Annotated in this window: 117 protein-coding genes, 1 other RNA gene and 3 pseudogenes (1 of these 121 cut by a window edge); 76 read left to right on the forward strand and 45 right to left on the reverse strand. The window is 45.4% G+C overall.

The genetic code is table 11. The features are described from left to right. The first annotated feature begins 79 nt into the window (after positions 1-79). Both BST99_RS00335 and BST99_RS00340 read left to right on the forward strand, forming a co-directional pair. Positions 80-1,138, forward strand: coding sequence for a sensor histidine kinase (locus BST99_RS00335; protein WP_105000027.1), 1,059 nt, complete (start codon positions 80-82; stop codon positions 1,136-1,138). Beyond that, positions 1,135-1,869, forward strand: a complete 735-nt coding sequence (locus BST99_RS00340; protein WP_105000028.1) for a LytR/AlgR family response regulator transcription factor — start codon at positions 1,135-1,137, stop codon at positions 1,867-1,869. Before BST99_RS00335 ends, BST99_RS00340 begins: the two co-directional genes overlap by 4 nt. Here BST99_RS00340 and BST99_RS00345 read toward each other — a convergent pair. The 4 genes from BST99_RS00345 to BST99_RS00360 all read right to left on the reverse strand — a co-directional run bounded on the left by BST99_RS00345 (position 1,866) and on the right by BST99_RS00360 (position 3,805). Then, complete coding sequence (locus tag BST99_RS00345) at positions 1,866-2,357, reverse strand: CPBP family intramembrane glutamic endopeptidase (protein WP_105000029.1); 492 nt, start codon at positions 2,355-2,357, stop codon at positions 1,866-1,868. The genes BST99_RS00340 and BST99_RS00345 overlap by 4 nt on opposite strands. Then, entirely contained in the window at positions 2,354-2,620 is a 267-nt protein-coding gene (locus BST99_RS00350) for a hypothetical protein (protein WP_105000030.1), read from the reverse strand. The genes BST99_RS00345 and BST99_RS00350 overlap by 4 nt, the downstream gene beginning before the upstream one ends. Positions 2,621-2,624: 4 nt before the next feature. After that, a complete protein-coding gene (locus BST99_RS00355; protein ID WP_105000031.1) occupies positions 2,625-3,410 on the reverse strand; it encodes an SDR family oxidoreductase in 786 nt (261 codons plus the stop codon). 83 nt (positions 3,411-3,493) lie between these two features. Then, positions 3,494-3,805 carry a cupin domain-containing protein gene (locus BST99_RS00360; RefSeq protein WP_105000032.1) on the reverse strand — a complete coding sequence of 104 codons (312 nt, stop codon included), beginning with the start codon at positions 3,803-3,805 and terminating at the stop codon, positions 3,494-3,496. Between the two features lie 126 nt (positions 3,806-3,931). Between BST99_RS00360 and BST99_RS00365 the strand changes: the two genes are divergently transcribed. After that, positions 3,932-5,818, forward strand: coding sequence for an FG-GAP-like repeat-containing protein (locus tag BST99_RS00365; RefSeq protein ID WP_105000033.1), 1,887 nt, complete (start codon positions 3,932-3,934; stop codon positions 5,816-5,818). On the opposite strand, the gene BST99_RS00370 is transcribed toward BST99_RS00365, so the two are convergent. Beyond that, complete coding sequence (locus BST99_RS00370) at positions 5,808-12,257, reverse strand: alpha-2-macroglobulin family protein (protein ID WP_105000034.1); 6,450 nt, start codon at positions 12,255-12,257, stop codon at positions 5,808-5,810. The two genes, BST99_RS00365 and BST99_RS00370, sit on opposite strands and share 11 nt — an antisense overlap. A gap of 121 nt (positions 12,258-12,378) precedes the next feature. Here BST99_RS00370 and BST99_RS00375 point away from each other — a divergent pair, with 121 nt between their 5' ends. After that, positions 12,379-13,731 (forward strand): UDP-N-acetylmuramate--L-alanine ligase, encoded by a 1,353-nt coding sequence (locus BST99_RS00375; RefSeq protein WP_105000035.1) that lies wholly within the window; start codon positions 12,379-12,381, stop codon positions 13,729-13,731. 14 nt (positions 13,732-13,745) lie between these two features. Here BST99_RS00375 and BST99_RS00380 read toward each other — a convergent pair whose 3' ends face one another. After that, positions 13,746-13,994 (reverse strand): hypothetical protein, encoded by a 249-nt coding sequence (locus BST99_RS00380; protein WP_105000036.1) that lies wholly within the window; start codon positions 13,992-13,994, stop codon positions 13,746-13,748. Positions 13,995-14,024: 30 nt separating this feature from the next. Next, entirely contained in the window at positions 14,025-14,474 is a 450-nt protein-coding gene (locus tag BST99_RS00385; RefSeq protein ID WP_105000037.1) for a DUF1569 domain-containing protein, read from the reverse strand. 47 nt (positions 14,475-14,521) lie between these two features. On the opposite strand from BST99_RS00385, the gene radC reads away from it, so the two are divergent. The 8 genes from radC to BST99_RS00420 all read left to right on the forward strand — a co-directional run bounded on the left by radC (position 14,522) and on the right by BST99_RS00420 (position 20,335). After that, positions 14,522-15,223, forward strand: coding sequence for a RadC family protein (gene radC, locus BST99_RS00390; RefSeq protein ID WP_105000038.1), 702 nt, complete (start codon positions 14,522-14,524; stop codon positions 15,221-15,223). 41 nt (positions 15,224-15,264) lie between these two features. Continuing rightward, positions 15,265-15,861, forward strand: a complete 597-nt coding sequence (locus BST99_RS14540) for a DUF7033 domain-containing protein (protein ID WP_245916141.1) — start codon at positions 15,265-15,267, stop codon at positions 15,859-15,861. Between the two features lie 2 nt (positions 15,862-15,863). Next, positions 15,864-16,562 (forward strand): polysaccharide deacetylase family protein, encoded by a 699-nt coding sequence (locus tag BST99_RS14545; RefSeq protein ID WP_245916142.1) that lies wholly within the window; start codon positions 15,864-15,866, stop codon positions 16,560-16,562. Between the two features lie 2 nt (positions 16,563-16,564). After that, entirely contained in the window at positions 16,565-17,263 is a 699-nt protein-coding gene (locus BST99_RS00400; protein ID WP_105000039.1) for a YjjG family noncanonical pyrimidine nucleotidase, read from the forward strand. A 52-nt stretch (positions 17,264-17,315) separates the two neighbouring features. Continuing rightward, positions 17,316-17,864 carry a hypothetical protein gene (locus tag BST99_RS00405; RefSeq protein ID WP_105000040.1) on the forward strand — a complete coding sequence of 183 codons (549 nt, stop codon included), beginning with the start codon at positions 17,316-17,318 and terminating at the stop codon, positions 17,862-17,864. 14 nt (positions 17,865-17,878) lie between these two features. Next, the gene (locus BST99_RS14735; RefSeq protein ID WP_105000041.1) at positions 17,879-18,826 is read left to right on the forward strand and encodes a DUF5723 family protein; all 948 of its coding nucleotides are present in this window, start codon (positions 17,879-17,881) and stop codon (positions 18,824-18,826) included. Next, positions 18,823-19,323, forward strand: coding sequence for a DUF5723 family protein (locus BST99_RS14740; protein ID WP_105000042.1), 501 nt, complete (start codon positions 18,823-18,825; stop codon positions 19,321-19,323). The genes BST99_RS14735 and BST99_RS14740 overlap by 4 nt, the downstream gene beginning before the upstream one ends. Before the next feature lie 181 nt (positions 19,324-19,504). Next, positions 19,505-20,335 (forward strand): hypothetical protein, encoded by an 831-nt coding sequence (locus BST99_RS00420; protein WP_105000043.1) that lies wholly within the window; start codon positions 19,505-19,507, stop codon positions 20,333-20,335. Here the strand turns inward: BST99_RS00420 and BST99_RS00425 are convergent. Both BST99_RS00425 and BST99_RS00430 read right to left on the reverse strand, forming a co-directional pair. Beyond that, positions 20,326-21,603, reverse strand: coding sequence for a replication-associated recombination protein A (locus BST99_RS00425; RefSeq protein WP_105000044.1), 1,278 nt, complete (start codon positions 21,601-21,603; stop codon positions 20,326-20,328). The genes BST99_RS00420 and BST99_RS00425 overlap by 10 nt on opposite strands. A gap of 74 nt (positions 21,604-21,677) precedes the next feature. After that, positions 21,678-22,745, reverse strand: coding sequence for a hypothetical protein (locus BST99_RS00430; RefSeq protein WP_105000045.1), 1,068 nt, complete (start codon positions 22,743-22,745; stop codon positions 21,678-21,680). Positions 22,746-22,932: 187 nt separating this feature from the next. Between BST99_RS00430 and BST99_RS00435 the strand changes: the two genes are divergently transcribed. Continuing rightward, the gene (locus tag BST99_RS00435; protein WP_105000046.1) at positions 22,933-23,640 is read left to right on the forward strand and encodes a rhomboid family intramembrane serine protease; all 708 of its coding nucleotides are present in this window, start codon (positions 22,933-22,935) and stop codon (positions 23,638-23,640) included. Here the strand turns inward: BST99_RS00435 and rlmB are convergent. The 7 genes from rlmB to BST99_RS00470 all read right to left on the reverse strand — a co-directional run bounded on the left by rlmB (position 23,597) and on the right by BST99_RS00470 (position 33,219). Further along, complete coding sequence (gene rlmB / locus BST99_RS00440) at positions 23,597-24,355, reverse strand: 23S rRNA (guanosine(2251)-2'-O)-methyltransferase RlmB (protein ID WP_105000047.1); 759 nt, start codon at positions 24,353-24,355, stop codon at positions 23,597-23,599. The genes BST99_RS00435 and rlmB overlap by 44 nt on opposite strands. Before the next feature lie 108 nt (positions 24,356-24,463). Next, positions 24,464-25,210 carry a hypothetical protein gene (locus BST99_RS00445; protein ID WP_105000048.1) on the reverse strand — a complete coding sequence of 249 codons (747 nt, stop codon included), beginning with the start codon at positions 25,208-25,210 and terminating at the stop codon, positions 24,464-24,466. A gap of 30 nt (positions 25,211-25,240) precedes the next feature. After that, the gene (locus BST99_RS00450) at positions 25,241-26,026 is read right to left on the reverse strand and encodes a hypothetical protein (protein ID WP_146106163.1); all 786 of its coding nucleotides are present in this window, start codon (positions 26,024-26,026) and stop codon (positions 25,241-25,243) included. A 24-nt stretch (positions 26,027-26,050) separates the two neighbouring features. Beyond that, positions 26,051-27,373 carry an aryl-sulfate sulfotransferase gene (locus BST99_RS00455; protein ID WP_105000050.1) on the reverse strand — a complete coding sequence of 441 codons (1,323 nt, stop codon included), beginning with the start codon at positions 27,371-27,373 and terminating at the stop codon, positions 26,051-26,053. A gap of 74 nt (positions 27,374-27,447) precedes the next feature. Then, entirely contained in the window at positions 27,448-28,317 is an 870-nt protein-coding gene (locus BST99_RS00460; protein WP_105000051.1) for a hypothetical protein, read from the reverse strand. A gap of 13 nt (positions 28,318-28,330) precedes the next feature. Then, positions 28,331-29,866 (reverse strand): SusD/RagB family nutrient-binding outer membrane lipoprotein, encoded by a 1,536-nt coding sequence (locus BST99_RS00465; protein WP_245916143.1) that lies wholly within the window; start codon positions 29,864-29,866, stop codon positions 28,331-28,333. A gap of 134 nt (positions 29,867-30,000) precedes the next feature. Further along, entirely contained in the window at positions 30,001-33,219 is a 3,219-nt protein-coding gene (locus BST99_RS00470; RefSeq protein WP_105000053.1) for a SusC/RagA family TonB-linked outer membrane protein, read from the reverse strand. A 354-nt stretch (positions 33,220-33,573) separates the two neighbouring features. On the opposite strand from BST99_RS00470, the gene rpsL reads away from it, so the two are divergent. The 36 genes from rpsL to BST99_RS00655 all read left to right on the forward strand — a co-directional run bounded on the left by rpsL (position 33,574) and on the right by BST99_RS00655 (position 56,246). Beyond that, the gene (gene rpsL, locus BST99_RS00480) at positions 33,574-33,948 is read left to right on the forward strand and encodes a 30S ribosomal protein S12 (protein WP_105000055.1); all 375 of its coding nucleotides are present in this window, start codon (positions 33,574-33,576) and stop codon (positions 33,946-33,948) included. Positions 33,949-33,970: 22 nt separating this feature from the next. Then, the gene (gene rpsG, locus BST99_RS00485) at positions 33,971-34,447 is read left to right on the forward strand and encodes a 30S ribosomal protein S7 (protein WP_105000056.1); all 477 of its coding nucleotides are present in this window, start codon (positions 33,971-33,973) and stop codon (positions 34,445-34,447) included. Positions 34,448-34,459: 12 nt separating this feature from the next. Continuing rightward, positions 34,460-36,589 (forward strand): elongation factor G, encoded by a 2,130-nt coding sequence (gene fusA, locus BST99_RS00490; RefSeq protein WP_105000057.1) that lies wholly within the window; start codon positions 34,460-34,462, stop codon positions 36,587-36,589. Between the two features lie 10 nt (positions 36,590-36,599). After that, positions 36,600-36,905 carry a 30S ribosomal protein S10 gene (gene rpsJ, locus BST99_RS00495; RefSeq protein ID WP_007094989.1) on the forward strand — a complete coding sequence of 102 codons (306 nt, stop codon included), beginning with the start codon at positions 36,600-36,602 and terminating at the stop codon, positions 36,903-36,905. A gap of 187 nt (positions 36,906-37,092) precedes the next feature. Continuing rightward, positions 37,093-37,710 (forward strand): 50S ribosomal protein L3, encoded by a 618-nt coding sequence (gene rplC / locus BST99_RS00500; RefSeq protein ID WP_105000058.1) that lies wholly within the window; start codon positions 37,093-37,095, stop codon positions 37,708-37,710. After that, entirely contained in the window at positions 37,710-38,339 is a 630-nt protein-coding gene (rplD, locus tag BST99_RS00505) for a 50S ribosomal protein L4 (protein WP_105000059.1), read from the forward strand. The genes rplC and rplD overlap by 1 nt, the downstream gene beginning before the upstream one ends. A 7-nt stretch (positions 38,340-38,346) precedes the next feature. After that, complete coding sequence (gene rplW, locus BST99_RS00510; RefSeq protein ID WP_105000060.1) at positions 38,347-38,637, forward strand: 50S ribosomal protein L23; 291 nt, start codon at positions 38,347-38,349, stop codon at positions 38,635-38,637. Positions 38,638-38,646: 9 nt separating this feature from the next. Beyond that, complete coding sequence (gene rplB, locus BST99_RS00515; protein ID WP_105000061.1) at positions 38,647-39,471, forward strand: 50S ribosomal protein L2; 825 nt, start codon at positions 38,647-38,649, stop codon at positions 39,469-39,471. A gap of 12 nt (positions 39,472-39,483) precedes the next feature. Next, positions 39,484-39,762: a 30S ribosomal protein S19 gene (rpsS, locus tag BST99_RS00520; protein WP_105000062.1), complete on the forward strand. Its 279-nt coding sequence runs from the start codon at positions 39,484-39,486 to the stop codon at positions 39,760-39,762. Positions 39,763-39,769: 7 nt separating this feature from the next. Next, positions 39,770-40,183 (forward strand): 50S ribosomal protein L22, encoded by a 414-nt coding sequence (gene rplV, locus BST99_RS00525; RefSeq protein WP_105000063.1) that lies wholly within the window; start codon positions 39,770-39,772, stop codon positions 40,181-40,183. Between the two features lie 3 nt (positions 40,184-40,186). After that, on the forward strand, positions 40,187-40,900 hold the full coding sequence (gene rpsC, locus BST99_RS00530) for a 30S ribosomal protein S3 (protein WP_105000064.1): 714 nt from the start codon (positions 40,187-40,189) through the stop codon (positions 40,898-40,900). A 20-nt stretch (positions 40,901-40,920) separates the two neighbouring features. Beyond that, complete coding sequence (rplP, locus tag BST99_RS00535) at positions 40,921-41,343, forward strand: 50S ribosomal protein L16 (RefSeq protein ID WP_105000065.1); 423 nt, start codon at positions 40,921-40,923, stop codon at positions 41,341-41,343. Positions 41,344-41,355: 12 nt separating this feature from the next. Continuing rightward, positions 41,356-41,547: a 50S ribosomal protein L29 gene (gene rpmC, locus BST99_RS00540; protein ID WP_105000066.1), complete on the forward strand. Its 192-nt coding sequence runs from the start codon at positions 41,356-41,358 to the stop codon at positions 41,545-41,547. Between the two features lie 13 nt (positions 41,548-41,560). After that, positions 41,561-41,818: a 30S ribosomal protein S17 gene (gene rpsQ, locus BST99_RS00545; protein ID WP_105000067.1), complete on the forward strand. Its 258-nt coding sequence runs from the start codon at positions 41,561-41,563 to the stop codon at positions 41,816-41,818. 2 nt (positions 41,819-41,820) lie between these two features. Further along, the gene (rplN, locus tag BST99_RS00550) at positions 41,821-42,189 is read left to right on the forward strand and encodes a 50S ribosomal protein L14 (RefSeq protein WP_105000068.1); all 369 of its coding nucleotides are present in this window, start codon (positions 41,821-41,823) and stop codon (positions 42,187-42,189) included. Positions 42,190-42,199: 10 nt separating this feature from the next. Beyond that, entirely contained in the window at positions 42,200-42,511 is a 312-nt protein-coding gene (gene rplX / locus BST99_RS00555) for a 50S ribosomal protein L24 (RefSeq protein ID WP_105000069.1), read from the forward strand. Between the two features lie 4 nt (positions 42,512-42,515). Further along, a complete protein-coding gene (gene rplE, locus BST99_RS00560) occupies positions 42,516-43,067 on the forward strand; it encodes a 50S ribosomal protein L5 (protein ID WP_105000070.1) in 552 nt (183 codons plus the stop codon). Between the two features lie 3 nt (positions 43,068-43,070). Then, a complete protein-coding gene (gene rpsN, locus BST99_RS00565; protein ID WP_105000071.1) occupies positions 43,071-43,340 on the forward strand; it encodes a 30S ribosomal protein S14 in 270 nt (89 codons plus the stop codon). An 18-nt stretch (positions 43,341-43,358) separates the two neighbouring features. Next, positions 43,359-43,757, forward strand: a complete 399-nt coding sequence (gene rpsH / locus BST99_RS00570) for a 30S ribosomal protein S8 (RefSeq protein WP_105000072.1) — start codon at positions 43,359-43,361, stop codon at positions 43,755-43,757. Between the two features lie 18 nt (positions 43,758-43,775). Continuing rightward, complete coding sequence (gene rplF / locus BST99_RS00575; protein WP_105000073.1) at positions 43,776-44,318, forward strand: 50S ribosomal protein L6; 543 nt, start codon at positions 43,776-43,778, stop codon at positions 44,316-44,318. A gap of 12 nt (positions 44,319-44,330) precedes the next feature. After that, entirely contained in the window at positions 44,331-44,684 is a 354-nt protein-coding gene (rplR, locus tag BST99_RS00580) for a 50S ribosomal protein L18 (RefSeq protein WP_105000074.1), read from the forward strand. Positions 44,685-44,690: 6 nt separating this feature from the next. Then, entirely contained in the window at positions 44,691-45,215 is a 525-nt protein-coding gene (gene rpsE / locus BST99_RS00585; RefSeq protein ID WP_105000075.1) for a 30S ribosomal protein S5, read from the forward strand. 3 nt (positions 45,216-45,218) lie between these two features. After that, on the forward strand, positions 45,219-45,398 hold the full coding sequence (gene rpmD, locus BST99_RS00590; protein WP_105000076.1) for a 50S ribosomal protein L30: 180 nt from the start codon (positions 45,219-45,221) through the stop codon (positions 45,396-45,398). A 21-nt stretch (positions 45,399-45,419) separates the two neighbouring features. Next, a complete protein-coding gene (rplO, locus tag BST99_RS00595; RefSeq protein WP_105000077.1) occupies positions 45,420-45,872 on the forward strand; it encodes a 50S ribosomal protein L15 in 453 nt (150 codons plus the stop codon). A gap of 10 nt (positions 45,873-45,882) precedes the next feature. Then, complete coding sequence (gene secY / locus BST99_RS00600) at positions 45,883-47,217, forward strand: preprotein translocase subunit SecY (protein ID WP_105000078.1); 1,335 nt, start codon at positions 45,883-45,885, stop codon at positions 47,215-47,217. Positions 47,218-47,230: 13 nt separating this feature from the next. Continuing rightward, positions 47,231-47,446, forward strand: coding sequence for a translation initiation factor IF-1 (gene infA, locus BST99_RS00605; RefSeq protein WP_014031991.1), 216 nt, complete (start codon positions 47,231-47,233; stop codon positions 47,444-47,446). A 1-nt stretch (position 47,447) separates the two neighbouring features. After that, positions 47,448-47,564, forward strand: a complete 117-nt coding sequence (ykgO, locus tag BST99_RS00610; protein WP_010181906.1) for a type B 50S ribosomal protein L36 — start codon at positions 47,448-47,450, stop codon at positions 47,562-47,564. Positions 47,565-47,567: 3 nt separating this feature from the next. Next, positions 47,568-47,942, forward strand: a complete 375-nt coding sequence (gene rpsM, locus BST99_RS00615; RefSeq protein ID WP_105000079.1) for a 30S ribosomal protein S13 — start codon at positions 47,568-47,570, stop codon at positions 47,940-47,942. Positions 47,943-47,994: 52 nt separating this feature from the next. After that, positions 47,995-48,387, forward strand: coding sequence for a 30S ribosomal protein S11 (gene rpsK, locus BST99_RS00620; protein WP_105000080.1), 393 nt, complete (start codon positions 47,995-47,997; stop codon positions 48,385-48,387). A gap of 83 nt (positions 48,388-48,470) precedes the next feature. Further along, positions 48,471-49,076: a 30S ribosomal protein S4 gene (gene rpsD / locus BST99_RS00625; protein ID WP_105000081.1), complete on the forward strand. Its 606-nt coding sequence runs from the start codon at positions 48,471-48,473 to the stop codon at positions 49,074-49,076. 18 nt (positions 49,077-49,094) lie between these two features. Then, positions 49,095-50,087, forward strand: a complete 993-nt coding sequence (locus BST99_RS00630) for a DNA-directed RNA polymerase subunit alpha (protein WP_105000082.1) — start codon at positions 49,095-49,097, stop codon at positions 50,085-50,087. A 22-nt stretch (positions 50,088-50,109) separates the two neighbouring features. Next, positions 50,110-50,607, forward strand: a complete 498-nt coding sequence (gene rplQ, locus BST99_RS00635; protein WP_105000083.1) for a 50S ribosomal protein L17 — start codon at positions 50,110-50,112, stop codon at positions 50,605-50,607. A gap of 100 nt (positions 50,608-50,707) precedes the next feature. Further along, positions 50,708-51,823, forward strand: coding sequence for a glutamine-hydrolyzing carbamoyl-phosphate synthase small subunit (gene carA / locus BST99_RS00640; protein WP_105002379.1), 1,116 nt, complete (start codon positions 50,708-50,710; stop codon positions 51,821-51,823). Between the two features lie 94 nt (positions 51,824-51,917). Further along, on the forward strand, positions 51,918-53,210 hold the full coding sequence (gene eno / locus BST99_RS00645) for a phosphopyruvate hydratase (protein ID WP_105000084.1): 1,293 nt from the start codon (positions 51,918-51,920) through the stop codon (positions 53,208-53,210). Between the two features lie 100 nt (positions 53,211-53,310). Then, positions 53,311-54,900, forward strand: a complete 1,590-nt coding sequence (locus BST99_RS00650; protein ID WP_105000085.1) for a glycogen synthase — start codon at positions 53,311-53,313, stop codon at positions 54,898-54,900. Between the two features lie 62 nt (positions 54,901-54,962). Further along, complete coding sequence (locus BST99_RS00655) at positions 54,963-56,246, forward strand: citrate synthase (protein WP_105000086.1); 1,284 nt, start codon at positions 54,963-54,965, stop codon at positions 56,244-56,246. 9 nt (positions 56,247-56,255) lie between these two features. Here the strand turns inward: BST99_RS00655 and BST99_RS00660 are convergent, their stop codons facing one another. Next, complete coding sequence (locus tag BST99_RS00660; RefSeq protein ID WP_105000087.1) at positions 56,256-56,711, reverse strand: hypothetical protein; 456 nt, start codon at positions 56,709-56,711, stop codon at positions 56,256-56,258. 44 nt (positions 56,712-56,755) lie between these two features. On the opposite strand from BST99_RS00660, the gene BST99_RS00665 reads away from it, so the two are divergent. Both BST99_RS00665 and ctlX read left to right on the forward strand, forming a co-directional pair. Next, positions 56,756-57,703 (forward strand): dimethylarginine dimethylaminohydrolase family protein, encoded by a 948-nt coding sequence (locus BST99_RS00665; RefSeq protein WP_105000088.1) that lies wholly within the window; start codon positions 56,756-56,758, stop codon positions 57,701-57,703. 31 nt (positions 57,704-57,734) lie between these two features. Further along, positions 57,735-58,697 carry a citrulline utilization hydrolase CtlX gene (gene ctlX, locus BST99_RS00670; RefSeq protein ID WP_105000089.1) on the forward strand — a complete coding sequence of 321 codons (963 nt, stop codon included), beginning with the start codon at positions 57,735-57,737 and terminating at the stop codon, positions 58,695-58,697. On the opposite strand, the gene BST99_RS00675 is transcribed toward ctlX, so the two are convergent. Continuing rightward, complete coding sequence (locus BST99_RS00675) at positions 58,680-60,197, reverse strand: BCCT family transporter (RefSeq protein WP_105002380.1); 1,518 nt, start codon at positions 60,195-60,197, stop codon at positions 58,680-58,682. The two genes, ctlX and BST99_RS00675, sit on opposite strands and share 18 nt — an antisense overlap. Positions 60,198-60,221: 24 nt before the next feature. After that, entirely contained in the window at positions 60,222-61,766 is a 1,545-nt protein-coding gene (locus BST99_RS00680; RefSeq protein WP_105000090.1) for a peptidase associated/transthyretin-like domain-containing protein, read from the reverse strand. Positions 61,767-61,997: 231 nt separating this feature from the next. On the opposite strand from BST99_RS00680, the gene argS reads away from it, so the two are divergent. Further along, positions 61,998-63,773 carry an arginine--tRNA ligase gene (argS, locus tag BST99_RS00685; RefSeq protein ID WP_105000091.1) on the forward strand — a complete coding sequence of 592 codons (1,776 nt, stop codon included), beginning with the start codon at positions 61,998-62,000 and terminating at the stop codon, positions 63,771-63,773. A gap of 63 nt (positions 63,774-63,836) precedes the next feature. Here argS and BST99_RS00690 read toward each other — a convergent pair whose 3' ends face one another. Beyond that, complete coding sequence (locus BST99_RS00690; RefSeq protein ID WP_105000092.1) at positions 63,837-64,580, reverse strand: bacteriorhodopsin-like; 744 nt, start codon at positions 64,578-64,580, stop codon at positions 63,837-63,839. A 117-nt stretch (positions 64,581-64,697) separates the two neighbouring features. On the opposite strand from BST99_RS00690, the gene BST99_RS00695 reads away from it, so the two are divergent. Next, on the forward strand, positions 64,698-65,567 hold the full coding sequence (locus BST99_RS00695) for a Brp/Blh family beta-carotene 15,15'-dioxygenase (RefSeq protein WP_105000093.1): 870 nt from the start codon (positions 64,698-64,700) through the stop codon (positions 65,565-65,567). Here BST99_RS00695 and BST99_RS00700 read toward each other — a convergent pair. The 3 genes from BST99_RS00700 to BST99_RS00710 form a co-directional block, all read right to left on the reverse strand. Continuing rightward, positions 65,564-68,077 carry a TonB-dependent receptor gene (locus tag BST99_RS00700; protein WP_105000094.1) on the reverse strand — a complete coding sequence of 838 codons (2,514 nt, stop codon included), beginning with the start codon at positions 68,075-68,077 and terminating at the stop codon, positions 65,564-65,566. The genes BST99_RS00695 and BST99_RS00700 overlap by 4 nt on opposite strands. Then, positions 68,058-68,999, reverse strand: coding sequence for a FecR family protein (locus BST99_RS00705; RefSeq protein WP_105000095.1), 942 nt, complete (start codon positions 68,997-68,999; stop codon positions 68,058-68,060). The genes BST99_RS00700 and BST99_RS00705 overlap by 20 nt, the downstream gene beginning before the upstream one ends. Positions 69,000-69,060: 61 nt before the next feature. Continuing rightward, complete coding sequence (locus BST99_RS00710; RefSeq protein ID WP_105000096.1) at positions 69,061-69,561, reverse strand: RNA polymerase sigma factor; 501 nt, start codon at positions 69,559-69,561, stop codon at positions 69,061-69,063. A gap of 108 nt (positions 69,562-69,669) precedes the next feature. On the opposite strand from BST99_RS00710, the gene BST99_RS00715 reads away from it, so the two are divergent. From BST99_RS00715 to BST99_RS00725, 3 genes are all read left to right on the forward strand, one after another. Further along, positions 69,670-71,445 carry a hypothetical protein gene (locus BST99_RS00715; protein ID WP_105002381.1) on the forward strand — a complete coding sequence of 592 codons (1,776 nt, stop codon included), beginning with the start codon at positions 69,670-69,672 and terminating at the stop codon, positions 71,443-71,445. Between the two features lie 111 nt (positions 71,446-71,556). Beyond that, complete coding sequence (gene ffh, locus BST99_RS00720) at positions 71,557-72,885, forward strand: signal recognition particle protein (protein WP_105000097.1); 1,329 nt, start codon at positions 71,557-71,559, stop codon at positions 72,883-72,885. A gap of 11 nt (positions 72,886-72,896) precedes the next feature. Beyond that, on the forward strand, positions 72,897-73,778 hold the full coding sequence (locus BST99_RS00725) for a bifunctional 5,10-methylenetetrahydrofolate dehydrogenase/5,10-methenyltetrahydrofolate cyclohydrolase (RefSeq protein WP_105000098.1): 882 nt from the start codon (positions 72,897-72,899) through the stop codon (positions 73,776-73,778). 1 nt (position 73,779) lies between these two features. Here BST99_RS00725 and BST99_RS00730 read toward each other — a convergent pair whose 3' ends face one another. Beyond that, entirely contained in the window at positions 73,780-74,646 is an 867-nt protein-coding gene (locus tag BST99_RS00730; RefSeq protein WP_105000099.1) for a DUF5777 family beta-barrel protein, read from the reverse strand. A 77-nt stretch (positions 74,647-74,723) separates the two neighbouring features. Here BST99_RS00730 and BST99_RS00735 point away from each other — a divergent pair, with 77 nt between their 5' ends. Together BST99_RS00735 and BST99_RS00740 are read left to right on the forward strand one after the other, a co-directional pair. After that, positions 74,724-75,080 carry a hypothetical protein gene (locus BST99_RS00735; RefSeq protein ID WP_105000100.1) on the forward strand — a complete coding sequence of 119 codons (357 nt, stop codon included), beginning with the start codon at positions 74,724-74,726 and terminating at the stop codon, positions 75,078-75,080. 1 nt (position 75,081) lies between these two features. Then, on the forward strand, positions 75,082-75,630 hold the full coding sequence (locus tag BST99_RS00740; protein ID WP_105000101.1) for a YceI family protein: 549 nt from the start codon (positions 75,082-75,084) through the stop codon (positions 75,628-75,630). On the opposite strand, the gene BST99_RS00745 is transcribed toward BST99_RS00740, so the two are convergent. Beyond that, the gene (locus BST99_RS00745) at positions 75,616-76,038 is read right to left on the reverse strand and encodes a VOC family protein (RefSeq protein WP_105000102.1); all 423 of its coding nucleotides are present in this window, start codon (positions 76,036-76,038) and stop codon (positions 75,616-75,618) included. The two genes, BST99_RS00740 and BST99_RS00745, sit on opposite strands and share 15 nt — an antisense overlap. A 2-nt stretch (positions 76,039-76,040) precedes the next feature. Beyond that, on the reverse strand, positions 76,041-76,883 hold the full coding sequence (locus BST99_RS00750) for an alpha/beta fold hydrolase (protein ID WP_105000103.1): 843 nt from the start codon (positions 76,881-76,883) through the stop codon (positions 76,041-76,043). A gap of 97 nt (positions 76,884-76,980) precedes the next feature. Between BST99_RS00750 and BST99_RS00755 the strand changes: the two genes are divergently transcribed. Further along, positions 76,981-77,403 (forward strand): winged helix-turn-helix transcriptional regulator, encoded by a 423-nt coding sequence (locus BST99_RS00755; RefSeq protein WP_105000104.1) that lies wholly within the window; start codon positions 76,981-76,983, stop codon positions 77,401-77,403. A gap of 3 nt (positions 77,404-77,406) precedes the next feature. Here BST99_RS00755 and BST99_RS00760 read toward each other — a convergent pair whose 3' ends face one another. Both BST99_RS00760 and BST99_RS00765 read right to left on the reverse strand, forming a co-directional pair. Beyond that, positions 77,407-77,967, reverse strand: coding sequence for a hypothetical protein (locus BST99_RS00760; RefSeq protein ID WP_245916144.1), 561 nt, complete (start codon positions 77,965-77,967; stop codon positions 77,407-77,409). Positions 77,968-77,988: 21 nt separating this feature from the next. Beyond that, complete coding sequence (locus tag BST99_RS00765; protein WP_105000105.1) at positions 77,989-79,497, reverse strand: helicase HerA-like domain-containing protein; 1,509 nt, start codon at positions 79,495-79,497, stop codon at positions 77,989-77,991. An 86-nt stretch (positions 79,498-79,583) separates the two neighbouring features. Here BST99_RS00765 and BST99_RS00770 point away from each other — a divergent pair. Continuing rightward, positions 79,584-80,212 (forward strand): annotated as a pseudogene (locus BST99_RS00770) (7-carboxy-7-deazaguanine synthase QueE). 3 nt (positions 80,213-80,215) lie between these two features. Here BST99_RS00770 and BST99_RS00775 read toward each other — a convergent pair. Both BST99_RS00775 and BST99_RS00780 read right to left on the reverse strand, forming a co-directional pair. Then, entirely contained in the window at positions 80,216-81,037 is an 822-nt protein-coding gene (locus BST99_RS00775; protein WP_105000106.1) for a hypothetical protein, read from the reverse strand. 88 nt (positions 81,038-81,125) lie between these two features. Then, the gene (locus BST99_RS00780) at positions 81,126-81,887 is read right to left on the reverse strand and encodes a class I SAM-dependent methyltransferase (protein ID WP_245916145.1); all 762 of its coding nucleotides are present in this window, start codon (positions 81,885-81,887) and stop codon (positions 81,126-81,128) included. Positions 81,888-81,918: 31 nt separating this feature from the next. On the opposite strand from BST99_RS00780, the gene BST99_RS00785 reads away from it, so the two are divergent. Both BST99_RS00785 and BST99_RS00790 read left to right on the forward strand, forming a co-directional pair. Further along, entirely contained in the window at positions 81,919-82,416 is a 498-nt protein-coding gene (locus BST99_RS00785) for a YkgJ family cysteine cluster protein (RefSeq protein ID WP_105000108.1), read from the forward strand. A 55-nt stretch (positions 82,417-82,471) separates the two neighbouring features. Beyond that, positions 82,472-83,308 carry a sterol desaturase family protein gene (locus BST99_RS00790; RefSeq protein WP_105000109.1) on the forward strand — a complete coding sequence of 279 codons (837 nt, stop codon included), beginning with the start codon at positions 82,472-82,474 and terminating at the stop codon, positions 83,306-83,308. Here BST99_RS00790 and BST99_RS00795 read toward each other — a convergent pair. Continuing rightward, entirely contained in the window at positions 83,305-84,525 is a 1,221-nt protein-coding gene (locus BST99_RS00795) for an exo-beta-N-acetylmuramidase NamZ family protein (RefSeq protein WP_105000110.1), read from the reverse strand. The two genes, BST99_RS00790 and BST99_RS00795, sit on opposite strands and share 4 nt — an antisense overlap. Positions 84,526-84,528: 3 nt before the next feature. Between BST99_RS00795 and BST99_RS00800 the strand changes: the two genes are divergently transcribed. The 4 genes from BST99_RS00800 to BST99_RS00815 all read left to right on the forward strand — a co-directional run bounded on the left by BST99_RS00800 (position 84,529) and on the right by BST99_RS00815 (position 87,852). Then, positions 84,529-85,770 carry an ABC transporter permease gene (locus tag BST99_RS00800; RefSeq protein ID WP_105000111.1) on the forward strand — a complete coding sequence of 414 codons (1,242 nt, stop codon included), beginning with the start codon at positions 84,529-84,531 and terminating at the stop codon, positions 85,768-85,770. Positions 85,771-85,845: 75 nt separating this feature from the next. Then, positions 85,846-86,826, forward strand: coding sequence for a PLP-dependent cysteine synthase family protein (locus BST99_RS00805; protein ID WP_105000112.1), 981 nt, complete (start codon positions 85,846-85,848; stop codon positions 86,824-86,826). A gap of 12 nt (positions 86,827-86,838) precedes the next feature. Next, positions 86,839-87,624, forward strand: coding sequence for an aldose epimerase family protein (locus BST99_RS00810; RefSeq protein WP_245916146.1), 786 nt, complete (start codon positions 86,839-86,841; stop codon positions 87,622-87,624). A gap of 45 nt (positions 87,625-87,669) precedes the next feature. Next, positions 87,670-87,852, forward strand: a complete 183-nt coding sequence (locus tag BST99_RS00815; RefSeq protein WP_105000113.1) for a hypothetical protein — start codon at positions 87,670-87,672, stop codon at positions 87,850-87,852. A gap of 94 nt (positions 87,853-87,946) precedes the next feature. Here the strand turns inward: BST99_RS00815 and BST99_RS14745 are convergent, their stop codons facing one another. The 4 genes and pseudogenes from BST99_RS14745 to BST99_RS00830 form a co-directional block, all read right to left on the reverse strand. Further along, positions 87,947-88,324, reverse strand: a complete 378-nt coding sequence (locus BST99_RS14745; RefSeq protein ID WP_317046182.1) for a LytR/AlgR family response regulator transcription factor — start codon at positions 88,322-88,324, stop codon at positions 87,947-87,949. A 63-nt stretch (positions 88,325-88,387) separates the two neighbouring features. Further along, positions 88,388-88,663: pseudogene (locus BST99_RS14750) on the reverse strand (LytR/AlgR family response regulator transcription factor); the annotation flags it as partial. 79 nt (positions 88,664-88,742) lie between these two features. Beyond that, complete coding sequence (locus tag BST99_RS00825) at positions 88,743-89,804, reverse strand: sensor histidine kinase (RefSeq protein WP_105000115.1); 1,062 nt, start codon at positions 89,802-89,804, stop codon at positions 88,743-88,745. A 48-nt stretch (positions 89,805-89,852) separates the two neighbouring features. Continuing rightward, entirely contained in the window at positions 89,853-91,247 is a 1,395-nt protein-coding gene (locus BST99_RS00830; protein WP_105000116.1) for an exonuclease domain-containing protein, read from the reverse strand. A 198-nt stretch (positions 91,248-91,445) separates the two neighbouring features. On the opposite strand from BST99_RS00830, the gene BST99_RS00835 reads away from it, so the two are divergent. From BST99_RS00835 to BST99_RS00860, 7 genes are all read left to right on the forward strand, one after another. After that, positions 91,446-91,709, forward strand: coding sequence for a hypothetical protein (locus BST99_RS00835; RefSeq protein WP_146106164.1), 264 nt, complete (start codon positions 91,446-91,448; stop codon positions 91,707-91,709). 20 nt (positions 91,710-91,729) lie between these two features. Next, positions 91,730-92,194: a hypothetical protein gene (locus BST99_RS00840; protein ID WP_146106165.1), complete on the forward strand. Its 465-nt coding sequence runs from the start codon at positions 91,730-91,732 to the stop codon at positions 92,192-92,194. 95 nt (positions 92,195-92,289) lie between these two features. Further along, a complete protein-coding gene (locus BST99_RS00845) occupies positions 92,290-95,655 on the forward strand; it encodes a hypothetical protein (RefSeq protein WP_105000119.1) in 3,366 nt (1,121 codons plus the stop codon). Positions 95,656-95,738: 83 nt separating this feature from the next. Continuing rightward, entirely contained in the window at positions 95,739-96,578 is an 840-nt protein-coding gene (locus BST99_RS00850) for an N-acetylmuramidase domain-containing protein (RefSeq protein ID WP_105000120.1), read from the forward strand. Continuing rightward, complete coding sequence (locus tag BST99_RS14180; RefSeq protein WP_146106166.1) at positions 96,565-96,804, forward strand: hypothetical protein; 240 nt, start codon at positions 96,565-96,567, stop codon at positions 96,802-96,804. The genes BST99_RS00850 and BST99_RS14180 overlap by 14 nt, the downstream gene beginning before the upstream one ends. 42 nt (positions 96,805-96,846) lie before the next feature. Beyond that, positions 96,847-97,284 carry a hypothetical protein gene (locus BST99_RS00855; protein WP_105000121.1) on the forward strand — a complete coding sequence of 146 codons (438 nt, stop codon included), beginning with the start codon at positions 96,847-96,849 and terminating at the stop codon, positions 97,282-97,284. A 123-nt stretch (positions 97,285-97,407) separates the two neighbouring features. Then, positions 97,408-98,154, forward strand: a complete 747-nt coding sequence (locus tag BST99_RS00860) for a GDSL-type esterase/lipase family protein (RefSeq protein ID WP_181044119.1) — start codon at positions 97,408-97,410, stop codon at positions 98,152-98,154. A gap of 543 nt (positions 98,155-98,697) precedes the next feature. On the opposite strand, the gene BST99_RS00865 is transcribed toward BST99_RS00860, so the two are convergent. The 6 genes from BST99_RS00865 to BST99_RS00900 form a co-directional block, all read right to left on the reverse strand. Continuing rightward, the gene (locus tag BST99_RS00865) at positions 98,698-99,477 is read right to left on the reverse strand and encodes a DUF481 domain-containing protein (RefSeq protein WP_105000123.1); all 780 of its coding nucleotides are present in this window, start codon (positions 99,475-99,477) and stop codon (positions 98,698-98,700) included. A gap of 125 nt (positions 99,478-99,602) precedes the next feature. Then, positions 99,603-101,633 (reverse strand): LruC domain-containing protein, encoded by a 2,031-nt coding sequence (locus BST99_RS00870; RefSeq protein ID WP_105000124.1) that lies wholly within the window; start codon positions 101,631-101,633, stop codon positions 99,603-99,605. Positions 101,634-102,606: 973 nt separating this feature from the next. Continuing rightward, positions 102,607-106,248 carry an ABC transporter permease/M1 family aminopeptidase gene (locus BST99_RS00885; protein ID WP_105000127.1) on the reverse strand — a complete coding sequence of 1,214 codons (3,642 nt, stop codon included), beginning with the start codon at positions 106,246-106,248 and terminating at the stop codon, positions 102,607-102,609. 18 nt (positions 106,249-106,266) lie between these two features. Then, positions 106,267-107,154 (reverse strand): ABC transporter ATP-binding protein, encoded by an 888-nt coding sequence (locus tag BST99_RS00890; protein ID WP_105000128.1) that lies wholly within the window; start codon positions 107,152-107,154, stop codon positions 106,267-106,269. Between the two features lie 179 nt (positions 107,155-107,333). Beyond that, positions 107,334-107,996: a hypothetical protein gene (locus tag BST99_RS00895; RefSeq protein WP_146106167.1), complete on the reverse strand. Its 663-nt coding sequence runs from the start codon at positions 107,994-107,996 to the stop codon at positions 107,334-107,336. Positions 107,997-108,150: 154 nt separating this feature from the next. Continuing rightward, entirely contained in the window at positions 108,151-108,507 is a 357-nt protein-coding gene (locus tag BST99_RS00900) for a DUF2019 domain-containing protein (RefSeq protein WP_105000130.1), read from the reverse strand. A gap of 993 nt (positions 108,508-109,500) precedes the next feature. Here BST99_RS00900 and BST99_RS00910 point away from each other — a divergent pair. Continuing rightward, positions 109,501-110,121, forward strand: coding sequence for a hypothetical protein (locus BST99_RS00910; protein ID WP_105000132.1), 621 nt, complete (start codon positions 109,501-109,503; stop codon positions 110,119-110,121). 225 nt (positions 110,122-110,346) lie between these two features. Here the strand turns inward: BST99_RS00910 and ssrA are convergent. After that, positions 110,347-110,745, reverse strand: a transfer-messenger RNA (tmRNA) gene (gene ssrA / locus BST99_RS00915). Between the two features lie 120 nt (positions 110,746-110,865). On the opposite strand from ssrA, the pseudogene BST99_RS00920 reads away from it, so the two are divergent. Both BST99_RS00920 and BST99_RS00930 read left to right on the forward strand, forming a co-directional pair. Next, a pseudogene (locus BST99_RS00920) lies at positions 110,866-112,067 on the forward strand (NAD(P)-dependent oxidoreductase). Positions 112,068-112,706: 639 nt separating this feature from the next. After that, positions 112,707-112,913: a hypothetical protein gene (locus tag BST99_RS00930; RefSeq protein ID WP_105000134.1), complete on the forward strand. Its 207-nt coding sequence runs from the start codon at positions 112,707-112,709 to the stop codon at positions 112,911-112,913. Positions 112,914-112,987: 74 nt separating this feature from the next. On the opposite strand, the gene creD is transcribed toward BST99_RS00930, so the two are convergent. The 3 genes in view from creD to BST99_RS00945 are tightly spaced (at most 6 nt apart) and all read right to left on the reverse strand, a layout consistent with a single transcriptional unit that may run on beyond the window. Beyond that, positions 112,988-114,334 (reverse strand): cell envelope integrity protein CreD, encoded by a 1,347-nt coding sequence (gene creD, locus BST99_RS00935; RefSeq protein WP_105000135.1) that lies wholly within the window; start codon positions 114,332-114,334, stop codon positions 112,988-112,990. A 6-nt stretch (positions 114,335-114,340) separates the two neighbouring features. Then, positions 114,341-114,664: a winged helix-turn-helix domain-containing protein gene (locus tag BST99_RS00940; RefSeq protein ID WP_105000136.1), complete on the reverse strand. Its 324-nt coding sequence runs from the start codon at positions 114,662-114,664 to the stop codon at positions 114,341-114,343. A 2-nt stretch (positions 114,665-114,666) separates the two neighbouring features. Continuing rightward, positions 114,667-114,725, reverse strand: partial view of a hypothetical protein gene (locus BST99_RS00945; RefSeq protein ID WP_105000137.1) — the end only. Its footprint extends 550 nt past the window's final position; only the last 59 of its 609 coding nucleotides appear in the window; the start codon falls outside the window, past its right edge — the gene reads right to left on this strand; the stop codon is at positions 114,667-114,669.

Consider the following 114,725-nt stretch of genomic DNA (forward strand, 5'->3'; position numbering starts at 1 on the left):
GGTGTTACTTTTGGAACAATCTTGGTCACGTTTGGACTGGGATACGCCTTTGGAACACTCCTGGCGCAATTCATTTAAGATGCGTATTACCCCTCAGACACAGACCCGTGCTTTCTGGATTCTTCAAATCGGAGGCTGGTCCTTTTTAAACTTATTTTCTGCTTTAGCCCTTAAGGGGATGAGCACCTCCTTTGTATTATTTACGTCGATTGCTGGTACCTTAATAGGCATAGGAGCAACGACACCGCTGCGTTATTTTCTCAAGAGAAAAGTCAATTTTAAAAACCCACAGATAGAAGATTTTGTCCGGGCTTCTATATACGTGATAGGGGCTGTGGCCTTATATGCTCTTCTAAACTTTTTAATCGGTTTTACCTACGGGAAGTTAGGGCCTGAAATTTCCGAAAAGGAATTGATCTTTTTTAAAAGCTACAACAGCGTTTTCCTGTTGATATTTAGCTCATTGCTGACCGTTGCGATGTGGGCTATCTGCTACCTGGTAATCAAGTTGTTGATCAATGCCAATCAAGCCCGGATTGAACGTTTGGAGATGAATGATACTTTAAAAGAGGCCCAACTCAATACCCTGAAGGGCCAAATCAATCCGCATTTTATGTTCAACAGTTTGAACAATATCCGGGGGTTGATGTTGGAGGATGTGGATCGGGCTCGTGATATGCTGACCAAACTTTCAGAAATGCTGCGTTATTCCCTGACCAGCAACTCCCAAAATGGGATTACCGTCGAACAGGAGCTTGACATGGTCCGCAACTATATTGAACTTTCTAAGATTCAGTTTGAAGACCGGTTGACATATGAAGAATCCGTGGGGAAGGATTCCAAAGGGGTCCAAATTCCGCCAATGGTCATTCAGTTATTGGTAGAGAACGGGGTAAAGCACGGTTTGGGTAACCTCAAGGAAGGGGGGCGTATTCATCTATCCGTAACTAAAAAGGATCAAGATCTGCACATCGAGGTTCGCAATACCGGAAAACTTCAGATTGCGAAGGATTCCACCCAATTGGGACTTAAGAATATTCGCCAACGCCTCAAACTCCTCTATGGAAACAAGGCCCAATTCGAGCTCAAAGAAGAAAGCGACGAGGTAGTGGCCCGCATTGATATTCCGGTCTTATGAGCAGCATTCGCGCCGTTATAGTAGAAGATTCTCGCTTGGCTCGAAATGAGCTCAAGGCTCTTTTGAAAGCCCATTCCGATGTAGAATTGGTTGGGGAAGCCGAAAACGTAGACGATGGTCTGGCTCTTATTCAAAAAGAGGCTCCGGATTTGCTTTTCTTGGATATCAATATGCCTGAGAAGGACGGCTTCGAATTGCTGGAAATGCTGGACGAAGTTCCCATCACCGTCTTTACCACGGCCTTTGATGAATACGCCATCAAATCTTTTGAGTACAACGCCTTGGATTATCTGCTGAAGCCCATTAGTGATGACCGATTTGCCAAAGCCTTAGACAAGGTGAGGTCTCAGATGGCCGGGGAAGAGCAGTCTTCTGACGAAAGCGGCGGCGGCCGTTTAAGCAACCAGAGCCAGATTTTTATCAAAGATGGGGAAGCTTGCTGGCTGGTGCGAATTGAAGAAATTCAACTTTTCGAAATTGTAGGGAACTACACGCGGGTGCACTTTAAGGAGCATTCTCCACTCTTGTATAAGTCCTTACAGCAGATTGAAGATAAGTTGCCAGAGGCCCAGTTCTTCCGGGCCAACCGCCAGCAGATTGTCAATACCGAATTCATTGCCGGAATTACCCCTTGGTTCAACGGAAAGCTCAAACTCGAGATGAAAAACGGGGAAGAGGTGGAGGTTTCTCGCCGTCAATCCGCCCAGTTCAAAGACAAGATGAGTTTCTAACTCACGGGTGGGAGAATGTGGTAGAAAATAAAGTAGTTCATAGCCAGGTTAAAGCCCGCGTGGGCGATGACCGCCGTCCATACCGAATTCGATCCTCTTCTACAAGTCGAAAACAAGCGTGCCGCCCTGGACATCAAGGCCACCCAAACGAGTGCAGGTATCCATAGGATTTCCCATTGCCCTGCCTGGTAGATGATCCCGAAGTGGGCCAGGTGAGTTAAGGCAAAGGCCCAGTTGTCAATATAAGCGGCCTTTTTATCGCCGTACTTTTCGGAAAAACAGCGGTGGATAAATCCGCGGTAAAGTATTTCTTCGCCTATGGGGCTAAAGACCATGCTGGTCCCCGCAAAAACCAGGAAGTACATCAAGTATTCCTGTGCTCCGGAGAAACTGGCGGGTAGGTCGTAACTCTGACTGATGTAGACATACCAATTGCTGATTTCGGACCCGTAGAGTCGATCTCCGGCCCACCAAACGAATGTGCTCAATAGAATGCCAAGTGGCAGAGCCAAATAAATCCAAAGGTTTTTGCTGGCTTTTTAAGCCCGATTTCTTCCCGCCCGGATTTATTGAGGAGGATGTAGGGCAGCAACCACATGGCAACAAAAAGCAGAGCCACATAGCGGTAGTCACCTCCTTGATTGGCCCAGAGTACGGCAGCGAACCTCGGTACCCCAAAAAGCAGAATTAAAAACAGACCCAGCGCTGGGTTGAATTTTAATTGCGAAAAGAGGGACCGAAAGTGATTCATAGGCTTATAATGATTTAAGTAACCCCCCGTCCAAGGGGATTTTGGTTCCAGTGAGATAGGAGGCCTTGTCGGAGGCTAAAAAAGCAACCAAGTGACCGTATTCTGCCGGATCTCCAATCCGTTTCATGGGGACTTGGTTTTCCATGGCCTTCCGAACCTCGGCCGGGTCTACCCCCATTTTTTTCGCCTTTTGGGCGTTGAGTTGGGCGATGCGATCGGTGTCAAAGTAGCCAGTCAGTATACTGTTTACGGTAATGCCTTGGGCGGCTACGTCAGTGGCCAGGGTTTTTCCCCAGGTGACTACCGCGGCTCGAATACTGTTAGAAAGGGCCAAATAATTCAAAGGTTCCTGTACAGAGACGGAAGCCACATTGATGATGCGTCCCCAACCTTGTTTTTGCATATGAGGCAAGACCTCTTGGGTGGTGAAAACGACCGATTTAAAAAGCAAATCAAAGGCACTTTGGTAGGCTTCTAAATCCTGTTCCAAAGCTCCTCCCCCTGGAGGGCCTTGGGTGTTATTGACCAAAATATCCACCGGGTTAGACAAGAGGTATTCTTTGATCTTCTTTTGGTAATCGGATTGCTGGTGGTAATCAATGGCCAGGCAGTGGTGCTTTTGACCTTGATCAGTAGGCAGCTTGTTTATAAGAGCTTTTAGTTTGTCTTCTGAACGGGCCATCACACAAACAGAGGCTCCGGATTTGGCAAGTTGCTCTGCAATGGCACGACCAATGCCTCGGCTACTGCCTCCCACTAGAGCTCGTTTACTCCGTAAATCAATGTGCATAGAATTGGTTTTAATGGGGTAGAGAAAGGCCTCTTCTACAAGAAGCTATTTTACCCCAATTGTTACATAATGTGCTCTGGAAATTATTTGTACTCCTCGCGTGCAGGACTAAAAACATCCATCAGTTCGCAGGGCGTCAGGGCTTTGCCTCCGTGTGGAGTGTTGGAGGGGATGTGAACCACATCTCCTGGGATGTAGACTTTGGTTTTTCCTCCAAGCGTAAATTCAAATTCCCCTTCCACCACGTGCATGATTTGTTCGTGCGGGTGGAAGTGTTCAGGAACTTCTGCACCTTCTTCGACGGTCCAAAAGGCCCAGCTCATTTTTTCGCCGTGGACGAGTTTACCGTGATAGCCCGGCATTATTTCTTTGGAAGGGATGTCTTTTAGGTTCATTGTTTTTTATTTGAACTCAAAAGATACCAATAAAAAAAGCCAGCGATTTTATCCATGCTTTACCCTTCAAAATTTGGTAATCGTTAACAGTTTCTTAACTTTAACGGTTTAGGAAATTCTGGGGCTATGAAGAAGAACTACCTATTAATCATTTTGTTATCGTTTGCTTGTCTGGTTCAGGCGCAACTGGGTTTTAGTGACCGAGCTGCTGCCCTGGGAGCGGGCTATTCCTATGGGCAAAGTTACCTGGGCGGAGGAGTTTCGTTTATGGATTTTGACCAAGACGGCTGGGACGACTTGACCTATGCCACGGAAGCAGGTCAACCCGTTCGCTTCTTCCGGAATGTAGAGGGCAGCTTTATGGAGGTTGATTTAGGAATCAATGACCTCTTCGAAACCAAGCAGGTCATGTGGGTTGATTACGATAACGATGGGGACCTGGATTTTTTTGCCAGCAGCATCAACGGCTACAACAGACTCTACGCCAACAATGGCAATATGGTCATGAAAGACGTCACCCAGGGCAGTGGTCTTTATTTGGATGATCGCTTTACTTACGGGGTGGCCTTTGGAGACATCGATAACGACGGGGATCTCGATTTGTTTATCACCCACCGAGATGTGGGAGCGCGGAATCAACCCAATCGTTTGTACCTCAATGAAGGAGGTACCTTTGTAGATATATCCGAAACCGCCGGAATCAGTGACGAGAATTACCTTTCGTTTTGTGCAAGCTTCTTTGATTACGACAAAGATGGAGATGTAGACATCTATGTTTCCAACGATAAATACACCAAAGAAAACCTCTTGTATCGCAACAACGGCGACCTGACTTTTACGGACGTATCAGCCGAAAGCGGCGCGGGCATAATCATCGATGCGATGTCCACCACGATTGGGGATTACAACGGCGATAGTTGGCCTGATATTTATGTTACCAATACTACGGAAGGAAACTACCTCTTGCGCAACAACCAGAACGGCACCTTTACCAATGTAGCGCCGGAACTGGGGGTGGAGTTTTTGAGTATTGCCTGGGGAGCTGCCTTTATCGATGCCGATAACGATACCGACCTCGATATCTACGTAAGTGGTATGCTCAATGGAGGAGCTGATACCCGCTTGCCCTCGGCCTTTTACGAAAACCAAAACGGCAGCTTTTCTATTCCCAGTGGAATCGGTTTGGAAGGAGACAACCGCACCAGTTTTGCCAATGCCATTGGGGATTTCAACAACGATGGCTACCCGGATATCCTGGTTATGAACGACAGTGAGCCCAATTTTTTATGGGAAAACCAAACGACCAACGATAACCACTACCTCAAAATCAAACTCGCTGGACTGGATAGTAATTCCTTTGGGTTTGGAAGTACCTTAGAATTGCGTGTAAGTGGCAGCTCTCAATACAACTACGCCCTTTGTGGAGAAAGTTATCTGGGTCAATTCTCGGATACTGAATTTTTCGGGATGGGAAGTGCTACCACTGCGGAATACCTCAAAGTGACCTGGCCTTCCGGTACAGTGGATATCATTCAAAATGTAGAAGCCGATAAAACCTATATGCTGATTGAAGGCACGGGTGAACTCATCGATTTACAATTGGGACCTGCTGATGAACCCGAAGAGGAGGAGGAAGAAGAGGATCCCATGGATGACGATACCACCGAGGACGATACGACGGAAGATGATGGAGGTTTACCAGATGATACCGGGGATGACGAAAGCTCCACCGGCGATAACTCGGGACAAAGCCCGCAAGAACAGTTTTGTGTGCGGTCCAAGGTGTTTTTCTACCCCAACCCTTCCACGGACGGCTCGTTTGAGGTTTGCCTTCGAACGGAATCCACTCAAATGCAGGCCGATGTTTTTTCCATCAACGGCGTACGTGTGCTGAGCCAATCCGTTTCTTCGGAGGATATGCAATTGGATCTCAGCACCCTGAACAGTGGACTTTATGTCGTCAAGCTTCAGGCGGGTGAGGACACCCACCTGGGCAAGGTGCTTATTCGTTAACCACCTCGATACGAACTCCTTCTGAATGGCTGGTGAATTCAGGTGCATACATGCATTGAATGGTGGTGATTCCATTGCTGAACTGCCCGGCATTATTCACCCTCAGGTCGTACTCAAATACGAATACCCCTTTCGGTAAGCGATCAAAGAAGAAGTTGGTCGCAGCATCTCTTGTGCTCTGGTAATATCCCAGACCGTCTTGGTATTTGTATTTGGAAAGAACATCCACAGGTTCTAAGCCAGCGGCTCGCATATCTTTCATATGCACAAACTCCATTTCGCGATCTACTTTGATTTCGATCCGCACCCGGATGAGGTCGCCGAGTTTTAGCGCTCTACCTTCTTCTAGGGCGAAGAGTTTTTCACCTTCCGGAGTATTTTCTTTTCGGAAGAGTTTTTTGGACAATTGCAGAGGTGTTTCTGCTGAGGTTATTTTATCCAGATCCTCAAAGTATTGCCAGTACAAGCCTCCCCAGGCGATGCCTTTTCCTCTTTGTTTTAGAGTCACTTTGGCCAAATTGGGGTTGACTTCCTTCTTATCCCGGCGGATCTTGTAATAGCCAGTTCCCGCCTGAATATCCTCTGCAGGTGGTGAAACGGCCATTTCTCCCCAAACCACCTCAAGCTGGTTTTCTTCGGCAAGCCAATCGGAACCGTTCATCAAAATGGCATAAATCGCTTCGGTCGTTGCTTTGGTGGTTGGCCATCTGTTGGTCTGCTTATTTTTCAATAGCCAGGTTTTCATGGCATCAATGGTCTTGATTTTTGCAGCGTCTTCCGCTAATACCTCATGTGCTGCTTCTATCAGCAGAGCTTGGGTTTCTACAGGAGCCTGATACCAGGACCAACCAGCAGTATTGCTTTTCCAGTACAAGCCAAGTTCTTCATTTTCGGTGCTGTTTTCAAGCAGTGATTTCCAGATGGATTGTGCCAGCGCTGTGTCGCCATTGCGCTGCTGAATCATGCTGTTCAGTCCCTTGGAGTAGAGGGAAAAATCCAGGTGGTACTTCTTGGCCTGATTCAGGTAGTAGTCTATGGCCAGCTGGGTGTTTTTGGGCACCTCAACCTCGGGATAAAAGCTGCGCAGATAGAGGTAGTACAGCTGGGTCTGGTAAATGTGCCGCTGGGCCATAAATTTCTGCTCTGCTTCTAGACCTTTCTGCTTTGTTTTGGCCTTGTCTCGAAGCTTTTTAGCGGTTTTAAGCAGTTTCTGGTAATCGTCGTGAATCTCGTAGTCCAAATACCTGACAGCTTCCTCCATCATCTCGCCCCAGGCTTCTTGTTTTTGACCAGTGAGTTTTTGCAAGTGGCCAAAGCCGCTCACGATGTGCTGGGTGATGTAACGGTTGGGATATCGCGACCCTTTAAACCAGGGGAACCCGCCATCCGACATCTGCATCTCCTGCAGTTTTTTTAGGGTGCTTTCTTGTTGTTCCTCCAAGCGGACCAAATCAAACAGCAGTCCAATCCGTTTTTTCTGCTCGCTTTCGGATTGGGCGTCCCGCAGCCACGGGGTTTCTTGAATGATCAAGGACTTGAGTTCTTGATTCTTTTCTAGCGCACTTTCCAGAGCCTCGCTGTCCTTCCACTCGGCAAAGACCGCTTTGATCTTGGGATTGCTATTGGCGATGTAGGCCCCCAAGCTGTTGGCGTAGTAGCGTGAAAAGGTCTGTTCAGCGCATTCATAAGGATATTCCATCAAATAGGGCAGTGCCTGAACCGCATACCAGACCGGGTTAGAGGTGATTTCTAATGTCAACTGGTGATTCGTTCGGGTTGTCGATGTGGTACTAGCCAGCTTGTCGAGTTCGAAGGTCTTTTCTTGGCCACTTCTAACCCATAAGGGTAGACTTTCGGTGACTAACATCCGGTTCGTTAGGACCGGTAAGACATTTTGTTCTCCATCAGAAAAGTTACCGGCTTTGGCAACAATTCTGTACTGAACGGCTTCGAGTCCTTTGGGGATGATAAGGGTCCAATGGAGAGCTGTGTTTCCTTTAGGCTGGATTGTAAACTCTTGGGTTCCCATCGTATTGCTCATGGCGGAGTCCAATAATTCCCCGGTAAAAGGATTACTTAGCTCTAACTGTGCATACCCTTGCATTTCGGTTGGGAGCAAACTCGCAATTTTTGTACTGAATACGATTGTATCGCCCTCCCGTAAAAAACGGGGAGCATTGGGGAGTACCATCAATTCCTTTTGGGTGACCGTCGTCAGGGTTTTTTGCCCCAAGATCATTTCTTTATTGTGCGCAAAGAGTTGGAGTTTCCAACGGGTTAGGGCTTCAGGCGAAGTAAATTCAAAGCTTACATTTCCTTTTTTGTTGGTTCTGAGTTGCGGGAAGAAAAAGGCAGTCTCTTGGAGATTGGTACGTGCTTGAATGCCAGAGAGGTCAGGACTGGGCTGGGATGCTTCTGCTGCCTCCGGTGCGGAAGGGATAGCCAGGCCCGCAACCTGGCCTTGTGATGATCTTTCTGCAACCGCCAACATACGATCTTCGTCATTCTCTGCGATGGCCATTTTGGCGTTTCCAAGCTCTGAGCGCAATCCTGTACTATAACCCGTTACCACAACTTCCTGAAGTAGTTGGGCATCCTCTTCCAATGATATATCCATTTTGGAGGATTCATAGGTGTCTCTTTCTATTTCCTTAAACCCGATGTAAGAAATACGCAGGACGTCGCCTTCTTCTACCCCGATGGAATAGTAACCATCGAAATCGGTTTGGGTTCCCCGACTGGTACCTACGACAACTACATTCACTCCCGGCAGAGGAAGACCGTCGGAGGCCGTAACCACTCCGCTAATGGTTTTGGCGTAAACAACATCCCCGCCGTTTGAACTTAAATCTTCTCCTAGTTTTCTGAGTTCCTGCACATAGCTTCTTTGGGTGGAGGACGTATAGAACATATTTAGACCGAACCAATTCAGGCGGCTTCTCAGGGGAGAGCCGTATCTAAAGAAGGTTGATCGGTACCCGTAATTCAAAAAATGCCGTGTCCCGAAACTCTTGAAGTCTGTCGTGTTGCCAATCGAATAGGTGTAACGGCGGGAGGAGTTGTTAAAGGTCCAATTGTGGGGGCGAAACAGATCCAGAGAGGTATCGTACATCGATGCCAGGACTTCTGCAGCGGCGCCTTTTTCGCCTTTTTTAATTTGAAAGGACCAACTTTCCTTTTGTCCGGGCTGCAGTTTATCTCTGAAGCTCTTTGTTTCAATTTCAAGTACTTCAGGCGCTTCGGCAACAGTGACTTTGATCTGGCCTTGGAAAAGTTCATTCATGCCCACCCAGTGGTATTTGATAAAGAAGTCACCCTCTTTTTTGGTAGGAAACCGCAGTTCTTGGAGTTCTGCGTTCAGCTTTAGCGGATATCTTCCAATCACTTGTCTATCCTCTTCCAATTCTACAACCAGGTGTTGGTTTGGAAGTGCCGTTCCAACCCGAAGTATGACTTCTTCGCCGGGGGTGTATGTGGGTTTGTCGAGCTGAAATTCGAAAGGCGTATTGTCCGAAACCTGTTTGGACTTGTTGTCGGCTAGCAAGAACCGTTTCTCATCCTTAACTTCCAGTCCTTGCTCATCTCGGCTTGTCAGAACAACGATATACAGACCTGTTTCCCATTGGCGTGTATTTCCAAAGAGCAGTTCTTTTTGAATAGAAGTGTCAAAGGATTTTTCCCATACCTTCTTTCCTTTCGGCCAATGAATAACCTCGGCTTCTTCTTCTGTGTAAGGGTCATGCGGAAAAAGACGCCGAAACTCTTCTTCTGTAAACCCTTGGATTTCGGGCTCCTCCCAGAGTCGTGTACGCAAGACCGATTGGGGGGGCTGAAGCTTGTAGACGGCAATACTTCCTTTCAGTGGGACGGCTTCTCCATTCAGATTTTCGGTCCGAAAGCCGATCTTCTCCTTTTTTTGAGTGCGCTGCATTTCTGTAGGAACGACTAGCTCGGCAAGAAGGCTATGATACCCTATGTTGACCGTCGTCTGTGCGCTTCGGGTTTCTCCGTTGAGGTCCGTGACATCCGCATAAAGAGTGTAGCGAAAGACCGGTAGGCCTGTGGGATCGGCCTCAAGATCGGGCTTTGCTTTGAAGGTGATGCTGTAACGACCTTGTGCGTCTGTGGTGGTTTCACCCTGAAGAATTTCGGCTTCGGCGGTCGAGATATCCGGATAATACCAGCGGTACCAGGCTGGGTATTGTGGTTTTCGCACTACGCGATAGCTCACCTTGGCCTCACTAACGGCACTGCCAGCGAAGGAATTGGCTTCTCCGTTTACCTGTACACTATCGTTGACTTTGTAGCTCCCCTCCAGAGCTTCAAAAGTGGTTTCGAAGCGAGGCCGCTTGTATTCTTCAACAGCAATGCGGTACCATTGACTGTCAAAACCGTCATAATCTTTGCGATCGTAGAAATCACTCGACTCATAGCCTTCATCGATTTCAATACTGTATTGGCCTGTGAGGCCAGAGAGGGGAATTTGGAACTCTCCTGCCACCGTACCAAATTCGTTGAGCTGCAGCTCGAGACTTCCGACTTCGTCCCCATTGGGATCCTCGATGTAGATTTCTACAAATTCTTTCGTCAGAGGAGTGGCTTTTTCGGGATGATCTTCCGGATATTGAAGGACCAAGGCCTTGAAAAATAATTTCTGACCCGGTCGGTAAATACTCCGATCGGTGAACAGAAAGGTTTTGACCCGAATGTTACTGGGCTCTCTGCGGTTTCTTCTGGTGTAGTTTTCTGATAGGTAGTGTTCTCCGAAAACCGCCTTGTCATCTGTTGTACTGACGTGAGCCGTTACCCCGGAGTAGTATCTGGGGACCTGATAGGTAAAAAAGCCTTGCGTATTGGTTTTGAAGGAATGGTTGAGTTTTTGATTCTTCGTATTGGATTTGAACCGCACATCAGCGGAGGCCACTGGAGCCCCATTTCTTCTATCCACCACTTCAAAAAGACTTTTGTTTTGGCGAGGAGTTTTCAAGAGACTCAGGTTCGTCGATTGGTAAGTCGCGTAACTGTAAGTGTTCTGGTCGCCCAAGGCTTTTTCTTGGCTAGCGATGACTACGTACCAGCCCGAGGGCATGGCTGGGAGGAGAGTCTCTGTAGAGTGTTTTTTGTAGTCGTCTGTTTGGGGTAAACTCGCCTTCCATTTTTTCCTAAGGGGAAGTTTTTTAAAGAACTCTCTGCGAAGAGAGTCGTTCGTAATGTTTCGAAGAAGGGCGTACTTTTCGGCATTGATCTCCAATACCTGAAAATGCAGCTGATCTAAATTCCTAAACTCTATGAATAACCTTCCCGGAGTATTCAAGGGCAGGTATTCTTCGGTTTTCATTCGCAATTCTTGATTCAGAATCGCCTTTTGCAATTTGGATGCCCAAAGCGCTTCTCTAGTTTTGGGATAATCCGTTTGAATGGATTGGGTCAATTGCAGTGCCCTTGGGTACCCGTTTTCATCTTGGGTCCTTTTGCCTTGCTGGTAATAGAGGCGAGCCAATCGAAGTAAGAAAGGGGCTTGCTCTGTTGCAGAGAAGGTCTCAAGATTTTGCTTTAAAGCTTTTTCAAAATCCGCTTCTACCACTGTTCCCACCATCTTGGACTTGACGTATTCCAGTCGATCTAGGGTCAGTTGCGATAACGCCAGTTGGTTATTGTTGAGGTGGAAACGAGTCAGGTTTTGCAGAATTAGTAAGGCCTCTCTTTGGAAAGAAAGCGTACTGTCTCGAGGGATGTTCCATTGTATAAAGTCCTTATTAGTCGCCCAGGCCAAAGGGTCTTTAATGACGAATTGGTCCGCAGGATAAGAAACACTACTCTCTTCATTCGAGTAGAATACCCGGGCTCTCTGCGAGATAAAATCAAAAAGAGTGGGCTGGAATTTTTGACTGCCTGGAGCTCTTTTGAGGAGAGCGGCATACTGCAGGATGGAAGCTTCTTTAAGCGCTTTGTCATTGGTTAAGCTGGCCTGATGCAGCGCATGGGTTTGTTCGATCAATCTGTGGCTATCCCAAGTGCGAAAATCCTCATTCACCACTTGCTCAGTGGCCGTTCGATTGCGAAGTTTCCATCGGTTGCCTTGGTAATACTGCCAATAGAGATCGGCCAAAATACTCTGTAAGAGTTGTTTGTCAGGAGATTTGGCTCGAGCGATTTCCGTTTCCAAACGGCGTACGACCTCTAACTGCGCTTCTTCCTCCAAAAGCAGAGAAAACTTGCTTTGGTACATCAGTGTTTTAATCAGCTGAGGGCTGTTTTTATCTTTTTTCGCCTTGCGTTGAATCTGATCTACAATTTCTAGTGCTGAACGAGGCAAGTCTTCCAACTCAAAACGATAAACCTTCTGCCAGTCTTCATTGTAGTTCGGCGGAAGCTCCTGTGCATGGATTCCCTGGAGGGCGAAGAAGAAACAAAAGAGAAGTACTAAGTGCTTGTGCATGGCAGGTATATTTGAATTAAAGGTAGCAAAAGATGGGCCGAAGCCTAAAGGTGAATGAGGGAATTGTACTTGCGGGTGAGGGAAGGGGGCAAACTGCTATCTTTGGAGTACAAATTGACTTATGCGCATTCACTTTATTGCCATCGGGGGCAGTGCTATGCACAACCTGGCCCTCGCCCTTCAGCACAAGGGGTACCAAATCACCGGAAGCGACGATACTATTTTTGATCCCTCCAAGGGCCGTCTTCATAGAGCCGGCTTGCTGCCAGAAGCCTTTGGTTGGTACCCGGAAAAAATCACCACCGAACTCGATGCAGTTATCCTGGGAATGCACGCCAAACCGGACAATCCAGAGCTGTTAAAGGCGCAGGAATTGGGGGTGTCGATTTATTCCTATCCCGAGTTTTTGTACGAGCAATCCAAAGACAAAACGCGTGTGGTGATTGGAGGAAGTCACGGAAAAACGACCATCACTTCCATGATTCTTCACGTATTGAATTACCACGATATCGCGGTGGATTATATGGTAGGAGCCCAGTTGGAAGGTTTTGATCGCATGGTGCACCTGACCAGCGAAAACCAATTCATTGTTCTGGAAGGGGATGAGTATTTATCGTCACCCATCGATCGCCGGCCTAAGTTTCATTTGTACAAGGCCAATATTGCCCTGTTGAGCGGCATCGCCTGGGATCATATCAATGTTTTTCCGACTTACGAAAACTACCTGGAACAGTTCAGCCTGTTTATCGATTCCATTGAAATGGGCGGGAGTTTGACTTATAACAGCGAAGACCCAGAACTCAGTCGAGTTGTTTTGAGCAGCCAAAAGCCCATTCGCAAACTGGCTTATAAAACCCATCCCTATTCTGTAGAAGGGGGAGAAACCTATTTGGATACGGAAGAAGGTCCTTTGCCGGTCGAAATCTTTGGGGCCCACAACCTGAATAACCTGGCGGGCGCCAAATGGATCTGCCAACACATGGGCGTGGATGAGGATGACTTTTACGAGGCAATCCAATCCTTTAAGGGCGCATCTCGTCGCCTGGAAACTCTTGCCCAGTCCTCTAAAGGCATCTTAATTAAAGACTTTGCTCACTCTCCGAGCAAGGTGAAGGCAACCACCAGTGCAGTGAAGGAACAGTACGCCGGCCATACCGTGCACGCCTGCTTAGAATTACATACCTATAGCAGTTTGAACGCTGAATTTGTGCAGCAGTACAAAGGAAGTCTGGACGCTGCCGATAAGGCCTGGGTGTTTTATTCACCTGAAGCGATTAAGATCAAGCGACTGGAAGAAATCAGTCCTGATGAAATTAAGGCTGCCTTTGGAAGAGAAGATCTCAGGGTCTTTACCAATCCCGCTGAGCTTGCGGAAGAACTACTAAAAATAGAGCCGCAGAATCTGGCGCTCCTCATGATGAGCTCCGGGAATTACGGAGGCTTTGATCTGAATGCTTTGGTGGAGAAGTTTTAGACGCGATTTACGCGTTAAGATTCTAAAATAGCCATGACAATAACCAAACTAGTACCAATAGCTCCGAGAACAGCAAAAGTTCGAAAAAAAATAATCCCAAATCGATAGAAACCTCGCCTAAAGTCGGATTCATTTCCGTCCCATTGTGGATTAGCTCGTAGATTCTTTTTTCTGACTTGGGCAACCATCCATGGTCCACCGTACCAGAAAAATAGGAATTGGAAGATTCCTGCCAACAGTAAAAAGAACAATTCTTGTTTCATGGTTTTATGTAGATGTAAAAACAATAAGGGTTAAACCCCAAACTGCCGCAAGTGATGGTCGAGGTGCTTGTACTGCATCTTGCCCCATTGCTCCTTGCTAAAAGAGCCAAAGGCCGGGTGATCGGGCCAATCCTCTTTCACTTTAAGTGCATGAAAGTCATCTACCAGCCTCAACAGCTGGTTCTTTTCGTAGTTGAAATCCCGGTCGTCTTCTACCATAAAAGATTTCGGAGTGGGCAGACCTTGCTTCCAGAGCTTATCATTGTACATGCTCTTTTTGAAGCTCTTAAAAATCAGTTTCATCAACAAATTGGGTGAGCGCATGGGCTTAGTACCCATGGCTGTTTCGATCGGAAACTGGCAATGACGTAGCATCTGGGCCACCCTCATTTTACCCCAGCCAGGAACTTGTTCGGCGTGTAGTTTTTCGATTCTCGCGTGGATTTCGCGGTGGGCGGGTTCCTCCAAAAGTGATTTCATACTGCAGTGTGCTTGGGTAGTTTAAAAGTACAATTTTCAACGCATTTATGAAGGAGACCTTACCCGGTACACCCTCGATGAGGAACTGGAGCAAAGAAGAGCTGCCACGAGAAAGGCTCTTAAAATATGGAGTCAATGAGTTGAGTAGCGCAGAACTACTCTCCCTGCTTATCGGCCACGGACACAAAGGGCAATCGGCCTTGGCCTTAAGCCAGTACTGTTTGGCTCATTCCCCTGGTGGCCTGGCCGAGATGGGGCGCTGGGCAACGAGCAGTTGGTTCAAGTTTCCGGGGCTGGGACCAGGTAAAGCCAGTCGACTGACTGCAGCTTTTGAGTTAGGACGTAGGGCACTCATCAGTTCTTCAAATCTTCCAAAGAGAATAGGAACCAGCGAAGAGGCCTATCAGCTTCTCCGGCCGAGCCTCGCTTTTTTACCCCATGAGGAGTTTTGGGTGCTTTACCTGAACAATGCCCATTTGGTCCTCTGCGAAGAGCGATTGAGCAAAGGGGGGCTTACGGGTACCTTGGTCGATATACGGCTGGTGGTGCGCAAGGCCTTGGAATTGGGATCGGTCGCTCTGGTGGTGGCGCACAATCATCCTTCTGGCAGTTTGAAGCCCAGCGTTGCCGACCGTCAGATTACCCAGAAACTGGTACAAGCGCTCGGGTATTTTGAGATGCGTCTTTTGGATCATCTGATCATCACAGCTGACCGCTATTTCAGTTTTGCTGATCAACAGCTTTTGTGACTTTTTTCGGTGGGGGGCTAATGTGTACCTTTGGGACCAGCATGAAACTCCTGATCTACACCCATAAAGTCACCCAGCGCTTCAGCTATGTCATGCGCCAAGTTTTTGATCGCATTCTGCAGGTGGAGTTTGAGACCACCACCAAGGTGGAAGACTTTATCAAGCACACTGGGCCAAAAATCACCTACGCCAAGCAGCCCCTGCAGAATGAATTTTTTATTCGTGCCAATGATTTGCTGTTCGAGCGGGGAATCAATGATTTTCATATCGAAATGGGGAAGTGGGAGGAGCTGCCTTGTTTCTTTGAGGCGGGTGAACGCAGTAATATTCCCTTTGATATTTTCTCAGCTAGTTTCTTTCTGCTCAGCCGATACGAAGAGTACCTTCCGCACGTCAAGGACGAATTGGGCCGTTTTAAGCCCAACGACAGTATGGCCTTTCAGAACGGGTTTTTACAGTTGCCCTTGGTGGATCTCTGGGCCTTCAAATTGCTCAAAGTTTTGACCATTCGCTTTCCGGATTTGACGTACAAGAGCCGGGAGTATAAGTTTACGCCGATTGTTAACGTAGTGCAGTCACACCGTTACGCCTACGCTCGGCTCTGCGCACCTTTGGGGGGTTTACTTCGGACCTGTTGACTTTGCGTTTCTCTCGATTTCGGGAGCGGTTTATGGTGGTGACTAACAAGAAAAAAGATCCTTTTGATCAGTTTTTTGAGCTGATTCAGCTGCACCAAGAGTATGGGGTAAAGGGGCATTTCTTTTTTCAGTTTGCCGACTACTCCACCCAAGACAAGAATATTGCGGTGCACAAGAATAAGTTTCGCTTTTTAATCAAATCAGTGGCGGATTATGAACCGGTTTCTTTGAGTGCATCTCATGCAGCAGCCCGGGAACTCAAGACGCTAAAACTCGAAAAGAAACGTCTCAGTGATCTGATCAACCGGCCGATTGAATTTGTGCGGACTCGCAACAATCGGGTGTATATTCCTGAGACTTACCGCCAATTAATAGAAGCCGAATTTACAGCTGATTACAGTATGGGGTACAGCCAAGAGTTGGGTTTTAGAGCTAGTACCTGTACCCCGTTTTACTTCTATGATCTGCTGCTTGAAATTCAACAGCCTTTGCGGATCTATCCCTTTGCTCTTTGCGATGAAGCCCTTTTGAAGATTCGAAAGAAGACCAAAATCAAAGAGCAAATTGAAGTGATGTCACAGGCCACGCACTTAGTCAATGGCCACATGATCCAGGTATTTTCTAATGAATTGTTGGGTCAAAAACTTCGGGTAGACTGGATGGAACTCTACCGCGAAATGCTCAAAACTTACAGCCGTTAATCATGTTGCGATTAGATAAGATTGAGCACATTTTTTTTGACCTGGACCACACCCTTTGGGATTTCGAAAAGAACTCCGCCCTGACTTTTGAGTATTTGCTGAGTAAGCATAGTATTGCCATTCCCCTAGACCGATTTTTAGAGGTCTATATTCCCCTTAATCGCGAGTATTGGAAGCGTTATCGACTGGGTGAGTTTACGGCAGAAGAGTTGCGTTTTGTACGCTTGGAAGATGTATTTTCTCGCTTGTCCTACGGGATTAGTCGAGAACAAATCAATCTTTTGGCCGAGGGGTATATCGAACACCTATCGACCCATCCTCACTTGATGGAAGGCGCTGTTGAGGTTTTGGATTTTTTGAAGCCTCGTTTTCCCATGCACATTCTCACCAACGGTTTTACCCGGATTCAACAGCGGAAAATCGAGAACTCGGGTTTGTCTGGCTATTTTGATCATGTGATTGATGCGGAATATGTTGGGGTAAAGAAGCCTGATCCCGAGATCTTTTTGCACGCCGAAAAACTGGTGCAGGCTAATGGGGAATCCATCCTGATGATCGGTGATGATTTAGAAGCCGATATTTTGGGAGCGGAGGAAAGAGGATGGCAAAGTATCCACTTGTTGGAAAACGAGGCAGAAAAACCGCAAAAAGGCCCGCAAATACGCAGTCTTTATGAAATAAAACAGCTGTTTTCGAGTTAGAAAAGTAGGGAATTCAGTTCCCTGATTGTTCTAACAAAGAACGCACTGCCGAATGAAAACACGCTTGCTTTTCTGGTTTTTTCTTGCGCTGCTTGGCCTCTTTAGCCTGAATTCCTGCAGCGAAGAACTTGATTTTGATCAAGCCGAAGACCTGCAAGTGACCCCTACCGTGGCGACTTCCCTCTTTTATCTAGAAACCCCTGAGGCCGAAATCAACAGTGCTCCTGCGGGGAGCTTTATCAGTGAGGTCTTTGAATTTGAAGCTTTTAGCGAAGACTTTATCGCCGAAAATGTTCTGGAAGGAACCATTACCTACGAGTACGAGAACTCGACCAGTAAAGAAATTCAACTGAATATTGAATTTTTGGATGCTGCCGGAGAAGTTCTGGACGTAGAGCAATTTCCTGTGGACGCTCCATCCGGTGCGGTACAACGCGAGGTGCTGTATGGGGTAGGAGGAAAATCACTGGATATACTGCGAAACACCACTCAAATCCGACTCAGTGGGGCCAATCGGGGAGATAATACAAGTACTTCATCGGCCTCCGAACCCAAGTTTATCTTAAGATCCAGCGCTGCCTTTCGCCTACAACTACAATGAGACTAAAACGGTGGATGCAGTGGGGACTGCTCTTTGGAGCAGTGGTTGGGGTATACGGACAGACCAAACCCTTGTTGTACGATTTTACAGAATTGCCTCAGGCGATGCTACAGAATCCCGGTACGGATTCCCCTATACGATGGCATGTAGGCGTACCCTTGCTTTCGTCTTATAGCCTTCAGGCGGGTATCAGTGGTTTTTCGGTAGCGGATTTATTTGCCAACGACGGGGTAGATTTTACCACCAAGGTCGGGAACCTGGTTCGTGATGATTTGAATCAGCGCGATCGTATTGCCTTCGAAAGTCAAATTGAACTGATCAGTTTGGGCTTTCAGCACAAGTTGGACCCTTCCATTTACTACAGCTTTGGAGCCTATGCTGATTTTCAGTTCATCAACTATTGGCCAAGTGATTTAGCTCGATTGGCTTTTGATGGGAATGGAGGAGCTTTGGACCGACGATTTGATTTGGAAGACCTAAAAATACGGGCCGATGGCGTTATCGTTTTTCATGCGGGAATCAGTAAAAAGATTAGTCGAAAGTGGAGGGTAGGCGCCCGAGCCAAGCTCTATTCCAGTATTTTTCAATTGCAGTCTACCAATAATAGCGGATACTTTGTAACTACCCAGGGGCAAAATAACCTCCTGCGCAATACCCTGGTGGCCGATATGCAGGTACAGACTTCTGGTCTTCAAGAAATACAGTCCATTTTCCAGGATGGAGTCGTGAGTAACAACACCCAAAGACTACAGCAATTGCTTCTGCGTCGAGTCCTACTAGGAGGTGACTTGGGAATAGGCGCTGATTTTGGGTTTACCTTTTTTCAAACCCCGGAATGGCGCTGGACGGGTAGTGTAACGGATTTAGGCTTTATTTACCACAACAAAGATGTTTTGAACTACACCCTGAACGGAGCCGTTTCGAATGAAGGGGTGCAGTTTATACTTCCCGACGCCTTTTGACTCCTGGGGATCCTTGGCAAAACCTCATAGATGAGATCGATCAGTTGATACCTTTCGAAGAAAACAACGCCTCGTATATCAGTATGAGGCCTACCCGGGTAAACCTTCAGATTCGACGTAATTGGGGGCAACCGCGGGATAAAGTCAATTCAGAAAATTGCTATTGTGGGGCCGAAGCCTTCGAAAACCGTGCAGATTATGGTTATGTCAACAGTTATGGAGCTCTTTTGAACTGGGTACACCGACCCCGAGGTCCGCAATGGACCTTTTCAGGATTTTATCAACGGCGTATCGGAAGTGCCTGGACCATTAAAACTACACTGGGTGTTGACCAGTTTCAATGGTTGAACCTGGGCTTGGGTACGCAAGTACAAGCCGGTCCTGTTCAATTTTATCTTTTGGCCGATAACCTCTTGGGTTACCGGAATCTAGCGGCCAGTCATTCCGCTTATGTACAGTTTGGGTTCAACGTGCTCACCTGGAAACCGAAGAAGTAATACGTCAACTAGAGAAAGAGCTTTGCGATGAGGAGCAAGACAATGTAAGCAGCGCCGATAAGTAGAGACCTGATCATAATAGATGTTCTTTAATGGTTACGGAACAATGACGAGGAAAAAGTTACATCCACGGGTCAAAAAAATGGTTTTTTTCCGATATAATTGTTGATATTCTCTACATATGAAACAAATAGCACCTCTTTTAGCGCTCTTGGTCTGCGGGCAAATCCTGGCACAGGCAGAATTAAATGATTACAAGTACTTCATTGTTCCCAAGCAATTTAAAGTACTTAAAAAGCCCAACGAATTTAAGACCAGTACCCTGGTCAAGTACCTCTTGGTACAGAATGGGATGGAGGGCGTTTACGAGGATGTGCAACCCGCAGAGTTGATCATGAATCCTTGTATGGCTGTGCAAGTGGAACTCATCGATGAGAAGAAGTTTTTAAACACCCAGTTGTCTCTACAGTTTTTGGACTGCAACAAAAAAGAGATCTACCGAACCCCACTTAGAAAGAGTTCGAAGAAGGACTTTATTGAAGCTTATGACGATGCCATCCGCAAGACTTTTTCGCCAATAGCGGCCATGACCTATGCCTACAGAGGTCCTCAAGCCCCTGCAGTGGCTGAAGCGGTTGAAGAAATGCCAGAAGCTCCTGAACAGCCTGAGCAGCCTCCAGTCGTTCAAAAACCAAGTGAAGCAAGTACAACACCCCCGCCACCTCCGCCACCACCGCAAAAGAAGCTTCGTGCAAACTTCAAAGACGATGTGGTCCGGCTGCCTGAAGCCGAGTTAGTCGCCATCAAGGAAGGGGATGCCTACAAAGTCCTGAACGAGAAACAAGAGGTTGTTTTTTACCTATCGGCTACTCTAAAACCTGATGTGTATTTGATGCAACGATCCGAGCAACGCGGCTTGGTTTTTAAAAGCAAAGGCAAGTGGTTTATGGAACGCCTAATGGATTCCGGTAAGCACAAAGTGGAGTGGATTGAGATCAGTTTTCAGAACTGATATTTCTGCTTCCATTTTTGGACTAGTTCTTTTTTAAGCTGTTGCTCTCTGGGGTTGTCTCCCATCGAAATCAGATTCTTTCCCTGGAGTTCGTCGGGTAAGAATTCCTGTTCTACAAAGTTTCCGGGATGATCATGAGCGTAAAGGTATTCCGCGCCGTAACCCAATTCTTCCATGAGAGCAGTAGGAGCATTGCGCAGATGTAGGGGCACCTCGAGGTTGCCCGTTTCTTTCACGACTTGTTGGGCCTGATTAATGGCCATATAGCTTGCATTGCTCTTGGGAGAGCTAGCGAGGTAAATAGTGGCTTGGCTCAGCAGAATACGCGATTCCGGCCAACCGACTACACTCACCGCCTGAAAGGTGTTGTTGGCGAGCAGTAAAGCGTTGGGATTGGCATTTCCGATGTCTTCCGAGGCCAAAATTAAAAGGCGTCGTGCGATGAACTTGACATCCTCTCCACCTTCAATCATCCGGGCCAACCAATACACGGCGGCATTGGGATCACTACCGCGAATGGATTTAATATAGGCCGAAACGATATCGTAATGCTGTTCGCCATCCTTGTCGTAGCGCATGCCCTGTTCCTGTACCAGTTGGTTGACCTTATCATTGGTAATGACCACCGGTTTTTCTTTGGAGGCCATAACCACCCATTCCAATAGATTCAGCAGCTTACGTCCGTCTCCGCCCGAAAAACGCATGAGGGCTTCGGTTTCTTTGAGTTGTGTTTTCTTTTCTTGTAAAAGCTCGTCCAGGGCAATAGCTCTTTCTAAGACCGCACTGAGCTGCTCCTTTTGGAGGGGCTTGATCACAAAGACTTGGCAGCGAGACAGGAGAGCAGGAATAACTTCAAAACTGGGATTCTCTGTCGTGGCCCCAATTAAAGTGACCCAGCCTTTTTCGACTGCTCCGAGCAAGGAATCCTGCTGGGATTTACTAAAGCGGTGAATCTCGTCAATAAATAGGATGGGGTTTTTGGGCCCAAATAAGCCCGAGTTTCGCTTCGCCCGTTCAATGACTTCACGTACTTCTTTTACTCCTGAATTGATCGCACTCAAGGTGTAAAAAGGACGGTCGCTGCCTTCTGCTAAAAGCAAGGCTAAGGTGGTTTTACCCGTTCCGGGAGGTCCCCAAAGGATCATGGAACTGATGGCCCCGTGGTCGATTTGAGCGCGAAGCGGACCGCCTGGACCAATCAGGTGTTCCTGTCCGACATAATCGTCCAGAGTTTTAGGGCGTACGCGTTCCGCTAAGGGTTGACTCATGAGGCAGCTTTAGGAATGGAAATTTTCCAGTCCCTAAAATTACCCATTCTGAGGTGACTACAAAGTCTTCGGAATTAATTATTAATCTGCTCCCAGTTGGTGCCGTCGCTTTGAAGAATGACGATATCGCGGTTGCCAATCGAGGTGTCAGCCGTACTATTAGCGTTGATATAGGTACTAATACTGATGGTATTGGTCGTTTTGTTTTTGAGAACATAAATACGACCCGTACAGCTCGAGGCACTCGGCAAAGTAATGCTGTGGTTTCCGGTGATCAGAATGGTGTAGTGATCTTCTGTTAGGGTCAGGTTACCCGAGGTCGAGGCAATGGATTTTGAAACTGATCCATTTACTTGTAGCGTTGAGTTGGCGATATTAAATCCGGAAGAGGAGTCGTCGTAATCGCTGTCTACCGGGACTTGTTGAGGGTTGATGTTGATTCCAAAACGAGGCTTGGCACTGGCGGAGTTACTGGATCCCTGTACCCGAAAAAGCTCGGTATGGAACTGCCCGGAGCGATAGTCGTAGCGTTTAAAGATAATCGGTTCAGCCCCATCGTCTCCAATGATAAATTCTAGTCGACCGTCATTGCTTGGACCACCTGAACCTATTTCAAAAAGATCGGTTCCTCCGGTACTACCCTTCAATCGAAAGCTTCCGTTGGAGGTTGTAAAGAACATGGGTTTGTAAAAAGAGGCTCCTGCAGAGGCGAATTGTAAAGCGGCAACACTTCCGTTTCCGTTCACATAAACCAGGGGTTGATCGTTGTCGGTATAATCAGGAAAACCCTGAGTCAGCCCCAGCGTTTGTCTTCGACCAAATCGAAGCAAAGGCCAATTGTTTGACCGCACCTCCATGGCTACATCGTCCGTATGCCCCAGAAAGTTGGAACTACTCAGCCCTACATTTCCGTCGACCGTCCAGTTGTCATTTCCGGAAGACATCCATACCGTTCCATTAAAAACATAGAGTTTCTGGGTTTCGTCATTGTAAGCAATAGATCCTTCCGTGGCATCAGTCACGGCATTCATGTTGGCCAAACTACTGAATCGAGGAATGCCCATAACGGCGGCCGCATCAATTTGCGCCAGAACAAAATAGGGAAGAAGGCAGGTGAGAAAAAAGAGGCCCAGTATTTTCATTCGATTCATTCTTTAGTATCCAACAAGCTGGATATCAGATGTTGTGGTTTAGTGGGGAAAGATATTGGAAATCAAATCTGAAGTTCAATATTTGTTGCGAAAGCCTCTTTTCGTAAGGGGAAAGGAGGGTTTTCCGACAATTTGACGGCCATCCTCACGTTGGTCTATCAATTGCATTAGGCAAGGCATGTCTTTAAAACCCACTTCCATAAATTCGACCTATCCGGATGCCAGTCGCTGGTTATTGATACCGTTCTTTGCGGTCTTGACCATTTGGGTCGTCTATTACCTGGAAATCAGCTGGGGTGTTAACTTCAATACCCACGGGATCTACCCGCAGAGATTAAGTGGATTACAAGGGGTCCTGTTTAGTCCTTTTATTCACGGGTCCCTGGATCACTTGTACAACAACAGTTTTCCTCTTTTAATCTTACTGGCAGCCTTGATCTATTTTTTTCCTAAACAAGCCTGGCAGGTGGTTTTGTGGGGGATTCTCAGCTCGGGATTACTCACCTGGCTTATCGGTCGGCCTTCCTATCATATTGGTGCCAGTGGTTTAATCTATGTGCTGGCTAGCTTTATTTTCTTCAAAGGGATTCGAAGCGGGCATTACCGCTGGGTGGCTCTCTCTTTGGGGGTGGTGTTCGTTTACGGAAGCATGCTCTGGTATGTGTTACCGGTCAAAGAAGGGATTTCTTGGGAAGGTCACTTATCGGGGCTTTTAAGTGGCTTGGCCTTGAGTTGGACCTTACCCAATCGCATGCCTAGTGCACCCAAATACGCTTGGGAAGCAGAAGACTATAAGGAAGAAGAAGATGCTTTTATGCGCCATTTTGACGCCGACGGAAACTTTATTGAGCAGCTGCCGGAGGAGCAAACAGACGCTGACGAATAACCTCGTACAGAGCGATCCCACAGGCCACCGATACATTGAGCGACTCAATCTTCCCCAAAAGAGGTAAAGAGCCTCTGGCATCCGTTAATTTGAGCAGTGAAGGATGAATGCCTTTTTCTTCCGATCCCATCAATAGGGCCAAAGGGGCCTTTAGATCCTGCTCATAGAGAGAATCAGAAGCTTTTTCTGTAATTCCAACCACTTGGATTCCCGATGCCTGCAGATAATAGACGGCATCTTTGAGGTGATCCACTTTAATCAAGGGAATATTGAAGGCCGCTCCTGCTGAGGTTTTGATGGTGTCTTCATTGACTGGTGCATTGCCGCTTTTGGCTAAAATGATACCACTGGCCCCAGTGCATTCTGCTGTACGGATAATGGCTCCGTAGTTGCGTACGTCAGAAACCTGATCTAATAGAAGAAAGAGTGCCGGTTTGTTTGCTGCCAAAGCCGATTCGACCACTTCTTCCAAACCGACAAAATTGACGGGCGACATCTGCCCAACGGCTCCCTGATGATTGTGCGGGGTAAGTCGATTTAGTTTTTCGATGGGTACGTAGGAAGTGCTTACGCTGGCTTTGCGCAGAACACCTTCTAATTGCTGAAATAGATCTCCTTGAAGTCCCTTTTGAAGAAAGACTTTATTGAAGCTTTTACCAGCCTCTACGGCTTCTATTACGGCCCTAATTCCGTAAATCAATGATTCTTTTGCCATTTTATTTATTGAGATCTTTTTCTTCTGACTAGGGCAAAGGTAAGTACTAAAAAATCGACCTCTCCGTAAAATGAAGAGGCCGATTTTAATGTGATTCCAATCAGATCCTTAGATCTGGTTTAAATAGTTCACCAGTGCCTGAAGATCTTCCTCGTCCTTCATCGAGATACGATTCTCCTTCATGAAAGTTTTGGCTTTTTCTCTAGCTTCCTTGGGGAGGTGCTTCAAAATACTGGACTTGCTTTTGTCTAGTTGAAGGGCCATGGGCTTGTCGTCCACTTTAAAAAAGTACCTTCTAAAGTGCGTAAAGCGGTTAGGCGTGGGCCGAACGAAAGAGTTGGCCGGGATTGTTCCTTCGGTAAACTTAACTTGATTCTTAAAATACAGTTGATACTTCCCTTCATTGACGATCGGGTAGAGGTAACCATTTCGGAGAGATTCATCTTCATTTTGAAAAGTCATCACGCCCATTTTCTTCTTGGTTTGATCGTCTTCAACCCAAATATTTCGAACGATAACCAAAGAACTTATCGTTGTATCGGCCACATTTTCAGAACGAATTTCGATTTCGTCGTTAAAGGCATTATGGCGGTAGAGGAAATTCCCAATTAGCTCATCCTTGTAATAAATCTTACAGGGCTTGAATTTTTCATTGATATAGACACTTCCAACCGTCGGAAGACCTCTTTCGTCAGCGGTTCTTTTGTTCTTTCGAATAGAGTTAAAGAAATCTGCTCTTCTGGAGCCACCTGCAGATGCGTTACCAGTAGCGAAACTCACTTGACTGCTCAACGAAATTGAAAAGCTGAAGGCCAGTGCAAAAAGCAAATGATCGCTCCAAGATTTAATATTCATAGGGTTAGGTTTAGTATTTAAGAAAAGCGCCTAGCTATTCAAAAAGGTGATCAATTTAGCTAAATCTTCTTCGCTCTTCATCGAAATCTTGTTTTCTTTCATGAAGTCCTTCGCCTTATCGCGGAGTTCTTTAGGAAGTTGCTTTAGTATACTGGATTTGCTCTTGTCCAGTGGGAAGGCGATTTCCTTATCCTGAATCTTCAAGAAATACCGCTTAAAGTGCGTAAAACGATTAGGAGTAGGGCGCACAAACGAGTTTGCCGCCTGAGCACCTTCGGTATACTTGACCTGGTTCTTGTAATACAGTTGGTACATCCCTTGATCGACAATCGGGTAGAGGTAACCGTTACGTAATGATTGGTCGGGATTTTGAAAAGTCATTACCCCCATTCTCTTGTTTGTGCTTGCATCTTCGAGCCAAAGATTTTTGACAATCAGAAGAGAGCTTACCATTTTGTCAGTAAGATTCGTTGAACGGATTTCGATTTCGTCATTGAAGGCGTTGTGGCGGTACAGGTATTCTCCTTGGAATTCGTCCTTGTAATACACCTTACAAGGCTTAAATTCTTCATTGATGTAGATGGAGCCTACAGTAGGAAGGCCATTCACGTCTACAACACGCTTGTTTCGCAGTATATTAAAGAATTCTGCTGAGCGAGTAAGGTTCTGTAATCTGATTTGCTCCGTTTTAAGCGATGCCTGTCCTGGGTCTTGAGGTAGGAGTACTTCACCACCAGCGGCAGCCCCTTGACCTAAAACGGGCATTGTAACTAATGCCAGAGCCAATAGGATTCCAAATTTGGATTGGGCTTTCATATTTATCGTTTTTGAATTGATTCTTTAAGGTTGATTGATAGGGAGGTTTTCAATCGCAGGGTCGTCGAGATCGTAATGGTAGGCTCTCCAAAAGAAGCCTTGTGCTTCGAGCTTCCAGGCAATTTCACCACTAGGGGTAATTTCCCAAAAACCAAAGTCGCCTTCTGTAATCAGACGGTTGCCATTGGGTAAATCTTCAACGCCAGAAACCTTAGGGGAGTGCATTTCTGAGTCTGTAAAACTCCAAACAACTTGGGGTTCATTATCTTGATTAGCGACCAAGCTCAAAGGGCTCGGAAGCGTTAATTCGTAAGCAGTGGATTGGGTGCCAGAGTTACCGTTGGCAAAAATCAAGATATCGCCGGGATTGGAGTCGTCCAATAAGTTGGGGTAGTGGTTGTGGTCAAATAATACGGTACCCATATCGTTTTGATAGGCACGGGGATTTCCAAAACGGTAAACCAAATCGCCACCGAAACCAAAATTACCTCCGCTGGAAGTGGCAGCTTCTGCAGTTGTGGTACTGTGATCAATTACCCAGACCTCGCTATAGAAGTTAGCGCTAAGATAGATCAAATCGTTCGCGGCATCATACGCAATTCCGTTGGCGTGAGAAATATCTCCGTTGTCGTTGACGATATGATTGACATTCACTTTGCGAATTTCTGTAGAAATATCTCCAAAATTGTCTGCTGAGGCATTGAATTCTTGAACCAAGTGATCCCACATATACCATTCCCAAACAATTTCTGAGGTATTGGGATTGATTTCGATTAAACCATCCGGGAAAACATCCACATTTAGCTCATAACCGGCCGCAGTTGCTTCTGAAGCAGTTTTACGCTCCCAGATCATGGTAAGAATATTGCCGTTGGGCAGGAGTTCAGCATCGTGGTGAAGAATCACATCGTCCGTAGAGTAATCGAAAGAGAAGCTCTCTGATCCATCGGGGTTTATTAGAGCCATGCGACCACCAAAACCCCCAATAGTGATCTTGGGATCTTCTGATTCCAGCATAGCCAAAAGTTGGCCATTGGGCAAGAGGCGCACATCGTTGCCTAGTCGACGCCCATCCATATCCCATTCATAGACAATTTCTGTATTGCGTGTCATTAAAAATACGCGGTTAGCAGCGGCGTCGTTAACGAGTACATAGCCATTTGATGCGGTATTGTTGTTGAACAACAATAGGGTGCCAAAGGTATCGAGTGGCGTTTCTTCCTCCTCTTCTTCCTCTTCACCTACCTCATCGGGGGTGTCATCCGTTAGATTGATTAGACCATCTTGGCTACAAGAAAATACAAAGCCTACTAGGGCTAGGATTAGTATGAGTTTAATTTTTTTCATATCGCTTACAATATAAAAAAAGCCATCCCATTGGGATGGCTTTTTCGACTAATTCGTAGAGTTTTGGTTCTCCCTTATGGGCACAAACTCAGAATAAGTTCACCAACAGCTGGTGATGGCCCATCAGAATAGGCCGGATCTCCGTTTGGTGCAGTAATCGAGAAGGTGATTTCAGAATCCCAGTCTCCCGATATAAATTCCCAAGTAACTGATGTTGCTGTAGCAGGAATAGTAACCGTGTTTGTGTCAGTGCTTCCTTCAGCAGCAGATACAAAGTAATCAGTAGCTACTCCGTCAACCGTTACACGAATAGACGCTCCGTTCCATCCATCTCCGTACGAATCGTTCATAACCACTACGTAGTCACCAGGAACTGGAGCTACAGGAATACAGGTTACGTTAACGGCGTAAGCGTAAGGCGAACGGTAGTAAGTACTACCAGCTGTAGTACCACTTACATCACTACTACTGAAGGTTCTACCATCGGTAAGAACAACTTCGAAACGGTATGTGAATGCATCACCACCGGTGTAGTCAGCAGAAGTCAATCCCAAGAATCCTGAAATCTCACCTAGGGTAGAGTTAACAGTAAATTCTGGAAGGCCACGCTCACTAGTACCGAAAGTGCTAGGATCAAAAGTTGTGAACAATTGATCAGAAACACTGCGGTCAACACCATCGTCAAATTGACGCTCTTGGAAAGAGTAGTACAAGTTGATTGCTTCTACAACCTGGTCATCAGCCGTTTGCATCTCCATAGTTACAGAGAAAGGTGATTCAGGTACAAAAGCATTAAATGGGTTCCCTGCGGTTGCACGGGTTCTTAAAAAGGTTCCTGAAGTAAAGTCACTCAGTACTTGCTGAACCAGCTTGTCTTCTTCCTCACAAGAAACTAGGCTAAGGAGGGCACAAGCGATTAAGATATATTTACGAAATACTTTCATTTTTCTTCAGATTTTAATTGGCAGGTGGGAAAGATGGGCTAGAAGGATTGGTATCCCAGAAAACCTGATCTGTCACTCCTGTTTTTTGAGTTGCGTTAGAATTGGTATTAGCATAATTCGCAGGGTAGAAGAACGAGCGAATAAAAGCACCTGGATCTGGCTCTAAGTTAGGCTCCACTGTTCTTGGGAAACCTGTTCTTCTGTAGAAGTTGAAGCCGTCGTGACCATTACCTCTTAAAGCAACGAAGAATTGTTCAGCCATGATGTTCATCTTGCCTGTATCGTCAGCAGCATCAAAGGCGGCGTCAATAGAAGCGATAAATGCATTAACGTCAGCATCCAATGGAGTTACAGAAGTATCTGCATCAGGATCCAAATTCAGGAATGTACGAACCTTCGCGATAGATTTGGCCATACCATCAAGGATGTTCTGCTTGCCAGCTGCAGGCGAAGTAGCCATGGCAACTTCCGCTTTCCAGAAATCAACCCAAGAAGCTAATAGCATCGGCGTAATACCAGCACCAGCACCTCCTGAACCAACAGCAATACCTTCAAAACGGCTGTCATCGTAGTTACCACCAACGGGGTAAACTCCGTGAGCAGTTCTCAAGAAACCATCTGGTGGAATACCTTCATCGCTACCGTGATTTCTTCCCCAGTACCCGTTTTCTAACGAGCAATAGGCATAACCACCAGCTAAGTAGTGATTCGGAGGAAACGTCAATGAACAACCCAAAGTTTCTTCATTCGGGTCTACTCCTGGAGCACCAGGTGTTTCAGCAGTCTGACGATAGAAATAAAAGCGAATACGCGGGTCAGCGCTCTCTTGCATCAAATTCATCAACCAGATAGACATGTAGTCACCACCGGCACCAGAACTCGTGTACGAAGCAGCGTAGTTAGGGTGACGTGTATCAGGCTGAACATCGTTGGTAGCCCACTGAAACTGAAAGTCATCAGCAGAATCTTGGATGTAGTTACCGCTATTGACGATAGCATTGAAGCCAGCAAAATCCCCAGTATTTATTGCTAAACGCATTTTCAGCGTGTTGGCAGCCAATACCCATTTGCTCCAATCGAAACCATAGAAGAAATCGTATTGAGGATTACCAGCGGATGCATTGGTAAAGTTAGTGATAGCACTATCTAGTAGAGCGTCAGCAGCGGCGTAGATAGCAGCACCTCCGTCAGCAGCAGGGTTGAGGTTAGTCTCATCCAAAGCTTCGCTGTAAGGTACGTCACCGAAGTAATCTACCAATAAAGTAATGGTATAAGCTTCCATTACTTGTCCCATACCGATGTGGCGAGTCAAACCGATTTCCTCAGCAAGTACATTCATTTGTTGAATATTCTTCAGGATACCTACATAAGCAGATTCCCAGTTGCCGTCAAATCCAGCAGGAGAGTAGTTGTTTTGGTAGTTACGACCAAACATGTTCTCAATTCGAACAACCTCTGATCCTGTTTCACCCAGAGACTCGACCAATCGGGCGAAGTTCTCCTGGATCTCATTCAAGAGGAAGTTAGGGTCAGCCTGACTTGGGGTCAACCTGTTCGGGTTTTCCGTCAAGTCCAGCTCTGTTGTTTCACACGAGTAGAAGAGACCTCCTGCAACGAGTGAACACAATAAATAAGCAAATATCTTTTTCATGATCTATAATAAATCTTGTTTCTATTCAATAATTAGAAGGAAGCTTTGATGCTCATTCCATATCTCTTCGAACTTGGACCATTCAAGAAGTCAAATCCACGTCCGTTACCAATACCTACACCAGCTACGTTAGGATCAAAGTTGGTTCCATCTGGTATGTTGATTGCATCGAACCAAAGGTTCTGTCCAGAGAGGGTAAAGCTCAAAGACCCAAATGGAGTCTTGTCCAAAATCTTAGAAGGAACACTGTAGCTCAGTGAAACTTCCTGCAGACGTAGTACAGAAGCATCATAGATACCTAGTTCGTCTGGGCCGAAAAGAACGTTAGAGAAGTAGAACTGAGAGTTCACCAACTGAACGTTATTTGGGTTACCGTCAGGACCGTCACCAGGAAGGATGAAAGTTCTTAGACGATCTTCTGTATCTGTGGTAAGACCACGACCAAGAAGTGTAGAAACAGTTCTTGAGTAGATGTCACCTCCATGAGTATAGCTAATCAAAGCACTCAAAGTGAAGTTTTTGAAGCTGATACTGTTGTTAACGTTTAACAACCAGTCTGGGTTAGGATCACCAATTACGAACAATCCTTGCTCTTCGATGTAAGAACCGTCAGCGTTAACGCTAAGGTTACCGGCATCGTTGCGTTGTACACGAGTACCAACGATTACCCCTAGCTGCTCATCTTTGATCGCAGCGTTACCAAGGCTGGAGAATCCAGAGAATACAATAACGTCAGTATCCTGACCTAGATCTTTAACGATAGACTCGTTAGTCGTCCAGTTGGCGTTAACATTCCAAGCAAACCCACCTTCATCAGCAGGGCGGAAAATATCCACACCAAGGTCGATTTCTATACCGTTTGATTGAATCTCACCTACGTTAGTCTGCGTAGTAGCGAATCCAGTAGAAGGATCAAGTGGGCGACTTACAATCAAATCCTCTGTTTTTCTAGTATAGTAGGAGGCATCTAAGGTGATTCTGTTGTCCCAAGCGCGAGCTTCAACACCAAACTCAAGCTCCTGAAGAAGCTCAGGCTTCAATGCAGGGTTACCTAATTGGCGGTTAGAAGAGTTGGTTACAACGTCAACTCCATTGCTTTGGAAATCTTGAGTATTCAAGTTCAAAGTGGCCGCGACAGGATATCCAGTAGGGAAGTTTGCAGAAGTCCCGTAACCTGCACGGATTTTCAAGTAGTTGATTCCATTCTGGCTTTGCAATCCGTCAATAAATTTAGTCGGAATGAAAGAAACACTAGCAGAAGGGTAGAAGATGGATCGGTTGTCAGGAGCAAGGTTAGATACCCAGTCATTACGTCCAGCAAGGGTCAAGTAGAACATGCGATCGTAATCAAAATCGATCTGTCCAAATACCCCGGCAATGTTACGTTCCTGTGAGAACTGAATCTCATCTTGTATTGCAAAGTTGAAGTGACGAAGTACTCCAAATACCTGCTGACCAGAACTTGCAACACCATTACGATCAAATACCTCACGACGCGATGTTGCACCGGCATTGAATGTCATACCAACCTTGTCAGAGAGGTCATACTGACCAGACAAAATGATATCGTGGTTGTTGATGGTGTTCAAGTTAGTCCAAGTCTGAAGGATACCACTTTCAAGGGCAACATCAGATTGACCACGTCCACCTTTGTTTTGTGAGTTTGTATTGCTTTCTGCGTATACATCCAAACCAAAACGGTAGAGCAAGTTCAAGTTGTCATTGATCGCGTAAGTTGCAGAAATCTGACCGAAGGTACGGTTAGTCAACTGACGGAATTGCGCGTTCTTAACAGTCCACAGCGGGTGCTGGATACTGTTGTTCTGACGGTAGTAAACACTAGAGCCATCGAGTGGGTTTTCGAAAGGAAGACCAATCAAGTCTACCGAACGAGGAGTAAAGAATAATTCTCCGAATACAGAAGAACCGGATCCGAAGGCACCGTTACCTGTAGAAGCTGCTACAGGAGGAGTGCGGAAACGGGTTCTGGAGTAGTTCAAGGTACCGGCAACAGTAATTTTATTCGAAAGAACTGCGCGTCCACCTACACCGATGTTGTAACGTTGAACGTTGTTTCCAGGAGTAAATCCTGAATCATCCAAGTGACCGAAGTTCGCGTTGTATGCCGTTTTACCGTCATCAGAGGCTCCGCTAACGTTAACAGAGTTTGATAATACAGTACCTGTGCGGAAGAAGCGACCAACACTGTTGTAAGGTCTCCAATCGTAGCGGGCTCCAGCAAATTCTGGGAATGCCTGTGGAATTCCAGTAGCAGAAGAAGCTGTAGAGTAAGGGTGAGCTAACGTACCGTTATCATCGATAGCCGATTGAGCTCCCCATCCTGCAGTTCCTTCTCTGTCGAAGCTAGGACCCCAGTTCGAGAAGAACCATCCGAAGTTCTGGTCGAAACCGTTACCGTATTGGCTCTGATAATCAGCCAAAGAAGCGATTTCGTTGAAGAACACAGACGAAGTAACAGATACTTCGTTCTTCTTGTTTTTCGCTCCAGCGGATCCGTTCTTAGTAGTAATTAAGATTACACCGTTACGTCCCTGAGTACCATAAAGAGTAGCAGCAGCAAGACCTTTCAATACGTTAACACTCTCGATGTTGTTCGGATCAAGATCCAAGAAACGGCTAGAACCGTTGTTTCCATCGACGAAGTCATCATTGGCATTGGTTTGGCTAGCGAAAGGAACACCGTCTACAATAAAGAGCGGTTGGTTACTACCACTAAATGTACTTAGACCACGGATAATGATACTCGTACCAGATCCAGATAGTCCACTTTGGTTGGTGATGTTCAAACCAGAAGCTTTACCAGTCAATACACGACCGATATCCCCTTCAGGGCGTTGCTCCAATTGCTCTTCACCTACTTCAGATACCGCATAACCCAGAGCTTGCTTTTCACGCTTAATACCCTGTGCAGTTACAACGACTTCTTGAAGTGCTTGAGCATCTTCGAACATTTGTACGTTGATCACATTTGCAGCTCCGACAACTCGGCGCTCCAATTTAAGACCGATGTACGTAAATAGTAACACCTGGCCTTCGCTCGCTTCGATGGAATAATTTCCATCAAAATCTGTCTGAGTACCGTTAGCGGTTCCCTCGACGACAATGTTGGCTCCTGGTAGGGGCACTCCATCAGCATCGGTTACCGTTCCGGTAATCGTCTTTTGTGCAAAAGCTACTTGCACAACTAATGCCATAAAAAGCATCAGTAAACCTGTAAGTTTTGTCCTCATTTTTCAATTATTTGAATTAGCTAGCGGCTAAAGTGCTAAAAGCTTGTTAAAAATCCAAACGGTATTACCAGAAAATTAAGAAATCGTTAGCCCTTTTGTAATAATTACATAATTCACACCCTTTAATTGGATTTGCTGAGAAAAATTCAAGGTGGAATTATTGGTATCGCAATTTTGAACAGAATCAAGGCACGCTTCGTGAGATTGGAAGAATGGGAGGGTTATATATATAGGTATAAAAATGCTGCTTGGGTAGTTCTCTTAAAAAAAGAGCTGAGCATTTGTTTTATAATCATTTATCGCTACATTTGCAGCCCCAAAAATGACGGGGAACTAACATAAGTTAAGGATTTAATGCCAACAATTTCACAATTAGTACGAAAAGGAAGAGTCGCTATCACCAAGAAGAGTAAATCGGCTGCTTTGGATTCGTGTCCTCAAAGGAGAGGGGTTTGTACACGTGTGTATACAACCACTCCTAAGAAACCAAACTCTGCGATGCGTAAAGTAGCGCGTGTAAGGTTAACTAACGGAAAAGAGGTGAATGCCTACATTCCAGGAGAGGGTCACAATCTACAGGAGCACTCGATAGTATTGGTTCGAGGCGGAAGAGTGAAAGATTTGCCAGGGGTCCGTTACCATATCGTTCGTGGAGCGCTTGATACAGCCGGTGTAGCTGGTCGTACCCAACGTCGTTCCAAGTACGGAGCAAAACGTCCTAAGAAGTAAATCTTAAAACAGAACAGAAGAAATGAGAAAAAGACAGGCAAAAAAACGACCTATTCTGCCGGATCCACGTTACGGTGACCAATTGGTTACGCGTTTCGTCAACATGATGATGTGGAGCGGGAAGAAGTCTTTGGCGTTCAAAATATTTTACGACGCTATCGATATTGTTGAAGAAAAGAAGACCGATGACGAAAAAAGCGGTTTGGAGTTGTGGAAGGATGCTCTTTCCAACGTCATGCCTCACGTAGAGGTGCGCAGTCGTCGTGTAGGGGGAGCAACCTTCCAGATCCCAATGCAAATTCGTCCCGATCGCAAGATCTCTACCGCGATGAAGTGGTTGATTAGCTACGCTCGAAAGCGTAACGAAAAATCAATGGCTCAGAAGCTAGCTTCAGAGATTCTAGCTGCCGCTAAGGAAGAAGGTGCTGCTGTTAAAAAGCGCGTTGATACGCACAAAATGGCAGAAGCAAACAAAGCATTCTCTCACTTTAGATTTTAACCAACTGCACAGATGGCAAGAGATTTAAAATTAACAAGAAACATAGGGATCGCCGCTCACATTGATGCGGGGAAAACGACCACAACAGAACGTGTTCTGTTTTATACAGGGGTAAGCCACAAGATTGGTGAGGTGCACGATGGTGCAGCGACCATGGACTGGATGGAGCAAGAGCAAGAGCGCGGAATTACAATTACTTCCGCTGCAACTACTTGTACCTGGAACTTCCCAACCGAAAATGGACAGCCTGTTTCCGATACAAAAGGATACCACTTTAACATTATTGATACTCCTGGTCACGTGGATTTTACTGTTGAGGTAAACCGCTCATTGCGTGTATTGGATGGATTGGTATTCTTATTCAGTGCAGTAGACGGGGTTGAGCCTCAGTCTGAAACCAACTGGAGACTTGCTGATAACTACAAAGTTCCACGTATGGGCTTTGTAAACAAAATGGACCGTCAAGGATCTAACTTCTTGGCTGTTTGTCAACAGGTTCGCGATATGTTGAAGTCGAACGCCGTTCCAATCGTATTGCCGATTGGAGACGAGGCTGATTTCAAAGGAATCGTCGATTTGGTAAAGAACCGTGCGATTGTATGGCACGACGAAAATATGGGATCTACTTTTGATGTAGTAGATATCCCTGCTGAGATGGAGGACGAAGTGCGTCAATACCGTGCAGAGTTGATCGAGGCAGTAGCAGAATACGATGAAAATTTGATGGAGAAGTTCTTTGAGGACGAAAATTCCATCACCGAGGACGAAGTTCATGCTGCCTTGCGCGCCGCTGTAATGGACATGAGTATCATTCCTATGGTATGTGGTTCTGCTTTCAAAAACAAAGGAGTTCAGTTCCTACTTGACGCGGTATGCCGCTACTTGCCTTCTCCTCTAGATAAAGAGGCGATTGTTGGAACACATCCTGATACGGATGAAGAAATCTCCAGAAAACCAGATCCATCCGAGCCATTTTCTGCTTTGGCCTTTAAGATCGCTACCGATCCTTTCGTAGGTCGTTTGGCTTTCTTCCGTGCTTACTCTGGAAAATTGGACGCTGGATCTTACGTATTGAACAACCGTTCCGGAAACAAAGAGCGTATTTCTCGTATCTACCAGATGCACTCGAACAAGCAAAATGCTATTGAGTCTATTTCTGCTGGTGATATTGGGGCTGCTGTAGGATTTAAGGACATTAAAACAGGGGATACCTTGAGTGATGAGAAGAATCCTATCGTTCTCGAGAGTATGATCTTCCCGGATCCGGTAATTGGTATCGCTGTTGAGCCTAAAACCAAGGCTGACGTGGATAAATTGGGTATGGCTTTGGCTAAATTGGCTGAGGAAGATCCGACATTCCAGGTAAAAACAGACGAAGCTTCTGGTCAGACCATCATCTCCGGTATGGGTGAGCTTCACTTGGATATTATCGTGGATCGTTTGAAGCGTGAGTTCAAGGTAGAAGTAAATCAAGGTCAACCACAGGTAGAATACAAAGAAGCCTTGACCGCTAAAGCTGATCACCGTGAGACGTACAAGAAACAAACCGGTGGACGTGGTAAATTCGCGGATATCGTATTTGTTATGGAGCCTGTTGAGGACAAAGAGAAGCAGGGTCTTGAATTCGTTAACGAAATCAAAGGAGGTAATATTCCTAAAGAATATATCCCATCTGTAGAAAAAGGATTCAAAGAAGCCATGAAGAATGGACCTTTGGCTGGATTCGAGATGGACAGTATGAAGATTACATTGAAAGATGGTTCTTTCCACCCGGTGGATTCAGATTCTCTTTCTTTCGAATTGGCCGCAAAATTGGGTTACAAGGATGCTGCTAAAAAAGCTCGTGCTGTCTTGATGGAGCCTATTATGAAGCTGGAAGTTTTGACTCCGGAAGAAAATATGGGTGATATCGTTGGAGATTTGAACCGTCGTCGCGGTCAGGTCAACAACATGGATGACAGAGCGGGAAGTAAAGTAATTAAAGCTGATGTGCCACTTTCAGAGATGTTTGGATACGTTACAGCATTGAGAACCTTGTCTTCAGGTCGTGCGACTTCGACAATGGAATTCTCTCACTATGCTGAGACTCCATCGAACATTGCAGAAGAAGTGATTAAGTCTGCAAATGGTGTAACTGCTTAACGTAAAGGAAATGAGTCAGAAGATTAGAATAAAACTGAAATCTTACGATCACAACTTGGTGGACAAGTCTGCTGAGAAAATCGTAAAGACGGTAAAGACGACAGGTGCAGTAGTGACTGGTCCCATTCCTTTACCAACTCATAAGAAGATTTTTACCGTGTTGCGTTCGCCACACGTAAACAAAAAATCGAGAGAGCAGTTTCAATTGAGCTCTTACAAGCGACTGTTGGATATCTACAGTTCGTCTTCGAAGACCATCGATGCCTTGATGAAGCTCGAGCTTCCCAGTGGTGTTGAGGTAGAGATCAAAGTGTAATGAATACCGGAAGATCGCAAGGTCTTCCAGACATGTCCTGAGCGTTTCGCGAGGGAAAAACGGAAAAAAGAATATATCTGGGGTCAGAGTCTTTTTTCTTGGCCCCATTTTTTTGAATAAATCTGAAGCTCCTATTGGGCTTCCCGGTCGAAAGGCCACATAAATTGAAACATTAATAACTATTAGTATGTCTGGGTTAATTGGAAGAAAAATCGGCATGACTAGCATCTTTGACGAGAACGGGAAGAACATTCCTTGTACCGTTATTGAAGCTGGACCTTGTGTCGTTACCCAAGTCAGAACCGAAGAGGTTGACGGGTACAATGCCCTTCAACTTGGTTTCGATGACAAGGCAGACAGACGCGCCAACAAGGCTGAACAAGGCCATTTTAAGAAGGCGGGTACTGCTCCTAAGAAAAAAGTCGTCGAATTCCGAGATGTTGAAGGTGATCACAAGCTAGGGGATACCCTAAGCGTAGAACTTTTCCAGGAAGGTGAATTTGTCGATGTGGCAGGTACGTCTAAAGGAAAAGGTCATCAAGGGGTTGTTAAGAGACACGGTTTCGGCGGTGTTGGACAAGCAACTCACGGACAGCACAACCGTCTAAGAGCACCCGGTTCCATCGGTGCGGCTTCTTATCCGGCGCGTGTATTTAAGGGAATGAAGATGGCTGGCCGTATGGGTGGTGAACGAGTAACAGTTCAAAACCTGAAGGTGGTTAAGGTTGTTCCTGAAAAGAATTTATTGGTTGTTAAAGGTTGTGTTCCTGGTCATAAGAACGCATACGTAACGGTAGAGAAGTAATGAAAGTTGAAGTATTAGACAGACAGGGCAAGTCAACCGGTCGTAAAGTAGATCTTTCGGATGACATCTTTGGGATTGAGCCCAATGAACACGCCATTTACCTGGATGTGAAGCAATACTTGGCTCACCAGCGTCAAGGAACTCACAAGGCCAAAGAAAGAGCAGAGATTACCGGTAGTACCCGTAAGATCAAGAAGCAAAAAGGAACAGGTACGGCTCGTGCGGGGAGTATCAAGTCTCCTGTATTCCGTGGTGGTGGACGAATTTTCGGCCCACGCCCACGTCAGTACGATCAAAAATTGAACAAGAATGTCAAGCGCTTGGCTCGTAAATCAGCCTTGAGTTTGAAGTCTCAGGACAAAGCGATCTACGTCGTAGAGGACTTTGATTTCGATACGCCAAAGACAAAGGATTTCAAATCCTTCTTGCAATCCCTTGGGCTTGAAGACAAAAAGTCATTGGTAGTGTTGGGTGGCCTGAATAAAAATGTATATTTGTCGGCGCGTAATTTGAAGCGCTCTCAAGTCGTAACTAACTCACAGTTAAATACATACAGTATTTTGAATGCCAATAGTATTGTTCTATTGGAAAGCGCTGTGGAAGGAATCGAGTCAAATTTAACTAAATAAGGACCTCATGGGTGTGTTGATTAAACCGATCATTACGGAAAAAATGACAGCCGATAGCGAGTTGTTTAACCGCTATGGATTCTATGTAAATCCAGAGGCCAACAAGTTAGAGATTAAGCAAGCAGTGGAGGAGACTTACGGAGTCACTGTAGAAAAGGTTCGTACGATGAACTACGGACCAAAACGCAGCACCCGTTACACCAAAACTGGGATTCAGCATGGGAAGACAAACGCTCGTAAGAAGGCGATTGTCGACGTTGCTGAAGGAGATATCATTGATTTTTACGCAAACCTATAATTCAGAGGAATGTCAGTAAGAAAATTAAAACCGATCACTCCAGGACAACGCTTTCGCGTGGTCAATGGATTTGATGCGATTACGGAAAGCAAGCCAGAGAAATCTTTGCTTGCCCCTCTGAAGAAATCCGGAGGACGTAACAATCAAGGGAAAATGACCGCGAAGTTTCGCGGAGGTGGACACAAGAGACGCTACCGTGTTATCGATTTCAAAAGAGATAAGCAGGGAGTTGTCGCTGAAGTTTCGTCCATCCAATATGATCCGAACAGAACCGCTTTTATTGCCTTGTTGCAGTACACAGACGGTGAAAAGAGATATGTCATTGCTCAGAATGGTCTACAAGTAGGCCAAAAGGTGCAGTCAGGTGAAAAAGCAGCTCCGGAAATCGGAAATGCACTTCCCCTTTCTCAAATTCCTTTGGGAACCATCATTTCTTGTATCGAATTGCGTCCTGGACAGGGTGCCGTAATGGCGAGAAGTGCTGGAACCTTTGCGCAGTTGATGGCTAAAGATGGGAAGTTTGTAACGGTAAAGTTGCCTTCTGGTGAAACCCGTATGATTTTGGCCAATTGTTTGGCGACTATCGGTGCGGTTTCCAATTCTGATCACCAGTTGTTGGTGTCAGGTAAAGCCGGTCGCAGCCGCTGGTTGGGTCGTCGACCACGTACTCGTCCAGTAGTGATGAACCCTGTTGATCACCCAATGGGTGGTGGTGAAGGCCGTGCGTCTGGTGGTCACCCAAGATCGAAGAACGGTATCCCAGCGAAAGGGTTCCGCACAAGATCCAAGACCAAAGACAGCAACCGATATATCGTTGAACGTAGAAAGAAATAAGGCTAGCGAAAGATGGCAAGATCATTAAAGAAAGGACCCTTTGTACACCACAGTTTGGAGAAGAAGGTTCAGCAAAATGTAGAGTCCGGAAAGAAAACAGTAATCAAGACGTGGTCAAGAGCCTCTATGATTACTCCGGATTTCGTTGGACAGACCATTGCGGTTCACAACGGAAGACAATTTGTTCCTGTTTACGTAACAGAGAATATGGTTGGACACAAACTGGGTGAATTTTCTCCAACACGTTCCTTTAGAGGACACGCTGGAGCTAAGAACAAAGGAAAAAAATAAGTAAGCGATGGGAGTTCGTAAGAAACAAATGGCAGACCGTTTGAAAGCTGAGCGTAAAGAAATGGCTTTCGCGAAATTGAACAATTGCCCGACATCACCTCGTAAGATGCGTTTGGTCGCCGACCTTATTCGCGGTAAGAAAATCGAAACAGCCTTGGCTATTTTGAGATTCAACTCGAAGGAGGCGTCAAGAAGACTAGAGAAGCTTTTGCTCAGTGCAATTGCGAACTGGGAAGCGAAAAACGAAGACGGAGATTTGGAATCTGCAGATCTTTTTGTCAAAGAGATTCGCGTTGACGGAGGAATGATGTTGAAGAGATTGCAAACTGCTCCTCAGGGGCGTGCGCACCGTATTCGAAAGAGATCCAATCACGTAACCTTGGTTTTGGGAGAAACCAATAACACACAAAGCGAAGAATAATATATGGGACAGAAGACGAACCCTATCGGAAATCGCCTAGGTATCATTAGAGGATGGGAATCCAACTGGTATGGAGGAAACGATTACGGAGATAAGTTGGCGGAAGACGACAAGATCCGCAAATACGTATATGCTCGTTTGGCGAAAGCCAGCGTGTCGCGTGTGATTATCGAAAGAACCCTAAAACTCATCACGATTACCATTACCACGGCTCGTCCTGGTATCATCATTGGTAAAGGAGGTCAAGAGGTTGATAGGCTGAAAGAAGAGTTGAAGAAAATTACCAACAAGGAGGTTCAGATCAACATTCACGAGATCAAGAGACCTGAGTTGGATGCCAATTTGGTTGCAGCAAGTGTTGCTCGTCAGATTGAGAGTCGGATCAGCTACCGCCGTGCCATCAAAATGGCTATTGCAGCAGCGATTCGAATGAATGCAGAAGGAATTAAGATTCAGATCTCAGGGCGTTTGAACGGAGCAGAAATGGCGCGTTCAGAAGCTTATAAAGAAGGACGAATTCCTCTTTCTACCTTCCGTGCAGACGTAGATTACGCTTTGCATGAAGCGCACACGACTTACGGTCGTTTGGGTATCAAGGTATGGATCATGAAAGGTGAAGTGTACGGTAAGCGTGAGCTTTCTCCACTAGTTGGTCTTAATGTCAACCAAGGCAAAGGCAAGCAAGACGGAGGAAAACGTCAACGTCGCCGCAAGTAATTAAGATAAAGTAAGGTAAGATGTTACAGCCGAAAAGAACGAAATTCCGCAAAGCGCAAAAAGGGCGCATGAAGGGGAATTCTCAACGAGGACATCAGTTGTCAAACGGAATGTTTGGGATCAAGTCTTTGGATTCTCGCTTCATCACTTCTCGTCAGATCGAGGCGGCTCGTATTGCAGCAACGCGATATATGAAGAGACAGGGGCAACTGTGGATTAAAATTTTCCCGGACAAGCCCATCACCAAGAAACCTCTTGAGGTACGTATGGGTAAAGGTAAGGGAGCACCAGAATACTGGGTAGCTGTTGTAAAACCTGGACGCATCATTTTCGAGGTTGCAGGAGTACCAATGGATGTGGCAAAAGAAGCTTTGCGTCTTGCCGCTCAGAAATTGCCAGTTAAAACAAAGTTCATTGTTGCACGGGATTACGCCGAGCAATAAAATTGACAGACCATGAAACAAGCAGAGATACAAGGAATGTCGGTGGAGGAATTGCAAAAGCAATTGGACCAGTTAAAAAAGGAATACGAGCAGATGCAGATGAATCATGCCGTAACACCTCTGGAGAATCCGATGCTGATTCGCAAAACCAGAAGAACAGTGGCACGATTGGCTACAGAATTATCTAAAAGGGATTCACAATAACGGGTTGTACCTTATGGAAAACAGAAATCTAAGAAAAGAAAGAATTGGCGTAGTAACCAGCAGCAAGATGGAGAAATCTATCGTTGTCTCTGAGGTAAAGCGCGTCAAGCACCCGATGTACGGAAAGTTCGTATTGAAGACCAAGAAGTACGTTGCACACGACGAAAAGAACGATTGCAACGAGGGGGATACAGTGAAAATTATGGAGACTCGGCCTTTGAGTAAAACAAAGTGCTGGAGATTGGTAGAAATCATTGAAAGAGCTAAGTAATCATGGTACAACAGGAAAGCAGACTTAAAGTTGCCGACAACACCGGAGCGAAGGAAGTATTGACTATTCGTGTTCTTGGTGGTACAAAAAGAAGATACGCGGCTCTTGGTGACAAGATCGTAGTCTCAGTAAAGGACGCTGCTCCTAACGGTGCAGTAAAGAAAGGAGCAGTTTCTACTGCCGTTGTGGTAAGAACCAAAAAAGAAGTTCGTCGCCCGGATGGATCTTATATCCGTTTTGACGATAACGCTTGTGTTCTTCTCAACGCTACAGGAGAAATGCGCGGTACTCGTGTTTTTGGGCCAGTCGCTCGGGAGTTGCGAGACAAGCAATTCATGAAAATCGTTTCTCTTGCACCTGAGGTGCTATAATTAGACCGGAATGAAGACAAAAATTAAAGTAGGCGATACGGTAAAAGTAATGACCGGAGACCACAAGAACTCTGAGGGTGTCATCTTGAAACTCGACAGAGAGAATGGGAAGGTTATTGTTGAAGGCGTAAACATCGTCAAGAAGCACGAAAAGCCCAGCGCGAAGAATCCGCAGGGTGGTATTGTAGAGAAAGAAGCACCGATTCACATTTCGAATCTCTCTTTGCTCGACCCAAAATCAGGGGAGCCTACACGTGTAGGTTACGAGGTGAGAGACGGAAAGAAAGTCCGCGTGTCTAAAAAGTCTAACGAAGTTATTTAAGACCATGGGATACATTCCAAGACTTAAGCAAGAATATAAAGAGCGCGTAGTAAAGGCACTCACGGAGGAATTTGGTTACAGCAATGTAATGCAGGTTCCTAAGCTACAGAAGATTGTAGTGAGCCGTGGTGTTGGTGCTGCTGTTGCCGACAAGAAACTCATCGATCACGCGGTAGAAGAACTAGCTCAAATTACCGGTCAAAAGGCAGTTGCTACAATTTCCAAGAAGGACGTTGCAACTTTCAAATTGAGAAAGGGAATGCCGATCGGTGCTAAGGTGACTTTGCGCGGAGAAAGAATGTACGAATTCCTAGATCGCCTAATCACAACTGCATTGCCACGTGTACGTGACTTTGGAGGTGTAAAAGCGACTGGTTTTGATGGACGTGGAAACTACAACCTCGGTATTACTGAGCAGATCATTTTCCCGGAGATCAATATCGACAAGATCAATCGTATCAACGGGATGGATATCACTTTTGTCACCTCTGCTGATACCGATAAAGAAGCGAAATCATTGTTAAGCGAACTGGGAGTACCCTTTAAAAAGAATTAAGAGATGGCCAAAGAATCAATGAAAGCCCGCGAACGCAAAAGGGCAAAAATGGTTGCAAAATATGCCGAGAAGCGCAAGGCACTTAAAGAAGCTGGAGACTACGAAGCTCTTCAGAAGTTGCCAAAGAATGCTTCCCCGGTTCGTATGAGAAACCGCTGTAAGTTGACTGGTCGTCCACGTGGTTACATGAGAAACTTCGGTATCTCTCGTGTTACTTTCCGGGAAATGGCCAACCAGGGACTTATCCCAGGAGTTAAAAAAGCAAGCTGGTAATTTAAAGAAGAAAGAATTATGCTGACAGATCCTATCTCAGATTATTTGACGCGAATTCGCAACGCCAGCAGAGCGGGCCACCGAGTCGTGAACATTCCAGCTTCAAACTTGAAGAAGGAAATGACCAAGATCCTTTTTGATCAAGGGTACATCCTTAGCTACAAGTTCGAAGATGAAGGAGCACAAGGGAATATTAAAATTGCCTTGAAGTACAACAAGTTAACTAAAGAGCCGGTCATTAAGAAGCTGGAGCGCATCAGTAAGCCTGGTTTGCGTAAGTACGTGAGTACTGACGAGCTTCCTCGAGTCCTCAACGGATTGGGTATTGCAATTATGTCCACTTCACACGGGGTAATGACTAGTAAACAAGCGAGCAAAGAAAATGTTGGTGGAGAAGTTCTCTGCTACGTTTACTAAGCCACTAATACAGGAGAAATGTCAAGAATAGGAAATAACCCAATCAGCATTCCCGAAGGTGTCACTATTGAAGTGAACGCTGGTGTAGTTACCGTAAAAGGGAAGTTGGGTGAACTTCAACAAGAAGTCAAAGACGTAGAGGTAAAGATTGAGGAAGGCACTCTTACAGTTGCTCGCCCTTCTGAAAGTAAAGATCACAAAGCAAAGCACGGTTTGTACCGCGCTTTGATCAACAACATGATCGAAGGAGTATCCAAAGGATGGACCAAAGAATTGGAATTGGTTGGGGTCGGTTACCGTGCCAGCAACCAAGGACAAAAATTGGATTTGGCTATCGGATTTTCTCACAACATCGTGTTGGATATTGCTCCAGAGGTAAAGATTGAAACCGTTTCTGAAAAAGGAAAGAACCCAATCGTTAAGCTTACCTCTCACGATAAGCAATTGGTAGGGCAAGTTGCAGCGAAGATCAGAAGCTTCCGCAAGCCTGAGCCATACAAAGGAAAAGGGATAAAATTTGTTGGAGAACAGATCCGACGCAAAGCCGGTAAGTCCGCATAATAAGCTGTAATTATGGCATTGAACAAACATCAGAGAAGACTGCGTATTCGAAGAAGAATCCGAAAGGTTTCTTTTGGTACTGCCGAAAGACCACGTTTGGCTATTTTTCGCTCCAACAAGGAGATCTACGCTCAATTGATTAATGACAACGAAGGGAAGACCCTTGCTGCTGCTTCTTCAAGAGATAAAGCAGTTGAGGCGACTGGAACCAAGGTTGAAGTAGCCAATGCAGTTGGAAAGGCTATCGCTGAAAAAGCGAAAGGCCTTGGGATTGAGCAGGTAGCGTTTGACCGCGGAGGAAATTTGTATCACGGAAGAGTTAAATCCTTGGCCGAAGGCGCGCGTGAGGGTGGACTAAAATTTTAAGCAGAGATGTATCAAAAGTATAAGAACGTAGAATTGGTCAAGCCAGGTGGGCTTGAATTGAAAGACCGTTTGGTAGGTGTTCAACGTGTTACCAAGGTGACAAAGGGTGGACGTGCTTTCGGTTTCTCTGCCATCGTTGTTGTTGGTGATGAGAATGGTGTTGTAGGACACGGACTTGGTAAATCCAAAGAAGTTGCTACCGCTATCGCCAAAGCAGTGGAAGACGCAAAGAAGAACTTGGTTCGCATTCCTTTGAATAAAGGAACCGTTCCTCATCAACAAAAAGGGAAGTACGGTGGAGCTCGTGTATACATTCAGCCTGCTTCAACGGGTACCGGGGTTATCGCTGGTGGAGCCGTTCGTGCAGTACTGGAAGCAGTAGGAGTTCACGATGTACTTTCAAAATCTCAAGGTTCTTCTAACCCACATAACGTAGTAAAAGCTACTTTTGATGCGCTTTTGCAGTTGCGTGATGCAAATGCAGTTGCTGCTGAGCGTGGAATCAGTGTAGAAAAAGTATATAACGGATAAGACATGGCCAAGATTAAAGTAACACAGGTGAGGAGCGCTATCAAGCGTCCAAAAAACCAAAAGCAAACGCTTGAGGCACTTGGATTGAGAAAAATCGGTCAGGTGGTTGAGCATGAGGCTAACCCAAGTATTCTTGGTATGGTCAAGGTTGTTGAACATTTGGTCTCTACAGAAGAGGCATAACGATAAGACATTAAGGGAGATATGGATTTAGGAAATTTAAAACCAGCTGAAGGAAGTCGCAACCGTGCAGGTAAGCGATTGGGACGCGGACAGGCCTCTGGAAAAGGAGGAACTTCTGCTCGTGGTCACAAGGGTGCGAAATCTCGTTCAGGATATTCCAAGAAAATAGGATTTGAAGGAGGTCAAATGCCACTTCAACGCCGAGTTCCAAAATTTGGATTCAAAAACATCAACAGAAAAGAGTACCAAGCAGTGAACTTGGATCGTCTTCAACAACTGGTAGACGACAAGGGAGTGAAAGGTGACATTACTTTTGATGTGATGGTGGAGCACCGTTTGGTACGCCGCAACGAATTGGTTAAAGTTCTTGGGAACGGTGAACTAAAAGCGAAACTTAAAGTATCTGCTCACAAATTCAGTGCGAAGGCCAAAGAGGCGATCGAAGCTGCGGGTGGAGAAGCGATAAGCTTATAATTCAGTTGATATGAAGAGTTTTTTAGAAACCTTATCGAATATCTGGAAAATTGATGAGCTTCGGCAACGAATCCTGCTTACGCTGGGTATGTTGCTGGTTTATCGTTTTGGGGCACAAGTTGCTCTTCCAGGGATCGATACAGCTCAACTGAATGCTTTAACATCGAACACAGAACAGGGTATCTTAGGTATTCTAAACGCATTTACAGGAGGAGCTTTTGCGAAGGCTTCTGTTTTTGCCTTGGGAATTATGCCCTACATCTCTGCCTCTATTGTAGTGCAGTTGATGAGTATTGCTATTCCTTACCTGCAAAAGTTGGATAAGGAAGGAGAAAGCGGAAGAAAGACCAAGAACCAGATCACACGTTGGTTGACTATTGCAATCTGTGTGGTTCAGGCCCCTACCTACTTGTTGGGATTGAGCCAATTGGGTGTTCCTGATTCTGCTTTTGTAATGGGGAAAGGTCTTGATTTTATCATTCCTTCAGTAATCATTTTGGTAACCGGAACCATCTTCGCGATGTGGTTGGGTGAAAAGATCACTGACCGCGGAATCGGAAACGGGATCTCTCTCTTGATTATGGTGGGGATTATCGCAACCATGCCTCAATCATTCGTGCAGGAAGCGATCACACGTTACAGCAACAACACCGGTGGCCTGATGATGATCTTGTTTGAAATCATCTTGTGGTTCGTGGTTATTTTGGCCAGTGTGCTATTGACCATGGCTATTCGCCAAATTCCGGTTCAGTACGCACGTCGTACAGCTTCTGGTAGTTACGAGAAGAGTTCACGTCAGTACATTCCTTTGAAGTTGAATGCTTCTGGGGTTATGCCGATCATTTTTGCTCAGGCCATTATGTTCGCGCCTGCATTGATCGGTCGTACTTTTGATGACACGGCGGTAGGGCAATGGATGAGTGTTCAGTTTCAGGATCCATTCGGATTGTACTACAACATTCTCTTCGCTCTTTTGATTATCATCTTTACGTATTTCTATACGGCGATTACGGTTCCGACCAACAAAATGGCTGATGACCTAAAAAGAAGTGGAGGATTCATTCCTGGGATTCGTCCTGGTAAAGAAACAGGAGATTATCTGGATAAGATCATGTCTTTGATCACTTTCCCAGGATCCTTGTTCCTGGCAGCCTTGGCAGTACTTCCTGCTTTGGTCAATAAAATTATGGGAGTTCAAGGCGGATGGGCCTTGTTCTATGGTGGTACTTCCTTGCTCATTATGGTAGGGGTGGCCATCGATACGATGCAACAGGTGAATTCATACTTGTTGAACCGTCACTACGACGGATTGATGAAAACTGGTAAAAACAGAAAAGTAGCTTAATAACGACAAGTTTATGGCAAAGCAGCCGGCAATTGAACAAGACGGAACCATTATCGAAGCCCTTTCTAACGCGATGTTCCGCGTAGAATTGGAAAATGGCCACGTTGTAACCGCTCATATTTCAGGGAAGATGCGTATGCACTACATCAAATTGCTTCCCGGAGATAAAGTAAAGCTGGAGATGAGCCCGTATGACTTGACAAAAGCACGAATCACATACAGATACTAAGATGAAAGTAAGGGCATCCTTAAAGAAAAGAAGTGCGGACTGCAAGATCGTTCGCCGCAAAGGAAGATTGTACGTAATAAACAAAAAGAATCCTAGATTCAAACAAAGACAAGGATAAATTATGGCTAGAATCGCAGGGGTAGATATTCCGAAACAAAAGCGTGGTGTTATTTCACTAACCTACATCTACGGGGTTGGTCGCAGCCGAGCGCAGGAAATTCTCGCACAAGCAAAAGTGTCTGAAGACACAAAAGTTTCTGAGTGGAATGACGATGAAATTAGTCGTATCCGTGAAGCTGTTTCTCAATTCACTATTGAAGGAGAGCTTCGTTCTGAGACGCAATTGAACATCAAGCGTTTGATGGATATTGGTTGTTACCGCGGTATCCGCCACAGAATTGGTTTGCCTCTTCGTGGTCAGCGTACAAAGAACAACTCCAGAACTCGTAAGGGAAAAAGAAAAACTGTTGCCAACAAAAAGAAGGCGACAAAATAATTTGTTCAACAGCTGGGAGCTTACTCTCTCGGTGTATTGACGCAGTAGAAATATGGCAAAGGGAAACACAAAAACGGCTAAGAAAAGAAAGGTTGTCGTTGACTCGCATGGGGAAGCCCATATTGTTGCATCATTCAACAATATCATTATTTCATTGACCAACAAGAAGGGGGATGTTATTTCCTGGTCTTCTGCTGGTAAAATGGGATTCCGTGGATCAAAGAAGAACACTCCTTACGCAGCTCAGGTTGCAGCAGAGGATTGCTCTAAAGTGGCTCACGAGGCTGGTCTTCGCAAAGTTAAGGTCTATGTAAAAGGGCCGGGTAACGGAAGAGAGTCTGCGATTCGTACCATTCACAATGCCGGAATTGAAGTTACGGAGATCATCGATGTAACTCCATTACCACACAACGGGTGTCGTCCTCCGAAAAGACGTCGAGTATAATTAATTTTACAATTCCGAAGTGAAGGAAGGTCATCGAAGGATAAGCCTTAATTCATGACCTCATTTCGGCTAATTTAGAAAAGATGGCAAGATACACAGGTCCAAAAACCAAAATCGCTCGCAAATTTGGCGAGGCAATTTTCGGAGACGACAAGTCTTTCGAGAAAAAGAATTACCCTCCGGGACAACATGGAAACAACCGTAGAAGAGGTAAGAAGTCTGAATACGCTATCCAGTTGATGGAGAAGCAAAAGGCAAAGTACACGTACGGTATTTTAGAGCGTCAGTTCCGCAACCTTTTTGAAAAAGCAAACCGCAGCAAAGGAGTGACAGGTGAAGTACTTTTACAATTGTGTGAGAGCCGCCTAGACAACGTAGTATACCGTATGGGTATCGCTCCTTCCCGCCGTGCTGCACGACAGTTGGTTTCTCACCGACACATTACCGTTAACGGTGAAGTAGTGAACATTCCTTCATACAGCCTGAAGCCAGGTGAGGTGATCGGAGTTCGCGAGAAGTCCAAGTCTCTTGTTGTGATTACAGAGTCATTGGCTAACAACAGCAATGTATACGAGTGGATCACTTGGAACAGTGAGAAAATGGAAGGGAACTTTGTAACCATTCCAGAGCGTATGCAAATTCCTGAAGCGATCAAAGAACAATTGATCGTTGAACTTTACTCCAAATAATAGCAATTTAGATCGATTATGGCATTACTTAATTTTCAGAAGCCTGATAAGGTTATCATGGTAGACTCTACCGATTTCGAAGGGAAATTTGAATTTCGTCCTTTGGAGCCGGGTTACGGTCTGACTGTCGGTAACGCACTGAGAAGAGTTCTTCTTTCCTCTTTGGAAGGGTTTGCAATTACATCGGTTCGTATTGATGGAGTTGAGCACGAATTTTCAGTTATCCCTGGGGTAGTTGAAGACGTTACAGAGATCATTTTGAATCTGAAGCAAGTTCGATTCAAAAGACAAATTGACGATGTAGAAAGCGAAACCGTTGCTATTACAATCAGCGAAAGCGAAAAACTAACGGCTGGAGATTTCCAGAAGTTTATCAGCGGATACCAGGTATTGAATCCGGATTTGGTGATTTGCAACATGGAATCCAAGGTGAACATCAACATGGAGATCATCATTGAGAAAGGCCGTGGGTATGTTCCTGCTGAAGAGAATAAAAAATCCAATGCTCCTTTGGGTAGCGTAGCTGTTGATTCTGTGTTTACACCGGTAAAGAATGTGAAGTACAGCATCGAGAACTACCGTGTAGAGCAAAAGACCGATTACGAAAAATTGGTTTTCGAAATTGAAACGGACGGTTCTATCAATCCTAAGGCAGCCCTTACAGAGGCAGCCAAGGTTTTGATTCACCACTTCATGTTGTTCTCTGATGAGCGCATCACCTTGGAGGCGGATGAATTGGAGCGCACCGAAACGTATGATGAAGAGTCCTTGCACATGCGTCAGCTCTTGAAGACCAAATTGGTCGATATGGACTTGTCTGTGCGTGCACTGAACTGTTTGAAAGCTGCTGAAGTTGATACCTTGGGTGACTTGGTTTCTTTCAACAAGAATGACTTGATGAAGTTTAGAAATTTCGGAAAGAAATCGTTGACCGAATTGGAAGAGTTGGTTATCAACAAAGGATTGCAGTTCGGAATGGATTTGACCAAATACAAATTGGACCGCGACTAATCGCTGAAGAGAGTAAATAATTATGAGACACGGTAAGAAATTTAATCACCTCGGGAGAACAGCCGCCCACCGCAAGGCGATGTTGGCAAACATGGCTTGTTCCCTTATCGAACATAAGAGAATCAACACAACGCTTGCTAAAGCAAAAGCCCTTAAGCAGTTTGTTGAGCCCTTGATCACAAAATCAAAGGCAGAGAACAACCAAACGGCTGACAAGGGTCAGCACAACCGTCGTGTTGTTTTTCAAAACCTTAGAAACAAGTATGCAGTAACCGAGTTGTTCGGACCTGTAGCAGAGAAGATCGGAGACCGTCCAGGCGGATACACCCGAATCATCAAGCTTGGAAATCGTCTAGGGGATAACGCTGATATGGCCATGATTGAATTGGTCGATTTCAATGAGTTGTACCAAGCTGGTGGAGCGAAGAAGAGTAAGAATACTCGTCGTAGCCGTCGTGGAGGTGCTAAGAAGAAAGAAGAAGTTGTTGCACCAGTTGCAGCCGATGATTCAGAAGAATGATCAAAGTGTTATTAAGTGTTTAATACAATTGAGGGATACGCGCCAAGCGTATCCCTTTTTTTATGTTTTTTTGTGCTAAATCTCTAATTAGGAAATGAATATGAAATACACTACACGGAAAAAAGCGATAGTACTGCTGGAGGACGGCACCGTGTTTTATGGTAAAGTAGTAGGTGATATGGAAGGAACGGCCTTTGGGGAAGTCTGTTTCAACACCGGAATGACAGGGTATCAGGAGATCTTTACGGACCCGTCTTACTACGGCCAGTTGATGGTAATGACCAATGCGCATATTGGTAACTACGGAACGCACGTAGAAGAGATTGAATCAGATTCAGTCAAGATTGCTGGATTGATTTGCAAGAATTTCAGTTATCCTTATTCTCGTCCTTCAGCTGAAGGAAGTCTTTTGGAATTCTTGGGGCGTAACAATATCCTCGCCGTTTCCGATGTAGACACCCGCGCTTTGGTAAGCTATATTCGTGACAACGGGGCGATGAATGCCTTGATTTCGACTCGTGTAGACGAAATCGATCAATTGAAAGAAGAATTAAAGGCAGTTCCGAGTATGCAAGGGCTGGAGTTGGCTTCAAAGGTATCGACCAAAGAGCCCTATTTCTTTGGAGATGCTAATGCACCTTACCGTATCGCGGCTTTGGATATCGGTATCAAGAAGAACATCCTCCGCTCTCTGGCTGAGCGAGGAGCTTATATTCAGGTGTTCCCTTACAACGCTTCCATCGAAGAGATGAAGGCTTTTGACCCGCACGCTTACTTTGTGTCGAACGGACCAGGGGATCCAGAACCTTTAAAAGAGGCCATTGCGACCACAACGGCCATGCTCAAAACCGGGAAGCCTGTCTTTGGAATTTGCCTGGGGCACCAAGTGTTGGCACTTACGCAGGGAATTTCTACTTATAAAATGCACCAGGGTCACCGAGGGATCAACCACCCTATTTTGAATTTACTTACCGGGAAGGGAGAGATCACCTCTCAAAACCACGGCTTCGCGATTAGTGCGGAACAGGCCGCGGCTAATGAAGGGGTAGAAGTGACTCACCGTCATTTGAACGACGATACGGTCGCTGGAATTCGCCTGAAAAACCACAAGGCGTTCTCGGTTCAATACCACCCGGAAGCGAGTCCTGGACCGCACGATTCAAAGTATTTATTCGATGAATTTTTTGAGGCGATAAAAGAGGCTGTTCCAGCCTAAAACCGAAGGAAAAACGTAGGAGGCTTTGAGCCAATTATTTATTTTCGCCACGAAGTTTGAAATCATCATCTTAAAACCACAATTCGATTAGACAATGAGTATCATTATCAATATACACGCCAGACAAATTCTGGATTCTAGAGGAAACCCAACCGTTGAAGTAGATGTAATTACAGAGAATGGTCTTTTGGGAAGAGCTGCCGTTCCTTCAGGAGCGTCAACAGGAGAACACGAGGCGGTTGAGCTTCGCGATGGGGGAGATACCTATATGGGAAAAGGCGTCCGTCAAGCAGTCGATAATGTAAACCATATTTTGGCCGAGGAGTTGGTTGGACTGTCTGTTTTTGAGCAAAACCTGATCGACAAGACCATGATCGAGCTGGATGGAACTCCGAACAAATCGAAGTTGGGTGCTAATGCCATTCTAGGGGTTTCTTTGGCTGTTGCCAAGGCCGCCGCGGAAGAGCTAGGCTTGCCACTTTACCGCTATGTCGGCGGTGTGAGTGCAAATACCCTGCCCGTACCGATGATGAATATCGTCAATGGTGGCTCGCACTCCGATGCGCCGATTGCTTTCCAGGAATTCATGGTGATGCCGGTCAAAGCCGAAAGCTTTAGCCACGCCATGCAAATGGGAACAGAAATCTTTCACCACCTTAAAAAGGTATTGAAAGGCCGTAACCTGAGTACTGCTGTTGGAGACGAGGGAGGTTTTGCTCCTGAGTTCAACGGAACAGAAGATGCGCTAGATACCATCGCTAAAGCGGTAGAGAACGCTGGCTACAAACTCGGAGACAACGTGATGTTGGCTTTGGATTGTGCTTCTGCTGAATTCTACGTCGACGGAAAATACGATTACAGCAAGTTCGAAGGAGAAGGCGGAGCTGTTCGCACTTCAGAAGAGCAAGCCCAATACCTGGCTGACTTGTGCGACCAGTACCCCATCATCTCCATTGAAGATGGGATGGACGAAAATGACTGGGATGGTTGGAAGATGTTGACCGATAAAGTCGGTGATCGTGTTCAGTTAGTGGGTGACGATTTATTCGTAACCAATGTTGAGCGTCTCTCTAAAGGAATCGCCACGGATACCGCGAACTCAATTTTGATCAAAGTGAACCAAATCGGTACCCTTACCGAGACTATTGCCGCGGTGAACATGGCCAAAAATGCGGGCTATACCTCGGTGATGTCACACCGTTCAGGAGAAACTGAAGACAATACGATTGCCGATTTAGCCGTTGCATTAAATACCGGACAAATTAAAACAGGGTCTGCTTCTCGAAGCGACCGAATGGCCAAGTACAACCAATTACTGCGCATTGAGGAGATGCTTGGTGAAACGGCCTATTACCCGCAAGGCAATGCCTTCAAGGTAAAACGATAAGTTATTTCACAGCCTCATCTCAAGCAGATGAGGCTTTTTTTTGCCCCATTATTTTTCGTATTTTAATAAAACGTCTGAATTTAAACCTCCTGAATTACTGATGAATAATTTTCTTTTTGTCTCTGCCGAGAATGATGCGATAGCGAATTGCAAAGCTGGTGGTATGGCTGACGTTGTCCGTGATGTGCCGCGTCATATTGCTGAGAACGACGATACCGTCCACGTGGTCGTGCCTTCTTACGGACGCTTGCACCACGAAGGGCAGATGATCAGTTTACTACAGTTTCCCTTGCGCGGAACGGAATACTTTGCAGAACTCTACAAGGTCAGAGGAAAGAAAGAGATCAAGGGTATTCATCACTACGTGATTCACCATCCGGAAATTCAGGCCGGGGATATCGCTCATATTTACCACAACGATCCCAAAGAACCTTTTTTCAATGACTCCATCAAGTACTTTATCTTTTGTACAGCGGTGGCTCAAGCGATTAAGAATGGTGCCTTTGGGGATTTAGATATTGTTCACCTGCACGATTGGCATACCAGCCTGCTTTTGTTCTTAAGAGAGTACCATCCGGAGTTCAAAGCGCTACAAGATATCCGAACGGTATACAGTATTCACAACCTGGCGATTCAGGGCATTCGTCCTTTTCAGGATAACTACGCTTCTGTACGGAATTGGTTCCCCAATATTGCTTTTCAGGAAGAGGTACTGCGGGACAAACGCTATCCGGATTGTATCAATTTGATGGCCGTGGGAATTCGATTTGCGGATTCAGTTCACACGGTTTCTCCTTCGTACAAAGAAGATGTGATGAAGCCGAGTTCTCCACCGGAATTTATTGGGGGAGAAAGCTTGGAAGAAGACCTCCAAAAAGCCGACAAGGAGGGCCGATTGGTTGGGATTCTCAACGGTTGTAACTACGCCAATATCAATGTGGCGGAAAAAGGACAGCTCCTAAAGAATATCCTCAAGGCGATCTTTCCTTGGTTGCAAGAGGAATCAAAAAAATACAAGGCGGACTTTTTGGCTCATACGGGCGAGAAGGTATTCTCCTGGATGGAGAATCCACCTAAGTTTGTTGTGTCCAGTGTGGCACGCTTGACGGAGCAAAAGTTTTATTTCTTCAAGCGAAGTCCGGAAGCCTTTCATCACTTATTGACCAGTCTACAGCGCGTCAATGGAATTTTCGTTTTGCTGGGCACAGGTGCTCCGGAATACGAAGAACTGTTTAGAGAGATCAGCTACGAACGGGAGAACTTCCTTTTTATCAATGGTCAATCTGAAGAGGTGATCGATTCGATTTATCTCGAAAGTGACCTCTACTTTATGCCCAGCCTGTTTGAACCTTGCGGTATTAGCCAGATGTTGGCTATGCGCAATGGGCACCCTTGCCTTGTTCATCATACCGGAGGCCTTAAGGATACCGTCCACCACATGAAAACAGGCTTTAGTTTTGACGGTCCAAATTACGACGCTAAAATCTCCAATATGCTGGAGGCTTTTGACGATGTGATCAATCTTTTTGTAGAGGATCGCAAGACCTTTAGAGCGATTGCTCGACGGGCTGGAAAGGAGCGATTTACCTGGAAAGATTCGGTGAATAAATACTACACACAACTCTATGACCTTCCCTTGGCACTTCCTATTGTTAAGGATGTCACAAAAGAAGTGTCTAAGGTCTCTTAGACCCTTTGAAGCCGGCTTTTGATTTGTTAAATTTGCAAAACCCTAAAAGATAATTATATCCTATGGCTGATTCAGCATTTCTTGAGCTCAACGGTGAGCGTTATGAGTTTCCTCTGGTAACCGGTACAGAAAATGAGGTGGGAATTGACATCAAAGCACTTCGTGCATTGACTGGTGCAGTGACGATTGATCCTGGTTACAAAAACACAGGTTCTTGCGAAAGCGCCATCACGTACTTGGATGGTGAGCAGGGGATTCTGCGATACCGAGGTTATTCAATCGAGGATTTAGCTGAAAAAGCGGACTTTTTGGAGGTGGCCTACCTGTTGATTTTTGGCGAATTACCGAATGAAGAGGAGTTGGCAAAATTCCACCAAGACATCAAGGACGAATCCCATGTGGACGAGGAGATGAAGAAAATCTTAGACGGATTTCCGAAGTCGGCCCACCCGATGGGAGTACTATCTTCATTGACCAGTGCGTTGGTAGCGTTCAACCCAACTTCGGTAGATGTAAGTTCTGAATCCGCCATGTACAATTCAATTGTGCGCATCATGGCCAAGTTCCCCGTTTTGGTCGCTTGGACCTTGCGCAAGAAAAGCGGATCTCCACTGGATTACGGTGATGACAGCCTGGGTTACGTTGAGAACATCCACAAGATGATGTTTAAGCGTCCAAACCAGGAGTACAAAAAGAACCCGGTTGTTATCGACGCCTTGGATAAACTCCTCATTCTACACGCGGACCACGAGCAAAACTGTTCGACGTCTACAGTGCGTATCGTAGGTTCCAGCCATGCTGGATTATTCGCTTCTCTTTCTGCAGGTATCTCTGCGCTTTGGGGTCCATTACACGGTGGAGCGAACCAAGCCGTATTGGAAATGTTGGAAGCCATTCAGGAAGACGGTGGTGATACGAAGAAGTATATGGCCAAAGCCAAAGACAAAGAGGATCCTTTCCGTTTGATGGGCTTTGGACACCGTGTATACAAAAACTTCGACCCTCGAGCTCGTATTATTAAGAAGGCGGCCGATGAAGTATTGGGAGACTTGGGTATTGATGATCCCATTTTGGATATCGCCAAAGGATTGGAGCAAGAAGCTTTGGAAGACGACTACTTCGTTAAAAGAAAGCTGTATCCGAATGTGGATTTCTACAGTGGTATTATTTACCGTGCTCTCGGAATTCCAACCGATATGTTCACCGTGATGTTCGCTTTAGGACGCTTGCCAGGATGGATCGCTCAATGGCGCGAAATGCGTTTGAAAGGAGAGCCGATTGGACGTCCTCGCCAAATCTACACAGGCGAAAACTACCGCGAGTTTAAGGACCTTCAGAGCCGATAAAAGCAGTTGTTATTTTTTATCTAAGGAGGTCAGCAACTGACTTTCTTTATGGACGACTTGGATCAGTTTGAGGTGGTAGTAAACCTCTGAAAGTTCGGAGCGGTTGTCTTGTACGCTTCTTTTACTTTGACGTAGGAGGTTGTTGAGGTAGCGCCACGCTTCTCCAGAATCCATTTGTTCCAGTTGCTTGCTGACCCGCGAGGTTTGTCTTAAAAGGATGAGGTCAAATTCGTCCAGGGACTTTCTACTCCCCTGTTTTTTAGTCAGTACCTTATGGCGGGTTTTTTCAAGTTGAAAAGCGATGCTGCTTTGCAGAAGATCACGAGAAAGTTGAGCAAACTCTAGTCGTTCTGCCTCGGTAGACATCTCCTTCTTTTCACTACTATGCAAAGAGATGAAGAGACCAGCGATGATCAGGAGACCCAGGGTAAAAAGCCCAAAAGAAATTCTCAGAAACTTTTGCATTATTCCGCGTATTTTCGCGCTAGCGTAGCGAATGTAAAGAATAAATGTACACTAAAACACAAGAAGTAGATTCTCCCATTAAACCCCGTGTCCAGGACGAAACGGGACGTTTAAAAGCAGTGGTTTTAGGGACTGCGGTCTCCGTAGGTTCTGCTCCAAGTATGGACGAGGTATACGACCCCAGCTCAAGGGCTCACTTGCTGGCGGGAACCTACCCAAAAGAAGAAGACATGGTGGTTGAAATGGAAGGGTTTCAAAGCCTTCTGCAGTCCTATGATGTTCAAGTGTACCGCCCAACTGTTTTGGAGAATTGCAATCAGATCTTTGCGCGTGATATTGGATTTGTGGTTGAAGACACCTTTTTTCGGTCCAATATTCTTCCCTTGAGAGAGAAGGAGTTTGAAGCCATCGAGAACCTGGTGGCTCATATTCCGGAGAAGCAATTTCAGGTTTGCCCCGAAGAAGTTCATGTAGAGGGCGGCGATGTTATGCCGTGGGGAGATTATCTTTTTATCGGAGCCTACACCCAGAAGGATTATCCTCAACAAATCACTGCGCGTACCAATCAAGCAGCAATAGATTTTTTGACAGAGTACTTTCCGCAAAAAGAGGTTAAGGCTTTTGAACTGATCAAGTCGGCTACGGTAGCAAACCAGAATGCCTTGCATTTGGATTGCTGTTTTCAACCTGTCGGAAAGAACAAGGCTATTATTTGCCCAGATGGGTTTATGCAGCAGGAAGATGTAGAATGGATTCGATCTTTTTTTGGTGCAGAAAATATCTTTGAGGTCACCGCTGATGAAATGGCGGGTATGCACTGCAATGTGTTTAGCATCAGTCCGGAAGTGGTGGTGTCAGAAAAGCATTTTACCCGACTCAACACCTGGCTCCGCGAGCAAGGACTGACCGTTGAAGAAATCCAGTATGCCGAAATTAGTAAACAAGGGGGGCTGTTGCGTTGTAGCACCTTGCCCTTGATTCGTCAGTACTAAATCGAATAACCTTTCCTGAGGAGAAGAAATTATGGAAACAAATCAAGCCCAAGATTCCCAACAAATCACCAATCAGGTCGTCATGATTCGGCCCTGGAGCTTTCGGATGAATGAAGAAACCGCGGTCAACAATTACTTTCAGAAGGAAGGAGAGTTGATGACGGCTGAAACGGTGATCGCCAGAGCCCAGAGCGAATTTGACGGTTTTGTAAAGGTTTTGCAGAGTAAAGGCATCGAGGTGCTCGTGGTGGAAGAAGGGCCGGAGATGGATACTCCTGATGCTCTTTTCCCAAACAATTGGATTTCTTTTCACGCAGACGGAACCGTAGGGCTTTACCCGATGTACGCCGAAAACAGAAGAAGAGAAAGACGAGAAGATGTGCTGGAAAAGCTAGAAGCTTTGGGGTATCAAATTGATTCTATTCAAGATTATACTCCTGCGGAAGAGGAAGGCGTCTTTTTAGAAGGTACAGGAAGTCTACTACTCGATCGCCAGAACAAATTGGCCTATTGCGCTTTGTCTGAACGAGCGCACGAAGAATTACTCGATGAGTTTTGCGAAGACTTTGGCTATATGCCGGTCGGCTTCGTGGCGAATCAGACGGTGGATGGGAAGCGTTTGCCCATCTACCACACCAATGTAATGATGTGTCTCGGGCAGGACTTTGCGGTCATTTGTTTGGAATCGATTGACGATAAAAAAGAACGAAAGTTTGTCAAGCAGCAACTCACCAAAAGCGGCAAAGAAGTGGTTGCTCTAAGTGAGGCCCAGATTCATCAGTTTGCCGGCAATATGCTTCAACTCAGAGGAGCAGAAGGGCAGACCTATCTGGTGATGAGCAGTGCAGCCTACAACAGCCTTAATCCTACTCAGATAAAGACCTTGGAAAAGTATACAGAACTCCTTCATGCTCCTTTAGATACGATCGAAACCCTTGGAGGGGGGAGTGCCCGTTGTATGTTGGCTGAGGTTTTCTTACCTCGGCGAGCTTGAAGCTTTTTTTGAGGAGTGGAGAAGACGTTGGATAAAGAAAAAGATCATCGCCGCCATCAGCAGAGCAAAAGGAAGGGAAGTGACGATCAATAACTTTTGAGTCGCATTCAGTACGTCCACATCCTGAAAAGCTTCTCCCAGCAGAAGAAGGGCTATCGAGGCTAAGGCGATGACCACCGTCCATAAAAGTCTGAGCTTTCTTGAAGGATGGGTTTGGCCTTTGTCCGAAAACATACTCAAAACCAGAACGGCTGAATCGACCGATGTGACTAGGAAACCCACCAGTAAAAGGATGACCCAGAGATTCATTACACTCGGAAAAGCTAACCCGCCCAAAAACACAAAAATCGAAGAGAAGACATTGTTGAATTCTCCTTGGTATTGGCCCCATAGGGTAATTTGATCATAGGCACCCTGCCCGAAAAAAGAGAACCAAATAAAGGTTCCCAGAGAAGGAAGGATGAGTCCGCCAAGTATAATTTGACGTAGGCTGCGCCCCCTTGAAATTCGCGCGATAAATACACCGGTAAAAGGAGCCCAAGCTAACCAGAATGCCCAGTAATAGTAAGTCCAGTCCGTCAGAAACCCTATCCCAGGATCAAACCGGCCGGCGGCTATACTCAGAGGAATAAAATCCACGACATAGCTGTAAAAGGCTTCTCCAAAAAGGGCCAGGGATTGCAGGGAATCTACCTGAAAAATGACTACAGCAAGGAGAACCAAAGTCAGACTGATATTAATTTTTGAGAGGAGTTTTATGCCTTTGTCGACCCCTAGCCAAACCGATAATCCACCCAAAGCACAAATGAGTACGACAAAGAATATAGAAATGCCAACGTCCTGCCCGGACTGGTACAGGTGATCCAGACCACCATTGATTTGGGCGGTGCCCAGACCGATGGACGAGATAAGGCCAAAGACGGTTGTGAGTACTGCAATCACATCAATAGATCTTGAAAGCTTTTCTGACTTCCAATGCCGGGGAAGAGAACTGCTCACCTGAATGGGGCGTCCTTCTCTGAAAAGGGCGTAGCCGATAATGACGGCAAAAAGACAGTAAAAGGCCCAAGGAGTAAAACCCCATTGGTAAAAGGTGAACTCCAAAGCGACAACCTCAGGGGTATGGATGCCTGTGAAAGGGGGTGATTCCCGCATCATTACCGGTTCCTGGACAGCTCGTAATAAAATGCCAGCACCCATTCCAGCGCTGTAGAGCATACTGCTCCAGGCCCATAAACTGTATTGGGGTTTTTCGTCACCCTGTCCAAGTTTAATTTTACCCCATGGTGAGATGGCCAGGGCTAGCAGGAGTAGAACAGAGGCCAATCCAAGGTAGAGGTAATAATGACCAAAGGCGCCCCGAATCCATAAGGATGCTTGCTCTATACCCGCATAAGTCGCGCTGGTGAACAAAAAACAAACACCGAAAAAATCCCTATAATGACCAAGGCGGGTGCCAAGACGGGGGTAGTCGGTGTTTGCTTTTTTCCAGAAATTCATCCGGAGGAAGATAAACAAACTATCCTACTTGCTCTCTTCCACCGTAAATTGTCGCAGTGCCGTATTGGGTTCCATGGTGCTGTATCCTTCCCAAAACGAAGGGTCGTATGCCTTTAGGTAGGTGGCTTCCACATTCTTCTTTTCCGTAAAGGATTCGAAATTTTCTGCTGATAGTTGGTCTTCGTCATAGACGACCAACTCGAATTTGTCACGCGAACCATTGGCAATGTCCAGATGCAGAAGCAATTCGTTTTGCTTGCGGCGCCCTCGTACATTTTTGTTTTTTTCAACCACTTTTAAGGGGCGGTCAATACCAAACTGATTGCCGACCTCTTTCTCTAAAAAGGCCAAGCGGTAACTCCCTGAGCGGCTTTTACGGAATGAAGTAACCCCTCGGTAGATTCGCTCTTTGTACGTAATGCCCAAGAGGCGGAAATTGCGAAGCAGTTGAACGTTTTCGTATTCTATTCGCATGACGGCATAGTCCTCGATGTTGACAAACAAGCGTCCCTTGAAATCGGCACTTCTTTTGGGTTCAAAAGAGATGACATAGGTGCCTTCACCTGCGATATCTGCATAGCCGTCTAAGGTGAAGTTGTACTTGTGCGATTTTTCAAAGACGTTGAGTTTACTGTCTTCCTGATAAAAGTGGTCTTGCTCTATATCTTCCCAGAGCCCGCGCATGCGTTTGTGAAAGAAGGTGCTTTTAGGCTCTTTTACTTCTTCTTTGATTTCTTCTTCTACCTCTGCAGCCTCTTCGCTTTCATCTAAGATGGAATCCAATTGCATTTTAGTGCCAAAAATCCCGGATTTGATCTTCAGGTAGGAATCGGGTTTGACATTTTCTTTGAATATGGCTTCAAGGCGTTCGCCCATAGCTTCCAGCGAACCATTATTGGATTTATCGTAGAGTTCTGCAGCGCGGACGACGTCCATTTTCAGACCCCTCTTATGACGGTAAACGTCCCCGAGGGTTTCCGTATAGTAGGCAGTGGAACGTGGGATCAAATTCAGGACGCTATCCAGAAGTTGTTTGTTCAGTTCTTTTATGCTGGATTTTTTAAAAGTGATGTCCATTTTGTCTACGGTACTGAAATTGCTTAGACGTAAAAAGAAACGGGTTTTATGGGAGTCATTTTTGTAATTGGACGGGATATTTTCCTGTACATTTTCGATGATTTCTTCGACGGTTAGGGGATTGTCGAATACATAGACCCCTTTCAGGTCGATGGTTTTTGAGGAAAGAACAATACTCGAATCGCGGAATCCAGCTAAGGGTAGGGTTTTGCTTTCGAAACCCATACAAGTGATTTTCATAGAATCGGTTTCTTGAGGCAACTGATCTAACAAAAAGCGGAAACGCCCTTCGTCATTACTGATCACTCCCTTCTTTTCCCCATATTGGATCGTGGCATAGGGAATAGGAGTACCGTTGGCTTCTTTGAGTTCTCCTTTGATTTCGAGCGGTAATCCTAAGGTGTCTTTCGTCTTAGTGGTCTGCTGTGCAAGCAGAAGTCCAGGCACAAAAAAAGCAAGTAATAGGGGTGATTTGAGTACTTGATTGATCATGGTGATGGCGAATGTTTTTTGATTGTTTTAAGGTTAGACGATTCGCTAAGGCAAAACGTTGCCTAAAAAGTGAATTATTTTGGATTCGCTTCGGAATCCAAAGAGGTCAATCCAACGATCTCTCGTAACCTCTGTTCCATCAACTAAAGGTAGAATTAAGGTTTTCTTCCCCCTCTTAAAGCTATCCTAAAAGGTGAAAAAACGGTATTTTTGGGGCCTTAAAACCAAAGCATGCACTTGTCTACCGCTTTATTACCCAAGGCACAAGAAGCCATCCGCCATCTCTTTGAAGTAGAAGTAGAGCAGATTGAATTTCAGGCTACCCGAAAGGACTTTGAGGGGGATATCACCCTGGTTATTTTTCCATTGCTGAGACAAATCAAAGGGAACCCGGTGGTAATCGGGCAACAGATCGGTGAGCAGTTGCAAGCAGAGACCAATCTGGTGGAGTCCTTTAACGTGGTCAAGGGCTTTTTGAATTTGGTTATCGCAGAAGACCATTACGTAACGGCGCTTCAAGATATCGTGAGTCAACAAAACTACGGAACTCTGGACGCCACAGACGAAACGGTTATGGTGGAATATTCTTCTCCCAATACCAATAAACCTCTTCACCTCGGACATATTCGCAACAACCTGCTCGGTTATTCTGTAGCAGAAATTTTACGTGCCTCTGGCCGGAAGGTGCTGAAGACCCAGATCATTAATGATCGGGGGATTCACATTTGCAAAAGCATGTTGGCCTGGAAGAAGAAAGGACAGGGAGAAACTCCTGAAAGCAGTGGCTTAAAAGGAGATCACCTGGTTGGTAAATACTATGTGGAGTTCGATAAAATGTACAAGGCCGATATTCAGTCCCTGATTGAAAAGGGTGAAACAGAGGAGGAAGCGAAGAAGAACGCGCCGGTATTACTGGAAGCCCAAGAACTCTTGCGTCAATGGGAAGCAGGAGAAGAGGAAGTTGTAGCGCTGTGGAAAACCATGAATGGATGGGTATACGAAGGATTTGATCAGACCTACAAGGCAATGGGTGTTGATTTTGACCAATTGTATTACGAGAGTGATACCTATCTGCTCGGAAAAGATAGTATTGAAGAAGGCCTCGAAAAAGGAGTTTTCTTTAGAAAGGAAGATGGCAGCGTATGGATAGACCTCAGTGAAGATGGTCTGGATGAAAAGATTGTTCTGCGAGCCGATGGTACAGCGGTTTATATGACCCAGGATATCGGAACAGCCATTCAACGTGTAAAGGACTTTCCTCAAATTACGGGGATGGTTTATACGGTAGGAAATGAGCAAGACTACCACTTTAAAGTGCTCTTTTTGATCCTACAAAAACTGGGTTATTCCTGGGCTGAAAAGCTCTATCATTTGAGCTATGGGATGGTTGATCTTCCGTCTGGAAAAATGAAGAGTCGGGAAGGAACTGTGGTGGATGCTGATGATTTGATCCAGAACATGAGTGATACCGCTGAAGAGATTTCAAGTGAATTGGGTAAGTTGGAGGGGTATTCCGATGAACAGAAAAAGGAACTCTACCACACCATCGGTTTGGGGGCTCTTAAATACTATATTCTCAAGGTTGATCCTCGTAAGCGAATCCTCTTCAATCCTGAAGAATCGGTCGACTTCCAAGGAAATACAGGCCCTTTTATTCAGTATACCTACGCTCGAATCCAGTCTATACTGCGCAAATATGGCGAAGCTACAAATACTCTAAAGGATCTGCCAACCTCTTTACATGCCAAAGAAAAGGAGGCGATCAAAGCCTTATTGCAGTATCCTGAGGTGATTGAGCTGGCGGCATCCCAATACAGTCCCGCCTTGATCGCTAATTACGTCTATGATTTAGTCAAGGAATTTAACTCCTACTACCAGCAGGTTTCGATTCTCGGAGAGGAGGACGCAAGGATCCGTCATTTTAGAGTAGTCCTTTCTGCTCAGGTGGGTGAGGTCATTAAAAGTGGATTCCAACTGTTGGGAATTAATGTTCCGGAAAGGATGTAAAAAAAAACTGCTGCCGGACCAGCCGGCAACAGTTTCTTGTTTGAGTAGTGCGAAGCTTAAGTCTTAAGCCGTTTCTTTCGCTGAGGCAGTTACTGCCAAGTTGTAAATGACCAAACCGAATCCGATTTTGTTTACAGCATCCCCGATGTTGTAGATGACGTCCATCGGAAGGCCTCCAAAGATACCTTCGTACCATCCTGGAGTACCTGCCATATATCCGATCGGATAGATCGCCCATCCTACTAGGACAAACCAGCAAAGAGTTTTGTGTGCTTTTAGTACTTCTCCACCCGCTTGGACGGCCAGTTTTTTGGCAGGGCCAACCCAGATGATCGCTACTATGATGAAGTAAGCAATACCTGAAATTAATCCCCAGAACCAAGCTTGATCTCGGTACAAGGTCTCACCAAAGTATCCGGTAACGAGCATGATAACGGATAACCAAATCATGTTCCACATAAGGGATCTCTTGGCTCCAGCCACTTTGAGAATTAAGTAAAACTCCACACACATTAACGGAACGGTGAGTACCCAGTCCACGTAGCGGAAAAAGGTCGGTGACTCCATGTTTGCAGCCCAGTAGTCACGCATATACCAGTAGTGTACAGCAGCAATGAACGTGATCAATCCGGATACCAAAACCGAAGTCTTCCATTTTCGATCAAAGGTGTTCATGGATAAAAAGAAGAAAGCCGAGGCGGCCATCATCGCCATGCATCCTACGAAAAAGGTAAAGCCAACATAATCGTCGACGGCAAGCTTAGAAACATCTGCAAATAGCGAAATGTTAGTCAATAAAGAATACATAATATAATGGGTTATTTGTTTTGTTCAATCAAAAGTAATGAACATTAAACATAATATAGCAAAAAATGCTCATAAAATTTGTAAATTCGTTAAACAAAATCTCTTTATGTTAGTAAGTTGAAAACGACCAGACTCTTGTTGACCTTCTTTCTGCTGTGGCTTTCAGGCTATCTTCAGGACGACCTAGAGACCGGTTTGGCTTACTTTGGAATTCTCACTTTGGGCCTGCTTCATGGCGCAAATGATCTTTCTATTTTGAAGAAAAAAGCGGACAAACAAGAGGTAAAGTCCAAGTTATGGATGAATATTCTGCTTTATGTGGGGAGTCTGATCGCCGTACTTCTTCTATTTTTACAGTTACCGATTTTGGCACTTCCTGCTTTTATTATCCTTAGTGCCTATCACTTCGGTGAACAACATTGGAAATCCCAAACCAGTTTACCTGATCCCCTTTCCTCTCTTTTCTATCTGGCTTACGGAGGGACTATATTATTTATGATATTTTACATTGAGTTAGGTAGTGTGTTGCCTTTGATTAGCGATTTACTTCCGATGGATCTGCCAGATCAATTTATCGGATATGGTCTCAAGGGTTTTGGGGGAATATTCTTACTACTCTTGCTGCTCAACGCCTGGATCCGTAAGGATGGACGCTTGGTTCTCCTAGAATTGTTTTATCTGGGAATACTGGCCATTGTTATCCATCAAAGTTCTCTTTTGATGGGCTTTGCTTTGTACTTTGTTCTCTGGCACAGTTTACCCTCCTTGGCGGACCAATTGCGTTTTTTGTATGGAGGGATCGACCGGGCTGCAGCCGTTCAGTATTGGAGGGATTCAAGGTTATATTGGTTTATGGCCTTGATAGGACTCGCCCTTTTTTACTTCTTATTTCAGGGGCAGCACGAGTTCTTGGAGACTTTTTTAATCAGTTTTTTAGCGGCGGTGACTTTTCCACATGTAGTGGTTATGCACCGGATGGAGCACTAGAAGGATACCCGAAAACTCAGGTTGGGTGTGATGCCGAGGGATAGGTTTTCTATTTCCTCTAACTCATCGTTCGTATTTAAGCGGTAGTAACGGTCGAGGATATTCGTTCTGTTGAGCATATTAAGTAAAGAAACACCCGCTTGAGCCTTAATTCTTTGTTTAAGCCTAAAATTGTAGATAGCGGAGCCATCAACCCTCCAATAGAGGGGGAGTACCTCACTGTTCGGCTCCAAATAGCGGATTTCAGCAGGTACACTTGAACTATCAATGCTATCGGCGGGGGTATAGGGTTTTCCGCTGCGCAGGTTTAATCCAATCCCTAGTTTTAGCTGATCAATACGGTAGGTGCTGGCCAGTGTAAGGGTGTGCCTTATATCCAAATTGTTGGGGAAGCTCGGAGGAATCAGCCCATCGAAGTTGTAATCGTTTTTATTGAAGGTGTAGCTGAGCCAAGTGCTGTAATTACCACCCTTTTGATTGACGAGTAACTCAAGCCCCCGAACCGCATAGTTGCCGATTTCTCCATTGAATTGGTTCTGATTCTGAAACCCTTGAGTGGAGGTCGAAATCCCTTCTACGCGTTTATAAAAACCTTCCAGTCCTATATAGAGGTCGTTCTTCTCGTAATTTAAACCCACAGAAACCTGACGGCCTAATGTAACAGGTAAGGTCAATCCATCCGAAAGGATCCATCGTCTTTTTTCAATGCCAAAAAAGTTCTGCTCCAAATCAATGATTTGTTGACTTATCTGGCTTTTAAACTCACCGAGTACTTCTGCGCGCAGATGATCGCTTATTCTCCAATTGAGGTTAATTCGCGGTTCGACCAGCAAACGGGTAAAGGTGTCCAGGTTCTCATAGCTGTTGATCCTAACCCCTGCACGGGCAAAAAACTTTTTTGAAAAAGAGCTGTGCTCTAATTCACTAAATAAGGATTGGTTCCAGATGACCCCTTTAATCCGGCTCTGAAAGAAGGGTTGATTCAAGACTGTGATATTGGCGATCCCTGTTTCGACAAATTGATACCCATTGCGGAAGAGCCATTCGCTGTTGAGTCGGTAATCTGCCTGTACTTTGATGGCTGTTTCAAGGACTTCGTTGTTTTGCAAGAGCTGCTGTTGCCCGCCTGAATTATTCGAAACAGCATCTAATCGGTAACGAGTGGAATAGGCTTCGGTAAAGGTAGAAAAGGCCCTGGACCAATTATTCTTAAGCTGAACACCAAACGAGAGGTGAGACTGATCCAGGCGGTTGTCTTGGTTCACCGTCTCGGTCAGGTTGTAATTTAAACGGTTATCGATGGCTAAAAAGCTGGCCCTGAACAGGTGGTCTTCGTTAAAATCGTAAAGTACTTTGGCCGCAAAATCGGTGAAATAAAAATCTTCTTCTACTTCCTGTTGAGTGCTGGAGTTGCCTTCCAGTTCGGTGTCCTGAAAAGCTCTTTGGGTAAACTGTTGATAGGTTGGGGTGTTCAAGAAATCGGTCAATGAGCGTCGGCCGGAAAATTGGAGAGCGAGATCCGGCAAAAGGTTGACTTGTCCAAACACATCCCCGCTGATAAAGCTAAGGCCTGCACCACCAAAAAAGTCGTCCTGGATCTCGTTTTCGGTTTCCATTAAAATGCTTCCGCTCACTCCATCACCGTAATAAGCTGGTGTACCATTTTTGTAGAGGGTTACTTCTTTGGTCAGGTAGGGATTAAAGGCCGAAATCAAACCGAAAAAATGTCCGGATTGATACATCTTTATCCCATTCCAATACACGAGGTTCTGGTCGTTGGTACCCCCTCGAATATTGATGGTAGAAACCGTTTCGTTAATACTTTTTACTCCTGGTAAGGCTTGAAGTGTTTGCAGTACATCGGGCTCACTTAATCCCGGTAGAATGCCAAAGTCTGCAGGTCTGAGCAAGATGCTGGCGTCTTGTTGCTTTTCGATTCCCGAAGTCAGGACCTGGTAGACAACAACCTCTTCTAATTGCTGGTATTTTTCGGATAGTAGAATTTGTGCACAAGCCCCTTTACCCAGTAAATCATTTACCTTTACATAGCGGGTGATGTGCCCCAGGTAACGCACTTTTAAGGTGGCAGAGCGCTCTACTTCCTGCAGGACAAAGCGTCCATCAGCATCGGTGACCAGGGCCTCTTCGCTGCCCAGTACCTCCACCGTGGCTCCCGGCACACGATTTCGGGCATAATTATCTAATACACGACCGCAAATTCTTATCGTAGGCGTTTTTACCAGACCGTAATAACGATCACTTATTTTTCGAATTTGGAGGTGGGTTTGGCGGTAGAGATCACTTAATACGGTTTCCAGATCTCCTTCCTTCAAAGGGGTAACCACCAGGTCTTCTATTTCGGAATTGACATAGGAAAAACGAACCTCAAAACGGGTTTCAAGTTCTTTCAAATAGGCTGAAAGACTTGTAGAACCGATCGATTGGGCCTTCAGGGGAAGAAACCCCAGAATCAAGATAACCCAGAGTGCACTACGGAGTGTTCGTCGCATAGAAAAGTACCTTCTTCCCATCACGGGTATACCGCAACTGGGTTGGAATACTAATACTTTCTAACGCTAAATTCAAGTCTGTGTTGCTAAAACTTCCACTAAAAAGTGTGTTGAGGTCCACACCATCCTGATCAACGTCTACATCAAATTGGCGCTGTAATTCGTTAAGTACGATCTTGAGCGGTACGCTGTTGAAGCTACTTTCTTTACTCATCCAGCTAGGGACAGCTCCTTCCGAAACTTTTTGTTCTTCCCAATTGCCATCGAGAATCTGTACGGCTTCTCCCGGTATCAACACCAGTTTTTTCAGCCCTTGTTGCACCTGCACTTTGCCTTCAAAACAGCTCACTTCCAAGAGGCCCTTTCGTTGTCTTACATTGAATTCTGTTCCCAAAACGGCAATGGCGCCTAGGCTGGTTTCCACGGTGAATTTGGACCCTTTAGCGACCTTAAAATAGGCTTCTCCTTCCAATTCGAGACGACGGTTTTCTTCCCATTCGCCTTGCTCATAGGACAGGGTACTTTTGGCATTGAGAACTACTTCAGATTGATCTGGCAGGTTTAAATTGAGTTGTTGAGCCACTTCAGAAGTAAAGCTTGTGGCCTGGGAGTTGAGGTATACATAAGAAATACCCAACATGACCACGATGATGGCCGCAATCTTGAGGAAAGGACGGAAGGGTTCCATCCAGTGAACAGGCGTACTGTCCATTTCAATCACAGGCTGCTCGTCAGTCGCTTCATTTTTGACTTCTTGAAGCTTGTTCCAAACCTCCTCTGCCTCAAATTCTGGGGCGCGTAACAGGGTGCTCTCTTCTGCAATGCGCTTGTAGAGGGCATAGTCCGCTGATGCGACAAAGGCTTTTTGCTCTTCTTCACTCAGCTCTCCGTTGAGCCATTTTGCCAGGTGATTATCTTCCATGACGTTTTTCTTTACAACTCTAAAACAACCGGGTAGAAAAAAACCCTACCCCGTTTCGAATTTATATTCCTTCTATCTGTTCTCGCAGTGTTTTTAAAGCCAAGTGCATCCGCTTTTCGATGGCCTTGACACTGACCCCTTCCATTTCTGCAATCTCAGCATACTTTTTTCCGTCGATGCGGTTGAGTAAAAAAGTTGCTCGCTGGTTTTCGGGAAGGGCATTGAGTGCGTTTTTGAGTTTCTCCTGAAACTGGTTGTGTTCCATGAGGTACTCCGGCGATTCGTGCGTCATCGACTTTTGGTGTCGATCCGCGTATTTGAGTCGCACTTTTTCTGCCTTAAGGGTGTTGAGGTAGAGATTATTGGCTACCGTATACAAAAAGGAACGCGCCTTTTCGGGTTGCACCTTGGCACAGTTCTCCCATAACCTTACAAAAGCCTCCTGAACGGTGTCGTGGGCTTTTTCAGAGTTTCCGAATTTATAATAGATGTAATTATAAATCGTTTTGGAATGGGTTTCGAACAATTGGCTGTAGACCTGTTCTTCACAAACGTGATCCATAAGAGCGCCTTAGTTGGGTTAAAGGTATTTGAAAATTTTAACTCCCAAAGTAGGGTATTATTGCAAGTGGTTGTTTTTAAACCGAATGAACAACATAATCTGGGCTTTATGAGAAATTTTACTCAAATCACGAAATACTTGGGGCTTTTGATGGTAGTGCTGCTAATGGGCGCTTGTCAGGAAGAGTTCGAGATCGTTGGTAACGAGGAAGACGAAACCCTTGGAGCCAACTCAACAACAGCTAATCTCATAATTAATATTATAAATACCGCTGCAAAGGACGGTTCCTTTGACAATATTGTTGACGGGGCGAGCTGCTTTGCCGTTAACTTTCCGTATACCGTTGAAGTCAATGGATTAGAAATCACGATCGATTCCCTTGAAGACCTGGAATTGATTGAAGAGATTTTTGATTCTATTGAATTCGATGACGATATCCTGGAAATCATTTTCCCGATTACGATCACCCTAGCCGATTACTCCGAAATAGTGGTTGAAAATGCCGAGCAGTTGCGCGAGCTCGCAGCAGACTGTATCGAAGGAGGAGATGACGATGATATTGAGTGTATTGATTTTGTCTACCCTCTGACCTTTTTCACCTTTGATGTGGACGATCAGCAAACTGGAACTGTAGTGGTTAATAGTGATGAACAACTAAGACAATTTCTAGATAATCGAGAGGATGATGAGCTCATCAGCCTTCAATATCCGGTAAGCTTGATCAAAGCAGACGGAACCACGATTACCGTCGACAGCAATGCCCAACTGGCCATGGCGCTGGAAGCTGCCCGCGAGGAATGCGATGAAGATGATGACGATGATTATAACGATGATGATTTTACGAAAGAGGATCTGGATGCATATCTCGTAGAATGTCCCTGGGAAATTCGAGATATGAGAAGAGATGGATCTGAACAGACTGAACAGTATCGTGAATGGTTGATGGACTTTAGGGAGGATGGTCGTGTAAAGCTCATTAGTGCTGCAGGAGGAATTCAGGAAGGAATCTGGGAAACAAGCCAGACAGAAAATGGTGTTTTACTCACTCTTGATTTTAATTCAGCCAATGATTTCAATTTGAATTGGTTGGTTTACGAACTGGATTATGAGAGAATTAAATTCTTCAGTGGAAACGACAACAGAATTATACTTAAACAGCGTTGTGATCTGGGTGAAGTTCCGACCGAACCCGAGACCCTTCGCGAAATCCTCAAGGAATGCGATTGGATTATCAAAAGGGTTTTTCTGGACGGAGAACAGATCGATCGCCTCCTGGGTTGGGAGTTCCAATTCTACCCCGATGGCTTGGTGAAATTGACCAATGGTATTGGTATTTCGGAAGGAAGCTGGGAAATCGGCGAAAACAATGCCGGTATCTTATCGCTCATGATCAATATTGGACAGGAGCCGGGTGTCAATTTTGAATGGCCCTTGCGTGATCTGGATGAGGAACGCTTAAAATTTGGTATCCCAGAAACCGGATACGAACTCATCTTGTTGCGCGATTGCGTTGATGATCCTGATGGAGACGCATTAGAAATCTCTAATATCCTTCTCGGTGGGGGATGGCAAGTAGCCAACTTTGAAATCAATAACGATGATATTACCGAGTCCTTTGCAGGAATGGATTTCAATTTCTCCAATATGCGACAACTGGAAATTTCGATCAATGATGACCCTCAGGCCTTTGGATTGTGGAGAGTCTTTCGAAATGCAGATGGACATTTGAAGATCATTTTGAACCTCAGTGAGCAGGGATCTTCGTTTGAGCAAATGACCCACAGCTGGTATATCGATACGGCGTATTTGACCTCAGATCGAATCAGTTTAGTCTATGAAGTGGAAAATGTGACCAAGATCTTGGTCTTTGAAAAAGGGATTTAGCCCTTTTTTGCCCCATACTTTTAGGTAGAAGCAGGCCGCCGGGTTTATCTCAGCGGCCTGCTTTCATTATAATGTGTAATTTTGTGCTTCTTCTAAAATGACCCGTCAAAGATGTTTGATAATTTAAGCGATAAGCTCGATAAAGCCTTTCACGTTCTCAAGGGACGAGGGCAGATTACAGAGATCAATGTAGCTGAAACGATGAAGGAAATTCGCCGTGCCCTTTTGGATGCGGATGTCAATTTCAAGATCGCAAAAGAATTCACCAACAGGGTCAAGGAAAAAGCCCTGGGGCAGGACGTTCTATCCAGTATTAAACCGGGTCAGTTGCTCACCAAAATCGTTCGGGATGAACTCGCCGAATTGATGGGGGGTGAGGCTGCTGGTGTTGATCTATCAGGGCAGCCTTCGGTTATTTTAATGTCGGGTCTTCAAGGTTCGGGTAAAACGACCTTCAGTGGTAAATTGGCCCGCTACCTCAAAACAAAAAAATCAAAGAAACCACTATTGGTTGCCTGTGATGTCTACCGCCCTGCGGCGATTGACCAGCTGCACGTGGTAGGTGACCAAATTGGGGTGGAGGTATACTCTGATCGGGAAAACAACGATCCCGTTACACTCGCACAAGCCGGGGTGGCCAAGGCCAAAGAACTCGGTTGCAATGTGGTTATTATCGATACCGCTGGTCGTTTAGCTGTTGATGAGACTATGATGACCGAAATTAGCAGTATCCACAAGGCGGTACAGCCCAACGAGACGCTTTTTGTGGTGGATTCCATGACGGGGCAGGATGCCGTAAATACCGCCAAGGCTTTCAACGATGTCCTGGATTTTGATGGAGTTATCCTGACGAAATTGGACGGTGATACCCGCGGGGGCGCGGCGATTTCGATTAAGTCCGTGGTGAATAAGCCGATCAAATTCATCGGTACAGGTGAAAAAATGGAAGCCCTGGATGTATTCTATCCCGAGCGGATGGCCGACAGAATCCTAGGGATGGGTGATGTTATCTCTTTGGTCGAGAGAGCACAAGAGCAATTCGACGAAGAGCAGGCCCGCAAGATCCAAAAGAAAATTGCCAAGAACCGTTTCGGTTTCGATGATTTCCTCAGCCAGATCCAGCAGATCAAAAAGATGGGGAATATGAAGGATTTGATGGGGATGATTCCCGGTGCAGGAAAGGCTTTGAAAAACCTCGATATCGATGACGACGCTTTCAAGCACATTGAGGCCATGATCCATTCCATGACACCAGACGAAAGAGCTAATCCCGCCAAGTTAAATTCGAGTCGAAAAAAACGAATTGCTAAAGGAAGTGGCCGCAGTATACAAGAAGTAAACCAACTGCTCAAGCAATTCGAGCAAATGAGCAAGATGATGAAGATGATGCAAGGTGGCGGAGGAAAACGCATGATGCAGATGCTTTCACAAATGCAGTAAACCCCAACTAAATGACCTTATTAGACGGAAAGGCTGTCAGTGGCCAAATCAAAGATGAAATTGCAGTAGAAGTCTCCAGAATGAAGGAGAAGGGCGAAAAGGTGCCTCACCTGGCTGCCATCATCGTCGGAACGGACGGAGCCAGTCTAACGTACGTCGGAAGCAAGGTCAAGGCTTGCGAAAGAGTAGGATTTGAATCTACTTTGATTCAGATGCCCAGCACCACCTCCGAATTAGAATTGCTGAAGAAGATCGAGGAACTCAACGAAGACGCCAATATTGATGGATTCATCGTACAGCTGCCGCTGCCGGAGCAAATCGATGCTCAAAAGGTGATCATGGCCATCGATCCAGACAAGGACGTCGATGGTTTTCACCCGACAAATTTTGGAAAGATGGCGCTGGATATGAGCACCTTCATCCCGGCAACCCCTTTCGGTATTCTGGAATTGCTCGAACGCTATAAAGTCGAAACCAAGGGGAAGCACACGGTGGTGATCGGTCGAAGCCACATTGTCGGACGCCCAATGAGTATTTTGATGGGGCGACGCGGTTTTCCTGGGAATTCCACGGTAACACTGACCCACTCTCATACCAAGAACATTACACAAATTATTTCGCAGGCTGATATTGTAATCTCTGCGCTGGGGATTCCGAATTTTGTCAAGGCGGAGATGGTCAAAGACGATGCGGTGGTTATCGATGTAGGAATCACTCGAGTTCCGGACGAAACAAAAAAGCGCGGTTACTACATCACAGGAGATGTGGATTTTGAAAATGTCAGCAAAAAGGCCTCTTTCATTACTCCCGTTCCTGGAGGGGTGGGCCCCATGACCATTGCCATGTTGATGAAAAACACCCTATTGGCCCGAGAGCGTCACCGTTCTAAATAGGCTAAAAGACCCTGCTGAGGTTAAATCCAAAGAAAAACCTTCCGTCTTGCCAGTCGCCGTTGCCATTGGCTAAGAACCCGTTTTCGAACATGGGTTGTGCATTGGTGAAGTGCAACTGAAATACGTGCCCTCCCGTCTCGATATCGACACCCACAGAAAGAGAATTTTTAAAGGGCGAGTCCTCCGCGCGGTTCATGTGCCAACCATAGTCCGCATTTAAGCTCATCCGTTTACTGATCTTGTGTCGCCCGCCTATTCCCAGAATAAATTGGGTGTTTTCCTGGGGGGTAAAAAAGACGGTATTCTCATGCAATAGGGACGGAGCCAGTTGCAAGGAGAGTTTTGAATTGATCTTTCTCGAAATTAGCAGTTGGGCCACATAGCTCAAACGATCATTGAATTCCAGATTCGGTAGGCTAAGTTCGTTGAATTGGGTGTCTATGGTCAGTAAATTATAGCCTACCACAGTCAACGGAAAACCATTCTCTTTCTGTTGAAAAAGACGATACTTAAGGTTAAAGCCGTACATTTTTCGGTAGGAGGAGCGTCCGAATCCGACATTAAAACCTTCCCATGGCGCATAGACAAAACTCAACTTGGTCACGGCATTGTCCAGACCAAAGAGGTTGTCGAAGCCTTTTTCAACACTACCAAACCGGTGGGCGACGATAAAATAGAAGTCTCCCTTGTCGGCCAATTTGGTCGATTCGAAGTTGACAATTTTTAAGCCCTTAAAGGCGGCAATGGTTTCGGTTTTGTCTTCATCCCAATCCTCTTCGAGTTGATTCATTAAATCATCCTGTGCAAAAGCCCCTGCGGGAAGGGCAAGCAGAAGGAATAAAATCAGGGATTTCTTAAAGTTTATCATACACTAAAACTACTACTTTGAACGTATTATATCTAGGGCGGCGTAAATCAATCGATGAATCACTAAAGAATTGTGTTATGAAAAAGAAATGGAGCCTTCCCCTTATCTTCCTTTTAGGCCTTGTGTTTTGTGCCTGTTCGTCCGAAAGTGTTTCAGATTTAGCCGATATTGATCCCGCAGAACCTGTTACCTTTGCAGCTGCTATTCAGCCCATTCTTCAGAATGACTGTGCGAATTGCCACGGAGCCGTTCCAGCGAACGGAGCACCCAATTCTCTGCAAACCTATGATCAGGTCAGGAATTCTGTGCTCACCGAAGGCCTTATCAATCGAATCAATAACGCGGGATCTCCTATGCCTCCGACGGGGCTGATGGCTCCCCCTTCCCGTAGGCTCTTCGACTTGTGGGTAGAGGGTGGGTTTCAAGAAAACTAGTATGAAAGTATTTTCCTTGTTTCTTCTTTGTTTCGGACTGTTTATTCTGCCCCTAAAGGCCCAGCAATGGCAAACCAAGACAGGAGAACTCTTTTTTGAGGCAACCGACACCAGTATCGAGCCGGTGCGAGCCAAGAATTCCAAAGTAGCTGCCCTAGTTAATCTGGAGAGCCGTAAAATTGCTGTTTTGGCCAAAGTACGGGACTTCCAGTTTCGGGTAGGTTTAATGCAAGAGCACTTCAACGAGAACTACCTGGAGTCTGACCGTTTTCCGTTTATGAGGTTTGAAGGGGTTTTTGAAGGAGAAATGCCCTTGAAAGACTTCGAAGGCCTCATCTACGTAGAGGGCACCCTAAAACTTCATGGCGTAAGTCAGCCTCTCCGCACCCAAACCCGTTGGACACGCTCCGGTAATCAATTGGAAATGAAAGTTTTCTTTACCACTCGGACGGCAGATTTTGGAATAAAAATCCCCAAAGTCGTCATCAAAAAGATAGCCGAAGAAGTGGAAATCAGTGGTACTTTTTTATTCGACTTAGCGAGCGAATAACTGCTCTATATTTTTAAAGGCCTTGAACTCTAAGGCATTGCCTGCAGGATCGAGAAAAAATAAGGTCGCTTGTTCTCCAGGCTCTCCTTTAAACCGCACATAGGGCTCAATGACGAATTCGATATTATGGGATTTTAAGCGTTCAGCAAAGGGATCGAACTCATCATAAGGGAGTACTACCCCAAAGTGGGGAACAGGAACATTTTTACCGTCCACAGGGTTGGTGTGCAGATCTTCTACTGATTTGGGTTTGTAGTGAATTACCAACTGGTGACCGAAAAAGTCAAAGTCAACCCAATGATCACTGCTTCGCCCTTCTTCAAATCCGAGTATATCTCGGTAAAATGTCCGGCATTCGGCCAGGTTATGCACGGGAATAGCCAGGTGAAAAGGAGAAATCTTGCTCATGTCTATGCGTTTTGCAGAAAAGAAATGATCTGCTGGTTCACGCCCTCTTGGTGCATTGAATGCCCCAAACCTTTCGTCTCAATGAGTTGGCTGCTTTTCCAGTGCCTATGCACCTTTCTCGAGGCTTCAACATTGATTTGGCGGTCGTCTACATCGTGTAGTAACAGTCCTTTCTTGGTGTTGTTTTCTACAAATATAGCGCTCGAAAACTCATCGACATGAAGCCCTAGCCAAGACTTCAAATAGTTGTCCATGGCGGTATACGCTCGCTGATTGAATCGCAGGGTCTGCTGGTATTGATCCATGATTTCTTTGAAATCACAGGGCGAACCGATGGTCACAATTTTATCGAGTTCGGATTCCGGTCGAACGTAGTGGTCATAAAGAATTGCCATTCCACCCATGGAATGGGCAACGACGTGCTCAGGTTTATAGGCTTCTATGACCTGACGTGCTACATCGGCATATAAGGGTGCATAAAGTTTGTCCCCACTGGAATAACCATGACCGGGAGCATCAAAGGCATAGATGTTGAATTGGGCTTCTTGTAAGTAACCGATCAGGTTTCTCCACCGGAACACATTGCTTTCCCAGCCGTGTAGGAGCAATACGGAAGGACCTTCACCGGGCCAGTGGTAGGTCTGGATTTGGTGACCACTAAACTGTTCTGTTTTATAGCGAGCGGCGTCCAAATAGGGGGCTTGTTTGGGTTTTACCCGGCCCGCTCGGACCTTGCAAAAGAGTTCGATTCCAAGTTTGGCTCCTCTTCTTTTGGAGAAGAGGGTAATGACATTCAGGCTTTTGCCGATGAAAATGGGCATGTAGCGAGCCATCAGTTTTTTCATAATAAGTAACTTTTTGTAACTTACTTTTTATTAGATACTAAGGTAACCCTTTTCGAGACACCTTGAAAAGGTTCCTTTTAGTAAACTCAGTCACCCTATGGAAAGTACTATTGATAATCAGTCGGTTAGTCGAAAGAAAAAAATGGAAAATATGTTCGGGCACCTGGATTATAAGCATCCACCGCGCTTGTGTCCCGTCCGAGATGTCCTTTCTCAGGCCTCTGATCAATGGAGTATTCTCATTCTTTTGTGGTTGGGCTACTACCCGGAATTGCGCTTCAATAAACTCAAAAAATACGTCTACGGGATCTCGAGTAAGGTGCTGAGTCAACGGCTTAAAACCCTTCAGGAACAGGGATATGTCGAAAGAGAAGTCTTTCCGGAAGTGCCTCTTCGCGTGGAGTACCGCTTGACGGAATTTGGTCAGAGCTATGTAGAGCGCCTCTTGGAATTAACAGAATGGATGCACCAGAACAGTCCTATGGTCAAGGCCAATCCTAAAGACTACGGTTTAAAATAAGGTCTACCAGCCCATCATAATGTACTTGAGCTTGGCGTCTTCAGGAATTTGAACGGCTTCGACTTTTTGAACGCCAAAACGCAGATTTTCCGGCAGCTCTTCCTTATCGATACTGAAGTACAGTTCACTCTCTTCCACAAAAACGACAATATTATTCAGAGTGGGGCTGATCTTTTTGATGGTGTAGGTGTCTTGCAGTTCGCCAAAGGTGCTCTCGAGGCTGATGCCCGCCTCACTGGTGTACCGAGGGTCTTCAATGCGTACATGATTGATCACTTTAAGGCTGTCCTCTTTATCAGGGGTTAACGTGAGCAGCAATTCGCCTCCTTTTTCAAAGATCTTGTACTTGGTATAAGCGGTAACATTGGGGATGTCATCGTAAACGTCTTCGACTACAGAGTCTTCCGCAAATAGTTTTTCGAGTTCAGCGGCAGGGGTATCCTTTGGCAGTAGGCCCACTTGTTCGTTGGTGACTTTGAATTTGGCATCTTCAAAGAGGCTACACGCGGTCAATAAAAGGAAGATGGAGGTCGTGGCAAGAATTTTTCTGGATTGCAATCGCATAGGGTTTTTTGTTTAGCAGGGTTATCGCATTACTTTTTTAAGGACGCCAAAGACTTCACGAATAAAAGTGGCGCTCGTCAGGACTTTGACCACCGGATTCATACGTGTACTTTTTCGTCTTGAAGTGGTCCGTGTTTTTTGGGACTTCTTTTCTTCTTCTTTTGCCAACTCTTGGGCACGGGCTATTTTCTCGTTCAGCAGCTCGTAAGCGCTTTCGCGATCGATACGCTCGTTGTATTTTTTTGTGAGCCCGGATTCGGCAATGACAGCCTTGAGTTCTTTGGGTGTCAGAATGTCCATTCGGCTCATAGGTGCGCGCAGCATGGTAGCCGCCAAAGGTGTTGGTCTTCCTTTTTCGTCCAGTGCCGTAATCAAGGCTTCCCCAATTCCAAGAGAAGTGAGTACTTCATCCGTATTGTAGTAGTCCGAAATAGGGTAGTTGTCGGCGGTCATTTTGATGGCCTTGCGGTCTTTTGCCGTAAAGGCGCGTAAAGCATGTTGCACTTTTAAACCGAGCTGAGCCAGTACTTCGTCCGGTACGTCCGTTGGGTTTTGGGTCACAAAGTAGAGCCCCACACCTTTGGAGCGAATGAGTTTGACAATGCTTTCGATTTGACCCAAAAGAGCCTTGGAAGCCTCTTTAAAAATCAAGTGAGCTTCATCGATAAAGAAAATGAGTTCGGGTCGATCAGCATCCCCTTGTTCGGGAAGGGTACCGTAGATTTCGGCCAGAAGACTCAGCATAAAAGTCGAAAAGAGCTTAGGACGGTCTTGAATATCAGTCAGGCGAACAATATTGATGTAGCCCTGACCTTGGTCGTCAATGCGCATCAAATCGTCAATTTCGAAGGATTTTTCACCGAAGAAAAGCTCAGCGCCTTGTTGCTCGAGTTCAATGATCTTTCGTAGAATGGCACCCGTGGAACTGCTAGAGATACGTCCGTATTGCCCTTTGAACTCTTCTTTTCCTTCACCTGTAGCGTATTGAAGCACTTTTTTGAAGTCTTCCAAGTCCAGTAAGGGAAGGTTTTCGTCATCACAGTATTTGAACAAGACCGCAACAATCCCTTCCTGGGTAGGGGTGAGGTCCAAAATACGCGATAGGAGTACGGGCCCAAATTCTGAAACGGTTGCTCTGAGGCGCACCCCATCTTGTTCTGAAAGGCTGTAGATTTCTAACGGAAAGCGACTCGGTTCAAAGGGAAGGCCAATCTTTTCGTGTCTTTCGTCAATTTTTGGGTGCCCTGGACTCGGAGCGGCTAGTCCGCTGAGGTCGCCTTTAAGGTCCATCAGCAATACAGGAATCCCCTGCTTGGACAAGTTTTCGGCCATGACCTGAAGGGTCTTGGTTTTTCCGGTACCCGTTGCCCCGGCAATCAGTCCGTGGCGGTTGAGGGTTTTTAATGGAATTCTAACAAAGGCTTCGGTGACTGTTTCTTCTCCCAACATAGCAGCCCCCATAATCAAGGCGTCCCCTTTGGTTTTGTAGCCCTCTTGTATATGTGCTTTAAAAGCGTCCTTGTCCAACATCGTGTTGCTTTGATGTAAAAGTAGGGGAATTTTAGGCAAAAGATCAAGCCGTTTAGGGGGCAAGAATGCGCTATCTTTGCCGCGCTATGGGCAATCAGTACACCAAAGAAGTCGAAGCAGGTACCTATCTGCCACTCATGGAAGCCTTCTACACCATTCAAGGAGAGGGATTTCATAAGGGTGCAGCCTCCTATTTTATCCGCGTTGGTGGATGCGATGTTGGTTGTCACTGGTGTGATGTCAAAGAGAGTTGGGATGCCGAAAAGCACCCACCGACCTCAATTGATCACATTGTTGAAGAGGCCAAGAAGTACTCTGATACAGTCGTTGTTACCGGGGGTGAGCCCTTAATGTGGAATATGAGTCCTCTCACTTCAATGCTCAAAGAGCGGCAAATGAAAATTCACATCGAAACCTCAGGAGCTTATCCGCTTAGTGGAGAATGGGATTGGATCTGTTTATCACCCAAAAAAACCTCTTGCCCAAAGACGAAATCCACCCCGTAGCGGATGAACTCAAGGTCATTGTTTATAACCGGCACGATTTAAAATTTGCGGAAGAACAAGCCGCTAAAGTCAGTCCCGACTGCCATCTTTACTTGCAGCCGGAATGGAGTGTTCGCGACAAGGTAATGCCCCTAATCGTCGATTTTGTTTTGGAGAATCCCAAATGGAAAGCCTCCTTACAGACCCATAAATACCTGAATATCCCTTAGGAATTAACGACCGCCATTATTCTGCAGGTCCAAACGGCAGTCGGAGTCAAGTACAGGCACTATAGCCATGCCCTTGGAAGCCCTCGCCGAAAGAGCCTTCATCATTCCGCTCCCGAACTCCAATTCGGCGCGCATCAGACATCCATTCACGGAGCAGTGATTGGAAGCATTGGGGTCTTCGTGATCATTAACCGGAGTAGTACCCAGGTTCACCAAACCGAAGAGGTGCCCAAATTCGTGGTTGATGGTGGCCGTTTCTACATCGGTTACCGTAATCGCTGCATCTTGACTGGCCAAAAGGCGCACAGTTCCTTCAAAAATAACCATAGAAGTGTTGCGGTAGACCGCTCCCAAGGTGACCAAACCTTCGTTCAGGTCGTCGTTTTCTGAGGAGGCCCCGGTAAAGTAAATGAAGATGGCCAAGGTGTTCCCATCGTTGTAATTCTGTCGGACTTCCGCTTCGATATCGGCTACCTGCTGAAAAGAGAGTTCCGTCTCGGTTGGCGGGTCCACTTGGTGGTACTCCACCACAATGTTTTCACGGGTTTTGAAGGAGTGCTGCACCAAATAGTCCCTAAAGTTGTCAATCGAGATGCTAGAAGGACGGAACCCATTCACATACGCAATCTCAATCAGGATGCGATCGAAGTTATCGTTGGATAGAATATCTCGTGCAGAGTCGCCAATCGCCAGCAAGTTACCGGTTCGGTCAACTCCTGTTCCCCCGTCATCGTCTCCGCTGGGCGGTTGATCATCGGTTTGGGAACCACATTGAACAAGAAAAAGGCCGAATACGGCCAATAGGATCAAGGAAATTCTTTTCATAGCACTGGTATAATGGAGCAGTGTTTAGCGACTTACAATTTACAAATTCTACCACAGAGTTAAAAGTCAGCTGCTTTACGCTAAAGCCTCATGTAAGGACCAAACGAGCCAAATAATCATAATGTGGGCCTTCTTCGAGGAGTTCATAGGCAAATGCTACGTCCTCGGCTGTCTTTTTTAAGCGCTCTGGATCGACAAACACCCAATCAAAGTCAGGTCCTTTACGTCCATCGTAGCTGAAATGGTACTGGACATCTCCGTAGTAGAGTCGATCTCCGGGCACCCAGATTCCACCATCTTCCTCTTCTTCAAAAACATAACGGATATCCGAGGAATCCAGAAGAATCTGCCCCTTTGGTCGCAAGAGACCTTTAAGGCTTTCTAAAAAAGCGGGTAATTGATGTAGTTGCCCAGCTAAACCTATACCATTCATCAAAAGTAGAAGGGTATCGTACTGCAGGGCACTGTGTTGACGGAAATCGGCCAGCGTTGTACAATGGGCGTCCTGAACACCTTGTGCTTTACAACAGCGAATAGCACCGATCGATTGGTCGAGGGCAGTGACTTCCATGCCTTTTTCGTCTTGCAGGTAAAGGGAGTGAATTCCACTACCGGAGCCGATATCCAAAACACGACCTCGGGATTCTTGAAGTGCTCTTTGTTCCAGGGTCGGCATTTGATCGTAGCTGCGGAAAAGGTGGGGCAGGGGCATTTCTTCATCTTGGTCCAGGGACGAATGGGTCATTAAAGGTCCCTTGGATTCCCCTTGGTAGTAATCCCACATCGCTTCTCCGAGGATGTCTGTCTCAAAAGCATTTTCCATGGCGCAAAGATCGGCTATTCCGCTCAAGTTGTATTTTTGAGTACGCAATTAAGTGACCATGGAGGAAGCCGATTTTAAAGAACTCAAAGAGAAGGCCAAACAGCGAAATAAGGCCCATAAAAAGCTGCTGGATAAATTGAGTAAAAGGCCTCCCAAGCATCTGGATACTCTGATGGTGGAATTGCATGAAGAGGAGTTCAGAAGAACAGATTGCTTGGATTGTGCGAATTGCTGCAAGACCACAGGGCCTCTTTTTACCCGAAGAGATATTGAGCGTCTCTCCAAACATTTTCGAGTAAAACCAACTGCCTTTATTGAGCAGTATTTACGAATAGATGAGGATCAAGATTATGTTCTTCAGCAGTTGCCTTGTCCTTTTTTATTAGAAGACAACCGCTGTTCGGTCTACGATCACAGACCCAAGGCCTGTCGAGAGTTTCCGCATACAGACCGCAAGAACTTTCCTCAGATCAAGTCCCTGACCATGAAGAATGTGGCTATTTGCCCGGCGGCCTTTCGAATTGTGGAAGCGCTCGAAAAAGCTGTGCAGAACTAAATGCCATCTGTTTCGTAAATTGGCTTGGTTGCAAAATTGATTGAAAAAAGTAAGTATGGAAGAATTGATCACCTATTTTGAAAACATTCCCTCCTGGCAGCGTTCCGTTATTTTGGTTGGTGGAATCACCTTCTTTTGGATTTTAGAAGGTGTCATACCTCTGTTCCGATTCGGCTACCGCAAATGGCGCCACGCTTTGCCCAATTTCTTTTTTACCTTGACCACCATACTGGTCAATTTTTCACTGGCCTTTTTACTGCTGAAAACCTCCGATTGGGCCGTACAGAATGAATTCGGTATTCTGTACTGGATTCCCAATCTGCCCTTGTGGGCCTTTATTCTTCTCGGTGTCATGTTGCTGGACCTCATTGGGGCCTATACTGCCCATTGGGCTGAACACAAGATTAAGCCTTTGTGGATGATTCACCTGGTGCATCATACAGATCATCATGTCGATACCACTACAGCCAATCGCCACCACCCTTTAGAAAGTTTTGTGCGCTTTTTCTTCACCCTGGCGGGCGTGGCAATTATAGGAGCTCCTATCGGGATCATCATGCTTTATCAATCGCTTTCTGTAGTGGCGACGCAATTTAGTCACGCCAATATAAAACTGCCCAAATGGGTTGATAATGCGATCAGCCTGGTTTTTGTTTCTCCCGATATGCACAAGGTGCATCACCATTATGTGCTGCCTTACACCGATTCCAACTACGGGAATATCTTTTCGCTTTGGGACCGTCTTTTCGGAACCTACATGAAAATGCGAAACGAGGAAATCGTTTACGGGGTAGATACTTTTCCGGACGAAAAAGAAAACAGCAGTACCTGGGGGCTACTCAAGCAACCCTTTCACAAATACCGCAAACCCACCACAGGCGGCAAGTCTTAGGGGTAAAGCAGGTATTTCGCTCTGATTTTTTTAAAAGCTTCAATCTCTGCTTGCCAGGTTTGACTGATTTGGCTAGCACTCATTCCGGCTTCGATTTGCTTCTGGAGCGCTTCTTTTCCGGCGTGTCTGGTAAACCCGGAAGTCAAGAAGAATTTTTCTTTTTCGGTACTGTTCTGGTAGGCTTTTATTACCCATCTTAAATCAACGGCAGCCATTCGGTCGTGAGACGAAAGGTCCTCCCCATAGCACAATTTCCCTTCTTCTTTGGGGTATTTGGCTCCAAAATTGGGTTTGGGGGTATAGGTAAAAGAAAAGACCTCCGGGTCTAAAACGGAGGAGCCATAGCGCTGAAATTGTTCTTCAGTACCCCGACCAGCGTTGATGGTCGTCCCTTCAAAAAGACCTAAACTTGGGTAGAGGTTGATGGCTTTGTCATTCGGTAAATTAGGAGAAGGACGAATGGGCAGACTGTATTGACTTTCATGAGAGTAATTCTCTAAAGGAATCACAGTCAGTTCTGCAGGCTTCTTATCTTCCAGCCACCCTTCTCGATTGATCATCACAGCATACTCGCCGATGGTCATTCCATAGACCAAAGGAATGCTATTGAGACCTAAGAAGTTCCGGTGTTGCTTTTCTAAAACGGGGCCGTCCACATAGTGACCGTTGGGGTTGGGGCGATCCAGAACGAGAACCGGGATGCCTTTTTCTGCACAAGCTTCCATCATGTACTGCAAGGTGGCGATGTAGGTGTAGAAACGTACCCCTACATCCTGTATATCAAAAACAACGACATCCACATTGGCCAGTTGCTCCTGAGAAGGTTTTCTGCTTTTTCCATGCAGAGACACAACCGGTAAACCGGTCTTAATGTCTTTGCCGTCGTCGACGATTTCACCGGCATCGGCCCGTCCTCTGAAGCCGTGTTCTGGTGAAAATATTTTCTTTAAATCAATATCATGAGCCAAGAGGGAATCCACCAGGTGTTGGTGCCCTTTTTCCTTGAAGATCACGGAGGTTTGATTGGCGACAACCGCCACACGTTTACCTTTTAAAAGCGGAAGGTATTCGGCAGTTCTGTTGGCTGCCACGACAATCTCGTTGGTATGTTCAGGACCTTCAGCAGAGGTCTGCGGACTCATTTCGGTTCCCGGGCAAGAAACCAGCAGGAAGAACAAGACAAAAACTGTACTTTTGAGTTGGATAAAATTGGGCATTCCTTGAATTTAGAATGGTTTATCGCCAAGAGACTGATCCTTGGGCGGGCTTATAAAAATAGCATTTCGGCTCCGATCATTAAAATCGCCATAGCAGCTATTGCGCTGGGTATGGTGATGATGTTGATCGCTATTGCCTCTGGGGTCGGGATGAAACTCAAAATTCGAGAGAAAGTGGCTGCCTTCAATGGCCATATCCAAATTTCCAATTACGATAACAACCTCTCTCAGGTATCGGTGGAACCGGTGTCTATTGATCAGGATTTTTACCCGGAGTTTTCATCGGTCAGCGGAATTAGCCACGTACAGGCCGTGATTATGAAAGGGGGCATCATTCGCAACGAAGAAACCTTCGAAGGAATTCTGGCTAAAGGAGTGGGGACTGATTTTAGGTGGGACGCTTTTCGCGAATACCTCGTGGCCGGTGATATTCCCGACTACACGGGCAAGCTGGGTGAGGAGGTGCTTATTTCTAAGCGCAAAGCCAACCGCCTTCAGCTTCAGGTAAGCGATAGCTTCAGAGCCTTCTTTTTAAAAGACAACGACGCCTCGAAAGTGCCCAATAACCGAGTGTTCAAGGTGAGTGGTATATACGATAGCGGCTTCGAAGAGTTCGATGAGAATATAGTTTTTGTAGATCGCAGACACCTGCAGCGCATGAACAAATGGGAGGCCGACCAAATCGGTCATTTTGAAGTGTTTTTGAAAGACTTTGACGCCTTGGAGATCAAGACGGGCGAGGTCTACCAAAACACCTCTTCTTATTTGGATACCCGAAACATTCAAGATAAATATAACACCATCTTTGAATGGATTGGGCTCTTCGATTTTAATATCGCCATCATCATTGGGATTATGGTCTTAGTTGGCGGGATCAATATGATTACGGCCCTTCTGGTGCTGATCTTAGAACGGACCACCATGATTGGTTTATTAAAGGCCTTAGGAGGAACAAATTGGAGTATTCGTAAAGTGTTCTTGTACAATGCGGCTTATTTGATTTTTCTGGGCTTGCTTTGGGGAAATATTTTGGGCTTGGGAATTATTTACGCCCAATCCGAATACCGGTTTATTCGCTTTCCGAATCCTGAGCAGTATTATATCGAGTACGTACCCGTGCATTTGCCTTTAGGAAGCTGGGCAGCGCTAAATATTGGAGTACTTCTACTTTGTCTTGCCATGCTCCTCTTACCTTCACTCATTATTAGCAAGATCGCTCCAGTCAAGGCGATTCGCTTTGCCTAACGCCTTTTTATTCGCGAGAAGAAAACAGGCTTTTTGGGAAGTAGGCCTGCCGGAAAATGTATCTTTGTGAAGCTTATGAACTACGCAGAGAACATACTTGAAACCATCGGCGGTACGCCCCTGATCAAGCTCAATCGATTGACGGCAGAATTACCTTGTTTGGTATTGGCCAAATACGAGACTTTTAACCCCGGAAATTCGGTAAAAGACCGAATGGCCTTGCAAATGGTGGAAGATGCAGAAGCGGCAGGGGTGCTCAAGCCAGGAGGAACCATTATAGAAGGAACCTCTGGAAATACCGGAATGGGCCTTGCTCTGGCTGCTGTGGTTAAGGGTTACCGCATGATTTGTGTTATCAGCGATAAGCAATCCAAAGAAAAAATGGACATTCTTCGAGCCGTCGGGAGCGAAGTGCATGTCTGTCCAACTGACGTGCCACCGGAGGACCCGCGCAGTTATTACTCCACCGCACGTCGTCTGTCGGAAGAAATTCCCAATGCCTGGTATGTCAACCAATACGATAACCCTTCGAACTGCAAGGCTCATTTTTTAAGCACGGGGCCGGAGATTTGGGAGCAAACAGAAGGCAAGGTCACACACTTTGTTGTGGGAGTTGGAACAGGTGGAACCATTTCGGGAGTCGGAAGCTATTTGAAAATGAAAAACCCAAAGGTCAAGGTATGGGGAATTGATACCTACGGTTCGGTCTTTAAGAAATACCACGAGACCGGTATCTTTGATAAAAACGAAATCTACCCTTATGTCACCGAAGGAATCGGGGAAGATATTTTGCCCAAAAATGTGAATTTTGGCATCATTGATGGCTTTACCAAGGTCACTGATAAAGACGCAGCAGTCTACACCCAAAGGCTGGCCAAAGAAGAAGGCATGTTCCTCGGAAATTCTGCTGGTGCAGCGGTAAAAGGTCTACTGCAACTCAAGGAACATTTTGGGCCTGATGATGTGGTGGTGGTCCTTTTCCACGACCACGGCAGTCGCTATGTGGGCAAGATGTTCAACGACGACTGGATGCGCGAGATGGGGTACATCGAATAATAAAAAAGCAGTTTGGATCAGACTATTTCAAGACTTCAAAAGAGAGATCTATCCCTCAGTGTCGAAGCCGGAGAGTTGGTGAGTTTCCAACAAGCAGGACACGAATTCATTCACCAAAAAGGGAACCCAGGTTGGAGAAATTCCGATACAGAAATGTTTCCGATCATTGGACCGACCAACGAGGCAGGATTTCAGGTGCAGGTGCCTCGAGGGAGCGCTCTTTTGGACCAACACGGCCATTTACGTGAAATGGATTACGAGCTTAGTCAGCAGGTGGAGGACACCCTGGTCTATCGCAAAGCCTATCAAGCAGGAACTCCTATTAAGAACTCCAAGTATCCTGAAAAATCAAAGCGCCAATGGTTGGTTTGGCCTTATTCCTTTGTCTTTGAGAAGCGTTTTCGCCTTGCGGAAGATCATCTGGAGATCACCTTTGTTATTGATGCCGAAAAGGACATGCCCTTTATGTTGGGTTACCATCCGGCCTTTTTGTTAACCACCGATAAGAGTCAGGTTCTCGCCGGAGACCGAAGCATTTCTTTGGAGGAAGTCCTGGCAGCAGGAAGTCGGGCCTTAGAGGTGCCTGAGATCAGCGAAATTGTCTTGCGTGACACTCGGGATTTGAAAATTACGAGCAAAGGTTTTGGCCACTTTATGCTGTGGACTGAGGTAGAAAACATGATTTGTGTTGAGCCTATCAGCTTTTATCCTTATGCTGTAAATCAGGCTAGTTTACATGAGGGATTCCAGTATTCACAGGGGGTACAGGAGTTTCAGGTCTGCCTTTTTCCTGTTTAGAGAATAAAGTCTATCTTTAAACAAAATCTGGTATTCTTCGCTTTCATGATTAAATCGTTTGTTGAGAAGTTAGGATGGATCAACGTGTTGATGCTTGTCACGGTCCTTTCGATTATTGTTGTTGCAGAGGTACTTTTTTTTAGTGGGCGGAAACTCGACGCCATTTTCATTGGCTTTTGGGCACCTACTATACTCGGATTTATGAATTACCTCAAGATCAACCAATAGTGGACGCTCTGGTATTACTTTATGCGATCGTGGTCACCCTCATCTTTGTGATGTGGTTGTGGTTTGTGATTCGCATGTACAACAAACTCAAGGACTAAGCATTCTTCAGCCAGTCCTTAAAAGGTTTTACCCGATTACGGCTGACCACTAAATCCATTTCATTCTTTTTTGTCAGCCGAATTTTGAGTCGATTATTGAAGTAATCTTCCACGGAGTGGATAAAGTCCATGGAGACGATGGCCTTTCGGTTAATGCGGAAAAATGCGTGGGGATTGATTAAAGATTCCAACCGATCGAGGGTGTAATCGATGGGGTAGGACTGGCCAATGGTATCCAATAGGAAAGTATTGCCTTCTTCGGAATAAAAACACATGATCTGCTCAATATTCACCAGAGTCAATTTGTTTTTAAACCTGATTAAAAAACGCTTTTTATAGGCTGGATTGACCAGGTTTTCCATCATCTGGTCCATTCTTTCGAGGTATTCAGTACGCTGATTGCTCTGAAGTTCCTTGTATTTGCGTAGGGAATTCTCGATATCCTGCAACTGCGCTGGTTTGAGAATATAATCGAGACTGTTGTATCGGAAGGCTTCAATCGCATAAGAATCGAAGGTGGTGCAGAAGATAATCGGTTGGTCTACCCGAACACTGTTGAGAAGGTCGAAACAAGTACCATCTCCCAAGTGGATATCCATCAGCACCAGGTCGTAACTGCTTTTTGAATGAAAGAATTCCTCCGCCGCATGAACGGAGTCCAAAGTCTGAACGACGGAGCAGGGGAAGTTTGATTTCTGGAGTAAATTTTGAAGATAAGCCCTGTGATGGGTTCATCTTCAACAAGTACAATTTTTATTTCTTCTGTCATTGAGGCCTTTAGGGTTTACCGCTTTATGCACTCCGCTGCAGCGGCAGCTTGAGCAAAAAGGAATTATGAGACCATTGAATTTCAATAGTTTTATCGGTCACCAATTTGAATCGGCTGTTGATGTTCTTCAAACCGGTACCGTTTCTCTCGTGGAGGTTTCTTTTTGGTTGTAAGTTATTACGAATACTTAAATAATCTTCCTCTGTTTTTATTTCGATATGCAAAGGGGAGGCTTGGGTAATGGAATTGTGTTTGATGGCATTCTCTACCGCGGATTGAATGGCTAGTGGCACCAATTTGTGATTCAGGCAAACCGGATCGATAGAAAATTGAATATGCAGATTGTCGCCGTAGCGTTCTTCCAACAGAAAGGAGTAGGCTTTTACAAATTCCAACTCTTCGGATAAACTGACCAATTCGTGTTCGCTGTGCCGTATAATATAGCTGTACACGCAAGAAAGTTTGTGTACAAAATCGATGGAGCGCTCCTTATTACTTTCGATGAGGTAGAGCAGGGCACTCAGGTTGTTGAAGAGAAAATGGGGGCTGAGCTGATTACGTAATCCCACCAACTCAGAATTAAGAGCCTCTTTTTTCAATTCTTCTTCTTTGATTCTGCGGTTTTTTAAATCGATGATGTAGTGCAGAAATTCATACATGGCGATATCAACCGTTGAAATGACCAATCCGATGATTAACTCTCTTGTCAAGGGGGGCTTTTCGTGCAAGGGATCGTCAATGACCAGGAATGGATCGGTAATCAGATCCAGAATCAGGCTGATTACGAAATACGCCAGTACGACCAAGTGTAAGCGAGCAATACGGTGTCTGCGGTTATCGAAGCCCGGGTAACGCCTTACCAATTCCAAATACAGGTATCGCATAGCGTACCAGTGAATGAACACAAAGACGATAATTCCTAGCCAAAGGGAAAAATACCGGTCATAGGGGCCCGTGAACAGCATATTGGGGTAGAAAACCCCCATCAAAATAGCGGTATTGATCACCGTTCCAAAGAAGATGATCTGGGTGTCGTCAAAGCCAATGATTGGCTGGCTTAAGGGGCGTATTTTGAAATTTCTCAAGAGTTAACAGCCACGCTTAATGGTCTTGGTTTTGGTCTAAAGTAGGAATTAACCACTAATGTTCAGGGAATTTCCTACATTTTTTATTTGTTTATCTGGTCGGAGCAAAAAAGAAAGCAGTATATTCTGGGTTTCGGGAGTGTTACGGCAAGGTACCAAATAGGGTTCCAGGTCCTCCCAACAGGCATAACCTTGATCTTCTGGTACAAAGCCATAACCCCGGTATTGACCGTTTTCGATAAAAACAAAAGCCTTTTCTTCCTCTGTTCTACCGGGTAAAAGAACGATCTGGTCTTCTTGGTTTTCTTGCAGCCAATTCAAGCTTTCTTGAATTTTTTGGTTGTGTTGTACTGCATCTTTCGCTGCTGAGCAATTCCCCTGACATTGACCTAAAGCGTGGCCACTACAGTTTTTTGCGCCTCGAAGCAAATGATAGTAACGCGGGCAACCACTGCTGCGCTCACAGAGTTCTGTCAGTAAGGATTCGCAATGTTTGGCGGAAGGCAGACGCAAAAGAATAGAAGGCACCCGGTTTTCTTGGTCGTAGGCCAGGTGTTTCAGGCCTTGGCGGTCTTCGTAAGTAAACAGGGCATAGCTCTGGTTACGGCGTTTCTGCGCCCGATTGAATTTGGGCCAGTGCTCTTGAATGGCTCCTGATTCGATTAGAAGAGCTAGCATCTCGGATCCCGATAAGCGAAAATGGACCGATGCAATTTCTTTTCGGATTTTCTGGGATTTCGCTGTTTTGCTATAGAAGTGACTCCATACCCTCTTTCGGATATTCACCGCTTTGCCCACATAGATGATTTCGTTCTGGGCATTGTGAAAATAATAGATACCGGGAGCCTCTGGAAGGGCTTGAATTTCTTTCGCCTCAATTCCCGGCGGTAAACTGGCCTCGCGACTGCGACGATTTAAAAAGCGTTCAATCGTACCGGGGCCTTTGGGTAGAGCAAGTAAATATTCGAAGAGCAAGCCCGTGGCCCGCGCATCTCCTCCGGCCCGGTGGCGATTCGACAGTGGAATACCCAAACTGCTGCATAACTTGCCTAAGCTGTAGGAATTCAATCCGGGAACCAAGCTGCGTGACAGGCGAACTGTACAGAGTTTTGGGTACAGAAATTCTTGTCCCAAAGCCTCGAACTCGGCTTTCAAAACATGGTAATCAAATTGAACCGAATGGGCGACAAAAACAGCGCCTTCCAAATAGGAGCGTACCTCCTCAGCGATATCGGAGAAGAGGGGGGCATCGGCTACCATTTCGTCCGATATACCCGTTAAGCCTTCAATAAAGGAGGGGATAGGGATTTCGGGCTGCACCAAACTTTCGTACCCGGCAATGCACTTCCCATCTTCCCACAAGAAGAGGGCGATTTCGGTCACCTTATTTCCTCTAAGCCTCCCGTTGGTGGTTTCGATATCGACAATACAGTAGCGCGGCATGGAAGAAGAAAATTACAAGATTTAACAACAAGAGCTTGTAACACAGACGAAAAATTACCGACTCATTTAAGGTTCCCCAGGGAATGACGCTCTCCAAAAAATGCTTTGGCATTGAATTTGATTCTGATAGTCTAACAAAAACAACTAGCCACAGGAGGAAAATCTACATTAAAAAAGTTGAATCAATCCACCCCTGTTATGGCTGCATTCTACCGCAGAGAGGTCTTAATCATGTCGTACCTCTCATTACGAAAAACCATTGGGTACATCGCGATTTCCATTCCGTTTTTACTGGTTGTGGGATCTGTGCTGGTGGGCAATTGCCCGGAAATTCAAAGTTCCATTAGTGATTATTACCACACCCAGATGCGGGATGTCCTGGTGGGTACCCTCTGTGCGATCGCCCTCTTTCTATTCTGTTATACAGGTTATGACCGCTACGATGTGAGTGCTACTCGCTAGCCGCCATCTTTGCTTTGGGGGTGGCTCTTTTTCCGACAGGATTCAACGATTCCATGATCGATAGTTGTCATGCGGTCCGCCAAGTGGGTAATCCTATAGTAGCACGTATCCACCTGATCAGTGCGTTTTGCCTCTTTGTGACCTTATCCATTATTTCTCTTTTTCTGTTTACCAAATCTGATCGGCCCAAATGGCAGTGGGGGCCAAACAAGAAAAGAAGAAATCGGGTATACCGCCGCTCGGCCTACGTGATGCTCACCTGCTTGGCTCTTTTGGTCGGTTATTTCTCTCTAAAAGGAGGAAGTTTGCAACCTTATATTGAAGGAACCTTTGTGGAGTATTTTGGGAGTCCGGAATGGCTCGCACTGATGGATAAAATCGATATCATATTCTGGTTAGAAACAGTGATGCTCTTTGCCTTTGGAATCTCCTGGCTAACCAAAGGAAAAATCTTTTTCAAGGACAGGCGCGTTCAGATCTATTAGTCTCTTTGGGCGTAGAAACTTGATAACAAGAGTCCTACAGGGCTATTTTTATACTAAATTGAACCCTGGACTCGCCACAATCAAAACCAATAACCATGACAAACCTTCGGGAAATCCTTCTCAGTAAAGTCGTTTACAGCAAGCAGTTTGCCGCCTTCTTTTTGTTGGCTATCGGTATGGTCATTACCCAAAGCCTCTTCCATATCGATGGGGTGGTGAATGGTCCGCAGTTTGGTGCCGAAGTCAATCCAGATTTGGTAAGGGAACTGGTTGATGGCAGTAATGGGAATATGTACCTGAAGATTGGGTATTACGGTTTTTTTATTTTGGATTTTATCTGGGCCTTTTTCCTGCTCCTCATCGCTTGGAAGTTTTTTTACAAACAGCGCTCGATGAACCCGGAGCGATTTCCGTCCTGGCTCTTTTACCTTTTCACGGTGCTTTGTATCGGGGCCTATCTCAGTGATATGTTAGAGAACAGTAACTACCTGATTGACAAAGCGTATTACCACCCTTTCTACCTCAGTAAAATCATCGCCTATTCCGGAGTATTCCTCATTTTTGGTTATACCTTCCTGCGAACAGTAGTCAAGAAAACCTTGGCTACCCTTTGGCGGTTTTTGCGTTCTTCGGTCTATAGCATCTTGATCTTACTCGTTTTGGGCTTCTTTTTGCCCCGTGCCTCCCAAGTGAATTCCATTGTCGTTGAGCTCTATTTAGAGCCCGTGAACCTCCTACTGTTACTTCTGTTGGCCCCCACTTTTGCCATCGCCCTAACCCATTACCCGAGTTACTTCAATATTGACAAAGACAAGCGTGATTGGTTCATTTCTAAGCTCAAATTATTTGGGCTCTTTGGGGTGGTTCATTACCGATTTAAGGAGGAGTTTCGGTCGGAAAGAACCAGCCAAAGAGAGGGAACGTATAATATTCTCCTGAGGATGCTAGGGGTCTGTTTTTACTCCGCTCTTTTCTTTATGATTGGGTATGCTTCCGAGGTAAATTTCAACTGGTTGATGCAGACCGAACATCTAGCGGTAATTCTGTTTGCCATCGGGACTGTCCTTTTATACCAGGTTTCTTCACGCAAGGACCAGTGGTATGACTACACCTATGACTACCTGCTTGAAAAGCTGCCCAATTTTGCCGATAATGATTATACGCCAGACGAAAACCGCTTGGCTTATCTCCCCAGTAAAAGGAATGAAGACGGGCAAGAGGCTTCCTATATGGAGGAGCCCAATGATCAAAAATGGCAACAAAAGCTCAAGTTGATTCACCAACCAGTCAAGCGCTACTTTTTGATACTCTTGATCGCAATCATTGCTCATGTTTTACTTTTTGTCTTGCTGTGGAGTATTCCGGAAGAGGCGGCCAATTACCGCTACAATGAAACCGTGGTCATACTGAGTTTGGTCTGTGTGTTTTTACAAACCCTGACTTTTGCCTACTTCCGCGCAGTGCGCTCTCTGCTTCGTTTTACCTGCTACAGTCCGCATATGCCCGGTTCGGCCCTCGCTTTTGTTCGCAAGACCGATGCGCTGGAATTACAGCGCTTTGACGCTTCCGAAAAACAACGGCTGATCGAGGGAGACGAAAGACAAGTGCACAGTTTCTTTGCTCAGCACCCCTGTCGTATGAGCGGCGGTTTGTTTAATCTCTTTACCTATTTAGGGTTTGGTCGTTTGAGCAGTAATACGGGTTACCTTTGGTTCAACTCACTGGTGGGTGTTGGTATATTCGGTTTGTTGGTCTATTTGAATATCAATACCCAAGGCGCTATTACCCGTATTCAGAAATACCTCCCTGGAGCAGAGGTCTTGGTGGTGGACAACAGTTTTAAGGCCATGGGTATCAATACCGTCCTGATCATTCTGCTTTACCTCTTCAATTACTACGGTCTCCTGGTCGCCTTGACCAAGAATTACATCTACTACCGCTATGCCCGTTCTAAAAAATCCATTCGATTTGTCAATGTCCTCGCAGGAACGGCTGTCGTGCTCTTCGTGCTCAATGTAATTACGCGTTCCCTTGGGAACGATATTTTCTCCCTCCGTCCAATTGAAGCCGTTGAGGCCGAACAGCTGAGTTTGGAAGAGTATAAAGCGTCTTTGGTAGAAAAGGATCAGACCCGCTTTTATATTGGGGCTTACGGTGGAGGGATGAAGGCCAATGCCTGGACCTTGACCGTGCTGAATCAGCTTCAGCAGGAAGACAACCGCTTCTTAGGATACACGGTTGGTATTTCAGGAGTTTCCGGTGGAACGATGGGGCTTATGAATCTTTCGGCCATCGCCTCTTCCCACTTCAATGCACCAAACGATTGGGAATACTACATCCATGAAGTTGCTACCGAGAATATCTTATCAATGGACATCAACCAGATGTTGGGCCGAGATACCTTTTATTACCTCTTTAACCCTTTAAAATGGGAAGTGTCTAACCGGTCCGAAAAGGCTATGGAGCGCTATGCAATTCTCACTGAAAACGGTCCCACTTTTTATCAGAGGAAGGGCTACCGAGAATTCTGGAAGTCCCTTTATGATCGGGAAGTCGCTTTAGAAAATAACTACCCCATCCTCATAGCGAATACCACCAATGTTGACGGAAATCAGGGAATGGCGGTGAGTGTTAAGGTGGAAGACCCGGAGGCGCACAAGATTCTATATCGTGGCGCAGACGATATCTTGGAAATCCGGAATTTTAGCATGAATCCCCAACCTAGCCGTCCTTCTTTGACGCTGAGTTATTACGATGCAGCCTCGACGTCAAATCGCTTTCCGCTGCTGAGCCCGGCTGCCCTAATCGAAACCAAAGGGAACTTCAACGATGGGGGGATTTTCGAAAACTCTGGCTTGCTTTCGGTGTACAAACTTTTTGAAGCCATCCAACACAAAGAAAAAGTGAAGGAACTGGATTCCTTGAAGCAGAAGAATGTCTTTATCAATGTGGTCAACGACAAGAACCTCTACATCCGTTTTGTTATTGATCGCTTACTGCAGTGCGAAGCCAGAGAAATCAACTCTTATTCAGAACTCAGCTCTCTCCTCAGTTCAGTTGCTGCAACCGAAATGTTGCCGACCTACATCAAATCGGAGCTGTCTCGACTAGAGGAAAAATACGATCGAATCGGGTTTTACACCCTGTATTTACCACACAATTTCAGTGTGGCAGAAGTGAAGGCTCTCTATGGCAAAACGCTCTATTGCCAGAACAGTGGTGATCCTATACCTCAGGACGAGATCGATGCCCAACTCTTCAAGATCTCGATGGCCAACAATAAAGAAATACGAAGAATTATAGAAAAGTACGACGATCGCTTTTGGGGAGATGTTCCGGTGATTGAACCTGCAGTCAGTCGCTTGATGTCGGAGCGGGCCTATGAGTACATGATTCATATGCTAGAACACCCTTTAGTAGAAGGAACAATTGAAGAAATTATGGACGAAATGAACCGCTGATCGGTCAATTGGGGTCGTAGAGCTAAAATTCTTCTATTCCGTTAATAATCAGTATATTTTGGGAGGTCCCAATCCTATTGCCTATGACCACGCTGCAATACAAATCGAAAGGAGAAGATGTCCACGTATTGGAAGAAATACTCGTAGCTCTTGGCTATGACGTCTTTGTCTCAAATTTTTTTGGCAGCGATACCGATGGCGCGGTTCGTGATTTTCAGCGCAAGAGCGGTTTGGTTGTCGATGGGATCGTAGGGCCGAAAACTTGGGCAGTCCTTATTGAAAAACACCAGGTCATTACCTACAACAACAAACTACTTGGGGAAGAAGACCTTATGGCATTCGCCCAGAAGTACGATTTGGAGTTGGCTGCGGTGAAGGCAGTGAATGAGGTCGAAAGCCGTGGTAAGGGATTCTTGCTGTCTGGTAAGCCTGTTATCCTTTTTGAAGGCCATATCTTCTGGAAAGAACTCATCAAAAGGGGGCTCAATCCAGCTCTTTTTGTCAAAGACGGAACCCGTGATATTTTGTACAAACGCTGGACCCGGAAGCATTATGTTGGTGGAGAAGGCGAGTATGGTCGATTAGAACGGGCCATTGGAATAAGTACTTCCCAAGCCGTCGAAGAGGCGGCCTATAGTTCGGCTTCCTGGGGTGCTTTTCAAATCATGGGGTTTCACCATGAAAAATTGGGATTCCCGACAGTTCAGGCCTATGTTGAAAGGATGAAGGAACACGAGCGAGAACACCTCGAGGCCTTTGGGCAGTTCATTCAACACACTGTTTCTCAAGGAGACACCCTCTTGCACTGGCTGCAGCAGAAGAACTGGGCCAAATTTGCCAAAGGCTACAACGGTCCGGGATACCGCACCAACAAGTACCACACCCGCATGAAAAAGGCCTATCAGAAGTATGCTAGGGCCTAAAACGCCTAATTCACAAGACTTACTGAGAATTCAATTGCTCGAAAATTTCGGCTTCGGTGGAGCGCTTTTCGATCACAAAATCCAACTGCTTGCAGTAGCGCTGTTCCATTTTACTGATGGAATCGATGAAGACTTTGACGTTGACTTCGAAGCGGATTCAACCTATACCCAATACATTCCAGATTCTACTCTGGTCCTTATAGAAACGTACGAACGATTGGAATGAGGGTGTTTCCGAAAGTTGTAAATTGAAAAGAAATGCACTCGAATGACCATTATCCGGCTCTTTTCCTTGCTCTTTTTTTCCTTTTTTGCTTTTACACCTCTGATCGGGCAATCCGTTTATCAGCTCAAGAAACCAGAAACCCGGGATGACGGATGGCAAACGGCCTTTGTTGGGGACGTTATCCAGGATACAGTTCCCCTTTTCAAGGTCATGGAGCAATTAGCCCGAGGCGAGAGCCAGTTGCATAGTGTCTTGCTGTTGCAAAATAATACCCTGGTCTTTGAGGAGTATTACGGCAACTATAAGCTCGATTCAGGGAGAGGTCTTGGATTCAGGAAAACGACTCTATATGACCCCCAGGGATCTGGCCAAAATTGGGCAACTTGTTTTGCAAGAAGGACAGTGGAGGGTGAACCATTGATTTCTGCCAGTTGGATTCGAGAGGCTACAAGTCCGAAGACAAAAATTAGAAAACGCTAAAAGTTTTTACCCGGAAGGGATACGCTAAGACAATGCTACATAACAAAGTCATCAGTCAAAAATTCGAGAAGGGGTAGGGTGATGGCCAAGCTTCCTGTTTACTAATAAACCGAAGTAATGAAAATGCTCTATAGATTTCTTTTCTCCGCACTCTTTGTATTTGCCGCTTGTGAGACCGCCGAAATGCGGGAAACACCTGGTGATGATCCCATCAATCCAGAACCCTCAGTGACGACTATTATGCCGTTGGGGGCGTCTAGAGTCGATGGTGCCAGACCCATTTACGAAAGCTACCGCTTTGAACTATGGAAGGACTTAATTGATGGGGGCTGGTCTTTTGATTATATCGGTACACGGGACGATGAAGCAAATTATCCGGCTTATAACAGCCAGTCTTTTGATGTGGATCACGAAGGTCGTGGAGGGTGGACTTCGGGTCAAATTCGCCAAAACCTAAATGGCTGGTTGCAACAAGCTGGAAGTCCTGATATCGTACTATTTAGTTCACCAGGAGGCAATGATGCTTTGCAGAATTTACCTTATCAAGATGCCATGGAGAATATCAACGCCATCATTGATCTACTTCAGGCGAATAATCCGGAGGTCATCATCATAATTGAACAGATGGCTCCTGGTCGTACCGACTTTATGAATGCCGAGTTAACGTCTTATTTTAACCAGCTTAGAGAGGATATTGCCGGCTTGGCAACCGCTCAAAGCACCTCTTCGTCGCCCATACTGATTGTGGATATGGCAACGGGTTTTACGGATAGCTTGTTGGCCGATGATGTCCACTACAATGAGGCGGGAGCCATCTTTGTAGCAGACCGGTATTATGCTATCTTAGAGGAAATCCTTTCCCAGGATTAGTTCTCAAGTTTAGTTTTCCGGCGGTACGGTAGGCGTTTTTGTTGTCGTACCAATCCGCTTTTAGACTTCCACCGCTCTGTGCCCATTTGATATAGAATTTATAGCCTTCATTGATAATGGACTTTCCCCATCTGGTAGATTTCCACTTCGCCCAAATTATTGGTCCAAACGATTTTTCTCCGGAGTTTAAGGAAACTCCCGGTTTGCGGAATGCACACCATTTTGTCGTTTATTGATCGTCAGTTTTATCTGAAATAGGGTACTGAATTCTATTCCGCTGGGCACCTGAAATTCTTCGATGGAAGAAGCATTTAACCAGTGTATGGTCTGTTCTTATTCGGGTTCGGCTAAGTTATCTTTTACATGCAGTACGAAAAGAAACAAATTTTTGCAAACGGTCTCGGGGACAAGGCTCTTTGTGCAAAAGAAGGTGTTTTCTTAAAAATGAACACTTCTTGAATATCGATTTACTATTTATTCGATGACTGACCTCCGAATGTTGTGAAGCCTGTAAATTAATGGGTATTCAGCTGTTTAAATTTTTTAATATTTGGTGTTCTTGAGAGTGAAACCAAAGGTTAAGAACCGATCTTTCCGCTGCTGTCCTTCAATAACGAGACTTTCGAAGGTGCGCAAATAGTTTACCTTCAAATTGAGAAATGTCCAGACTGGAAACTCCAACCCAAAATCTGCACGCCAGCGAAAATTCCTTTTCTGCGAGAGAGAAGGTTGAAAGAAACTCTCGTGGGTCAAGATCATTTTCTTTTTAAAAATAGGATATCGACCGTTCAGCCAGACCGTACCCCTGAAGGTATTAATCGCCGAGTTCCCGTCAAATTCGTCTCGGTTAAAATCTTTACGCTTGTAATCTGTGTGCTCGTACTCGGCAGTGAGCGACATCTTCAGCCAGCGCTCTTCACCCTGAATGACTTGGTAGGTAGCTCCGGCGCCTAGTAGGTAGCGCAAATTAATTTCTCGACGGAAGTTGGTGCTGACAAATCCAAGGAGCTGAGGATAGATTCGTCTCTCCGGATTAAAGTACAGGAAGTTCAGACTCAAGATGTCTTCATCTGCTTTGGCTTTCCCAAATTCCTGGTAGACATAGGAGTTTTGCGTTTTAAAGACAGCCTTCTTCCAAGTTTTAAACTCCAGATCTGATTTCGCTCTGAAAATCAGGGTTTCAACATTTCCACTTTGCCAAAAGCCCGTAAGAGAAAGGTTCGCCTTAACCTTGGTAGAATCTTTTACTGAAGCAGAGGTTCTGGCCTCCTGCGCCTGAAGAAGGAGGGGGAAAAGAATCAGAATAAACAGATAGTTCTTCATCGTACTTCTGGTTTGCTTCTAAAATCGGGGCGAAAATAGAGACAAGGACTTTATCAGCAAATAGTCAGAGTATAAAAAAAGCCCTTCTTTTAAAAGGGCTTTTAACTAATTCATGAATAGGATGTTTATTGAAGTTTGCTTGCGTTTCGGTAACCTTCATTGTCTTTGTACCAATCCACGTAAATGGTACCTCCTGAACTTGCCCAATCGTTAAAGAAATTATAGGCTTGGTTCACTGGGATTCTCTCCTTTGGAACTTTAAAGTCGTGGGCGATATTAATGGCCCAGGGTAATCTTCCGTCCGTTTCATAGTTCCCATCGGTATCTTGATTTACTCCCTCAGTGGTGGCTACATTAGCACCCAAACTCGTTCTTAGGCGATTGGGTAAGTGAATCTCTCTGCTTCTTTCGTTGTTTACAATCAGGAAGGCGTTATGTGGTGCGATTCCCAATTGAGCTGTGCTAAGTGGAACTGTGAATTCAATGGATACTGTTTTCTGACGTCCGACCATCTTTCCGTTATTGTCAAACAGAATGACCACTGCGCGATCTTGATCGTTTTCGACTCCATTGGCGCCCACACTAATGTAACCTTCGACCAACTCGGTACCCGTTACGGAAGCGACTTGGTAGGGTGCAATACTTTCGAATTCTATTCCAAAGGCGTTGTTAAGCCCCGCACCATCTGAAGTAACCTCAAAATGAATGTCGACTTGTACTACTTCGTTTTGCGCATTTAGAATGGCTACAAAACGGTAATTAACAGCGGTATCGTTAAAATCGTAATCTCCTTGGAAAGGCCACAGGTCCTCGAAGGCAACTGTTCCCCAACCGTATTTACTCGGGGTAAAGGTTTCGAAGGCTTTATCCGCTTCATTCGGATAAGCATCTTGGCTATCGGATACGCCGTCGCCATCAGAATCAGGGTCTTCCACTTCGACGGTTACCGTGTAAGTAGTTAGATCATTTATAGTTCTTTCAAAGTTGACTCCAGACGTTGCATTAGGTCCATATATGTATTCCCATCCTCCAGTTTGTGTATCCATGATAATTAGATCCGAACTGGAACTATTATTCGCTAGCCAAAGTTCGTTGTTGGAATCAAAGGTCATGGAAGTTGGGCTAAAAGGAAGGTTGTCTGCACTGATTCGTACCGCGTTATATCCATTTCCGGCAGCATCCAACCGGTAAAGTCCTCCAAAGCTGGCCAAAAACATGGTTTCATCTTCTGCGAAAGCCAAATCACCCCCTTGGGTAACATTCAAATTGCTAATGTCCCAGGAAGAAAGTACTGTTGCTGTGGTTGGATCTATCGTGTATAGTTTTGCCTGGGTAGAAAAGTAAAGCAAACCGTCGTTATCGTTATAAGCCAATCGAGGTCCTCCCATTCCAACATTCGCAATAGTCGTCCAAGAATCATTAATCATATCATAGCGCATGAGTGGATAGTTACGGTTTTTACCGATGGAGTACAGGTATAAGTTGGCATGGTCAATAGCAGCTGTCCAGCTGCCTTGGGGCATAGCGGCTTTCTCCGTCAGATCTCCGTTTAGTGGATCGACCGTAAAGAGCTGCCCTGATCCATTAACACAATACAGTGTATCAAAATCAATTGACTTATTGGAGGCTTTAAAATTTTCGACTTGAGCTTTTCTGGATGAACCAGTAGACATGTGTACATAGAGTGCATTACCGCCTTGAATGTCAACGATATTACCGCTAAAAATCCCATTTTCATTGCGATGTACATATATTTTTTTGTAGTAGTTGGCCAAGGGAACCGTATGCTCTATCTGACCATTTACTGGTTTTCCTGTAAAAAGGACTTGGTTGTAGTCATCTGTTTCAAAAACAATATCCGTTCCTGTTTCCCCATTATCGTAGGTGACGTCAACTTCTCTTTCGTTAATCCGGAGATCGTTGTAGGCGTAAATGGTGTAAGTTGCGCTGGGAGACAAATCTTGAACACTAATGGTTACTTCTCTTGAGGTCGAAAAATCAAAGCCTTCCGGAACGACCAAATTCATCATGTTGTTTTCTTCCGCTACGATAGGTTCTTCTTCAATTAGCTCGTCTAGGCTCTTTGGAGTACAGGAGAAAATGAAGAGTATCGCACTGAGAGCAATCGTTTTGAGGATTAAGTTTGACTTTTTCATCTTTCTTAGGTTTACTCTAATATGCCAATTCTTTCCTTACTAAAAGATCGCAAATATCTCTATAGCCGAATTGAAAAGTCGGATGGTGGATAGCTGTCGATGAATTGAAAATGGAACACTAGCTATTTTGAAGCCTTTTGAGCTTTTATCGGGTCTAATCTTCGACAACCAATTGGCGAAGGAGTAGCCGAGAAAGGGTGTTTCGGCGACTTTATTTAACTTCACTCCTGTGATTGCGGAAGGTGAGAAAAGGCTATTGTTAAGTAATGAAGGAAAAAGAAGAAAATCACTTTTGGATTTTCCGTCCCGCATTGTACAAAGATTGGGTTAAAGAGCAACGTTCAACCAGAATACCTGCCCTTGAGCTTTGGATTCGAATCTTTTTGGCTCCACTGATTTGCTTGGCAGGAGGGTACTATATAAATGGGTTTTTATATCCCTTACTATTTGCCTTTTCGATTAGTCTTTCTAACATTCAAAAGGAGTTAGAAAAATTCAATTTTCTGTTCTTTGTTCCCAACCTTATTCTTTCTTTTGCGGTCTTTTGGATGGGGGTTTTAATGTGGGTTCTGTTCGGGAATTTTCTGAAACTAGTACTTGGGGTAAACATGGATGGCGCTTTTTGGTTTACCGGTATAATCGTTTTTGTTTTCACTCCAATACTCTTATTTCGATTGTACGCCTTGTTTTTTAATTATCATATGAAATCGACCAGTAACCTACTGAGAATAGCTCTTTGTTTAATCTTGATTAATTCTTCTTTTTTCGCATCTGACTATCTTAAAACAGATTTTTTTGAACTGTGGATAAGTGATGATCAAACCAATTTCCCTTACTTCGTCTGGCTGGTCTCCTGTTGTTTGACCCTACAACTCCTTATTTATTCTAGGCATATACGACCAGACTCTACCTCCAAATAAGAAACCCCGTAAGCGGACAGCCTGCGGGGTCATTTTCATCCTCTTATTTTACTTTATTCTTGTTCTTCCAAATCGACCAAGTTGTCCTCCGGAATTCGATCGATCATCTTGTTATAGGGATCGATTCCTGCTTTCAGGGGCTGCTTGTCTACCGTAAAAGTGAAGGTGGAGGCTCCTGGTTTTATCCATACCTTTTCGAGCAGGAGCGGGTTCTTGGTGGACATCCCCTTGGTGTTCACGGTGTCCTGAGCAAAAATCCCAATATCCAGGAGGTTTTCCTGGGTAGGGGAGTCAAGCAGTTTACCTAGACCATCATAGTGGTTCTTTTCACTTTGTACTTTCAAAGTCACCTCGTACTTACCGTTGTCCAGTTTTCGGTAGGTGGCTTCTTCTGTTTTGTTGGAGTAGAGGGTAATCTTCTCAAAGCTGTCTTTGAGGTAGTACTGCAAGCTATCCGGTGTGGCTTTCTTCATATAATCGTACCACTCGTGGGTCGTTGTAAACGGAGCCTCAGGTCTGAATTGAGCCTCTTTCATATAAGCTCCAAACTGTTCATTGAGTTGGTCTTCTCCGATGAGGTCTTGTAATGCATACAAGATCAAACCTCCCTTGCGGTACCATACGTAGGACTGGGTATCGTTGTCGAGGAGGGTCTTCTCGAACTTACTCTCATTGGCACGTCCACCGAGGTAGCGATCCAATTCTTCTCGAAGGAATTTCTGCATGGCATCGACGCCATACTCCTTTTTCATCACCATCAGAGAAGAGTATTCCGCCATGGATTCAGAAATCTGGTTGGCTCCTCTAGTAGCAGAAGGGGTAATCTGATGTCCCCACCACTGGTGTGCGACCTCGTGAGAGGTTACGGTGAATAAATAATCCAAATCGTTCGGATCACTGAAGTCTCCTACCCAGCCAAAGCTTTCTGCATAGGGAACGGTGTTGGGGAAAGACTGAGCGAAAGTAGAGTACCTGGGGAATTCCAAAATTCGCATCTGCTTGTATTGGTAAGGAGAATAGTTTTCGGAAAAGTAATCCAATGACTTTTTGACCCCATCGACAAAGCGATCCAGGTTGTATTTGTGTCCAGGGTGGTGGTAGATTTCAATATTGACTTCTTCCCCATTGGATCCGTTCCAAACATCCCGATGCACGTCGTAGCGAGCCGAAGAGATATTGAAGAAGAAATCCAATTCTCCTGTCATTTTATACTGGTAGTACTTACGGCCGTTCTCTTCCCATTCCTTCTGAAGAAGCCCCGGCAGGATGGCAATCTGATCGGGAGCAGTACTTACTGTACCTTCAAAGGTGATGTAGTCGCCGTCATCGCTAAAGAGCAGGTTCGACAACCCCCATTTATCATTTTGATCAGGCAGGGTATAATCCTTCTTGGGCAGGCCGTATTTTTTACGGTCCTTATCGCTACTTAGTTCTCCTTGGCTACTGTAGCCCATAGACGGGAAGACTCCGTTATTCATAAAGGTCCCGTTATCGACGATAGAAGAGCCCGAACCTTCATTCGGAAAGCCCTTGTAAAAGGCATTAAAAGCCAAAACCATTTCGATGGTATCTCCGGGTTGAAGCGGTTGCTCGAAATTGTAGATCTGGTAGCCAAAGTCTTTGTATTCCTTGTCCAGAGCAGGTTCTTTTCCTTCGATGGTAAACTCAGTCACCTCCTTTTTCAAAAGACCTTCTCCGCCCCAATTTAGGTGAAGGTTTTTGATGGGGTTATCGGTCTTGTTGGTCATCGTAAACACCCCTTTTAATGTGGCTGACCGCTCTTCAGGCATCAGATCGGCAAAGAGCTTGACATTGGTTACTTTGGGTTGATCGATTTTGTCATACTGACTCAATTGCTTTTCGTACTCGGCCTGGGCTTCAGTACCCTCATCCGAAGTGCGGTATTTGTTGATGTTTACTGTGCTGTCGTAGATGGTATACCCTGATATTCCAAACCAAACCAGGGCCACCAGAATACCGGCCGTTGCCATGGGTTTGAGACGTTTTCTGGCCACCTGAAAACGAGCCTTTCTGCCGGAATCTGTCCCTCGTTTCCAGAAAAGGAAACCGATTAAAGTGAGGACCACACCCAGGGCTATCCAGTAGGATCGGAACCATAACAAGGCGCTGGTGAAATGACCAAAGCCATTCATGTCCGAAATGGTATAGCTTGGGCTGTAGCTGTAGAGGAACATATTGTTATCGATGTCTCCCAGCGCATTCAATCCGAAAATGAACACCCAAATCGCAATGGCCACTACGTGTCCGAGGAATTTACGGGTGATGATGGAATGCACGCAAAAAGCAAGCATGACATAGCACACGTATTTCGGAAACTCGAACAGATAGAGATCGTAGAAGTACTTCCCAAACTCAAAGTTGGTATAGCCTTTCAGTACTTGGTTCAGGACTCCACTAAAGAGAACCATGTTCACGAGGAAGAAACAAAGTACCACGAGGGCCAGGAATTTGGCCCCATAGACTACGCCATTCGGGATCGGCAGCGTCCCAAAAATCTGGTTGTAGTTGACGGTGCGCTCCCGGTGCATGACTTCCCCGGTCATAAAGACGATGAGAACGAAAACCAGAATGATGTAGGTAAAGTCTTTGACTTCCAGCATATAATAGGTCATCGGCAGGGAGGGGGTTCCATAGATAGGAGCTCCAAACCAACCGTCAAAGAACAAGAAGGCCACCGCAGCGACAAGGATGGCTTTAAAGAAGTTATCCGAAAGGATGTTCTTGAATTCTACCCGAGTCAGCTTGAATAAGGTCTTCAAGTTGAAGCCTGTGGTAAAGACCTGTGCCACGCGGGGCAGGGGAGTCTTTAAGGCCGCGGTATTGATGGCGTTGCTTTCGGACCCTTTTTTCTTGCGACCCAATTTCTTGCGCAAAAAGCGTTGGAAATCAAAACGGAAAACCGTGTACAGCATAATGAGAATCCCGGCACCCAACCACAGCAAGCGGTTGTAGAGCAATTGACCCTCAAAAGGAATCATCAGGGTATTCTGCTCTTCCGGAGTCCAGTATTGAATCGTGTTGTTCACTGCCGTCAACGCAAAGGGATCCAAGAGACTGGTCAGTTCTCTATTCTCGAGGTCCTGCGAAAGAGTCAGCGAAACCAAATAAGTGATAAAGAGAATGGCCCCTCCGGCATAAGCCAGCATCACCCGCTTAGTCAAACTCACCAGGGCAAAGAAGATACAGCCCGTAAATAAGAGGTTGACCCAATAAACAGTAAGCGTCGGTTGAAGGTAATGCCACAGATTAAGGGCGGTATAGCGCTCTGGTTCCACATAGCCTGCATGAGGACCAATCAAAGAGCCCAGAATGAGTCCAAGATGTAGTCCTAAACTGATGAGGAACAAGATGCTCAAAGAGCCAAAAAAGCGTCCGAGTAAGTAGCCCTTTTCGGTAATCGGAAAAGAGAAAAAGTAATTTTCGGTCTTGTGGTCGATATCGCGGTACACGGGTACACCCATCACGGCACTTGCGATCATAATCCCAAAGATACTCAGGGTGGTCATGATGGTTGCCAAGGCCGATGGGGCGTTGACAAACACCTTTTCAGAGGAAGGTCCATTATCTCCGATAGCAACGAGAAGGCCAAAGAGAAAAAGTATGCCGAAGTAGGCCCAAGTGGCTGGACGCTTCAGGCGGTATTTAAGCTCAAAAGAGAATATTTCTTTAAACATGATAAATCACTTAAGAGATTAAACAGGAAGGTTTTGCATACGACTGGTGATCTCTGAAAAGTAGACGTCTTCCAGAGTGGCCTTGCTTTGTTCAAAGCTGTCATCGGGCTGGCTGTCGCTCAGTACGTGGATCATGGTTTCCCCCGCGATGAGGTGGAGAGAAATCACCTGGTGCTCGGCCTGGTACTGTTCCAGTTCGCTGCGTTTGATGATTTTCTTCCAGATTTTGCCTTGGACGGCATTGACCAGGTCTAAGGGATTTCCTTGGGCAACCACTTCCCCTAGGCAGATGATGGCCATGTTGTGGCAGAGGTTAGAAACATCTTCCACAATGTGGGTCGAAAGGATCACCACGGTGTTTTCTCCAATTTCACTGAGGAGGTTGTGGAAACGAACACGTTCTGCCGGGTCCAAGCCAGCGGTCGGTTCATCTACAATGATCAGTCGGGGATCCCCGATAAGGGCTTGGGCGATTCCAAAGCGTTGTTTCATTCCCCCAGAATAAGTTCCCAGGTTTTTGTTGCGGACCTGCCAGAGGTTGGTCTTCGTTAGCAGGGATTCGACCAAATCTTTGCGCTCTCCTTTTTTACTGATCCCTTTGAGGGAGGCAATGTGGTGAAGCATTTTGTAGGCACTAACCTTGGGGTAGACCCCGAATTCCTGAGGGAGGTACCCCAATATTTTCCGAACCTCTTCCTTGTTTTTAAGGACATCGATTTCTCCGAGCTGGATGCTGCCGGAGTCGGCTTCTTGAAGGGTTGCGATGGTTCGCATCAAGGAAGATTTTCCTGCCCCATTTGGTCCGAGAAGGCCAAACATTCCGTTGGGAATCGTGAGGTTGACATTTTTAATGGCGTGTACGCCGTTGGGATAAGTCTTGTTGAGGTCTTGAATAACTAGGCTCATTGTTATCGGGTTGGTTAATGAATGACTGGGCACATGGAAGCGCCACCTTTAGCTAGACGCCTGTAAACTAAAGTTGTAACAAAATAGGGAAAAGTGGGGAAGTTGTTTTTTGTAGATCGAGATTCAATTCTTGTCCCAATTCGGGATTATTCATAATCTCAAAGTCGATCAGATTAAAACTAAAACTCCTCCCAGCCATTTCCGGTAACCCCATATTCTTCCATAGCATCTTTCAATTTTTGGGACACGAAGTAACCTAGATGAGGTTCATTGGTCATTCTAATCAAATCATAGGTAGTTCTGTCAAAATCGAAAACAGCGGGAGAGGAATATAAAGACCTTGATGAGTTTTCATACTTAAGCTCCAGCTTAACTCGCTTGTACTCTTCAGCATCCTTGATCTGTACAGGCTCTCCTTCTAGTTTTCCTCCAAAAGGGATCCCTTCAGCTGCATAAAATGAGCTTTTCTCAATGTCGATCAATATGTGATCAATAGGGTCGGAAATATGAAAAAGGAGATAATCATGGATATCCTGGTCTCTATGCACAAGATGAATTGGCCAGGTTTTATGCGGAGGTAAGTCAAAGTCCTGGAGAAACTTGACAAAAGATTTCTTCAAGGTCAATACTACTGGAGCTAATAAAATCCCGGTTAGTTGGGTGGTTAATTTTGCTTTCGGATGTAGCGCAACTATAGGGGTTTGCCAATCATCAGGTAGTTCTCCTTCTATACCGCTATAAACTTTTTCCCAATCTGCATGTTTTAGCCATTTTGCTAGTTGAGGAAATGTGCCCATTTCACTTGGATCGGTACAAAAGCTTGTAAGCTTGTAGTAGTTCATTTTTTGGTTTGACTTCCGGCGGCAATTTCATCATAAAAATGGAAAGTGTGATGAGGGAGTACAAAGGACTTCTTGCAATGACTTTCACTGATTTCCTTGTGAAAATTCAGACCTTTTATCTTATTCTATTGTCGCTGTAGAAATTATAAGCTTTTTATCTCTCCCATTGGTCAGAGGTTAGGTTTCCCTTTTTCCATTCAATGATGCAATACTTTGCTTCCATAGCGTAAAAAGTCTTAGAGTTCGCTATATCTTCCAGTACTTTCAGGGCTTGCTCTTCATTTACGCTTAACCAAAACATTGCAGTCCAATTCCGAACGTTACCATTTTCGTGATCAAGAAGATTACTGATGAAATAAGGGTTATTCTGCCAAATGTACTTTAAAGAGGCCCTGATTTTATCTTCTGCTTTATTGCCAGTTTTGTAATCGCCAGTTTTAGACGAATTATCTTGAATAATTGCGGAATCAATGAAAACCGCTACTGCCTCATCTAGACTATTAAATTTCATTCCGCTGTTAATTTATTTGACTGCTTCGCTGCTCTGCCTGCCTAAGATATCAATACCGTATTGATACTGTCTTAAAAAAGCTCGTTGTTCTTTACAGTACTCTAGTTGTTTTTTTGAATTGTGAATAAAACAGTCTTTTAGTGAATCAGCACAGCTTATCGATTACACTTTCCTTCCTTTTTTTTATGGAAAACTTCAAATCGTCTCTCGAAATTCTTGATTAGGTTGGAGAAGCTAAATACCAATTGTTTTATTGAATAAGTATAATTTTCAAAGGCCTCTTTAAAAGACCATCAATTTAGACAAACAATCAAGCAAAAGGAAAAGGATGCGAAGAGTAACAGATGTAGTATTATTAATAGGGTGTTTTTTCATATCGATGTTGACATGTAAAGGTCAAATTCCCAACGAAAAGGAAGTCTATGCATTAATTAATGATCTTCCCTATACTTTTACTAGTGAACCTCAAATAGATTTACACCCTTTATCCCTTGATATTGTTAAGTCCAGAGATATTTTTAAGAGGCTACTAATTAAAAGATCTGTTAATCTTCTTTTTCCTGAGGTCTCGAAGAAATTGAATAGTCAAAGAGATTCAATTAAGAATTTGAATTTATCAAAAGAAGTAAAAGACAGCTTGCTTTTTACGGTTAACTCAATGTACCCAAGAAAGTTAATAGACTTATTCAGTCAGACTGATAGGAAGAAAATGGAGAGCGAAATCCTTCTTAAAAAGATCAAATGGAGAAAGCGTAAGGCGAACATGATCAACTTTTCCAAAAGAAAGTCCAAAACGAGGATATCGTTCCCTTTATTTAACCAACAAAAGAATTTGGCGCTATTTTTCAGGACCTATAATGGCGAATACGAGTTAGTAGTTTTTAAACTGACAGATTCTATCTGGCAAGGCTACGGAAGAGCCAGGGTGGTTCCTGTAAACCTCAACTAGACCATTGATGGTTCAAATCTCAATTTCGATGAACTTTTTTAGTTATGATTTACCGTATTAGGGCAGCTTCTATTAACAAAATTATTGGATCAATAGCCTCCATCAAAATGCGAGACGATTATGCTCCAGAGTTAATTAGAGCGGTTGGCCGAATGAAGCAAAGAGGAAAACTAGATATTCTTCCTGACCTCAACGGAATTGAGATTCGGAAGCGGGCTAAGCCGAATGACATTATTATCTGTATTCCTTTATCTCGATCTGGGATTCTCATAAGTCAAAGTTTAAAGCAAATAGTGGAAGGTTTCAAGTTTCCAGATGAAGTGCAATGGGTTGAGGCGACAGCTACTCATTATGACAAGTCTTTTAAATATCATTACTTCTATAACTATGAATCACCCGAGAAAGATTTAATCGATTGGGATCGATCTAAGTATGTGGAAGTTAATCATGTTGGCAAGCCAAAGTCAGAAGTGCAGTATTCAATTAGTCTTGAGGAAATTGAACATATGAGGAAGAACCGTAAGGTGCGGTATGACTCACCAAAATCACTTTATTTTAAGCGTTCCATCCCCTATGATTTCTTTCGATTAGTATATTCCACTCCGGGATATTTTGTGTCGGAAAGCTTAAGAACGCCCTTGAAGAAAGTGATTGTGAGGGTGTAGAATTGACTCCAATCACTGAATTGGGTTTTGATGTGGTGTTTGAGTAGGACTAAAATTTAGTCAGGATTGATTCACTTTGTTAATCTTCCCTACTGGCTCCAATGCTGCAAATAAGAAACCACGAAGCTATCGCTTCTAGTTTTTCCCTTATCCCCACTTACAAAACTTCGTTTTGACGTGGTCATAAATGAAAAAACCACGCCTTGTGGCGTGGTTTCTTGAGTGTCGTGGAGCCGGAGGGATTCGAACCCTCGTCCAAACAAGCAACTTCAAAGCTTTCTACATGCTTAGTTTTTGTTCGGTTTTCGAAGTGTAACTGACCAAAAACCGCCTATTACACCCTTAGCTTCTTTAGATTTAAGTGATCGCCGAAGCTGCGATTACTCTATGTTGACTTTGATGGTGCCTCTTAAAGAATCGCCGTCAACAAGGGCTATTCAGAGACATTCAGCTTTCCCGCCTCGCGGGACTAGGCCAAGACTTACTATAATTCAGTCAATTAGGCAGCTAAAGCGTAGTTATTTTCGCCATTTAAAAGGTTGGAACAGATATTTACGAGCATTAATTCCATAGCTCGGCATGCTTACCCTGTCATTGATCTCGCTGTCAAAACCGGTCGGCCCCAATATGTTAAAGAACGCGGGGAAATCCCCATTTCTCAAAAGGAGGGCAAAGTTAGCAAAAAAGTTGCCCGCCAGTACGAATACGTATATTTGAGGGCAAAAGTTGTACCAAAGCGCAAAAATGAAGTTTGGACTGATTCGTGAACGCAAAAACCCGCCAGATCGTCGGGTTGTTTTGTCTCCTGAAGCCTGCCGAGAGCTACTCGATCAATTCGAGGACCTAGAAATCATTGTAGAACCTTCTCCTATCCGTGTTTTTACGGATGCGGAATACGAGGCCCAAGGCATTCCCGTGCGGGACGCAATGGATGAATGTGATGTTCTCCTTGGGGTAAAAGAAGTGCCAATCGATGCCCTGATCCCCAACAAGAAGTACTTCTTTTTTCGCACACGATCAAAAAGCAGCCTTATAACCGCGATTTACTAAGAGCGGTATTGGAAAAGAGCATCGAGCTCTATGACCACGAGGTCATCACTAGCGCCAAGGGTCAACGCCTGGTTGCCTTCGGACGCTATGCGGGAATTGTGGGCGCCTATAATGGGATTCGTGCCTGGGGACTACGCAAGGGTACTTTTGAATTGCCTAAAGCCGAAAATCTGAAAGATCAGAACGAACTGATTCAAAAGCTTCAAGGGGCTGATATGGGAACGGCCCGAATTGTACTGACCGGGAAAGGTCGAGTAGGGAATGGAGCACGAGAGATGCTGGTCGGGATGAAGATGCGAGAAGTCACAAGTGAGGAATTTTTGAGTTCTACTTTTGAAGAGGCGGTATTCTGTCAAATCGATGTGATGGACTACAACGCCCGTGAAGACGGTTCAGAAGGCAGTCGTTCGGACTTTTTTGAACATCCAGAAAAATACAAAAGCATATTTTCTCGATTCAGTCACAAAGCTGATCTGTTTATTGCTGGGCATTTTCACAACGATAAAGCTCCCTATTTGTATACCCGTGAAGACGCGCGTCATACGGATTTTGCCATTGAGGTGGTAGCTGATATCAGTTGCGATATCGACGGGCCGGTGGCCTCTACTTTACAACCCTCCACGATTGCGGATCCCGTTTACGGTTACGATCCTGTTCAAGAGACTGTTGTGCCTTGGGATCAGGAATCCGCAATTACGGTTATGGCTGTGGACAATCTGCCTTGTGAGTTGCCGAGGGATGCTTCGGAAGGATTCGGAAAAGCTTTTGGTGCAGAGGTGATTCCCGCTTTCTTTAATGGGGACGCAAGAGGTGTTTTACAAAGGGCCCGAATGACCCAAAACGGACAGTTAACGGAAGGCTTTAGCTACCTCACGGATTATGTGGAAAAGAGCTAAAATTCTTACCTTATTTTGTGCTAAAATTCGCTAATTGAAGGAGTTAAAATTCTATTAGTTATTAACATTTCTTTCCTGGGCGAGCATTCTTTGTATATTGTCTTCCCTTAATTGGTTAAACAAGATGCACTTTAATTGGCTAACCAACCTACCAAAAGACCAAAGCTTTAGCCGGCTGGCTATTGAGCTCGAATACGAGCTCAGGCCCAGAATTACCCGCTATTTGCTCCGTAAATTCGAACAGGATTTCGGGGATGACTTCTCCTCATTTTATTTTGATGTCGATGTAAATACCAGTGGGTGCGCATTGGGCGGTCCACTCCGGAACGATTCCGCATGCGCTTGGCTCAAGATTTTGACGCAGAGATCAACGGATCTCAACAGCACCTGCACATCGCGTATTTGTAGGAAAAAACTTCGCTTTTCCGCTAGGTTAACCCTACTCTTTTTGTTATTGTATTGATTCTGTTGAACTTTTCGATAAACGGCACTTATTTTTTCTATTTGCGTATAAAATTCGCGGGTTTTTTTCGTTCAAAATTTAACACCTCTTCCAAATCCGTTTAGGAGGAAGAGACTTATTTTAAGTGACCTCCATGGGGGCAAGGGGTCTAACAAACAAACAAACCATTAACGCTTATGGTACTGAACAATACCCGATTTTTGTTTACCCTGGAACAAGCCGACAAACACTACAGACTTTACAAACGGAATATGCTGCATCAAGCCCAAGAGAAAAGAGGAGAGTGGGGGCAGCTTTATCTTCAGAAGGCTCGTTTTCACCTTGAGATGTATCAGTCTTATTTCAACCTCTGTTTTAAGATCTTTCCGGAAGAACTCCATTAGTGCAATAAAGAAAAAAGGCCGCCCAGCAGCAAGGACGACCTTTTCCATCAAGAGTGCCTGAATTGCCCAAACATTCACTCCTGTGGTTCCCAATCAATTCTTCTTGTGGCGAACATGATGATCGCCAGGATCACAAACAGTCCCACACTACCGACTAAGAGGGCGTAGTTTTCGAGTTGTATGATCACAAAGATGAAGGAGTAAAGTGCCGTCATCGAACTGAAGATCAGCAACGAAAACTTGAAGCTCCTCAATATACTTGCTGAGTAAAGGGTGATCAGCCCTATAACGGCTAAGCCCGAAATCAAGTAGGCCCGCAAAAAATTCTGGTGCTCTGTTATCGAAATAAGCAGGGTGTAAAACATCACCAAGGCCAAACCGATCATCAGGTATTGGAAGGGGTGAATGCTGATTTTACTGATGAGCTGAATCAGAAGAAAGACCAGCAGGGTCAGCCCGATAATCATAAAACCGTACTTACTGCTTCGCTCTGTTTTTTGGTAGTCGTCTATGGGTACAATCAGGTCTGTTCCAAAAGCGAACTCACTTAGTTCAGGGAGGTTGTAAAAAAAGGACTGACCAAACTGCCGATTGATTTCCAGGATTTTCCATTGAGCCTTAAACCCATCCGGGCCTATGGTCTTGCTGTCGTCTTCGGGCAAGAACTCTCCGCTAAAGCTCGGCGAAGGCCAATCGGATTTCATCGCTGTCGTGGTGACTTTTCCGATCGGGACAAATCTGAGGCTCTCACTTCCGTTCATCTCCATTTGCATTTCAAAAGACAGGTTTTTGTCTTTGAACTCGGTCATGGATTTGATAAAGCCACTTTCCAAGGTACTGATGCGTTGGTTGTTGAATTTGGGTTTTAAGTTGTAGCGAGCCGAATCCAGAGCAAATTCCACTTCGGTGCGGATACCCTTGAGGTTGGAGGTACGCAGAAGTAAGGTCGCCTTGGACCAGAGGATGTCTTTATCGGGTACCTCAATAGCGCTAAATTCAAAGCCCTCGAAGTTACCACTCAAACGGAGCTGAGTGGAGTAGACCACAGACTCGTAGATCCCGTAGTTCAATACTTCCGTATCGATCTTGGATTGAATATCCAGGTTCTCGGGTAAGAAGTAAGCCGTGTGAAAGACCTCCTTTTCGGTCGTGATGTAGGCCTTGGTATCGGGGTTGAGCACCTTTTCTTGCTCAAAGGTGCGGTATGGGATTTTGATAATGGGTCCGTAAAGGGTGACCGACTTACCCCATTTTCCATTGATTTCGTCAATCACTTCCTGTTGCCGTTGTCCACGTTCTTTAATCAGGTCCTTGACAAAGGCCAAGGGAATTAAAAGTACGAGGAGGATAAAGCCGACCACCAGCATGCGGAGCGAGATGGAGTTTCTAAGCCAATTGCCAATTCGATTTGATGTACTCATAGGTGTCTATTTAGAATTAGGATTATCGTTTGGGTTTTCGGCTTGTTTGATTAGGTATTCTAGGGCCTCCAGGTGTTTTTGAAAGGCTGTTCTTCCCGCCTTGGTCGCCTTGTAGCGGGTATTGGGTTTACGCCCCACAAAGCGTTTTTCTATACTGAGGTATTCTGCTTTTTCTAAAGTCTTTAAATGACTGGCCAGGTTTCCGTCGGTCAGTCCAAGGAGTTCCTTGAGTCGGGTAAAATCAACTTCCTCATTGACCATGAGAATAGACATGATACCCAACCGGATTCGGTGGTCAAAGAGTTTATTGATGTTATCGATCAATCCCATGCTTAGCCCTGACGTTCTTTTTGGTACATGAGTCCTCCGTACAGAATGTGCATCACCCCAA

The organism is Aureicoccus marinus (assembly GCF_002954325.1).
In the GTDB taxonomy this organism is placed as follows: Bacteria; Bacteroidota; Bacteroidia; order Flavobacteriales; family Flavobacteriaceae; genus Aureicoccus; species Aureicoccus marinus.

Coding starts and splice junctions, on each gene's coding strand:
- BST99_RS00335 (WP_105000027.1), top strand. CDS start 80: ATGCGTATTACCCCTCAGACACAGACCCGTGCTTTCTGGATTCTTCAA.
- BST99_RS00340 (WP_105000028.1), top strand. CDS start 1,135: ATGAGCAGCATTCGCGCCGTTATAGTAGAAGATTCTCGCTTGGCTCGA.
- BST99_RS00350 (WP_105000030.1), bottom strand. CDS start 2,620: ATGAATCACTTTCGGTCCCTCTTTTCGCAATTAAAATTCAACCCAGCG.
- BST99_RS00355 (WP_105000031.1), bottom strand. CDS start 3,410: ATGCACATTGATTTACGGAGTAAACGAGCTCTAGTGGGAGGCAGTAGC.
- BST99_RS00360 (WP_105000032.1), bottom strand. CDS start 3,805: ATGAACCTAAAAGACATCCCTTCCAAAGAAATAATGCCGGGCTATCAC.
- BST99_RS00365 (WP_105000033.1), top strand. CDS start 3,932: ATGAAGAAGAACTACCTATTAATCATTTTGTTATCGTTTGCTTGTCTG.
- BST99_RS00370 (WP_105000034.1), bottom strand. CDS start 12,257: ATGCACAAGCACTTAGTACTTCTCTTTTGTTTCTTCTTCGCCCTCCAG.
- BST99_RS00375 (WP_105000035.1), top strand. CDS start 12,379: ATGCGCATTCACTTTATTGCCATCGGGGGCAGTGCTATGCACAACCTG.
- BST99_RS00380 (WP_105000036.1), bottom strand. CDS start 13,994: ATGAAACAAGAATTGTTCTTTTTACTGTTGGCAGGAATCTTCCAATTC.
- BST99_RS00385 (WP_105000037.1), bottom strand. CDS start 14,474: ATGAAATCACTTTTGGAGGAACCCGCCCACCGCGAAATCCACGCGAGA.
- radC (WP_105000038.1), top strand. CDS start 14,522: ATGAAGGAGACCTTACCCGGTACACCCTCGATGAGGAACTGGAGCAAA.
- BST99_RS14540 (WP_245916141.1), top strand. CDS start 15,265: ATGAAACTCCTGATCTACACCCATAAAGTCACCCAGCGCTTCAGCTAT.
- BST99_RS00400 (WP_105000039.1), top strand. CDS start 16,565: ATGTTGCGATTAGATAAGATTGAGCACATTTTTTTTGACCTGGACCAC.
- BST99_RS00405 (WP_105000040.1), top strand. CDS start 17,316: ATGAAAACACGCTTGCTTTTCTGGTTTTTTCTTGCGCTGCTTGGCCTC.
- BST99_RS14735 (WP_105000041.1), top strand. CDS start 17,879: ATGCAGTGGGGACTGCTCTTTGGAGCAGTGGTTGGGGTATACGGACAG.
- BST99_RS00420 (WP_105000043.1), top strand. CDS start 19,505: ATGAAACAAATAGCACCTCTTTTAGCGCTCTTGGTCTGCGGGCAAATC.
- BST99_RS00425 (WP_105000044.1), bottom strand. CDS start 21,603: ATGAGTCAACCCTTAGCGGAACGCGTACGCCCTAAAACTCTGGACGAT.
- BST99_RS00430 (WP_105000045.1), bottom strand. CDS start 22,745: ATGAAAATACTGGGCCTCTTTTTTCTCACCTGCCTTCTTCCCTATTTT.
- BST99_RS00435 (WP_105000046.1), top strand. CDS start 22,933: ATGTCTTTAAAACCCACTTCCATAAATTCGACCTATCCGGATGCCAGT.
- rlmB (WP_105000047.1), bottom strand. CDS start 24,355: ATGGCAAAAGAATCATTGATTTACGGAATTAGGGCCGTAATAGAAGCC.
- BST99_RS00445 (WP_105000048.1), bottom strand. CDS start 25,210: ATGAATATTAAATCTTGGAGCGATCATTTGCTTTTTGCACTGGCCTTC.
- BST99_RS00450 (WP_146106163.1), bottom strand. CDS start 26,026: ATGAAAGCCCAATCCAAATTTGGAATCCTATTGGCTCTGGCATTAGTT.
- BST99_RS00455 (WP_105000050.1), bottom strand. CDS start 27,373: ATGAAAAAAATTAAACTCATACTAATCCTAGCCCTAGTAGGCTTTGTA.
- BST99_RS00460 (WP_105000051.1), bottom strand. CDS start 28,317: ATGAAAGTATTTCGTAAATATATCTTAATCGCTTGTGCCCTCCTTAGC.
- BST99_RS00470 (WP_105000053.1), bottom strand. CDS start 33,219: ATGAGGACAAAACTTACAGGTTTACTGATGCTTTTTATGGCATTAGTT.
- rpsL (WP_105000055.1), top strand. CDS start 33,574: ATGCCAACAATTTCACAATTAGTACGAAAAGGAAGAGTCGCTATCACC.
- rpsG (WP_105000056.1), top strand. CDS start 33,971: ATGAGAAAAAGACAGGCAAAAAAACGACCTATTCTGCCGGATCCACGT.
- fusA (WP_105000057.1), top strand. CDS start 34,460: ATGGCAAGAGATTTAAAATTAACAAGAAACATAGGGATCGCCGCTCAC.
- rpsJ (WP_007094989.1), top strand. CDS start 36,600: ATGAGTCAGAAGATTAGAATAAAACTGAAATCTTACGATCACAACTTG.
- rplC (WP_105000058.1), top strand. CDS start 37,093: ATGTCTGGGTTAATTGGAAGAAAAATCGGCATGACTAGCATCTTTGAC.
- rplD (WP_105000059.1), top strand. CDS start 37,710: ATGAAAGTTGAAGTATTAGACAGACAGGGCAAGTCAACCGGTCGTAAA.
- rplW (WP_105000060.1), top strand. CDS start 38,347: ATGGGTGTGTTGATTAAACCGATCATTACGGAAAAAATGACAGCCGAT.
- rplB (WP_105000061.1), top strand. CDS start 38,647: ATGTCAGTAAGAAAATTAAAACCGATCACTCCAGGACAACGCTTTCGC.
- rpsS (WP_105000062.1), top strand. CDS start 39,484: ATGGCAAGATCATTAAAGAAAGGACCCTTTGTACACCACAGTTTGGAG.
- rplV (WP_105000063.1), top strand. CDS start 39,770: ATGGGAGTTCGTAAGAAACAAATGGCAGACCGTTTGAAAGCTGAGCGT.
- rpsC (WP_105000064.1), top strand. CDS start 40,187: ATGGGACAGAAGACGAACCCTATCGGAAATCGCCTAGGTATCATTAGA.
- rplP (WP_105000065.1), top strand. CDS start 40,921: ATGTTACAGCCGAAAAGAACGAAATTCCGCAAAGCGCAAAAAGGGCGC.
- rpmC (WP_105000066.1), top strand. CDS start 41,356: ATGAAACAAGCAGAGATACAAGGAATGTCGGTGGAGGAATTGCAAAAG.
- rpsQ (WP_105000067.1), top strand. CDS start 41,561: ATGGAAAACAGAAATCTAAGAAAAGAAAGAATTGGCGTAGTAACCAGC.
- rplN (WP_105000068.1), top strand. CDS start 41,821: ATGGTACAACAGGAAAGCAGACTTAAAGTTGCCGACAACACCGGAGCG.
- rplX (WP_105000069.1), top strand. CDS start 42,200: ATGAAGACAAAAATTAAAGTAGGCGATACGGTAAAAGTAATGACCGGA.
- rplE (WP_105000070.1), top strand. CDS start 42,516: ATGGGATACATTCCAAGACTTAAGCAAGAATATAAAGAGCGCGTAGTA.
- rpsN (WP_105000071.1), top strand. CDS start 43,071: ATGGCCAAAGAATCAATGAAAGCCCGCGAACGCAAAAGGGCAAAAATG.
- rpsH (WP_105000072.1), top strand. CDS start 43,359: ATGCTGACAGATCCTATCTCAGATTATTTGACGCGAATTCGCAACGCC.
- rplF (WP_105000073.1), top strand. CDS start 43,776: ATGTCAAGAATAGGAAATAACCCAATCAGCATTCCCGAAGGTGTCACT.
- rplR (WP_105000074.1), top strand. CDS start 44,331: ATGGCATTGAACAAACATCAGAGAAGACTGCGTATTCGAAGAAGAATC.
- rpsE (WP_105000075.1), top strand. CDS start 44,691: ATGTATCAAAAGTATAAGAACGTAGAATTGGTCAAGCCAGGTGGGCTT.
- rpmD (WP_105000076.1), top strand. CDS start 45,219: ATGGCCAAGATTAAAGTAACACAGGTGAGGAGCGCTATCAAGCGTCCA.
- rplO (WP_105000077.1), top strand. CDS start 45,420: ATGGATTTAGGAAATTTAAAACCAGCTGAAGGAAGTCGCAACCGTGCA.
- secY (WP_105000078.1), top strand. CDS start 45,883: ATGAAGAGTTTTTTAGAAACCTTATCGAATATCTGGAAAATTGATGAG.
- infA (WP_014031991.1), top strand. CDS start 47,231: ATGGCAAAGCAGCCGGCAATTGAACAAGACGGAACCATTATCGAAGCC.
- ykgO (WP_010181906.1), top strand. CDS start 47,448: ATGAAAGTAAGGGCATCCTTAAAGAAAAGAAGTGCGGACTGCAAGATC.
- rpsM (WP_105000079.1), top strand. CDS start 47,568: ATGGCTAGAATCGCAGGGGTAGATATTCCGAAACAAAAGCGTGGTGTT.
- rpsK (WP_105000080.1), top strand. CDS start 47,995: ATGGCAAAGGGAAACACAAAAACGGCTAAGAAAAGAAAGGTTGTCGTT.
- rpsD (WP_105000081.1), top strand. CDS start 48,471: ATGGCAAGATACACAGGTCCAAAAACCAAAATCGCTCGCAAATTTGGC.
- BST99_RS00630 (WP_105000082.1), top strand. CDS start 49,095: ATGGCATTACTTAATTTTCAGAAGCCTGATAAGGTTATCATGGTAGAC.
- rplQ (WP_105000083.1), top strand. CDS start 50,110: ATGAGACACGGTAAGAAATTTAATCACCTCGGGAGAACAGCCGCCCAC.
- carA (WP_105002379.1), top strand. CDS start 50,708: ATGAAATACACTACACGGAAAAAAGCGATAGTACTGCTGGAGGACGGC.
- eno (WP_105000084.1), top strand. CDS start 51,918: ATGAGTATCATTATCAATATACACGCCAGACAAATTCTGGATTCTAGA.
- BST99_RS00650 (WP_105000085.1), top strand. CDS start 53,311: ATGAATAATTTTCTTTTTGTCTCTGCCGAGAATGATGCGATAGCGAAT.
- BST99_RS00655 (WP_105000086.1), top strand. CDS start 54,963: ATGGCTGATTCAGCATTTCTTGAGCTCAACGGTGAGCGTTATGAGTTT.
- BST99_RS00660 (WP_105000087.1), bottom strand. CDS start 56,711: ATGCAAAAGTTTCTGAGAATTTCTTTTGGGCTTTTTACCCTGGGTCTC.
- BST99_RS00665 (WP_105000088.1), top strand. CDS start 56,756: ATGTACACTAAAACACAAGAAGTAGATTCTCCCATTAAACCCCGTGTC.
- ctlX (WP_105000089.1), top strand. CDS start 57,735: ATGGAAACAAATCAAGCCCAAGATTCCCAACAAATCACCAATCAGGTC.
- BST99_RS00675 (WP_105002380.1), bottom strand. CDS start 60,197: ATGAATTTCTGGAAAAAAGCAAACACCGACTACCCCCGTCTTGGCACC.
- BST99_RS00680 (WP_105000090.1), bottom strand. CDS start 61,766: ATGATCAATCAAGTACTCAAATCACCCCTATTACTTGCTTTTTTTGTG.
- argS (WP_105000091.1), top strand. CDS start 61,998: ATGCACTTGTCTACCGCTTTATTACCCAAGGCACAAGAAGCCATCCGC.
- BST99_RS00690 (WP_105000092.1), bottom strand. CDS start 64,580: ATGTATTCTTTATTGACTAACATTTCGCTATTTGCAGATGTTTCTAAG.
- BST99_RS00700 (WP_105000094.1), bottom strand. CDS start 68,077: ATGCGACGAACACTCCGTAGTGCACTCTGGGTTATCTTGATTCTGGGG.
- BST99_RS00705 (WP_105000095.1), bottom strand. CDS start 68,999: ATGGAAGATAATCACCTGGCAAAATGGCTCAACGGAGAGCTGAGTGAA.
- BST99_RS00710 (WP_105000096.1), bottom strand. CDS start 69,561: ATGGATCACGTTTGTGAAGAACAGGTCTACAGCCAATTGTTCGAAACC.
- BST99_RS00715 (WP_105002381.1), top strand. CDS start 69,670: ATGAGAAATTTTACTCAAATCACGAAATACTTGGGGCTTTTGATGGTA.
- ffh (WP_105000097.1), top strand. CDS start 71,557: ATGTTTGATAATTTAAGCGATAAGCTCGATAAAGCCTTTCACGTTCTC.
- BST99_RS00725 (WP_105000098.1), top strand. CDS start 72,897: ATGACCTTATTAGACGGAAAGGCTGTCAGTGGCCAAATCAAAGATGAA.
- BST99_RS00730 (WP_105000099.1), bottom strand. CDS start 74,646: ATGATAAACTTTAAGAAATCCCTGATTTTATTCCTTCTGCTTGCCCTT.
- BST99_RS00735 (WP_105000100.1), top strand. CDS start 74,724: ATGAAAAAGAAATGGAGCCTTCCCCTTATCTTCCTTTTAGGCCTTGTG.
- BST99_RS00740 (WP_105000101.1), top strand. CDS start 75,082: ATGAAAGTATTTTCCTTGTTTCTTCTTTGTTTCGGACTGTTTATTCTG.
- BST99_RS00745 (WP_105000102.1), bottom strand. CDS start 76,038: ATGAGCAAGATTTCTCCTTTTCACCTGGCTATTCCCGTGCATAACCTG.
- BST99_RS00750 (WP_105000103.1), bottom strand. CDS start 76,883: ATGAAAAAACTGATGGCTCGCTACATGCCCATTTTCATCGGCAAAAGC.
- BST99_RS00755 (WP_105000104.1), top strand. CDS start 76,981: ATGGAAAGTACTATTGATAATCAGTCGGTTAGTCGAAAGAAAAAAATG.
- BST99_RS00760 (WP_245916144.1), bottom strand. CDS start 77,967: ATGCGATTGCAATCCAGAAAAATTCTTGCCACGACCTCCATCTTCCTT.
- BST99_RS00765 (WP_105000105.1), bottom strand. CDS start 79,497: ATGTTGGACAAGGACGCTTTTAAAGCACATATACAAGAGGGCTACAAA.
- BST99_RS00775 (WP_105000106.1), bottom strand. CDS start 81,037: ATGAAAAGAATTTCCTTGATCCTATTGGCCGTATTCGGCCTTTTTCTT.
- BST99_RS00785 (WP_105000108.1), top strand. CDS start 81,919: ATGGAGGAAGCCGATTTTAAAGAACTCAAAGAGAAGGCCAAACAGCGA.
- BST99_RS00790 (WP_105000109.1), top strand. CDS start 82,472: ATGGAAGAATTGATCACCTATTTTGAAAACATTCCCTCCTGGCAGCGT.
- BST99_RS00795 (WP_105000110.1), bottom strand. CDS start 84,525: ATGCCCAATTTTATCCAACTCAAAAGTACAGTTTTTGTCTTGTTCTTC.
- BST99_RS00805 (WP_105000112.1), top strand. CDS start 85,846: ATGAACTACGCAGAGAACATACTTGAAACCATCGGCGGTACGCCCCTG.
- BST99_RS00815 (WP_105000113.1), top strand. CDS start 87,670: ATGATTAAATCGTTTGTTGAGAAGTTAGGATGGATCAACGTGTTGATG.
- BST99_RS14745 (WP_317046182.1), bottom strand. CDS start 88,324: ATGGACCAGATGATGGAAAACCTGGTCAATCCAGCCTATAAAAAGCGT.
- BST99_RS00830 (WP_105000116.1), bottom strand. CDS start 91,247: ATGCCGCGCTACTGTATTGTCGATATCGAAACCACCAACGGGAGGCTT.
- BST99_RS00835 (WP_146106164.1), top strand. CDS start 91,446: ATGGCTGCATTCTACCGCAGAGAGGTCTTAATCATGTCGTACCTCTCA.
- BST99_RS00845 (WP_105000119.1), top strand. CDS start 92,290: ATGACAAACCTTCGGGAAATCCTTCTCAGTAAAGTCGTTTACAGCAAG.
- BST99_RS00850 (WP_105000120.1), top strand. CDS start 95,739: ATGACCACGCTGCAATACAAATCGAAAGGAGAAGATGTCCACGTATTG.
- BST99_RS14180 (WP_146106166.1), top strand. CDS start 96,565: ATGCTAGGGCCTAAAACGCCTAATTCACAAGACTTACTGAGAATTCAA.
- BST99_RS00855 (WP_105000121.1), top strand. CDS start 96,847: ATGACCATTATCCGGCTCTTTTCCTTGCTCTTTTTTTCCTTTTTTGCT.
- BST99_RS00860 (WP_181044119.1), top strand. CDS start 97,408: ATGCTCTATAGATTTCTTTTCTCCGCACTCTTTGTATTTGCCGCTTGT.
- BST99_RS00865 (WP_105000123.1), bottom strand. CDS start 99,477: ATGAAGAACTATCTGTTTATTCTGATTCTTTTCCCCCTCCTTCTTCAG.
- BST99_RS00870 (WP_105000124.1), bottom strand. CDS start 101,633: ATGAAAAAGTCAAACTTAATCCTCAAAACGATTGCTCTCAGTGCGATA.
- BST99_RS00885 (WP_105000127.1), bottom strand. CDS start 106,248: ATGTTTAAAGAAATATTCTCTTTTGAGCTTAAATACCGCCTGAAGCGT.
- BST99_RS00890 (WP_105000128.1), bottom strand. CDS start 107,154: ATGAGCCTAGTTATTCAAGACCTCAACAAGACTTATCCCAACGGCGTA.
- BST99_RS00895 (WP_146106167.1), bottom strand. CDS start 107,996: ATGAACTACTACAAGCTTACAAGCTTTTGTACCGATCCAAGTGAAATG.
- BST99_RS00900 (WP_105000130.1), bottom strand. CDS start 108,507: ATGAAATTTAATAGTCTAGATGAGGCAGTAGCGGTTTTCATTGATTCC.
- BST99_RS00910 (WP_105000132.1), top strand. CDS start 109,501: ATGATTTACCGTATTAGGGCAGCTTCTATTAACAAAATTATTGGATCA.
- BST99_RS00930 (WP_105000134.1), top strand. CDS start 112,707: ATGGTACTGAACAATACCCGATTTTTGTTTACCCTGGAACAAGCCGAC.
- creD (WP_105000135.1), bottom strand. CDS start 114,334: ATGAGTACATCAAATCGAATTGGCAATTGGCTTAGAAACTCCATCTCG.
- BST99_RS00940 (WP_105000136.1), bottom strand. CDS start 114,664: ATGGGATTGATCGATAACATCAATAAACTCTTTGACCACCGAATCCGG.